The following is a 90,238-nucleotide window of genomic DNA, read 5'->3' as shown; positions in this document are numbered from 1 at the left end:
ACGCACAGACAGCATCAAACAAAAGATAAGTATGCTTCTGACTCTATCAGGAGCAGAGAAAGAAGATCGTGAATGCGCAAAGGCGGTTTCGCAGAATTCTGTACCGCCTCACAATTGCACTTACGTCATCGTTTGAAGGTAATCTCGATGATACTTGATCTCGAAGAAGCGCCGGACACGACTAAGTCAACACATCGAACAGGAAATAGAGCGCCACTCCGGACTCTATTAAACGCGAAGAAAGAAGATTTTGAGTACGCAAAGGCGGCTTCACAGAATTCTGTACCACTTGCGGCTTCGCTTATAGCGTTGCGATGAAAGAGAGCGAGCGAGTCTCGCGAAGCTGCGCGCACCGCCAGTCAGTAAAGTCGAGCATCACGACAATCGGGCTGTGAGGCTTTCGGATTTTCTAACGCGTTATCGGGCCGATCGGAGATACGCATCCGTCAGCGTGAGGCTTCGACGCGCGTCGATCCGATAATCTGCGGTAGCGTGCCTGTGGGAGACGGATCTGCCTTCGCTTCGTCGGACGACAGCGGCGCCTTCGTCATCATATTCGGAAAACGTGAACTCATTTCGCGCAGGAAACCACTCAGCGTATCTACCTTCGCCGCCATCTTGGCGATCTGCTCAAACTCGGCGCTGTTGCTGGATGCCGGCTTGCTCGCGGTATCGAACGCGAGCTTGTCGGCGACGCCGTTCATCAGCGGCGCATATTTCTCGCGGAAACGCGCAAGCCCCAGCGCGTCCTCGGCGAGCGCATAGCCGATCACGGCGCGGATGATATCACTCTTCTCATTCGAGGTGAGCGGCGTGAAATCACGCCAGCGCTCGCCGTAATAAAGCTCGATCTGTTCGGACGCCTCGCGCCAGCGCCGGGACGCCCAGTAGATATCGGATCGCAGACGAATTGCCTCCCGCCCGGTGAGATTGGAGATAATGTCGAGCGCGAGATCGCGGCGACCGATATCGCTCTGCGCACGCGCCTCAAGCAGCAAGCGTTGCTTACGCAATTCGCCGGCGAGGTCAGCGATCCGCGTCGTGCGAAGTGCGGCGATTGCCCGGTCAGGCTTGCGGTTCATCAGATAGACTATCGCCAGCCGCGCGGCGACCTGCGCGCGCGCCGCACCCTCAAGCCTATGATCAATCTGGTATTGCAGGAGTTCGCCCGCCTGATCAAGCAGATCAAAGGCGACCAGCCGATCCGCGAGCCGGCGGATCATTTCGTCGCCGCGGCGGCCAATCGGCGTCAGATCACGATAGTCGTAGAACATCGCCAACGCATCAATCGGTGGAAGGTTGTCGCCTTTCGCGCTGAGGAAGAGCTGGGCGAACAGCGCCGCCGCATCATCTTGAATCTGGCGGGACACCGCGGAGTCGGGCTCCAACCGCGTAGCCGTCCTTGAAACCGCCAACGCCTCCGCATAGCGGCCCGCATCGATATAGAGCGCCATCAGCATTTTCAGCGTCTGCACTTCCAGCCCGTCGCCGCGCCACATCACCGACAGCGTTTCGAGATCGCGCAGCGCATCATCCGGCTTGATCTCTTTGCGCTTCTGTCGCAACGCAATGTCGTGAATCTTCGCTTCAGTCGCTGCTTCGCGGTCCGGCGAGGCCATCACCTCCTCATATTGAGCAAGCGCATCGTGGTCATGCCCGAGTGCTTCCGACAGCCGGCCGCGCATGACCGTAATTCTGGGCCTCAACTCGTCGGGAATGCCGAGAGCGTCGAGATCACTGCTACGCGAAGCGGCGCCGGAAAAATCACCGACCTCAAGCGAAGCTCGCATCGCAGCACTGACGATCACGCGCTGCAAATCGACCGGCAACACCGATATGGCGAACTGAGCGCTTTTGAACTTCTCTCGTGCTTCCGCCCACTTGTGTTGCTGCGCGAGCGCAAGCGCCTTCCAGAGTTGGGAATCGTAATTGGCTCCGATCGCCGGATTGGCGAGATCCCGCATCGCCGACGCCGTATAGTTTGTCAGTGAACTCACAACCGAATGCATGATCAGCAGAACCGGATCTTCCTGTCCAGGATTCAATTCGGACAATGCGAGGTCGAGAACCGCCCTGGCTTCGTGATAGAAGCCGCGCGCCATATAGAAGCGGGCGAGGTCTTTCCGCGCTGCGGCCCGCACATCATCGTCACTCGCGGTTGACGCTGCGTTGACCAGCTCATCGAGCCGTTTAAGGAAATCGGCCTTGCTGTCCTTCCGCCATTGCTCGATATCGAAGATCGGCTGCGCCGCGGTTGCTCCGCGCCCGGGCGTGGCATTGGCCGCCGACAGGGTAAGACCGCCCTGCCTGGTCACCGTGACCTTGTCGGGGCCGACCTCGACGGCGATATCGTCGGACTTCGGCTCGATCACGACGCCATGGATGGTCTCATTCAGCGAGAACTCCACGAATTGCTGGCGACTGATGAAACCGCGTGCCGGTGGCAGCGCGGTCACCACCATCAGAGGACTGCCGGAATCGGGATCGACGATCCGGTGCAGCCTGCCGATGCCCGCGAGCGGCACAGCAACGCTTGCGTGAGCCCGATCGACCACATTCCGCTGGGTAGAGAGCGCACGCGATGGGTGTTGCACGGTATCAGCAAACATCACGATCCAGCTCCGGCCCGCCATAGCGGGCGCTAAGTCCTGCGGGTCTCCGGTCGAGAGGGAAGCCAGTAGCGGACGGGCCAGGCGGATACGAATTGCCTGACCTTTGTCCAAAGGACGACGATCAATGTCAGAGATAAGCGACCCGCCCTCCTTCCGGATCGCACCGATATCGATCGGCTGGTCCGAGTCGAACACCAGCCACACCGTATCGGCCCGCCGAAATAGTGCGGCCGGCGCTGGCGCGCCGAAGCCGAACGTCAGACGAAAACCCTCGGTGCGCCTCTCAGCATCGAGGGTCACGGCATCCTTCGCGCCTTTCTTCATTGATGACGCCGGAACTGTTGCGGCCTCCGGCGCCGCCGCTGCCTTCTCAGCGTTCTGCTTGCCGGAACTATGTTCGGCTTGCTTGTCCTCTGCCGGCTTTGCTTTCGAAACGCTGTCAGGCATTGGCGCGGGGGGCGCTTCGGCGGCAACCGGCTTCTCGATCCGGGGCTGAACAGGGGCCGGAGGTGCAGCGACGGCTGGGGCTACCCCGGTCGTTCTTTCAACCGGCGCGGATTTAACATCAGGCCTTGAAGGCTGGACCGTCAGGCCGGCTTGCTCCGCAGCCTGCGAGGCCGGCGCGGGAATCTCGGCCGCCCTCTCGGCGGCATTGGCCTGCGGCCGGGCTTCGGTTGGCGCGAGCGGCAGTACCGGTTTGCCGGTCTGCTGAAAGCCGATATCGACGATGTAGTTCTTCTCTTCATGAAACGAATGCACATCGACATCGCCGATCAATTTCATCTCGATCCGCGAACCGTCGCCTTCGACCTTCTGCACGATCGAGCCGATATTGGTCGGCGCCACCAGTCTTGCATCCGCCAGATCAAACGTCAGCGCGGGTTTGAACAGCAGCGACAGTTTCTGCTCATTGAGGGCGGAAGATACGCCGGCGCCGTCCGGCAACTCAAAAACATAGCGCACAAAGGTCGGCTGCACCGAAGCGCGCACCCGAACCGGCGACCGCTTCTTCGCCGCTGCGAGGCTGCGCTGTTCGCGCAAAGCGCGTTCGGCGGCACGGGCACGCTCCGCAAGTTCCCGGACCACCTCCCGCGGCAGTCCAGGCGGCGGCCCCTTCCAGCCGTCAGGCATCAAATCGATGAATATGCGCTCGCCGGCCGTCATTGTATTGACAGTGACCTTGCGCGCCAGGGCCAGACGGATGGCCGAACCATCCGGATCACGGCGCGCCGAGCCGACATAGTCCGGCGCCGCGTCCGAGATCCTGTCGACGGGAATATTCACCGGCCGGTTGAATCGGATCACAAGGACGGTGCCAGCCACCGTCACCTCGGAATCGACGTCGTCATCGAGCTTGAGCATGAGGCGCGCAAAACCATTCGCCGCCACAAAGCTCGCCTCTCCCCGGACGCCCTGCGCGCGGCCTGCATCGGGAAACGCCACGGTCAGCAGCAGCACGGCTATTGCGAGCGTCGGAATAAGGCCGCGCCAAAGCCGCCGCGCGCAAGCGCGCGCTTGCGACCAACATCCAGCGGCAGTCGTCCGCGCCATTCCAGACCGTCTCTCGACTCAAAACTCGTTGCCGGGGACTGAAGGCCCGGCTGACCTTGACTTTAGAGTTGTGACATTGAGGACTTGTTAAACAACGATCGTCAGTTGCGAGGATGCAGTGTGGGCTTGCCCTCGATCTTCGGAAGATTGGAGGTCTCGGTCGTGGTGTTGCCGCTCGCACGGCGCGCCAATTCGACCGTCAATCGTTCCGCAGCTTCGGGAGACATCTGACCGAGAATGTCCGACATTTTGCGCGGCGCGATCTTCGAGGCGATCTCGAACAGCACCGGCATTTCCAGCCGGTCGAAAACCTTGGCTGCCTCCTTCGGCTTCATGTTCTCGTACATCGTCACGAGCCCCTTGAAGCGGGCAATCTCGGCCTCGTTCTTCTCTTCGGTTGCGGTCGCGATCCGCGCCTCGATGCCCTTCATCTGCTCGACGCGGCCCTGGATGCGCTCTTCAGCGGCCTTCAGCAGGTTTTCGCGAATGTCAATTTCTCGTGCACGCGCTTCGAGCTCCTGTCGCCGGCTCTGAAGACGCTCGAGAATGGCCCGCTCGGATGGCGATACAGACCGGCCCGGCTCCGGGATAGTGAGCACGCCCTCCTTCGCCTCTCCCGGCTTGTCTGCCGCCCGGCCAGGTTCTTCGTTCTTCGCTTCACCCTTTTCCGCATTATCTTTGCCGGTGCCGTCCTTGTTCTTCGTCCCGACCGATCCGGTGATGTCACCCGCGTCCGGAGTCGCGCCTGGAAAATTCAGGTTTTCCTGCGCCCATGACTGACCGGCCGAAGCCGGCTGGACATCGAAGACATAGCCGCCGTCGATCACAAGCCCCGCAACCTTGAGCACCGCGAGACCGAAGATCGCAACCACTACGACGGGAATGACCCGGATGTCTCTGAAAGCACTCATGCGGCGATGCCGTTCGTCCTTCTGCGTTCGGAAAATGCCCTCGCCGCGGCTGCGACGGAGCGGGCATCACTCGTCACGGCCTCCGGTTCCGGAGCCGTCGCCGGGCGCGCCGCAAGCGCGATCCTGCTCAACCGCCGCATGACGGCGTCGCCCTCCGCCAATTGCTTCGCCAACTGCCGCGATAAATCGGTCGCCAACGCAATCTGGTTGCCGAGATTGTCGTTGACGTCGCGTACAGTGTGCTTGAGCCCGCCGATGGCGCGCTCGGCGATTTCCGTCGCCGTGATCAGTTCACTGATCGTCGCCTTCAGCGACTGTTCATCTGCCCTCCGCCGCTTCAGCCGCTTGTTCAGCAGCATGCAGTAACAGATCGTCAGAACGAGAAGAACCGCGACAAGGCTCTCGATCGCGAGTCCGAAAGAGTGGTTCATTGGGCCTCCATCATCTTGGTCTGCTCGTCCGCTCTCTCGAACATGGCAAAGGTGGTGTTAGGTTTACGCAGATTCCTCGACACGCGAATGGCGACGCGGTCGCCAACCCGTCCCATGCGGCCTTCGGTGAGCGTAACGCTGCCGCACCGAACCGCTACCGACGCATCGGGCCGCATTTCAAGCGCGAGCGTGTCACCAACCTTCAGGGTCATAAGCTGCTTAAGCGGGATTTCGGCCTCGTACAGCACCGCGTCCACGGCAATCTGCGCCTGCGCGATCTCGGTGGCGAGGTGGCTTTCCCAGATCGGATCACGGCCGAACTTTTCACCCATGAACATCTGCAACAGGACGTTGCGGATCGGCTCAATGGTGGCGTAGGGAAGCAGCAGTTCGATGGTGCCGCCGCGATCTTCCATGTCGATCCGCAGCCGGACCAGGATCGCCGCATTGGCCGGACGGGTGATCGCCGCGAACCGCGGATTGGTTTCGAGACGGTCGATCGAAAACGACACCGGCGACAGCGGCCGGAACGCCTGCTCGGCGTCGGCAAGCACGACCTCCACCAGCCGCTTCACCAGATTGGTTTCGATCGTCGTGTAGGGCCGGCCTTCGATACGGAGCGAGGTCTGACCGCGACGGCCACCCAGCAAAACATCGATCATCGAGTAGATCAGGCTGGAGTCCACCATCGCCAATCCGAAATTCTCCCACTCCTCAGCCTTGAACACGCTGAGTACCGCTGGCAGGGGTATCGAATTCAGGTAGTCGCCAAAGCGGACCGAGGTGATGCGGTCAAGCGAGACCTCGACGTTGTCGGAAGTGAAATTGCGCAGGGACGTCGTCATCAGCCGCACCAGGCGGTCGAACACGATCTCCAGCATCGGCAGGCGCTCATACGACACCATCGCCGAGTCGATGATCGCCCGGATGCCCGAATTATCATCGACGTTGATCTCGCCGACGCTGAATCCGAGCAGACTGTCGATTTCCTCCTGCGACAGAACCCGCTCGCCGTTTTTGCCGTTGCCGAAATTGCGACCGCCGTCGTCGACCATGGCGGCCCATTGTTCCGCCATCGCCTCCGTGAGTTCGTTGGCGGCAGCGGACTTCGAAGCCTCGGCCGGATCCTCCGAGTCGAGCGAGGCTTCCCACTGGGCTGCGATTGCATCCTGATCGAGCTGATCGCTTTCGTCCGCCATGATCCCGTTCCGGCGCTAGCGCCCGTTTCCGTAGTTCGCAAAACCTCGCGGCATCCTTCGAACGAGCTCCGAAACAAAGGACACCAGCGCTCTATAAGTCCCTGGAATTCCGCTCTGCGATTTTGAAATCCCTGATACGAATCTGCGGCCCGTGATGAGGAGCTTCATCTCTGCGGTACTCATCACTGGATAACGACTTCCTTGAACAGCACAGCATTGATGTGATCGGGCGAGATCACTTCATTCACCCGTCTGGTCAGTTCTTCCTTCAGGCGGAACAACCCGGCTGAACCGTTGAGATCACTCGGGCGCAATTCGCGCATATAAGTCTGAAACAGATCGGTGACCCGCGGCAACGCCGGCCTGATCTTCTCGGCCTGCGGCTCCTCCTTCACCTCGAGAACGACCTTCACTTTCAGATATTGCACCCGCTCGCCGGGCGCGCCGACCAGATTGACCAGCATATCCGGTATATCGACGAAGGCCGGTGGTTTCGGCGGTGGCGCTTCGGCATGCTGTTCGCCGCCGTGATGGCGGAACAAAAAGAACCAGACGCTGCCGCCAGTGACGAGAATCAATGCGAGGCCGACCACCGCGATAATCAGCTTGAACTTTTTTCTGGTTGGAGGCGTGTCTCCGTCTGCCGCTTTTTCAGTCTGATCATTCTCTGCCATCGTCAGCTCGCCCTTTCATCAGGGTCGGTCCGATGCCACCGAGCAGGCTGGATACGCAGAACAGATGCCGCCGGCGCACACGCGCCCGTTGCCTTGACACTCCTATCCGGACCCGAAGTTCGTTGCTCCCCGCAAAGGCTTGCGAACTACGAATTCGACATTCCACCAGCATCCATTCTGGTGCGTTCTGGTCAGAAGCTCGCTTTCCAGGTTGCGGCGAAAATGCGGAAAACTTCTGAGCTGCCACACTAGGTGCGCAATGGTTAACGGAACCTTTCTTTTAACCATGACTAGGAACATTTTGCCGGGCCGACATGGTCAACAGGACCTTAATTGCCGGGTCTTCCCACTCGCCATTTTTCAATAAATGACTGATAATACGTAGTTTCTTGAGCTGGCACGGCTTTCGCTACCCCTTTCGCCGAACCGGAAGGCTTGGGAGAGCCTCAAGGTTCGATCAATCCGGTGTGACGGCCTGGGAGGGCCTTCTTCACACGGATTCACAAGGGGAGAACCACCGATGGAGAATGCCCTCCTCATCGGACTGTCGCGGCAAATGATGCTCGAACGGCAGATTGATGTCGTTGCCAACAACGTCGCGAACGTCAACACCAACGGTTACAAGGCCGACCGCTCGCTGTTCGAGGAATACCTGATGCCGGGCGCGCACGAAGACAACTTCGTCGGCCGCGACCGCCGCTTAAGCTTCGTTCAGGACCGCGCCACCTTTCACGACTTCGCTGGGGGCCCGACCGAGCAGACCAAGAATCCGCTCGATGTCGCCATCGACGGCGAGGCGTTTCTGGTGGTGCAGACGCCCAACGGCGAACGCTACACCCGCGACGGCGGATTGCAGATCAATGCACAAGGGCAACTGGTCACGGCATCGGGCTATCCGGTGCTCGGCTCCAACGGCCCGATCAGGTTCCAGCAAACCGACCGCGACATCACGATTTCCGCCGACGGCACCGTAACTGTAATCGAGGGCCTCAACAACTCAACGAACTCAATCCGCGGAACGCTGCGGCTGGTCTCCTTTCGGCAGCCTCAAAAGCTGATCAAGGAGGGCTCCAACCTTTATGCCGCTGGCGAAAGCAATTTCGCTCAGCCGGACACGAAGTCGCAAATCCATCAGGGCTTCATTGAGCGCTCCAACGTCAGCGCGGTGACTGAGATGAGTCGCATGGTCCAGGTATCCCGCGCCTACACGCAGATGGCGACACTGTTGCAGCAGCAAAGCGATCTGCAACGAACCGCCATCGAAAAACTGGCCGACGTTCCGGCATAAGGAATTCAGATCATGCGTGCTCTTTATACTGCGGCAACCGGAATGGCGGCTCAGGAACTGAACGTTCAGGTCATCTCCAACAATATCGCGAACCTGCGCACCACCGGTTACAAGAAGCAGCGGGCTGCATTTCAAGACCTGATCTACGACCATGTCCGTCGGGTCGGCGCGCAGGCATCGGCTCAGGGCACCATATTGCCCGTGGGCATCGATCTCGGCGGCGGCGTGAAAACAGTCGGAACACCGAGGCAGATGAGTCAAGGCACGCTGTCGCAGACCGGCAACGATCTCGACATCGCCATTCGCGGTGAAGGCTTCTTCAAGATCCTGATGCCGGACGGCACCTTTCAGTATACCCGCGACGGCACGTTCCAGATGGACAACCAGGGCCGCATCGTCAACGCGCAGGGCAATCCGGTGCAGCCAACGATCACGATCCCGCAAAACTCCGCGGGCATCACCATCAACTCGCAGGGCCAGGTCTCGGTGACGCTGCCGGGGCAGACCACTCCGACCGTGCTCGGCCAGATCGGCCTGACCCGCTTCATCAACAAGGCGGGTTTGCAGCCGGTGGGCGATAACAACTTCAAGGAGACGCCCGCCTCCGGTCCTTTCCAGGACGGCATCGCCAATATCGACGGCTTCGGCGACATGCAGCAATCTAGCCTTGAGCAGGCCAATGTCGAGGTGGTCTCGGAAATCTCCGATCTGATCGCCGCACAACGCGCCTACGAAATGAACGCCAAAGTCGTCAGCGCCGCCGACCAGATGCTGCAATCCGCATCCGCGCTATTCCGCTAGGAGGCGACCATGATTGTCCGCTCCTTCCTCGTCGCTGGCGCGATGCTGGCGGCGTCCATTCCGGCGCTGGCCGGCAACGACGCGACTCCACGCCACGCCGTCCTGGCGAGCACGGCTGCCATTCCGACCCCTGTGCTTCGCGGCCGTGTCGATCTTACGGGCGATGTGGTTCGGATCGGCGACCTCGTCGATAACGCCGGCAAGGCAGCGCAAATCGCAATCTACCGCTCTCCCGATCCCGGCACCACCGGCACGCTGCCGGCTACCCAGGTGCTCGATATTCTCCGTGCGCATCAGGTGATCGGCGTCGACACGCACGGCCTTCGAAACGTCGCGGTGACACGGCTCGCCCGCACCCTGGAGCCGGACGACGTCGAATTGCAGATCGCGGTCGCGCTCGAACACCGCAATGGACTTGGCGACGCCAAGGACCTGCTGCTGACCTTTGATAAAGACCTGACAACGATCCATCTCGATGCCGCGAACAATGGCGCCATCAATCCGGTGGTAACCCGGTTCGACCCGCGCAAGGGCCGCTTCGACGTCACGCTCGAGATCGGCAACGACTCCGGGGCCGCACCGACGCGCCTCCGTTTCACCGGCGTTGCCGTCGAGACTGTCGAAGCCGCGGTGCTGGCTCGCGACGTCGACCGTCACACACTGCTGAAATTTTCCGATGTCGTCATGGAGCGTCGCCCCAAGGCGGAGGTCGGCCGCGACGCCGCAAGCCACGACCACGTCGTCGGGATGCAGACGCGGCGGCAGATGCGCGCCGGTCAGGCGCTGCATGGCGCCGACCTGACCAGGCCGGACCTTGTGCAACGCGACGAGGCGGTGACCCTGATCTACCAGGCTGCGGGAATCTATCTCACCGTGCGCGGCAAGGCGACCGAGGCCGGCACTGAGGGGGATGTCGTCAGTGTTCTCAACCTGCAATCGAAGCGCACCGTATCCGGCGTGGTGGTCGGGCGAGGTCAAGTGTCGGTGTCTCCCGCCGCTCCGGTTGCCCCGCGCAGGCTGGCGAGCGCCGAGCCGGCAGAGGCGACGGCTTCCATCTCCCCCAGGAGCGGCGCGACCGCATCTTCAGAAGCCGAGTAACGTTCATGTTGAAGTCCGCGCCCATTAATCGCATCGTTCTCACCGGCACATTGCTGGCGGCCGCCGCGCTTGCCAGCGGATGCTCGTCCATCAATCGCCTTTCGCAGATCGGCGAGTCACCCAAGCTGACGGCGATAGACAATCCAACGACGCAGCCCGGTTACAAACCCGTGCAGATGCCGATGCCGAAGCCGGAGACGGTGTCCTACAACGCCAACTCGCTGTGGCGGAACGGCTCCCGCGCGTTCTTCAGGGATCAGCGCGCCGCGCGGGTCGGCGACCTCCTGACCGTGATCGTGAACTTCACCGACAAGGCCAACATCGCTAACCAGACCCAGCGCAGCCGCATTAACAAGGAAGATTCCGGCATCACCGATTTCATCGGCAGCAAGACCATCAGCAATCCAGCAACCGCGGTACTACCCGGCCGTATCCTGACCACCGACTCGACCTCGTTGAGCGACGGCAAGGGCTCGGTCCAGCGTCAGGAGAACCTGCAGACCCGCGTCGCCGCGGTCGTCACGCAACTGCTGCCGAACGGCAATCTTGTGGTCGAGGGCAAGCAGGAAATTCGCGTCAACAACGAAATCCGCGAATTGATCGTCGCCGGCATCGTGCGGCCGGAGGATATCCAGAGCGACAACACCATCGATTCAAGCAAGATCGCGCAGGCCCGCATCGCCTACGGCGGTCGCGGCCAGATCAGCGATGTTCAGCAGCCGCGCTACGGTCAACAGGTGATGGACGTACTGCTGCCGTTCTAGTGCGGTGGTTCAAAAGTTCGCTTTCAGTGTCCAGGGAGTCTGCCAGGCGAACTTCTGATCCTGAACCACACGAGAATTATAAAGTTACGAGTGTCCCTTTGATTTCGAAGTTCGCACCAAAGGTTGCTGCAAGGGTATGCGAACTTCGGAATCGGGACACTAGCCTCTCGAAGCTCCCCGCCGGATCGCGAACCCAGGCGCGAGACGGCGACGACCCGGCGATGCCATGCATCGTCCGGGGATGCGGCCTCCGGCGGCTCCCCTGCCGGAGGCCGTATCTATCGCTGCGGAACGTCGATCAGGCATCGTTCGTTCGCTGACGAGCAGCGAAATTTAATGAATCCTGATCTGTGCGCTACGACCTGGATGGTTATATGTCCAAGACATTCCGCAAGCGCCGGAGCGTCCAATGACCATCGCCGTCCGCGTCCTGCTTGTCCTTGCCACTTGCCTGATCGGCTTGTCCAACCCGGCACAGGCGCGTCACCGTCATGTCTACGTGCCCATCCCTTATGCGCCTATCGTGATACCCGCGCCGTCACCTCGCCTCCCGGTCGGTGGGGTCAATCAGCCCGGCGTACCCAACACATCGTGGCCTGGAACCATCGGCACCGGCTCCGTGCCGAGCGGCCTGAATGGCGACAGTCCCACCACGCCTGGATTTCCCGGGAAGGTCGGGCGCGACTAGAAAGAGCAAGGTTCCCCGCCTAGCATACGACCTGCTCTTTGCAAAAATAGGGGTTTGAAGATTCAATCCTCGTGTCACCGCATTGCGTCGCGCATCCGATCTTGGGAATTGGATTCCAGATTCGCCCTACATTGCCGCAAACCGGCGGGCGGACGTCAAAATGATTTTCAGGAGGTTTCTACCGCGACGAAATGCAATGCTTGAACCGACTCCATAGGAGCTGCGGTATTGACGCCAAAACCCGATCCCGATCTTCAGCAACGCGACGCGCTGCTCCAGACCGTGCTTCGCGACTACTTCGCGTCCGACAATGCTGCGATCCTGAACACCATCCGCTCCCAGGCCGAATATGTCGATCTCGTCTCCGGCGCGGTCCTGCTGCGCCAGGGCGAAGCCGGTGACGACGTGTACTTCGTCCTGTCGGGCCGGCTGCACGCATTTTCCGAAACCGAATCCGGCGCGAGAAAGATCCTCGGCGAGATCGGACGCGGCGAAACAATAGGCGAGCTCGCGCTGTTCACCGGCGAGCCGCGCTCGGCAACCATCGTAGCGGTGCGCGATACGCTGCTGGTCAAAGTGACGCGCGCGATGATCGAGCACGCGATCCTGCAACATCCGGAAATCGAAATGTCGATGATGAGGGTCGTGATCCGGCGATTCCGCCAGCGCGAGCGCGAGCGACAAACGCCGCTGGTGCCAGTGAACATCTGCATCCTGCCGGTCACGCCCGGACCCGACGCCGCCGATTTCGCGCGAAGGCTGCGTAACGCGCAAGCCGCCATGGCCGGGCCGGTGACGGTCGTCACCGCCGACGACGTCGTCAAACGCTTCGGTATCGCTCCGGACCACGCGCCTGAACAGCATAACGATGCGCTTGCCGGTTATATCGACGACATCGAGGCTCAGAGCCGCGCAGTGTATCTTGTCGCCGACGGAGACGACACCGCATGGACACGGTTTTGCCTTCGTCATGCCGACGAGGTGCTGCTACTCGCCAACGCCGATCACGACCCCGGTCTCGCGGCCGTCGAGCGGGCATGCCTATCGCCCGCAGCTCCCATCTCGATCGCGCGACAGACGCTGGTCCTGCTGCACAGGACTGATACGAAAATACCCGTCGGAACGACGCATTGGCTGAACGCTCGGCCGAATGCGCGGCACTTTCACATTCGTCCGCAGTTACCCGCCGACATGCATCGCCTCGCCCGTATCGTAGCCGGACGAGGCATCGGATTGGTGCTGTCGGGCGGAGGCGCGCGTGGCTTCGCCCATATCGGCGTCATCAAGGCGCTTGAAGAGGCAGGCATTCCCGTCGACATGCTAGGCGGCAGCTCAATCGGCGCGGTCATGGGAATGGTGCTGGCGCTCGGGCGCAGCGCGGATGAAGTCGCGGCTGCCGTCCGAAAGGCGTTCCTCCAACATCCGAGAGGCAACGTCACCGGCGACTATAACTTTATTCCCCTGGTATCGCTGATCAAGGGCGCGCGCACGCGAAGCGCGATGACGCAGGCCGTGCGCGATGCCACGGGCCGGGACGCCATCGACAGCGAGGATTGCTGGACCACCTTCTTCACCATCGCATCAGACTTTTCGACCGGCAGCGAAGCCGTCCTGCTGCGAGGCGACCTCACCCGTAACGTCGGCGCAAGTTACGCAATTCCCGGCGCGCTGCCGCCGGTCTTCATCGGCAGGCACATGATGTATGACGGCAGCACGTTCAACAATTTCCCTGTCGACGTAATGGCCCGACTCGGCGCCGGCCGCATCATCGGTGTCGATCTCTCGATCGACCGCGAGCAATTGTTCGATATTGACTGCGTGCCGGGAACGCCCACCCTTCTGCGCGACAAACTGAAACCGCGTGCGAAGCGACGTTACCTTCTGCCGAGCGTGCCCGAGACGATGCTGCGATCATCCTTCATCACATCGATCTCCAAACAAAAGGAGATGGGAAAGTTCACCGACCTCTTGTTCCGGCCGCGCACCCCCGAGTGCCGCCTGCTGGACTGGAGCCGCTTCGACGAGATGGTCGCCGCCGGCTACAGCCAGGCGAGGCAAGTGCTGGCCGGTCTGACCGACGAGCAGCGGGAAATGTTTCGATAAATCGTTGCCGGCGCGCCGCCTGCACCGATTATTTTAACGTGCTTTCTCAAGGCGGCCGATACTGTCGTGTCAAAACGCAAGGACAAGCCTTGCTCGAGAGCCTACGCATATACCGCGGCCCCATAGCCGAGACATCGGCGCAGCCGCCCTACTCGTCCCGATAGATCTTTTCCCGCTTCTCGTGGCGCTCCTGGGCTTCAACGGAAAGCGTCGCGATCGGTCGCGCTTCAAGCCGCTTCAGCGAGATCGGCTCGCCCGTTTCCTCGCAATAGCCGTAGGTGTTGTCCTCGATCCGCTGCAAGGCGGCGTCGATCTTGGAGATCAGCTTTCGCTGTCGGTCACGGGCGCGCAACTCGATGGCGCGGTCGGTTTCCGAGGACGCTCGATCCGCGAGGTCGGGAAGGTTGACGTTTTCTTCCTGAAGAGTCTGCAGCGTAACCTTCGATTCGCGGAGGATCTCATCCTTCCATGCCAGCAGCTTGGCGCGGAAATATTCGCGCTGACGCTCGTTCATGAAGGGCTCTTTTTCGGAGGGTCTGTAGTTCTTCAACTTTTCCAAATGCATTCCTGCTCGGTGCAAGGCGCCGGACGGTCCAGCTGCGGCGGAGCTTATATAGCGGCCGTTTGTGACAGACAATATCGTCGCACCAAAACCCATCCTTGAAATTGGGGACTTCCGCGTTTGGCTTGAACATTTTCGCTTCTGATCGAATTAGAAGCGGGCTCTATGATTTTGATTTGATGCGTTTTCTTCATGCGAACCGATAACCGCTTGCTTTGAAAAAGCCATAGCCCGACGGCGGAGGTCCGCGGAGCGTTCGAGACCGTCTTTCGACGGGTTCCATGACGTATCGCCGCCTTCAGACCTGCCCCACCTTGGCAAGTTCCACCTCGACGCGCAGCTCGATCTCAGCCAGGACCGCATCGAGACCGGCATCGCCGGAGGACGATTTCAGCCCGGCAGCGGCAGTGCGCAGCCGGATTACGGTTGACGGGTCGAAGGTGCCGGAAAGCAGCCCGATCTTGAGATCGTCGAGCACGTCCAGCGCGCCCCTGCCCCGCTGCACCGAGCGCCTGCGCCGCTCCGCCGGATCCTCCTCGACGCCCTGCAACGTCAGCAACGCATCGATGGTCGCCGGCGCTTTCGGCGCGGCCGCGGCCTTGCTTTCCGCAGTCGCGGACGGGTCCGGCAAGGAAAAATCGCTTCCACCCGTTCGCCGGGCGGACGGAGCCTGCGTTCCCGGCGCGGTGCCGTTCGTTCCGTAAATTCGCATCGATCGTCTCGTCCGAATATGATGGCAACGAACCACGCCCATTGTCGAGAACCGGAGAACCATCGCCGGCCGAAAGGGCGCGCCGGATAATTCCGGCGGTAGAACCGTGGGCCGTTATGATTAACGAAGCGTAAATGCTCGGCAAATTCTGCCGATGAAGGGCAACTTCGCCGTCCCCCTCGAACGCGCACGCGGCAGCCGATTTCAAGAAAATATCGTATTATCAATATGATACATCGCCAATCGCGATGGCACGCGTCTCGCATGGTTAACGGGCGAATGGGCGGTCATGGGAGTGGCGGCAGCCTACCTCAGGGGAGCAGAGGATGTCTGGCGTTGGTGTCAAGCGCGTCGTCCGGGTCGTCGCCATAGCACTCATGGCGCTGGCGTCACTGGGAACTCCGGCTCATGCCACCTCGAGGATCAAGGACCTCGCGAATATCGAAGGCGTGCGGCAAAACCAGTTGATCGGTTACGGCCTCGTGGTCGGTCTCAACGGCAGCGGCGATACTCTCAACAATATCCCGTTCACCAAGCAGTCGCTGCAGGCGATGCTGGAGCGCATGGGCGTCAACATCCGCGGCGCCACCATCCGAACCGGCAACGTCGCGGCCGTCATGGTGACCGGCAACCTGCCCGCCTTCGCCACCCAGGGCACCCGCATGGACGTCACGGTCTCGGCGATGGGCGACGCCAAAAGCCTGCAAGGCGGCACATTGCTTGTCACGCCGTTGCTTGGCGCCGACGGCAATGTGTATGCGGTGGCGCAGGGCTCGCTTGCGATCGGCGGCTTCGCCGCTGAAGGCGCCGCGGCGAGCGTCACCAAGGGCGTGCCGACCAACGGGCGCATCGCCAACGGCGCCATCGTCGAACGCGAGATCGAATTCGCACTGAACCGGATGCCGAACGTCCGGCTGGCGCTGCGCAACGGCGACTTCACCACCGCCAAACGCATCGCCGCAGCAGTCAACGATTTCCTCGGCACGAAGACTGCCGAGCCGATCGATCCGTCTACAGTGCAACTCTCCATTCCAGGGGAGTACAAGGGCAACGTCGTCGCCCTTCTGACCGAGATCGAACAGTTGCAGGTCGAGCCTGACATCGCGGCCAAGATTGTTATCGACGAACGCTCCGGGGTCATCGTAATGGGACGCGACGTCCGCGTCGCCACCGTCGCGGTCGCGCAAGGCAATCTCACCGTGTCCATTTCCGAAAGTCCACAGGTCAGCCAGCCCAATCCGCTGGCACGCGGGCGGACGGTTGTGACACCGCGCACCGACGTCGGCGTGACCGAGGACGGCAGGAAGCTCGCGCTGGTCAAGAACGGCGTCTCGCTTCAGGAGCTTGTCGACGGACTTAACGGCCTCGGCATCGGGCCACGCGACCTGATCGCCATTCTACAGGCGATCAAGGCGGCCGGCGCGATCGAAGCCGATATCGAGGTGATGTAATGGAAGCTCACGCGATCACTGACCCGATAAACGCCGCCCATCGCAGCGTCCCGCGCGCGAAAACGATGCTGCACGGCCACGTCGATCCGCAACTCGCGCAAGCGCTGGAACACGTTCCATCGCGCTCGGTAGAAAAAGCCAAAGCGACTTCGGAAGATTTCGAGGCGATGTTCCTCAACTCCATGTTTTCGCAAATGACAACCGGCCTGAAGGGCGAAGGTCCGTTCGGCGATACACCAGGCACCGGAGTGTGGCGCTCAATGCTCACAGAGCAGTATTCCAGATCGTTCGCCAAGGCCGGCGGCGTCGGTGTCTCCGACGCGGTGTTCCGCGCCCTGATCATGCAACAGGCGAGCCAGACCCAGTTATCACCGAAGGAGACCGCATGACGCCGCAATCCGCAGACCCGCAGGCGTCCCCTCTCCGCTCCCCCGTATCGACGCCAGCGGACGCACGCAGGCTCGCCGACGACATGCTCGACATCATGAATGCGCTGCTCGCCGTCATCGAGCGCGAAACCGAACTGGTGCGCGCCGGCAAGATTCGCGAAGGCATGGCGCTCGAAAGCCGGAAGACAGAACTGTCGCGCCGCTATGTCGACGCCATCAGGCAATTCAAGACCGGTCAAGCCTACATGACTCAGGCGACGCCGGATCTGCTCACCGCGCTGCAACGGCACCATGATACATTCCGCGCCATGCTCCAGGTGAATCTCACGGTGCTCGCCACCGCGCATGCGGTTTCCGAAGGAATTGTTCGCGGCGTCAGTGCCGAGGCGCAGCGCCGCGCCGCGCCGCAGACCTACACGGCAAGCGGACAGCGCAGCGCACCCTCGCGTCAGCACATGAGTCCCATCGCAGTCAGCCGTTCGCTTTAACCGCGCTTCAGATATCCGGGCGGAAACATTCCAATCGTCGCTGTCGTTGCGATGCTGCGAAGGTGCATGATTTGGATTGGGATGAAAAAGCAGAAGAGTTCTGGGAATCGTTGTCGATATCGACACAGATAAGCATGCCGCACTGAACCGGCTGCAACCATGGTCCGGCAAGGTTAGAACCAATCCAGACAGGCGATATTGCAAGGAAATTACCCATTCGGTAAAGCCAGACCTGGATTGCGTGAGCACCGTGCGATCGAGGGAATAAGGCTCGACCCGTGTCGTTTGATATCCAGGATCTTTTCCGCCGGCACAGCAAGGAGCTGACCCGCTTCCTGCGCCGGCGTGTGCCGTCTGCGGAGGCGGCTGCGGATCTGACCCAGGAAGCATTTCTCGCGCTCTGGTCGGCGCGCTCCCGTACCCCCATCGCCAATGGTCATGCCTATCTGTTTCGCACGGCGACCAACCTGGCGATCAACTACAATCGCCGTCAACGCATCCTGTCTTTTGTCGATGATCCGGAGACGGCGCTTGCGACACTGACGGACGACACGCCATCGGCCGAGCAGGTCGTGTTGTCCCGGCAGGAACTGAAGATCGTTTATGCGACGCTGAACGAATTTCCGCCGGCCCATCGCGCGGTTTTCATTCTGTCACGTATCGACGGCCGGACTTTCGACGAAATCGGCCGGATGCTCGACATCCAGCCCAGGACGGCATTCGGCCATATGGTGCGCATTCTCGCCCGGATGAAATTGCGCCTCGATGAAGCGCGGCGGTAAAGCAGTTCCATGGCGGCATGAAGAGGTTCAGGGGCTGCTGGTTCCATCTGAAGCATTCTCCGATATCACCTCAGAAATCCACCTCTCTCGATTGTCAATGTAATAGGACGAACTCGGCTGTCCGCGCCGTCCGGGAGGTTTGCTTGCATGGAACATGCGGCCGATAGTCAGGTGAGCGACGATCCCGACCACGTCCGGATTGTCGAGGAGGCGGCAGTCTGGTTCGCCACGATGCATGGCGGCAAGGCTTCCGGCAGAAACAAGAACGCATTGAAGGCGTGGCTCGCGGCCGATCCGCGTCACGCTGAAGCCTATGCGGATATAAACAGGCTGTGGATGGGCGCGATCGAGCTTCCTGGCATGAAGGATCGTCACCTCGCCGCGCGGAAAGCGCTGACGCGCCGCAGGCTCGGCAAGGCCGTCATTGCGGGAACCATTGGCCTCGGAGCCTGGCGATATCTGGCGAGCTACCCTTTCGCCGACTACCGGACTGCGACAGGAGAACGTCGCGCCGTGACGCTCGCCGATGGATCGACCATCGATCTCGCGGCCGAAACAAAAATTTCGCTGGCCTTCACGCGCGAGCGGCGAGGCCTCACGCTCCACGAAGGTGAGGCTTTTTTCACGGTCGCGAAAGACGCCGCACGGCCGTTTGTCGTCGAAGCCGGATCGGGGCGCACGACCGCGCTCGGCACGGCGTTTGGCGTTGACTATCGGGATGCCAGCGCGACCGTCACCGTGACGGAAAGCGCCGTCGACGTCACGCTCGGCAGCCAATCCGCCAAGGTCTCCGCCGGCTCGCTGGTTACCTATGACAGCAGGCATATCGGAGCGCCGCGGCAATCGGAAACCGGCACCGAACTTGCGTGGCGGGAGGGTCGGCTGGTCTTCACGCAGGCGCCTCTCGGACAGGCCGTGCAGGCGCTCAACCGCTGGCGCTCCGGGCGCATCATCGTCATGAGCAACGCGCTCGCGCAGCGGCCGATCACACTCATTGTCAACCTCAACCGCACCGAGACGATCGTGGCGCAACTCGCCGAGGCGGTGCCGATCCGGATTGTTGCCGCCACGCCATACCTGACCCTGTTGTTTGAGGCCGGCTGATTTTTTTTGCATCACGCCGCAAAATTCCGGAGCCCCGATTGTCTGACTCTGTAACCGCGCTCCGGCATCTCTGCCGGGGCCTGTGTATGGGGGCTTTAAGGGTATGAGAAGCGGGGCAGAGAAAAGGTTGGTCACGGAAGCGCGGGCTGGCGTCTCAAACAGGTGTGCGGCTTTTCTGCTTCTGTCGACGGCCCTGACGACAGGCATGGTCGGCGTCGCGAACGCCCAGACGCCGGGATCGAGCGGGCGTGGCACGGCCCCGGCGGCGCGTAGTGCAGGTTATAACTTCTCCATTCCTCCCCAGCCGCTCACCGGCGCGATCTCGGCTTTCTCGCGTGTCACCGGCATTGATGTCGTCGGCGACGGCGGCATCGGGCGCGGCGTCGGCTCGCCCGGTGTATCCGGCAATCTCACGCCCCATCAGGCGTTGACCCGCCTTCTGGCGGGAACGGGCCTCAGCTATCGTTTTACCAATGCCTCGACCGTCGCCATCCAGCGGCCGAATGCGGACGGCGGCGCTGGCGCGGTGCCATCAGGCGCGATCGCGCTCGATACGATCGATGTGCAGGGCGCCTCAAATCCCAATGCGCTGATTGGCAATCTTCCGCCGGAATATGCGGGCGGACAGGTCGCTCGCGGCGGACAGCTCGGCTTGCTGGGCAATCGAGACCTGATGAACACGCCATTCAATCAAACGAGCTACACGTCGAAACTGATGCAAAATCAGCAAATAAAATACATCGCCGATGTGCTTCAGAATGATCCCTCGGTTCTCGTTGACACCGGACCGTCGGGCGGTGCGGACAATTTCATCATTCGCGGATTCGATGCCGGAAATGGCGATATGCTGTTCAACGGCATGGCTGGAATTGCGCCGACTTGGTTCAATTCCATGATGTCGGAGTCCATTGAGCGCGTTGAGGTGCTCAAAGGTCCGAGCGCACTCTTAAATGGCGCTGGCGCACTGGGTAGCATCGGCGGAATGATCAATCTCGTCCCGAAGAGGGCCGGGGACGATCCATTGACGCAAGCCACGCTCGACCATGCTTCAAACTCTCAGTTTGGAGGGCACGTAGATATCGGTCGTCGATTTGGCGGCAACAAGGAGTTTGGCGTCCGCTTCAATGGGGTCTATCGTGATGGCGATACACCTATTGATCATCAGTCGCGGGAATCTCGACTGGCAACCTTAGCTCTCGACTATCGGGGAGAGCGTCTCCGCTTGTCCGCGGACCTTGGCTATCAATATCAGAATCTGAAGGGCGTACGCGTTTGGTCCTCTGTTGATCCGGGCGTCGCTGTCCCCCCTCCGCCAAATACCCGCACCAATGCGTCACCGCCATGGGGATATGTTGCCCCGGAAGTATTCTATGGCGTAGCGCGCGGTGAGTTCGATTTGACATCGAACATAACCGCCTTTGCCGCCGTCGGCGGCAATCAAAGGAAACAGCCGAGTTTCTATGTGATCCGATCCATCACGGATTCCGCGGGCACGCTCGGGCCTACCACCGCGTTTGAAGAAGCTGATGCTATGTACACCCTGTCCACGGAGGCCGGCGTACGCGGAAACTTCGAAACAGGACCCATTAAACATCAAGCCACCGTCGCTTACAGCAAAGTTAGCATCGACTGGAGGCGGGTGGACGGAAACAGTGCGCCGGTTCCGACATCTAACATCTACAGTCCAGTATTTGGACCTGGCCCAGCTGGCCCTCGTCCCAATGCAAGCGATGCGAGACCATTACAAGACATTTCACTTTCTGGAATCACCATGGCGGATACGCTCTCCATTTTCGACGACAGAATCCAGGTCACGGGAGGAGTGCGCTTCCAAGAGATCGAGGCCACGCGGTTTAATATTTCAACGGGAGCTGTGAGATCAAATTACGATGAGAAGACCGCCACACCAATGGTCGGCGTCGTCTTAAAACCGTGGTCCAATGTTTCGCTATATGGCAATTACATAGAGGGTCTCCAACAGGGACCGGTTGCTCCGTTGGGCGCCGCGAACGCAGGTGAGATATTCTCGCCCTATGTGGCGAAGCAAACCGAAGTCGGCTTGAAAGTGGATTTCGGTCGTATCACCACGACGTTGTCGACCTATCAGCTCGCGAAACCCGTAGGATATGTCGATCCCACCACTAACCTGTTTGGGGTTTATGGTGACCAGCGTCATCGCGGAATCGAATTGAACGTATTCGGTGAGCTGACAGAGTCGTTGCGGTTGCTTGGAGGGGCAAACTATATCGAGTCAGTGCAATTGAACACCGGCGACAGCGCAACTGCCGGAAAGCGAGGGGTCGGCGTTCCGGAGTACCGCCTCGTCGCCGGAGCAGAGTGGGATACGCCGTTTGTCAGAGGACTGACCTTCACTGGCCGCTTTATATACAACGGCTCTCAGTTTGTGGATCCTGCCAATACTCAGGAAATCTCGGGATGGACGCGGGTCGATTTTGGTGGCCGCTATACGATCGAGGGCTACGGTATGCCTATTGTAATTCGCGCCAACATCCAGAACGTTTTCGATACCAGGGCTTGGATTGGGGGCACGTTCGGTGGCCTAACCCCAAACGACCCTCGCACTTTCAGGCTCTCAACGACTTTCCAGTTTTGACCCGCGGGCACGCGTTGCTGGTGAAAACTCTCCTTGCGCTGGCGTGCAGTCGCTCAAACGACGACTACCGATCCCTGCCTTCCGCACTCCATCCCATTTAATTCAAATGCTTGCGCTCATTGCAGCACCTCATTGAACACGTTTTCTAACGCAGCGTTGAGAGACAGGCGCTAGGCTTGTTTTTAGAAGGGGGTTGGGATTTGACTCGAGGGGAGCCTGGAGGCGACCATGGGTACGGATTTCAGTATCAAACCGGTTGGAGGACCGGTCGCGGCGCCAGTCGTTCAGCCGGCGGGCCCGGCCGCGAACGATGCCGTGGCGACTCAACTTCCGCCGAGCAAAAGCGTCACCGCGACGGACATCAGCACGCGCGTCCGCAACGACCTGCAGACCTCCCGCGATACACTGTCACGCCAGGTGGTCGTCGATCGTGACGCCGCCTCCGTGGTCTACCAGGTCGTCGATAGCCGGACGAGCATCGTCGTGAAGCAGTTCCCCGAAGAGGCGATGCTGCGGCGACGCGCCTATTTCCGCACACTTGATCTCATGAATGCTGAGCGCGGAGCTTCGGCCGCTACCGACCGGCACGCCTAAAGCATGATCCCGAAAAGTGGAAGCCGGTTTTCGGATAAGATCATGCTCAATCAAAATAATGCTCAGTTCTGATGGACGTAAGCCGTCTCAAGGGTGCTTGCACCGGTCGCCGGATCACTCATGACCGTGCTGACCTGCGCGATGCCTGCCTTTGTCAGCACGAACTTTGAATCGCCGATACGAAATGCGTTATTCTTTATCAGGACTTCCTGATACTTGATCGTGTTTCCATACTGGTACTTGGCCTTGGCGCGGAAACCGTTGACGTTCGAGACCGTCACGGAGAACGGCTTCTGGTTGGCGTACTTGCCGCTCCACGTCCCCTCGAAAACATCAGGATCGACGTTAACGTATTTTCCGGTATTCAGACTGACATTCTGACCGACCGTTTTGTAGTTCGATGCCAGGATGTTCAGGACGTCGGCCAATGATCCGGCTCCGTCTGCAACGGCAAGGTCTACGCTCGCCCGGACAAGCCGGCTGCGAGATTGCAGTTGATGTCGATCAGCGCCGTCAGCTTTGCAGGGTCGGGATTGAGCTGCATGTCCACGGTCTGCTTCATCACGAACACGCCGATGTTGGCGATGTTCTGGCGAACTTCCAGCGGCTGCGGGTTGCTCTCGCTGTCCGCCGCGCTCATGAAGATCGACCACAAACGGCGGTTGAACAACAACGCTTTGTGCATGTCGTTGTCCGGCCCTTTCCAGTGCTCCTGGATCTCCCGAAGCTGCCGCGCCGCCTTCAGCAAAGCCTGCGCCTCGATTTCACGCGGAGACGACGAGGTTTGAGCCGTCCGGGCGTAGGCTTGAGCAGCATTCGACATCTAAAACCTCGGGGGAAAAGAAAAGGGCGCGCGGCAACTCGACGTTGCCGAATGTCTATCAGCACCACCTTTAAAATGGGTTACCCGGCGTTTTTAGATACGTCGAAAAAATGGCGAACGAATGCAGGCTTTGCAGTTGTGCCGGCAAGCCTGGTTGCGAGAATTCCTTCGATCTTCAGGTGAGAAGGAGCATTCGCGGCAATGGAAAAGGCAACTTCGAAAGTGGCCTCCGCGAGATCATGCCCGCGATCACGTCATCAGCGTAGCAATTGCAGGACGCTTTGTTGCGACTGGTTGGCCAGCGCCAGTGCGGACACCGCGATCGACTGTCGAGTTGCCAGGGCTTGACTGTTGGCAGCCTCCTCGTTGGTGTCGGCGAGAGTCAGGTTCGACGAGCCCGTCTGCAGCACATTGATCAGGTTCTTTGAGAAATCCTGACGAATTTGCACGATCGACAGGTTGGAGCCGAGCGTCGAAGCCTGCGTGCGCAGAGTGCTCGACGCTGTGTCGAGGCTCGCGAGCACACTATTGGCCGAGCCGTTGTCGAGAAAGTCAACGCCCACCGTCAGGCTCGCCAGTCCAAGACCGACTGCATTCATGTTGGCGCCGGTAATCGTCAGCGTCGACTTTCCACTCTCGTTGAAGATGAGCTTCAGCGTGTCGCCGCTCAGCAGATTGATGCCGTTGAAGGAAGAGTCCGCCGCTGTCGTGTCTATTTGCTGAATAATGTTGTTGTACTGACTGACGAGGCCGGCGCGGGACGCCTGTACCGCCGGATCTTGAACGGGCGCGCCGGCGACGAGACCGTTGAACGCATATCCCGCGCCGGCCGCGGTCCCGCCGATCGCACCGATGGTCTCGGCGGCAGCCTCGTTGGCGGTCGAGATCGTGATGACGCCGGCTGAATTGATCGTGGCCTGGAGATGGTTCGAGGCAAGCTGCGCGTTCAGGTCGTTGAGGGTTCTGACGGTCCCGTTGGTGCCGTCACCGAACGTGATGTTGGTCGCGACGCCGTCGCCGGTCGGTCCGATCGTCAGCGTCTTGCCGTCGAGGCTCCCCACGCCTCCGCCGCGCGCCGTTGTTCCCGCGGTGAGGCCGAGCTTTGCGAGGACGCCGGCCGGCGTTGAATCGGTCAGTACGAGATCATGAACGATGCCGGTGTTGAGCACGATCTGCCCACTGCCGTTGACCGTCGATGCCGTGTCGGCGTTACCGTGCAGCACGTCGATCACCCCGAGCAGCGAGTCCAAGGTCTGGTCGATACCGATCGTGATGTTCCCGGAGGCGTCTGCGGCCACCGCGCCGGAAGCGACAAAGGTTATGGTCTTGCCGTTGACGACAAAGCTTTCGCCGGCCGCCGGGCCGGTCGGTGTCGCGACTGCACCGTCGGTCAGCGCATTGATAAGGGTGGCGCCGGTTGCCGCGGCGTTGGATGTGCCGGTCTTCAGCGCTGTGCCGGGTGTCGCGGCGGCATTCGTGAACGGTGTCGTGCCTCTGAGATCGAGCGCGGTCGCGCCCGTTATGGGAAGACTCTCCACCGACGACTTCTGTGAATAGCCAATCGGGAATTGCAAAACCTGATTGGCGACCGACTTTGCCGTATCCACCAGCTTCTGCAGCGAGGTCAGGCCGGTGTTGGCCGCCTGCAGCACCTGGATGCCGTTGCCGATGCCGTCGAGCAGATTGCTGATATCGTTGGCGCGGTTGTCGAGCGCTGCTGCGGTGAAAAAATTGGTCGGATTGTCGAGGGCGGTGTTGACCTTCTTGCCGGTGGCGAGACGGTGCTGCGTTCTCGCCAGCAAATCAGCGGTGGACTGCAGCGAGAGCAAATTCTGGCGAACGGATGCCGAGAGAACGATGTCGGACATGTCTGGCCTTCCCTAACGTGCGCGGACGCCAGCTCGCCCCGAGAGCCGGTCCCTGATCGGAAAGGTGAACAAGACGTTTTAATTTATGGTTAACCTCCGATTAACCCGCGCGCTCGATCGCGCGGCCCGGCGAGACACGCCAATCCGATATTCGTGGCGATGACGCGCTTTCTGAACCTGAGCGGCGGAATGCAAGGCGGCTCAGGGGTTTGATTCACGATGTTAGCTGCGAAACTCAAAAGCTCGGAGCGGCGCTCGTACAAACGGTTTCCGCTGTTCTTTCAAAGCTTTACGAATAATGACCGATAATCCGGCTCATAAGAACTGGTCAAAAAAAAAACGGCGGGGTTTCCCCCGCCGTTTCCGTCGTCTGAGATGCGCTTGCGATCAGCGGAGCAGTTGCAGCACGCTCTGCTGCGACTGGTTGGCCAGCGCCAGCGCCGATACCGCGATCGACTGGCGGGTGGCCAGCGCCTGGCTGTTCGCCGCTTCCTCGTTGGTGTCGGCCAGCGTCAGGTTCGCCGATCCGGTCTGCAACACGTTGATCAGGTTCTTGGAGAAGTCCTGACGGATCTGCACGATCGACAGGTTGGAACCGAAGGTCGAAGCCTGCGAGCGCAGCGTGCTGGACGCGGTGTTGAGCGAGTCCAGAATCTTGTTGGTCGAAGCATTGTCCAGGAAGTCGGTGCCCTTGACCAGCGACGCCAGGCCGAGGCCGGCCGGATCGAAGGTCACGCCCTGAATGGTCAGCGTCGACTTGCCGGTTTCGTTGAACACCAGCTTCAGCTGGTCACCGTTGAGCAGGTTGATGCCGTTGAAGGAGGCATCCTGCGCGGTGGTGCGGATCTGGTCGACGACCTGATTGTACTGACCGATCAGCGTGGCGCGGGTGTTCTGCGCGTTGGCGTCCTCGACCGGAGCGGAAGCAGTCATCGCGCCGAACGTATTCGGATCGGTGGTCGCATCGCCGCCGAACGCACCGATCGTCGCGGACGCGTAATCGTTGGTCGTGGTGAAGGTGATCGCGCCCGCCGAGTTGATCGAGGCCGTCAGGTTGTTCGCGGCGAGAGCCGTGTTCAATTGGTCGAGCGTATTGATCTGGCCAGCGCCGGTACCGAAGGTGACGCTGGTCGCGGTGCCGTCAGCGGTCGCGCCGATGGTCAGGGTCTTGCCGCTGAGTGCGGTTGTGCCCGGCGTCAGCGCGGTCGTTCCCGCGGTGAGGCCGATCTTGGCAAGGCCGGAACCCGAAATGACGAGATCCTCAGTGGTGCCGGTGCCGAGCGTAATCTGACCACCGGAAACCGACGAGGTGCCGCCGGTAATCGAGTCGATCTTGGCCAGCAAGGTATCCACGTCATCGGTAATGTTGAGCTGATCGCCGGTCGCACCCGACGCAACGAACGAAATCGTCGTGCCGTTGACAACGATCGTGTCCGATATGGTGAAACCGGAGGCCAGGTTGTTCGAACCTGAACCAGGCGTACCGGACAGAAGGGTTGCACCGGTGATGTTCGCAGCACCGTCGGTATCGTCATTCTGCACGACCGAACCCGTCACCGAGTTCGCGGTCGGGGCGCCAGCGGTTCCGAGCAAGTTATCCGCAGTCGCGCCGGTGATGGCGGCTGTGGTCGCCTGCGACTTGGTGGAGTAGCCGGAGGTCGCCTGCAGCGCCTGGTTGGCGATCGACTTCGCTGTATCGACCAGCTTCTGCAGCGAGGTGATGCCGGTGTTGGCGGCCTGCAACACCTGTACGCCGTTGCCGATCGAGTCGAGGAGGTTGTTGATATCGCTGGCGCGGGAGTCGAGGCCGGCAGCGGTGAAGAAGTTCGTTGGATTGTCGAGAGCGGAATTGACCTTCTTGCCGGTGGCAAGGCGGGTCTGGGTCGTCGAGAGCAGCTCAGCGGTCGACTGAAGCGAAAGCAGATTCTGGCGAACCGATGCGGAGAGAACGATATCGGACATTTTTCATACCTTTCTGGTGTGAATACACATACGCCCATACGCCGAAGATCCTCGGCGAGGCGCTACAGTGATGGGAAGACTCTAAGAAAGCATGAAACCGATAGCGGACTCGCGAGTGCCCGGGTACGTCAAATTGTAACGTCGCAACCGTGACTTAGACGAATTTGATGGCAAAGGCCGCAAGGGCCATTTACCGATCGTTAACCACAATGGGAAAGGATCATGGCAAGCTCCTACCGCGATGCTCGCACCGATGCGGCCTTCCACCGCATTTTGGTTAGCCAACGGCAGCGTTGTTGCGTCCGCTTATTTCAATGACAGGAAACCGTCATGGCGCTGAAAGTCGAATTGAAGCCGCATGAACGCATCATCATCGGCGCCTGCGTCGTGACCAACACCGACCAGCGCGCGCGGCTGTTGATCGAAGGGGACAAGATTCCGATCCTTCGCGAGAAGGACATCCTGACGCCGGAAACGGCGGATACGCCCGCCAAGCTGATCTACCTTGCGGTGCAATTGATGTATCTGTCGCCGGAACCGCAGATCAATCACGGCACGTATTTCAGCCTGCTGCGCGACATCATCACCACCATGCCGGGCGCATGGCCGATCATCGAAGGCATCAACAACGACATCCTCAACGGCGACCTCTACAAGGCGCTCAAGGAGGTCAAAAAGCTGATCGCTTACGAGGAGAAGCTGATGGACGGCAGCAAGGTGACAGCCGGGCGCGCCGACGCCAGGAAGAAGCGCTCCGCCTGATCGGGCGGTCAAACACCGGTCATCCTCAGGCTTCGCGCGTGCCGAACGACAGCACCGCCGACACCAGCGCCTCGATGTCGCGCATTCCGGTGCGATGGTTGACGATCGCCGCGCGGATCGCCAGCCTGCCGTCCAGCATGGTCGTGGACGGCGCCGCGAGTCCCGACTCGTGCAGCGATGCGACAATGTTCGCATTGACCCTGTCGGCATCATCGGCCCGATAGCGGAAGCACACGATGTTGAGCTGCACCGGCGCGAGCAGTTCGAGCTTCGGTTCGGCCGCGATCTTCGCTTCCAGGCAACGCGCCAGCGCGCAGGTCCGGTCAATCATGGCGCCGAGCCTCTCGGTGCCATAGGCTTTCAATGTGAACCACGTCTTCAGCGCGCGAAAGCTGCGGGACATATCCAGGCCGTAGTCGCATGGCCACGGCGAGCCCGCCGCAAGCCCGCGCGTCTCCCGGCGCAGATAGGCGACCGGCGCCGCAAACGTGCGGCGGTGCTGCTCGCCGTCGCGGACGAGAAGGAAACCCGCATCGTAGGGCACCTGTCCCCATTTATGGAAATCGAAAGCGATGGAGTCGGCGCTCTCAATTCCCGCGAGACGAGGTGCGATTTCGGACGACAGAACTCCGAGCGCGCCGAATGCGCCATCGATATGCAGCCATAGCTTCTCGTCGCGGCACACGCCATGCAGCGCCGCAAGATCGTCGATCGCTCCGATGTCGACTGTCCCCGCCGACCCGATCACGAGAAATGGTTCAAATCCCGCGGCGCGATCGACCGCGATCTGCGCACGCAGCGCATCGACATCGATGCGATGACGGCGGTCAACCGGAATCCGTCGCAGGGCGTCGGTGCCGAAGCCGGCGAGGTCCATGGCCTGGGCAATGCAGCCGTGCGTCGCAACCGATGTATAGGCGATGAGACCGGCGCCGCGATCCAACAAGCCGCGCTGGCGCACGGACGGGCCGATTCGCGCCGAACGCGCCACCAGAATTCCCATCAGGTTCGCCATCGACGTTCCCGTGACGAAGATGCCGCTCGCGGTATCGGGAAAGCCGAACATCTGCCGCACCCACAAAACGAGCTGGCGCTCGACTTCGATCGGCATCTGATCGCGGCCGGCGACATTGGCGTTCAACCCCGCCGCCAGCATCTCGGCCAGCATCCCGACCGCTGTGCCGCCGCCGTTGACCCATCCCATGAATCCGGGGTGGACATTCCCGGCGGTGTACGGCGCGATGAGTTCGGCAAACTCCTGATAAATGTCGGCGACATCGACGCCCTCGCGCGGCAGGTCTTCGCGAAAACAGGCGCGCGCTTCCGCCGGGATCGGCCGCCACACCGGGCGCGCGCGAATGCCTGCGATATAGTCGAACATGTCATCGAGCATCCCGTGCCCCTCCGCGCGAAGCATGTCCCAGTCGTCCGGATCGAGCGTTTCATCGGGTTGCGACAGGGCGTCGCGCGATGCAGGCTTCATGCCGCCCGCTCCCCACCGCACGTGAGAACAGTGTGCGGCTCCTCGTAGCAACGAGAGGCGAATTCAATCTCAAAGCTGCGCATGAAACGTGCTTCCTTGCCGCGCGCAAAGGGCTTCTGCTCGCCATTTTCCGAATGGGCTGATGGACCTTCGCGCCAGCCCGCTCCCGTTCCAACCAAAAGGCGGGCACGTCCCGGCAGCGCGGGAATTCCCCATGAGTACCGCACCATGACGGGTTTTGGAACGGGTTTTGTCGTTCCCTGGTCTGGGTCCGGGCTATCCCGGCTCCGACGTAGATAATATCGTCAGAGGAATTTCACCAGACTGAGCTGCGAGAGCATAGCCGTGGTTTGATATGAAGCCTGCAGGTCGGTCTGCAACGCCAGCAGCTGGCTTGCGACTTCGTCAGTGGAAACATTCTCCGCCTGGTCGATGATGTTCTGCATCGTCGCTTGCGTCAGTTTCTGCCGCGCGGTCGCATCCTTCATCACGGTCTGCGCGTTGGCGAGATCGACCTGGATATCCCCGATAGTCTGGCTGCCGGGCGCGACCGTCAGATTTTGCGCCACGCGCGAGTTGAGCGCCGAAATTTGATCGGCCGCGTTCGGATCGGTCGGCGATGTCGTCACTGCCGCAAGAACCGCGACGGACTCCATCAGCGAACGGATGGCATCCTCGCTCGCACGCATCCCATATTGCACCGTCACCGAAGAATCGACCCGCACCACCGAGGTCGCGCGCGCTGAGCCCGCGCCATCGTCTCCGGTGTACCACTGGACAGTATCTGCGACCGTGCCGTTCACAGCGGCGGTGGCCGTGGCAAGCGTTGCCGGCGGGGTCAGGTCAACGCGCTGCGGCGGCTGGTCGAAGAAATCACGCGTCGCGCGGACGGCGGAGGCCGCGACCAGCGAGGTATTCGCCAGTTTTCCGATCGAACTCGTCAGTGCGGCGTTGAGGTTGGCGGCGGTAGCAGTTGGCGTCGCGCCAATCGCGAAGCTGCCGGCAGGCGCCGGCACTTCGCTGGACGCGGTCAGTTGTACTGTCTCGCTGGTGCCGTCCGGAAGATCGAAGGTGAAACTCACTGTGTCGCCATCGACCGGGTTGGTAACGCCGAGATCGACTGAGATGACGGGCGGCGCTCCGGTCGGACCTGTAACTGTGGCTCCTAACAATGACGACGACACCGATTGCAGTTTCAGGCCGTAAACGGAAGGTGATGCATCCTCCGCGACCGCCACGGAGGTGACGGTCGGCGAGGAAATGTCGATGCGGCCAAGGCCACCGGCTCCCAGATCCGCCTGCTTGCGCTCGGAGATGACCTGCCTCAACCCGGCCTGCCCTGCCCCGTTGCCGTTCAGGATCAGATCGGACGAAGCCACCGGCTGGGTGTAGATCGTACTGCCGGAAAAGATGTAGCGATCGCCAGCCTGCGTGTTCAGGATGCCGACCATCGACGAAAATTCAGCGACCGCGGTCTGCTGGCCTGCGGTCTGCCCCATGCTGTTCAACGTCTGCGACCCGCTGATCGCGGCATTCTGCAACTGCGTGCCGATGTCGGAGAGCGCCTGCAGCGCGGTATTGGCAACTCCAATGTTGGTGTTGATCTTCATCATGGTGTCGGTATAGGCGGCAATGTTCGACAGTTGCGCGCGCGCCGCGATCGCAAAGCCTTCGTTGGCGCCCATGCCCGAATAGGTTGTCGCGCGCTTGCCGCTCGTGAGCTGGCCCTGCAAATCGGCCATCTGCGCCTTGAGATTGCGGATCGAACCGCCGAGGATGGTGTTGCCGAAACCGATGCCGTTGACTGCCATGAGAACCGCCTTGCGCCGTCGTTACAATTATGCCTGCAACAGCGTCTGCATCATGCTCTGGACCACGGTCATCACATGCGCATTCGCCGCATAGGAATTCTGCAAAGCGATCAGATTGGCCATTTCGGTGTCCATGTTCACGCCCGCCTCGGCGTCGAACTTTTTCTGCAGGGTATTGACGACGATCTCCTGGCCCTGCGCGACCTGCTTCGCGGTCGTCGCCGCACCGCTCTGCAAGCTGACGAACTGCTGCAGGAACGAGGGCAACGTCCCCTGGAACGGCGCTGCCGCCGCGCCAAGGCCGGTGTTCGGAGAGTAGGTGAAGGTCGCCGACGTCAACCGGTCGAAAATGAAGTCGGAGCGCGTGGTGTCGCCGGCGGGCGTGACCGGCGACGTGCTGTAGATCGTGAGCTTCGAGGGATCGGCGAGCAGCGCGGCGTTGACCTGGATGCGTCCCGCCAGCCCTGTGATCTGCGACGCGGAGCCTGTGATCGCGCCGGTATAGAGTGAGGCGCGGTCGGTGAAGAATGGCAGTTGCGGATTCCCTGATGCGAGCGACTGCACCGTCGTCGTGGTCGATGCCGCGGTCACGGTCGATGCACCAGAGCCGTCGTCGACCACCCGCAACTGCGACCCGGAAGCGGAAAACGTCAGATGCGACGTAGCCCCGATCTGCGCATTCAGTTGCGACACGATCGAGGCGAGTCCGCCAGAGAAATCGACGCCGATCACGCTATCGTTCGGATTGGAGGCCGTATTCGGAATCGGTAGCGCCGCCGGATCGTCCACCCGCACCACGGTGACGGTGTGCGAGACGTTACCGGAGTCGGTGTAGGTGACGCTGAACGAGTTGCCCGGCAGCATATTGGACGGATCAAGGTCAAAACCCGACGGCGGACCAGTCACCGGCACGCCGCCCGTGGTGATGTCGGACAACGCGCTGGCGAGCGTCGCCGCCATCTGGTCCACCTGGTTCTGCGCCTGCACCAAAATCTTGTCGCGCAACTGGACATCGGCGGCGATCTGGCCGGAGTTGATGCCTTGCGAAGCGATCATGTCGATCTTGGCGCCATTCGGAAGCTGGCAGATGATGGTGCCGACGCTCGACTTCGCGGGATCGGCGTTCCATTGCGAGTTCGCGGTGAGCGAGGACTGCGCATTGAATGTCAGCGTTGACGCGTACACGCCGCCGACGAGCTGGACGCCGGACGTGGTGAATACCGAGGTTTGATTGGCGCCATCGGTTACCGCACGGATGTCCATCAACCTTGAAAGCTGGTCGATCGCAGCGTCGCGCTGATCCATCAGCGTAGCAGCCGCCGGATCCTGAACACTCACGCTTTGCAGCCTCTGATTGAGCTGCGCGATCTGTTGCATCGCCGCGCTGGCCTGCGAGACCGATACAGACAGATCTTGCTCGGCGTTGGATCGCAGCGTCTGAATGCCGCCGGTGGTCGCATTGAGCTGTTGCGCCAGCGCCTGCGCGGCGTTCAGCACCGACGACTGAGCTGCAGGATTGCCTGAACTCGCCGACAGCGCCTGTAATGCGGAGGTGAACCTGTTGTAGGCGGCCTCAAGCGTTCCGTCGTTGCCCGGGGTGCCATAGACGTTCTGCAACTGGCCGAGCACTGCGGCGATCTGGCTTGCATAAGCGCTGCCGGCGTTTTCCGTACGCAACTGAGATTGGACATAGGCGTCAAGCGTGCGGCTGACGCCTATGATGCGGACGCCGGAACCGGTGCTGCCGGTCACGATCTGATCCTGCACCAGCGTTTGCGCCACGTAGCCCGGCGTGTTCGCGTTGGCGACGTTGCCGGACACGATCGACAGCGCGGCCTGGTTGGCGCGCAAGCCGGACATGGCGATGGAGAGGGCCGAACTCAAACTCATCTCTTTGCCCGCCTCGAAGCCGGATCAAAATCTGAGAGCCATGCTCCTGATTCAATCAGAAGCGGAAGGCTCTAGCGCAGCACGTTCAGAAGATCCTGAACCATACTGTTCGCGGTGGTGATGACTTTCGTATTCGCCGAATAGGCCTGCTGGGTCACGATCAGCTTGGTGAACTCGTCGGCGATATCGGTGTTGGAGCCTTCGAGCGACGAGCCGCTGATGTGCCCTGCCGCGCCCGCAATTGCCGGCCCTGACTCGTCGGTCACCGCATACGCCCCGCCGTCGAGCGCCTTGAGGTAGTTGGTGCCGTTGAAGTGCGACAGTGACACCTGCGCCAGGGACAGGTTCTGCCCGTTCGAGAAGGTGCCGACCACGATGCCGTCATTGTTGATGGCGACCGATTGCAACTGTCCGGCGGCGTAGCCGTTCTGGTTGATCGCGTTGATGGTGGCGTTGCCGCCGCTGCTCGCATACTGGGTCAGACCGCCCGAGCCGATATTCAGCGTGAGGTTGCCGAGCGACTGGGATCCGACACTGACGCTGGGAATGGTGATGGACGACCCGACCGGGCTCGAAAGCTGGCCGTTGACGCCGAAGGTGAAGTTGGTGCCGACATTGATCCACGCCGCCTGCGTGCCGGTGGCGTTCGGATCGGCCTGATAGAACAGGTTCCAGGTATCGGAATGCCCGGCTCCGAGCGAGGCGCTGTCGGTTTTGGCCCAGCGCAGTTGCAGGTTCACCGCCGTTCCGGTCGCATCATAGGCCGTGACCGCGCCGCCGCTGATCGATTGCTGCTGGAAGATTGTCTGGTCGTTGGCGATCACCACCCCGGCGCCGGGCGTGCCGCCACCCCCGCGCGCGATGTTGGTGGTCGCGCCGAAGCCCATCGCCGTCCAGCCGGAAGACGCGCTCGTGACCGAGAGGTCCTGCGCGGTGCCGGTATGCAGGGTGATTGCGCCGGTGCCGGCGTCGATCGTCGGAGCCTGGCCGGTGATCGCGCCGATCTTGCCCAGCAGATCGCCGACGGTGTCGTCGATGCGGACATGGGTCGCGTCCTGCGCGCCCGGCGGCAACGCGGTGCTGGCGTCGGTGAAGGTGATCGTGGTGCCATTCACGGTGATGGTGTCCCCGACCGCGAATCCACCCGGCAACGAGTCGCTCGGCGCCGTGCCCGACAAAAGCGTCGCGCTGGTGATCGCGACCGGAGGGGTCTGCTGGTTGGTCGCCGGCGACCCCATGGTGGTGTTGTCGGTATAGGGCGGCGCCGGCGTGCCGACCACAAGCGGATTGAAATTGGTCGTGAAGTCGGACGGATTCAATCCGCCGGCCGCCGTGATGCTCCCGACGGGCGCGGTCGCGCTCGACAGCGTTCTCGGGACCGCCGGAAGATTGGCGGCGTATTGCACCGTCGTCGTGGCTTGCGCCGGAACGAAGCTGTTCTGGAACTTAAGCACCTGCGGCACATTGCCGAGCGGATTGCCCGTCTTGGGATCGACCGCTACGCCCATCAGATAGTAGCCGGCGCTGTTGACAAGATGGCCGTGAGCGTCGACCTGAAAATCGCCGCGCCGCGTGTAGTACGTCACGCCGGAAAACTGCGGCTGATTGTCGACCCGTCCCGTCGGCGTCTGGACGTTGAAGAAGCCATCGCCGTTTATCGCCATGTAGGTGCCGACCGTCGAGGCCGACACCGTTCCCTGACTGCTGATGGTCGGGGTCGCATAGGCGGTCACGCCGCCGGCAACCTGACGATTGGGGGTGGTCGAATCCGGGATCAGGTCAACGAAGGCGGTGGTGATACCCTTATAGCCCGTGGTCTGGGAGTTTGCGATGTTGCCGGAGATATTCTGAAGTGCGAAGGACTGTGCCTGCAAACCGCCGACCGAAGTATTCAGTGCGTCGAAAATACCCATACGTCTCTCCAACTCGATCCGGGCGGCCCTAAGCGCAAGGTCAACCTCGCCACGATCGGCAAACGGAGTCGCAATCTCCATGCCAACGGAAGAGACAAATTATTTCAGTAGGTTAGCATATGTTCCGGCTTCGGAGCCCAGGGCATTCTTGCCTTGGCCGGCAACTCTTGCCGGGGAAGCGCCTCGCGGTCGCGAGCAATCGAGACCCCTGTTATTTTACGCGAATATTCTACGTCGCCGATGGCGAAGCGGGATGGAAAACGAGCGCCAGCCCGTTCATGCAGTAACGCAGGCCCGTCGGTTTCGGCCCGTCGTCGAAAACATGGCCGAGATGGCCGCCGCAGCGACGGCAATGCACCTCGGTCCTCGCGATGCCAAGCGTTGTGTCGGTCGATTCTCCGACAGCGTTGTCGAGCGGCCTCCAGAAGCTGGGCCAGCCGGTGCCGCTTTCAAATTTCGTCTCCGACGAATAGAGCGGCAGGTCGCAGCCGGCGCAGGCGAATGTACCCTTGCGATGCTCCCTGAGCAGCGGACTGCTGAAGGCCGGTTCGGTGCCATGCTGACGAAGGACGTGATATTGCCAGGGCTTGAGCTGCGCCCGCCATTCGGCATCAGTCTTTTCGATCTCGAACTTTCGCGCGGCCTTCGTCTCGGCTGCCCAGGCGGATTCCCTCCACACCCAGCGAAAGCCGAACAGACCCGCGAGACCGGCGGATGCGAGCAGGATGCGACGATCAATCATGGCTGTCTCCGGTGCCGGCGCGAACCGATTCAACGGCATCTGATATGAGGTGGCCTGAGTAAAATTACACGGACGCGCCCGGAATTTTCTCACGTTCCCGCGAGGTTATTCCGGAAAGCGTTAGCTCCCTCCCCGGGCTTGCGGAACCGGGCTTGCGGAAAGAGATTAAAGCCACCCGCTCATATTTCCCCGGAGTCCTTTGAAGCCGACATGTGAGGAGCCGCAACGCGCGGCGGCCGCGCTTTGGCCTTGCGATTGGCTGCATTGAGCCGCGCTCGTTCGCGATAGCGCGCCAGCACGCCGGCGGCGGCGGAACGCGCTCGCATGGCCGTGCCGATCGCATAGCCCGCCGCGCGTCCGGTCGTTCCGCCCGCCCATACCAGTTCGAACGGCGCGAACAACCGCCAGCGGTCGTCACCTTCCAGCATCCCGCGGGCGATCAGTTGTCCGGCCATCGCCGAGGTATTCAATCCCTGCCGGCCGAAGCCGCTCGCAACCCATAGTCCGGGCTGCAACTGCCCGACCTGCGGCATGCCGTGAACGGTCTCACCGACCGCGCCGCAGAAAACCTCCGCAATCTCGACGGTCTCGAGTTGCGGGAAGGTGGTAAGGATACGCCTGCGGATCGCCCCTCTCTGACGCTCGGGCCGCGCCTCCCAGGTGGTTTCAGGGCTCGCCCACATCAGCCTGTCGCCATCGATGATCCGAAAATGATCGATGCCGTCGGCGTCGATGACAGAGCCCTGAAACCTCACCACCTCTGCAAGTCGTGCCCCCAAAGGCGCGGTGACGGCGGCATAACGCCAGACCGGCACCAGCGTATCGGATAATCGGCGCAACGCTTCGCCGAGATGGACATTGCCCGCAAGCACGACGTGGGAAGCCCGCAGACGCGCCCGCGGCGTCGCAATACGTTTCCGAATTCCGGACGGATCGATGCTGATCACCGGCGTATGTTCGAAGATGCGAGCACCGGCCTTGCGCGCAAGCTCGGCGAGGCCGTGAATATATTTGCGACCGTCGATCTGGAACGCTCGCGGATAATGCACCGCGTGAAAATACCGGTCGGTGCTCAAGGCGTTGCGGACGCGATCGATCTGCCACCCTTCCGCCTCGGTCGCGAAATCCTCGCTGAGCATCTGCAGATGGCTGATGAGCCGCTCACCCGCATCGACATTGGAAACCTCGAGCACGCCTTCGGTGAACCCGAGTCCCGGAATGACATCTTCAGCGGCATGGGCGCGAACGTAATCGGCGCCGGCTCGCGACAGCGACCAGAGTTCATATGCATCATCGAAACCGACACGCGCGATCAGGTCGGAAAGCGGAAGCGCATAGCCGGGCATCGCCGTCCCGAGATGATGGCCCGACGCGCTCCAGCCGACATGACGGCTTTCGAGCACGACGACGTTCGCGCCTGTCCGCGCCGCCTCCAACGCCACGGTGAGGCCGGCCAGCCCGCCGCCGACGACGCAGATTTCAACATCGAGATCGAAAGTCAGTTGCTCGTGTCGCCGCGCCTGCCCCGCGGACTCCGCATTTCCGGGAATATCGGCCGCGTTTATGCTTTCCGAAGTCATCGCATTTCCTACCACTACCCTTATGACCTTGTCCCGTGCGACGTTGCAGACTAGTGGTGCGATATTAGTATTTTACATCCCGTTTCAGCAGACGATTTTGGAAATGCTAGAAGTTGCGTTTTCGGTGGAGTTTCTGGATCTCACATTCGGTTGGTGGACTCGCGCGAATTGCGCACAATCCCCTCCACAAACCGCACGACTGATACCTGTATCCCGCGTTCCGGGTCATACTTAACTCCGAATTGGGTCAGCCTCATGCGCCGCCTTTTGCTGCTTCGACACGCCAAAACCGAACGTCATGCTCCCGGCGGGAGCGACAGGGATCGCCGGCTTACCGCGCGCGGCAAGAACGACGCCACCGAAGTCGGCGCCTGGCTTGTCCGAGAACTATCGCTGCTGCCGGATCTGGTGTTGATCTCGACCGCAGTGCGGGCGCGCGAGACCTGGGACATCATTCGGAAAATGTTTCCAGATGAAATGGCTCAAAGACTTACCGAGCATCTGCCGGAGCTTTACGGCGCCGAGCCGATGCAACTCCTGACAATTATTCATTCCGTTGGCCCCGATCCTGAGCGCCTGATGATCGTCGGGCATAATCCCGGCCTGCACGAACTCGCGCTTCGCCTGATCGGCAGCGGTGACGCAGCCGGGCGCGCGGCGCTGGCCGATAACCTGCCGACGTCAGGTCTTGCGGTGATCGACTTCGCCGTCGATCGCTGGCACAGCATCACGTTCGGTGGCGGACGACTCGCCCGGTATGTCAGCCCGAAGTTGCTGAAGGAATCCTGACAGCCCCGTCGCTGATCCGACGCCGCGCCGCTTTTCATGATATGCTTATATGGTCCGCAGTATTGCAGGCAGTTCTTGAGTCTGACCCTTGAGGAGGACCGGATTCAACGCGGGGACCACGCATGACGAGGGACGCTCGATGTTCAAATCCATTCTCGTGCCGATTGATCTCTCCGACACCGATCTCGCCAAACCCGCGATCGCAACCGCGGTGTCGTTATCGCAAACCTCGAACGGAACCATCAGACTGCTGAACGTCCTGCATATGACGCCCGTGATGCTCGCGGAATACGTGCCTGCCGATTTCGACGTGCAACAGCGTCAATCGTCGGAGGATGCGTTGGCGATCGTCGCTCGCGAAGTGGGGATCGAGCCGTCGCGCATTTCCAGCATGGTGCGGCAGGGCAGCAGCATCTATCACGAGATCCTGGAGGAAGCGCAGGCCATCGAAGCCGACTTGATCGTGATGGCCTCGCATCGTCCGGCAATGAAGACCTACTTTCTTGGCTCCAACGCCGGTCATGTGGTGCGTTATGCCAGGTGCTCGGTGCTGGTGGTGCGCCATTGAGCATCGCGGGCGAGGAAAAGCGACAGTTTACGGCAGCAAATCCTGTGGCAGCGCATCGAAAGTATAGGCGCGCGGCCTGTTACGACGCATGAAACGGCCGATCTGCCAGCCGAAAAATGCCGACAGGCCGACGATGAACAGCGCGCCCGCCCATTCGCCGGTCACTATCGCCCGCGCCAGCAGAGCTGTCATCGCTACAAGAAGCAGCATCAACACGCCCGCGCCTGCAAAGTAAAGCAACGGGTTCAGGCCGCCAACGAGTGTGGCGCGCGCGCCATGCTCTGCGAGCCGCCGGTGCAGTTCGACGATGAAGGTGCGGTAGTCGTTGTCTTGCGCGTCCATCAGCGCCAGAGTCCGCCAGGTGGTGGACATCACGATGATGCGCCCGCCATCCCGATGGCTGATCTCGGTGCGGAATCGACGCGATTGCATCGACATCGGCCGGTAGGACATTCGCACGGCAGCAATGTCGGCATAGCCCCATCTCCCTGTCCGCCGGCTCACGCGCCACGATATCCCGTCATCCTCCAGCGCGAACCGATGAGCCGATCCGATCGCCGAGGCTCTATAAGCGTATTCGACGCCAGACGACGGCGTCTCGGAAGGCGGCGACACCATCGGGTATCCTTCGCACGGTGTGCGTTCTCTTGCTCCAAGCGCGGTTTTTGTCCTATAGCGTTTCCGAGCAAAGTTAGCACCGGTTCGCGCGAGGAAAATCCTCATGGCTGAAGCCGTTTATTTTCCGCGCCATTTGATTGTCGGCGGAGCGATGGTGTCCGGCATACTGCTCGCTCTCGCCGTGCACATGCTGGGCGCACAGATGGGCCTCGATATCGGCGGCCTCTGGCGTTCCGATGCCGGAGAGTTCATGCCGGCGAGCGCGGCGCTCGCATGGTGGCTGGTCGCGACGGCGAGCTTCTCCGGCAGCTACTTTGTCGCGACGCTGATGCACAGCGCAGCGTCCAGCCGCATTCAGCAGCGGCTTCGACAGTTCCTGATCGCAGTTGCCGTCCTGTTTCTGGCGGGCGCGGGACAGGCTGCCTCCGCACCCAGCGCCGCGCCGACCGTCGCAAGCTTCATAACGGGCCTCGCCGTGCTCGGCCTCGGCGCGGCGATGGCTTTCTGCGGCGCTTACTTCACGCTGCGCAAAACCTGACATTCACGCTCAGGGCGCGCGGCCCAAGCTTATCGTGGTGGTATGCCGTCATAATTGTCCCGGGTTGAAAGGATTGGATTGATTCGGATTCGATTCGGACCCGGACGCGTCACGATGCGGCTATGAAGCAAAGCCAGCGATGTTTCACGAATTGTTTCCCTTCGTAATACCGCAGTGTCACACATTCTAATGCATGAAGAGTCTCGTTTCCCTTTAGCGTATCGTCTGCAAGAACATTCGAAATCAGCGATGGAACACGGAGCATCCTACCCCTATATGAACCGCGAGCGCATTACTCCTTGTTGTTGCGGACGTGCGCCCCTGATGATTTTTGTGAAGGTGCCGCGGGGTTGGGCCTGATGGCACCCGCCAAACACACCGTTTTGTCTACCGTTTTGTCTTGCGGGTTTTTCGCGTATGAGATGCCGGACAGCCGCTTGTCTTTCCCTCTCCTCAATCGGCTCGAACCGTATCGTGACCTGGTGTAGCGGTCAGAATTCGGGGTCATTGTCGCGGCGAAGCCGTCGATGGCGTCTTCTGAATTCAAGCCACGCCGGAATAAAATGAGATTACTGGTGTCCCTTGATTTCGACCTTTGCCTTGGGAATCGCCGCAAGGCTTTAAGATCCTTGAAACCGGGCCGCCAGCGGGAGGACGAATGCGTCGGCTGCTGACCGCGCTGCAGCGCGGCTTCAAGGAAAGGATTGGCTGGAAAGGGCTTGGTGTCGTTGCGAGCCTCGTGATCATTGCTTTTGCGATCACGACCCTTATCCACACGCTCCAGGGCGTCGACACAGGTGTCATCCTGATCGCGCTGACGGAGAAGCCGCCCTATCGAATCGCCATGGCCGCGCTTTGCGTGGTCGGCGCGTTCTGCACCCTGACATTCTATGATTTCTTCGCGGTGCGGACGATCGGCAAGGATCATATCCCCTATCGCGTCGCGGCGCTGGCTGCCTTCACGAGCTACACCATCGGGCACAACGTCGGCGCGACGGTCTTTACCGGCGGCGCGATCCGGTTTCGGATCTATTCGGACTATGGACTGAACGCCATCGACGTCGCAAAGATCTGCTTCATCTCCGGACTGACATTCTGGCTCGGCAACCTGTTCGTGCTCGGCATCGGCATGGCCTGGCATCCTTGGGCTGCGAGCGCGATGGACCTGCTGCCTCCATCCGTCAACCGCCTGATCGCATTCGGCTGCCTGGCCGGCATCGCCATCTATCTCGCCTGGATCATCACCGGGCGCAACCGCCGCGAACTCGGGCAAAACGGCTGGAAGGTCGTGCTGCCGTCGGCGCCGCTGACCTTCGTCCAGATCCTGATCGGCGTCGTTGATCTCGGATTCTGCGCCTTGGCGATGTATCTGTTGATGCCAGCGCATCCGGACATCGATTTCGTGTCGGTGGCGGTCGTTTTCATTCTGGCCACCCTGCTCGGCTTCGCCAGTCATGCGCCGGGAAGCCTCGGCGTGTTCGACGCGGCAATGCTGGTGGCGCTGCCGCAATTCGGCAAGGAGCAGTTGCTGGCGACGCTGCTGGTATTCCGGATTCTCTATTTCATGATCCCGTTCGCAATCGCCATCACTATCATGGGCACGCGCGAACTCTGGCTCAATGTGGTACAGCCCTGGCAGCACCGACGCAGGATCAACGGCAACGGTAACGTGAGCGATGGCAACGGCGCTGGCGACGGCCACGGTAACAGCAACGGTGATGGCACGCCGGATGAGGCGGCATCGCCCGAACCACGAGCCGCCAAGTCGCCGGTCGCGCAGGACTGAGCCGCCGGGTTGCGGGATCGAGGCCGCCCGCTGGGACCCGTGTCCTCGTTATGACCTATCACTCGCTCATACAGCTTGTGCGCTATCAACGCGTCAGAACATAAAAATGGAGCTCCGCTTCCGATTCCGTCAGAAGCGGAGAGGCTCAAAGCCGTCAGTCTCCTTTTCGCTCTTATTTCCGCCAAAACCGTCGCGTCAAAAACGTTCATGCTCCGCCCCCTCGCCTCGTCCCTGATCGGGATTATTCTGACATTGCTAAGCAGCCTTGCCGCGCAGCAAACCGCCGCGCAGCCGCTTTCCGCTGGCATCGCCCAGGCCGACCCCGCCGCTCCGATCCAGGAGCAGGCCGCCGGCGGTATGCAGATTTCCTGGGAGGTCCGCAGCCGTTTCCGGCTATTCCGCGAGGAGCGGGATTTCCAGATCCATGTCGCCGCCGAAAGCAACCAGAGTATTCTCGCCGCCGAGCAGGCGCTGGAACTGCAAAGCGATGGTCGCGGCTGGGCCCGCAACGCCGTGAACCGTCTTTGCATCGATCTCGGGGGGCACGTCAGCGAGCCTTGCACACGCGACAAGATCAAGGAAAGCTATCTGACGCCGACGGAGCATCCGGTCACCGTGCGCCTGACCGGTGCGGTGCCGGTCGGCGCCGTCTGTGCGTGGTCGTTCGACGACGGCGACGGCCCCCGCTCCACGACGCAAGACTGCGCCGAGCCGATCGACTTCCGCGCCCGTTACGGCCGCGCCACCAACGCCACCGTCGATGTCGCGAGCGGCGGCGATGCACCGCAGCGCCTGATGACGCAGATCAAGGTGCGCGACATCCTCATCGCCGGCCTCGGCGACTCCATCGCCTCCGGTGAAGGCAATCCGGACCGCACTGTTGCGCTGTCGGACGAAGGCTTTTGCTTCCGCTCCTATCTCGGCGGCGCCGGGCGCGAATTTTACCGGCCGAGTCGCGCCGGCTACAAAGGTGGCCGGGCCTGCGGCACCTCCGGCTCGCTCGATACCTGGCAGCAATACGGCGCGCTGTGGATGAACGCGGCCTGCCATCGCTCGCTCTACAGCTACCAGACCCGCGCTGCGCTCGCGCTCGCGGTGCGGTATCAGCACATCGCCGTGACCTACCTGCCGCTCGCCTGCACCGGCGCCAGCATTCCCGACGGGATGCTGGGTTCGCAGCGCGCGCGCGAATGCCTGACCGCGAAGTCTTCGGCCAAATGTCAGGGCACCGTCAACGGCCAGATCGCCCAACTGCGCGAGGTGCTCGCGGCCGCGAGACACCGCCAGCCCGACCGCAAGCTCGATCTCGTGCTGATGACCATCGGAGCCAATGACATCAATTTCTCCGGCCTGGTATCGGACGTCATCGTGGATGCGGCGACCGAACGCGCGCTGTTCAGGCGCGGCGGCCTGATCGGATCGGTCGACGGTTCGCGATCGAGTCTCGAACGCGACCTGCCGCAATCCTTCGCCCGGCTGCGCACCGCGTTGAGGCCGCTGCTGGACAACGACCTGTCCCGTGTCGTGTTCGTCTCCTATGCCAACCCGGCGCTGGCGAACGGCGGCGCGCCCTGCCACGGCGGCAAGGCTGGATTCGACGTACACCCATCGTTCAATGCCGATCCGGGGCGGCTCGCCACGGTCACAGACTACGTCGAGAGCGAATTCCTGCCGCGGCTGAAGGCTCTCGCATTGTGCCAGTCCGGTGTGATCTGCCGCGATCCCGGCGGCGACCGCATGACCTTCGTCGAGGCGCATCAGGCGGCTTTCGCCGATCACGGGTTTTGCGCGCGCGCGGGCAGCGATCCCGAATTCGACCGCGAATGTTTCTCGGCGAAGGGCGACAGTTTCGTCAGCAGTATCGTGGAGGCGCCGCAGCAGCCTCTCGCCTGCGGCCGTGGGGCGAGCGCGTTCCGCGCCTATCTGCCCCGCGCGCGCTGGATCCGTGACGCCAACGACAGCTACTTCACGGCAATGACCTATCCGCAGGCGCAGTCCTCATCGATGCAGCCGTCCGACATCCATGACGCGACATGGGGGCTGCTCTCCGCGGTGTACGGTGGCGCGATCCATCCGACCGCCGAGGGCCATGCGGCGATGGCGGACGCCGCGATGCCGGCGGTCGCGGCGCAACTGCATCTCAATGCCGCCGACGCCGGCGATGTCACGGGCGAGCCGCTGCCGCCGCTGACCCCGCTTTCGCCCGCGACCGAACCGCCCCCGCCCCCGGCGATCCCGCAGCAATAATCCATTCCTGCTCCTGCGTTGAAATCTAGCCGTCACGAATCATCACTAAATCACTGTCTGGCGCCAGGTCCCCTTTGGGCCAGCCGCTCATAACTGGCCCGGCGTAACCGCAGCGCCGGGCCTTTTATTTGGGGCGAGACTGTGAGGCGATAGGCGACGAACACTCCATCTCCATTTAAGATCTCCAAGACCTCACCACAGACCTGGCAGCGGAATTCGTCGCCATTAATGGGTAACAACACCAGCTCTAGTCGCCGGAAGCCGGCTCCGCATCTGGTGCAAGAGACATCGGTTTGCCTCATGCCACCCCCTCGTTTCATGCTCGTCACATTCGCCGCTCACGTCGGATGATACGCTATAGCCCTCATGAGATGAAGGAAAAGGCATGGCGCGGGGAGACGATGCGTAGTGAACACACCGGCAAATTTCTCTGCAGCAATGGGTACGCGGGTCACCGTACATGCACTTTACGTTGGAGACCGGATCAACACGATGGGATTCGAGGGCGAAGTGCTTTCAACGCTCCCCCTCGCGATCCGAATTGGCGAAGCTCGTGTCGCTGTTTTGTTTCGTTACGGCGTCGCGGTGCTGATCGGCCTTTCACCCGAAGAAGAAGCAAATTTTCTAGACGCGTTAAAGCCCCGGATCGGTGGCGCGCTCGTGCGCCTTGAGGAAGAAGCTGCGATTGTCACGACCGCTAGTGAAACCGAGGATCAGGTTCAGGCGGGAGGTCCGATTCAGTTGCAGGACATGTCGTCCGACAGGCTTCTGGTCGTTGCCGATGTCCTTGCGAAGAGCGTCGTGCTTGCTCATGACGAGCGCGAAGTGGCGAAAGTGTTCGAGATCATTGAGCCATTTGCGAAAGAGTTAGCAGATCGCGGGCGTACTCGGCGTAATCGAAAAGGGATGCTGAGGCTGCTTGGAAACGCCCTGCTGGTACAGCACCGGGTATCGGGCCGCGTTGCGGTAGCGGAAAAGCCAGATGTTTTGTGGGATCGTCCAGATCTGGAGCGTCTCTATGCACGGCTCGAAGACGAATATGAACTTAAAGAGCGCGTCGATGCGCTCAATCGGAAGCTCGCTGTAGTAGCCGAAACAGCCAACACTCTCGCTGATATTATCGATACGCGCCGGTCGCTGCACCTTGAGCTTATTATCGTCGTGTTGATCGCGGTCGAGATTATCGTCACCTTTTATCAAATTTATGCTGGAGGTCATTGATCTGGAGTCGGCCCCGTCTCCGAAGTGAACGAACTGTCACAGAGCGGCGGTAAAAATTTGGGACCTTCCCTTCTTGTGAGTCCCGAGATGAGCCAGGCCATCGAGATTATTCCCGGCGACGGCTGTCAAAAGAACTTGAGTTGTTAGTCAATATGACGTACGTTTAAGGAGAAATAGATGCTTTGCTAGGAATCGCCGCAATGCCGCGCAAACAAGCCAGGATCGAGCGGGACAGGCCAAGCCGGGTCGAGCGTTTAGGTTTCCGTCTCGACGAGGAGACCAAGGATCTGATTGAACGCGCCGCCTATCTGTCGCGGCGGAAGGTCAGCGATTTCTGCGTTACTGCGCTTACGGAGACCGCGCGCCGGACCATCGCCGAGCACGAGACGCTAGAGTTGTCGGATCGGGATCGCGAAACCTTCTTTGAGGCGCTGATTAATCCGCCCGAACCGAGCGAGCGGCTAGCCCGCGCCCTAGCCGCGCACAAGCAGCGCGTGGCTTCGTAGACGTGGCGTCGCCTCGTCCAGATTTGAAGGTCGAGGCGCTGGCGACACATCATGACCGCGACGCGTTCTCGTGCGGCGTCGATAGCCTCGATCGCTATCTGCGCTCCCAAGCTGGGCAGGATGTGCGCCGGAGGATGAACGGCGTCTTCATCCTTGTCGCGGCAGACGCCGTCGAAACGGTCCTTGGCTATTACACGCTTTGCGCCACGTCGCTGCCGCAGGGCGACGTTCCGGCGGCCGCACGCAAGCACGTTCCGCGCTATCCGCTGGTGAGCGCGACACTCATCGGCCGCCTCGCCGTGTCGCGTACTCGGCAAGGCGATGGTCTGGGCTCGTTGCTGCTCGCGGACGCGGTCCAGCGCGCTTACGCCAGCGCCGAGACTGTCGGCTCTTCGATGCTGGTCGTCGACGCGCTGAAAGAGCGCGCTGCTGCATTCTACGAATCCTTCGGCTTCCAGCCGCTACCGGAGTCATTGCGCCTCGTGTTGCCGATGCGCTCAATCGAGGAGCTGCTCGCGCGATGACGAACGGCATCACTACAGCTGCTCAACGAAAGCGTGTCAGGGTGAAGCCGGCTGTAGCGGCCTGACCGTGCCGATGGACAAGCTGGACAACGCCGTGGTCGATCATCTCGAATGGCGCTTGCTCGATCCGCAGCGTCTGATGGTGATGATGGATCAGCGGGTTTTGGTATAAAATCTGATATGAAAAAAAGCCTTCTCCCCTTGTGGGAGAAGGTACGAGCCGGATGCGGGTACCGCGAGATAATCCCTCATCAGCATATCGGGAAACGGACAGGTCATCGGTCAGGCTCGGTGCTGATACTCAGGTGGCGTTTCCGAAGACGATGCCGCCCATCCCCGCCGGGCTCAGTTCACCCCGAGCTTCTTCTGCAGGCTCGACGACGAGGTGGTGTACTGGAACACCAGCCGCTTGTCCGGGTAGACGTAGCGATGCGCCTTCTGCGCCATCAGCGCGCCCTCGTGGAAGCCGGAGAGAATCAGCTTCAGCTTGCCGGGATAGGTGTTGATGTCGCCGATCGCGAAGATGCCGGGGACGTTGGTCTCGAACGACGCGGTCTCCACCGGGATCAGGTTGTTCTCGAGATGCAGACCCCAGTTCGCGACCGGACCGAGCTTCATCGTCAGGCCGAAGAACGGCAGCATGGTATCGCAACTGACTGTCGACATCGTATTGTCGCTGCCCTTTACCTGAGCGCCGGTGAGTTTGCCGTCCGCGCCTTCCAGCGCCGTGACCTGGCCGATCTTCAGATCCATGGTGCCGTCCGCGACCAGCTTGCGCATCTGCTCGACGCTGTGCGGCGCCGCGCGAAACTCGTCGCGCCGATGCAAAAGCGTAATGCGCTTCGCCAGCGGATGCAGATTGAGCGTCCAGTCGAGCGCGGAGTCTCCGCCGCCGACGATCAGAATCTCCTTGTCGCGGAACTGCTCCATCTTGCGCACCGCATAGAACACGGAGGTATTCTCATAAGCCTCGATGCCGGGCACCGGGGGCCGCTTCGGCTGGAACGAACCGCCGCCTGCCGACACCACGACAACCTTGCATTCGAACACTTTGCCGGCGTCGGTGGTGACCCGAAATCCGGGATCGCCGATTTTCTCGATGCTCTCCACCATCTCGTTGAGATGGAACGTGGGGTTGAACGGCTTGATCTGCTCCAGCAGGGCTTCGGTGAGCCCTTGACCGGTCACCAGCGGAATGCCGGGAATGTCGTAGATCGGCTTCTCCGGATAAAGCTCGGCGCACTGCCCGCCGATCTTGTCGAGGATGTCGACAAGATGCACCTTCATGTCGAGCAGCCCCAGTTCGAACACGGCAAACAGTCCGCAGGGGCCCGCACCGATAATCAGCACATCCGTCTTGATCGCTTCGTTCATGTCAGCTTCTTTTTCCGTTGAAACCTCTGCGCCGGCCAGCAATACGACCGCGCCGCTGCGTGAATTGACGCGTTCTCGTCACGCGAACGCGCATCTACCGCGCTTCGCTATAACCAACCGGCCGGATTGAGGAAAGCCATAAACTGCCGCAGCCTGCACCCCACCCCGCCGCGCGGATGTAGCTTCATGGGTCAGTCGGCTATGCGACGCGCTTAAGCCTGCCGCTCCGGCACCGTCACCACGAGACCTTCGAGTTCGTCGCTCACCTTGATCTGGCAGGATAATCGCGAATTCGGCCGCACGTCGTAGCCGAAGTCGAGCATGTCCTCTTCCATCGGCGTCGGCTTGCCGACCTTCTCGGTCCATGCGTCATCAATATAGACGTGACAGGTGGCGCAGGCGCAGGCGCCGCCACATTCAGCCTCAATGCCGGGAACGGCGTTACGGATTGCAGCTTCCATGACGGTCGCGCCGTTCTCGACCTCAACGGTGCGGGTTTCGCCGGAATGGTCGACAAAGTTGATCTTGGTCATAGGTGCCATGCTGCTGAACAGATTATTGATAATGATGAAGTTTGGCTGTCCTATAACGAAACGATCGGGCTAGCGCCAGCGGTCGGCGCAAAAAGGGGCGTTCGTTTTCGGGATTAGCAGGTTCTCAGGAGCCCTGCAGGATCGCACCAATTGCCTGACAAGCCTGACTGACGGCGTCCTTCAGCGCAGCCCCCGGCTCCGTGGGATCGGCGCCATGGCGAAGCGCGGTTTCCAGGTCGGCGGCAGCCGCGGCGACATGAATGGCGCCTATCGCCCGCGCCGAACCCTTCAGCTTGTGCGCCAGGATCGCGGCATTCGGCGGAAGCAGCGCCAGCGCGGCGGCCAACTCGACGGCCTGACCAGCGAACATCGCCAGAACCTCCCGTTCGAGACCGTTATCGCCCAGCATCATGCGGCGGAGATGGTCGAAATCGATCGGCCCATCCTCCGGAACCAATGGCGGCGAAGCCATCCAGTCGACCTGTTCAAGAGAAAGCGGCATTTGCTGCTATCCGGCATCCGCTGCGACGGCGAGATTATTTCCGCAGAATCCGGGGTAGCCAATCACGGAACTGGTTAATGGAACGTTTCGGGTACGAACACGGGTTGGCATCAATTTCGACCCCTGCGACCCCCGACTTTCGAGCAGCTCGAGCGAATGGCGCCGCCAGCCGTTAACGATGATTAAGGATGATTAAGATTGTGTTAATAACGACCGTTTCATTCGAGACGCCAAGCCAATAGGATGTTGGGGGGAAGTGACCGACAACAGGCGATGGCGATTGCCGCGCCTGACCGGCTTGGGGCTTGGGTCGGCGACCGGACTTGCAGCGGCGACGCGACTTGCGGGTTGCGTAACACGAGGGCGTGGACTGAGATGGCGAACAATCCCAAAAAGGTCAAAGATCCGACGGAGGTCGCTCTCTCCGCCATCCAGGAGGCGCTGAGCATCGGCGAGGCATCGGCAGCAGACCTAAGCGAGGCTGCGGCCCGTCACGACATTGCCCCGCCGGTTCCGCCCGCCGGTTATGGCGAGGAGGGGCTCGGCACCCGCGCGGCCCCCGATCGATCGATTCTTGAACCCGCTGAAGGATCGCACTTCACGCGACGCCCTGCCAACGACGACCGTGAAACGATCGGGCAAATCCTTCAGGCGCTCCAAAAAAGCGGTCCTTCCCGCAACATCTATACTCTGGCGACGCTGTTCGCCGGAATCTGGGTTCTGGGCGCCGGCCTTCTGACGGTCAGCTTTCTTCCATCGCTGCAGGCAGCCCTCGGTCAGGGTAGCGGCGGCACACTCGCCCTCGCCGGTCTGATTGCCCTGTTTTTCGCCCCCGTCCTGCTGTTCTACTTCTTAGCCAATATGGCGTGGCGCGGCCAGGAATTGCGCATGATCGCGCAATCGATGGCCCAGGTGGCGATCCGGTTCTCCGAGCCGGAAGGCTTGGCCAGCGATTCGGTGGTGACCGTGGGACAGGCGATCCGGCGCGAAGTCGCCGCGATGGGCGACGGCGTCGAGCGCGCCATCGCCCGCGCCGGCGAACTGGAAGCCCTGGTCGCCAACGAGGTCGCCGCGCTGGAACGCGCATATTCAGATAACGAAGTGCGGATTCGCGCCTTGCTTCAGGATATCGCCCATCAGCGGGACAACCTCGTCGGCCAGGCCGAGCAGGTCCGCAGCGCGATCTCGGGTGTCCAGATCGACCTGCGCCATGACATCGCGCTGATCAGCGATGCCATCGCCTCGCGAGTCGACGAGGTCGCAAAAGGCATCACCGGCGCGCTGGAAGAGCGCGGCGAGCACATCACAACGGCGCTTAGCAATGCCGGAGACAACATGATTTTCGCGCTCGGCGAACGAGGCGGCGACTTGCTCGACCGGCTTGAGGAAGCCAGCGCCGAGACCGCACGCGCCGTTCTCGACGCCAGCGAACGTCTGACCAGCAGCCTTAATTTCAAGACTGGTCACGTCCATGACGAATTCGTCGATCTGGCCGACCGGGTCCATGACATGCTGAACGAACGGATCGACCGGATTACGGGCGATTTCGAGCAGAAATCGGCGTCCATCGTCGAAGGCATTTCGGAACGTACCGAACAGGTCCATGACGCTCTGAAAAACTCCAGCGATTCCCTGCTGGTGGAGCTTGAGCTTCGCGGCGGCGACCTTGCCAACAAGATCGATGACGCCGGCAACCGGCTGGCAAGCCGGATTTTGTCGTGCGGCGACAAGGCGAGCGAAGCACTCGACGTCACGGTCAATACACTGGTGGCCAACGTCGTCACTCAAACCGAAGCCGCGCACGATACGCTCAGCCTGCAGATGAACGCGTTCGATCAACTGGTGAAAGATCAAGGCGCCGAACTCGCAGAGAAATTCGCGCGCGACAGCGGCACGCTCGGCGCCCTGATCACCCGCCACATCTCGGAGTTTGATCGCACGGTGAAGACCTTCGGCGCCGAGATCGTCGATCGCCTTGGCCAGCGCACCGAAGATATCGCACAGAGCATGAAGAACTATGTCGATACCTTCGATACACGATTGACCTCCAACGGAGGGGAGATCCGGGCAGCGCTGGATCAGCATCTGGCGAGATTCGAAACCGCGCTCCAGTCGCGCGTCACCAATCTCGATGCTTCGTTTGAAGCCAAAATCAAATCATTCGACGAATCCGTACACGGCCGCCTGAAAACACTGGAGGAAATCTTCGATACCCGTGCAACATCGGTCACGGAGACGATCGACAGCCGGCTCGGCGCCCTCACCTCGTCGCTCTCCGATGGCGCCGCTCATGCGATCGGCTCGATCGAGAGCCGTCTCAATCACCTCAAATCATCGCTGGCCGAAGGCGCGACGCAGGCCGTCGTGGCACTTGAGGGACGTATCTCGGGAGTGACTGAAGCCATTGACGGCCGCAGCGCTCACCTCGCGGATACGATCACAGCGCGTTTCCAGGAAATCCATCAAGGTCTCGACGAGCGTGTGGGCTTTATCGCGACCGCGATCGACACGCGCGTCGCACAGTTCGAGGACCTGCTCGGATCGCGAATCGAAGCCGTGGCAGGCCGCTTCGAATCGAGCGGGCGCGAGGCCAGCGACACCTTGTTGGCACGTGCTGAAGAGCTGTCGCTCGGTATCAAGTCGCATGTCGAGGACGCGGAACGCTCGCTGACCAACTTGGTCGTTAATACAAGCGAGACCATTCAAACGGGCGCTCGCTCCGCTCAACAGTCCCTGCTTTCGGTGTCAACCGAGGTGGGCGCCCAGCTCCAACTGACATCAACGGAAGTCGAGCGCGCCTTGACCAGCGCCGGAACGGCAGCCGCCAGCTCCATCATCAACAGCGCCCGCGAGGCGCAGACGACCCTGATCAACTCATCCGCAGAGACTGCAAATCAGGCCAAGTCCCTGTCGGCGGACATCGAGCGGACACTGACCACCGCCGGCGCCAACACCGCAGATTCAGTTCTCGCCGGCGCGCGCGCGGCGCAGACCACGCTGGTCGCCGCGTCATCGGATGCCGCAAGTCACGTCAAATCGCTCGCGAGCGAAATTGAGCGCACCCTCACGACCGTCGGATCGGACGTCGAGCGCATGCTGTCGACAGTCGGCACGTCGACCGCGGACACGGTCCTGTCGAGCGCGCGGGAGGCTCAGACCACGCTCGTCAACGCGTCGGCCGAGGCCGCAAGCCAAGTCAAATCGCTCGGAAGCGACATCGAGCGGACACTGACAGCAGTAAGCGCCGATACCGCCGCCGCCATTCTCAACAGCGCACGCGAGGCCCAGAGCGCCCTCACCACCACCTCGGCAGAGGCCGTAGGCCAGGTCAAGTCGCTCGCAAGCGACGTTGAACAAACCTTGACGACGGTGAGCGCCGGCACCGCCGCCGCCATTCTCAACAGCGCCCGCGAAGCCCAGAGCACTCTCACCGCCACGTCGGCCGATACCGCAAGCCAGGTCAAATTGCTCGCAAGCGACATCGAGCGGACATTGACGACAGTGAGCGTCGAGACCGCCGCCGCCATTCTCAACAGCGCACGCGAAGCCCAGAACACTCTCACCGCCACGTCGGCCGATACCGCAAGCCAGGTCAGATCGCTTGCGAGCGACATCGAACAGACGTTGACGACGGTAGGCGCCGACACCGCCGCCGCGCTTCTCGGCAGCGCACGCGAGGCCCAGAATACGCTCACCACCGCTTCAGCCGACTCTGCCAATCAGATCAAAGTGATCTCGTCGGATATCGAACGCACCCTCCACGCAGCCGCGGCAAATACCACCGAAATAATTCAGGCGAGCGCACAAAATGCGCAGACCGCCCTTGTCTCGGCGTCGAACGAAGTCAGCATCAAGGTCAAGTCGGCCTCGACCGACGCCGAACGCTTGATCTTTGCGGCCAGCGGCGGCTTCGGCTCGATGATCACCGGCAAGACGGACGAAATCGTCAACTACGTCCAACAGCAGACCGATCGTCTCTCACAGGCGCTCGACAGTAAACGTGGATCCCTGATCGAAGCTCTCGGAAGCAAAGCCGATCAGCTCAACTCCGATATCGGCCGCGTTACCGGCGAGGCCCTCAAGTCGATTGAGGCCAGAGGCCAGGCGTTCTCGCAATCGATCGCGGCGAACGGCTCCGATGTGGTCCGCACAATCACCAACGCGGGTGAACTGGCGACGGCCGCGATCAGCAAATCATTGAAGGACCTCGAAGAGGCATCCCACTCCGCCATCGATCAGTCCCGGCAAGCATCCATCGCTGCCGTTACGGAGATGCAGGAGACCAGCAAGATACTGCGCACGGATACCGTTGCGCTGTTTGAGCGGCTGCGCGAGGGCAACATTCTCCTTCAGGAGGTTCTCACCGGAGCGCACGAGAATCTCAATTCGCTGGAACGCACGCTCGTTACACGCGTCGCCGACTTCGTATCCACGATGAGAGAGGTTACCTCGCAGAGCGGCCTCGCGACGCAGACCCTTGAGGATCAATTAACGGCGTTCAACTCCAAAACCTCGAAGGCTCTCGATGATCTCGGCGGGCTGTCCGCCGAGTTTGAGACCCATGGAAAAGTTTTGGTCGAAGCTGCAGCGCGAGTTGAACAGAGCAATCGAAGCGCGACCTCGTCCGTCGAGGAGCGCAAGTCGGCGCTGGAATCGCTCGTGACAACAATCGACTTGCGGACGACCGACTTCGACCAGCGACTGACGCGTTTTACGAGCTTACTCGATGAATCGCTCGCCGCCGCCGAGGAGCGCGCTCGCGATATCGCGCGGGTGGTGGCCGAAACCGCCGGCGCGGGATCAACCGCGATCAACCGTCAGTTCGAGGCCGTTCGTGCTGCGGCCGAGGAAGAACGCCGCCTGACGTCAGAGTCGATGAGCGAGATTTGCAAGAAGGCAAGTCAGGAAGCGGAATCCATGCTCAGGCAATCTGCCGACAGGTTCGCCGCACTGGTGCAGAGCATGAAGCAGATGACGGCCGAAATGCATAACGAACTGGAGGCGACGCGCGGTGAGCTTCGTCGCGGCGTGCTCGAGATGCCACAGGAGGCGGCGGAGAGCACCGCTCAGATGCGCAAAGTGATCGTCGATCAGATTGAAGCGCTTGCCGAACTGAACCGGATCGTCGCACGCCATGGCCATGGGCTCGACGTCGTCAACAGCGGGCGATCCAGTTCGCAGCGCGAGGAAGAGACGATGATGGCGGCCGCTGCCGGTCGGAACGCGGCAACGGCACGTCCCCCGGCACGCATGCGTGACAAGGCCAGTGAATCGAACCTGCCGGCGCCCGACCTTGGCATTCAGTCAACTCGCCGCACGGACCAGTTGGCTAAGCCGTCAAGCGCTGACGATGAAGCCGACGGCTGGCTTTCGGATTTGCTGAACCGCGCCGATACCGGAAGCGGCGATATTTCGCGCGGACGGTCAGCGCCGCCGACTGCGGCGGTAAATCCGCTGGATTCACTGTCGCTCGATATCGGTCGCCTGATGGACCGCAAGCTTGTCGGCGAGATGTGGGACCGCTATCAGCGCGGCGAACGCAAGGCCTTCACTAAGCGACTCTACACGCCAGGCGGTCAAAAGGCCTTTGACGAGGTCGCCCGCAAATACCGTACGGACCGCACCTTCAAACAGACGGCGGATCGCTACATTGCCGAATTCGAACGGCTGCTGGACGAAGTGGCGCGCGACGAGCGGGAGCCCTTGGTGATACGCGACCATCTGACATCGGAAACCGGACTGGTCTATACCTTGCTCGCGCATGCGGCGGGACGGCTCGCATAGCGGGCCTCACCAGGTGCGAAACGGAGGCTTGAACCTCCGTTTTAGGTCTTCATACCGATCGAAGGCCCTGATCGCGCCCGGAACATTACGGCTTCTCGACTCGAGGGAGCACCGTCACACCCGGCGCGAAGGTTGCGCTACGCAGCCTGCTCCCTCCGTCCCTTCAGACGGCGAGCCGACGCAAGGAGCCGCGCGGCTTCCGCTACGCCTGACCAGCGCCAGCCCCGGTCGCCTTGCACAACGGGGTTCAGTGTGGGATCGTCGAACCAGCCTCGATCCGCGCAGAGGCTCGACTTGAAGCGGAACGCCAATACGGCGTTCCGGCTCGTGGATTTCCAACCGTAACCGGCTTGCGGTGCATTCGGACCTCCCAATTGGAAATGTTGTCGAACCACGAAACCACGCTTCGGTGCCGCATCGAACGATGGCCGATCGCGGGGAGTTTCACGATCAGCCGCGGCGCCAAGGCAGAAGCGGTCGTAGTCGTCGCCGAAATCAGCCGGGGTGACCACACCGGACGCGGAGAATGCGTTCCATACGCTCGTTACGGGGAAACTCCGGAGGGGGTTCTCGCTGCCATCCTCGATATGCAGAAGCCTCTCGTAGCAGGCCTGAACCGCCAATCCCTCGCATCCGCCATGCCAGCCGGTGCGGCGCGCAACGCATTGGACTGCGCACTTTGCGATCTCGAGGCTAAAGGCAGCGGCCAGCGGATCTGGGAATTACTGGGGCGTTCGGCACCCTCCCCCCGCTCCACCGCCTACACAATTTCGCTCGGTTCGCCGGAGGTCATGGCGGCAGCAACCGCCAAGGCCGCGCATCGGCCCCTCCTCAAGATCAAACTTGGCGGCGACGGCGATCCTCAGCGGATAGCTGCAGTCCGCAAACAAGCTCCGGAATCCGAACTGATCGTCGACGCCAACGAATCATGGACGTCTCATAATCTGGAGCGAAACCTCGCGGCTTGCGAGGCCGCCGGCGTCACGCTCGTTGAGCAACCCCTCCCCGCCGGCAACGACGACGCGCTGGCGCGCATTCGCAGACCCATTGCCGTCTGCGCGGATGAAAGCGCCCATGACCGGACGTCGCTCGACGGCCTTCGTGAACGCTACGACGCCATCAATATCAAGCTCGATAAAACCGGTGGCCTGACCGAAGCGCTGGCCATGGCGGATGCGGCCCGCGCGTTGCGTTTCGAGATCATGATCGGATGCATGGTCGCGACTTCGCTATCGATGGCGCCCGCCATGCTGATCGCCCAGCAAGCCCGTTTCGTCGACCTCGATGGTCCGCTGTTGCTGGCTGACGATCGTGACAATGGTCTTCGCTACGACGGCAGCACGGTCTATCCGCCGAACGCGGCGCTCTGGGGCTGATCGGCTGGGCCTTACGGAATGTTCTCAGGATTGGCGTGCCGGCAGGCTCATGGGCAAGAGCGAATCACCTGCCGTCCAGGACGCAGCGAGTGGGGATTTCCGATTCGGATCGCGTCAATTCAATTGCGATTCAGGCTGAATCGTGGTGAGGGTTACACTAACGCGCAATGATTTACGCGACGAGTTTATCATGGCCGATGACGCTTTTGCCCTGTCGCCGATTTCGGCCTGCGCTACACCACTTAGCGAGGCTGACTTCGACGCCATTCGCGAAGCCTTTATGGAGACTTCGAGAGGCCGGTGGTTTCTTTCCGAGTACACCAAGCGCAACCGTAATGCCGACACGGCGATGGTGCTCAATGCCGTTGCGCGCATCGAGCAAACGATCGAGACTCAACAACAGGCGGCGCCTGCCGACGCGTTGCCCAACGCGCTCGCCGCCATCAGGAGAAGTCTCGTTGAGGCCAGAACGACCGCAACCGCGGCATTCGACAGACAGATCATCAACGATGCTCTCGCCCCGATCCAGAAAGGGGTACGCATCATTCACGAAATCTCCTGGCGTTGGCGTGAGATCGGCGGAGACAGCAGGATCTGCGATATTCTCGATTCGCAAGCCGACGCTATCGAGAAAGCTCATGCACAGCTTGCCGCCAGAGACGACGTGGCGGCGCTCCATTCAGCGTTCGGTCTGATCGAGACCGCGCTCGACGAATTGTGGGACTCTCCGGCCCCGACGAATTCCCCCTCCAAAACCACGTCCCCCGAAACGAGCGATGACGTCGTTTCCCGACCCGAAGAAGCGGCATCTCACGAGCAGGCACGGTCGGAAGCTGCTGTCGTTGAACCAGAAACGGCGTCCGCTCCCGCACGCGGCTTGCCGGTCGATGGCGACGATGAAGCAATGACGACAAACCATAGCGGAAGTGCGCCCGCCGCCGGAATAATGAGTGAACAGGACATAGCGCACGACGACGCCGTGCTCGACATGATCGCGCTCGAAATGGCAGCGCCTGACCTCGCAGAACCCGAGACGAACCATCCTAACATTGACAGGCCGGAAACTACCGAGCCAGGGCAAGCCCCCGAGCCGATCGCCGAAAGTTCTGACGCGCATACTGATCGCGAGCCCGAGTCGACACCCGAGATAGCCGCGACACCTGAGATAGCCTCGTCACCTTCACTCGGCGTCTCGCTGCTGGCGAGTGGAATCGTCCCCCGCATCACCCCGCGCTCTGATCCGATGGCTCCATTCAGACGTATGACTCAAGCGGAAAAGATCGCATTCTTTTCCTGAGCCATCCGCTTCCATCGCGAATTTGCCAAGTTAGACAACGAAACGCGGATCGGCAATCTGGGGACTTGCCGCTCTCATCTCCGCCGCGCGGGCCTCAACGATATTGGCGGCGAAAGCGCGGGCCGACTTCTCCCATGTCCGACTGGCGGCAAACTCGAGGCAGGCCTCGGGCGTGATTTTCAGCGCCGCCAGAGACGCCGATCTTAAATCTTCGTCGAGGACGCCGACAGGAGTATCACCGATGACATCGCGCGGACCGGCCGCAGGGAAGGCCGCGACCGGAACGCCGCTCGCCAGCGCTTCGAGAAGAACGAGGCCGAACGTATCGGTGCGGCTCGGGAACACGAAAACATCAGCGGCGGCATAAATCGCTGCCAGTTGCTCGCCGGTTCGCGCGCCGAGAAAGACCGCGTCCGGGTAGGTCCGCTCGAGTGTTGCGCGAGCCGGTCCATCGCCGACGACAACCTTGGTGCCGGGAAGATCGAGGCCGAGAAAGGCATCGAGATTTTTCTCGACCGCGACGCGTCCGACCGACAGGAAAATCGGGCGCGGCAGGCGGAGATCGCTCTCCCGCGGATGAAATAAGCTGATGTCGACGCCCCGCGTCCACAGCACCACATTGCGGAAACCGCGCTGACGCAACTCCTCCGCAAGCGCCGGGGTTGCTGCCATGACCGCCCTGCTGGCACCATGAAACCAGCGCAGCACGGCCCATATCCAGGCTTCGGGAATCGATGCCCGCGCTGAAATGTAATCCGGGAAACGGGTATGGAAGCTCGTCGTGAATGGCCGTCCGTGCTTGCGACAATAGCGGCGCACAAAAAGACCGATCGGTCCCTCGGTCGCGATGTGAATGCTGTCGGGATTGGCCTCCGTGATCAGAGCGGCGATCCTGGTCGGCTCGGGCAATGCAACGCGAATTCCAGGATAACCCGGCAGCGCAACAGTCCGGAACGACTCGGGGGTCAGAAAGCGGATATCCACGCCAAGCGGCTCGGCCGCGGCAGCGGTCATCGTCAGCGTCCGCACCACGCCGTTGATTTGCGGATGCCAGGCATCGGTGGCGATCAGTATACGCATCTACGCCGCACGCGCGCTTATAGGCACAACGGACGAAGGGCGCAGCGGATCGGCCCATGTGATGATCTCAAATCGACCGTCCTCATGTTCGGCAAGCGCGGTGCAACTCTCAACCCAGTCCCCGCAGTTCATGTAGCGGATGCCATCCTCGTCGCGGATTATGGCGTGGTGGATATGGCCGCAGATCACACCGTCGGCGCCGTGACGACGCGCCTCACCGGCCAGCGTCTGCTCGAACGCGCCAATGTAATTCACTGCATTCTTGACCTTGAATTTCGCCCATTTCGACAGCGACCAGTATGGGAATCCAAACGAGCGCCGGAATGCATTGACAAGGCGATTGATGCGGATAGCGAAATCGTAGGCCTTGTCGCCGAGGTGGGCGAGCCACCGTGCGTTCTGAACCACCAGGTCGAACATATCGCCGTGGATAACGAGATAGCGCCGCCCGTCAGCACCCTGATGGATCGCGTTCTCGACGACCTCGATGCCACCGAAATGAGTCCCGTAATAGGACCGCAGGAATTCATCATGATTGCCCGGCACGTAAATGACTGTCGCGCCCTTGCGCGCCTTGCGCAGTATCTTCTGGACGAAGTCGTTATGGGACTGCGGCCATTGCCAACTCGACTTCAGCGCCCAGCCATCGACGATATCGCCGACCAGATAGATGGTGGCGGCATCGTGATACTTGAAAAAATCCAGAAGCTGACTGACGCGGGAGCCGCTGGCGCCCAGATGAACGTCGGAGATGAATAGAGCCCGGAACCGACGATCCGCTTTGCCTTCATCGATTGAGTCGCTGCTCATGCACGTGCAGGTACCATGCTCTCATGACAAAGCCATGACTGACGCAGTCCGATGGCGACACCGTCACTCGAAATCGAAGCTGTGAAAATGATGAATCGGTCCATGGCCGCGACCGATGTCGAGCCGGTCGGCGGCTGCAATCGCCGCCGTGATGTAAGTTTTTGCTCGGCGCACGGCGGTTTCCAGGTCGTCGCCTTTGGCCAGGCCCGCAACGACGGCTGACGACAACGAACAACCAGTGCCGTGGGTATTTTTGGTAGCGGCACGCGGAGCGGAAAGCATCTGCGCTCCCTGGCGGGTAACGAGATAGTCGATGCTTTCCGGACCATGCATATGCCCGCCTTTGATCAAAACCGCATCACAACCCAAATCGAGCAACCGCTGACCTTGCCGCACGATATCGCTTTCGTTCTCGGCAACGGGTTCGTCGAGCAGCATTGCGGCCTCCGGCAGATTTGGCGTCATCAGTTGCGCCAACGGAACAAGTTTTCTCCGTAATGCCTCGAACGCATCGGACTCCAGCAGAGGGGCTCTCGAGGTCGCGACCATCACCGGATCGAGCACGACATGCGCGGGCTTCCAGCGCGACAGGCCGGCGACGATGGCATCGACGATGGCTGCAGCCGCAACCATGCCGATCTTGACTGCTCCGACGCTTAGGTCTGCGAACACCGCATCGATCTGCGCGGTCACGAAATGCGGTGGAACGTGATGGATTCCAGTGACGCCTTGCGTGTTCTGCGCAGTCAGCGCCGTAATGGCGGAAGCTCCATAGACACCGAGCGCAGCGAATGTCTTGAGGTCGGCCTGGATTCCCGCGCCGCCGCTGGAGTCGGAACCAGCGACGGTCAAGGCAATAGGGACTGTCATCATCTCCTCGTGTAAGGGCGCCAGATCACGCCAGCATAATTATCCGAGCGGTCCGATTCCAACATTCGCATCCCTTCAGAAGGCTGGAAGCAAAAAGGTTTGAGCGATCTCGCATTGATAGAACACGCCGGATGCGCCTGAGAAGGAAACTCGCTTCTGATTCCATTGAGGATCTATGAACCTAATTTGACGCGTTTTCTTGCGCGAGCCGGTGCCCAATTTGCTCGAACACGCTATATATTGGCGCTTCGTTCTGGAGATACGCGATGGTCCCCTTCTTCGTTCAGTTCAAGTGCAAGCTTGGCCAATCCTATGCCGTCGCCAACGCTCTCGCCGAAGCCGAGATTGCCTCCGAAATTTATTCCACCGCCGGCGATTATGACCTGCTGGCAAAATTCTATGTCGATAGCGACACCGATATCGGTCACTTCGTCAACGAAAAGGTACAGGTCATTCCCGGCATTCAGGACACCCACACCATTATTACTTTCAAGGCGTTCGGATCGAAGTAACTGCCCCCGCCGGGAACAAGTTGCAGCAATTCTCGTTGGAACTTGCGTCAACCTGAATCCGCTCGGGAGAAAACCATGAAAGCCATCAGGAGTCCTTTCGCCTTCCTCACCCTCGCCGCCGCTGTCACGTTCGCGGGTCAGGCGTCCGCTGAAAAGCTGACAGCAACGCTGAACGGCGCATCCGAAGTGCCCGCCAACACCAGCAAAGGCAGCGGGACGCTCAACGCCGATTATGATGCCGCGTCCAAAAAGCTGACCTGGAAGCTGACCTATTCGGCCCTGACCGGTCCGGTGACGGCCGCCCATTTCCATGGACCAGCGGACGTCGGCCAGAATGCGGGCATTGCAGTTACGATACACAATGCGGCGTCCAGTCCGTCGGAAGGCAGCGCCACGCTGACCGATGCGCAAGCGGCTGACCTCCTGGCCGGGAAATACTACGTCAACGTCCATACCGCAGCCCATCCCGGCGGCGAAATCCGTGGTCAGGTCACGAAGTAGGCTGCAACGACACAGAGCACTTTCGCTTCTGATTGAATCAGAAGCGAAGCTTTGGATTGTGTTCGACGCGTTTTCTTCACACGAATCGATTCGGAAGCGAGCTCCTTTTTGGAAGTGAAGGCCGTGCTGGACGGGCGGCTGATCGCGCGGCCAAGACACACTCCGATGCGAGGCTGTTTCAAGACGCTCGTCTTCATAAGCGACGCTGAGCATCCCGGATCGCCGTCCAGACCCGTTCGGGAGTCGCCGGCATGTCGATGTGGTCGATCCCGTATTCGCGCCACAAGCCATTGATGATGGCATTGACCACCGCCGGGCAGGAGCCGATAGCGCCTGCTTCCCCCGCTCCCTTGATCCCGAGAGGATTGGTGGCGCAGGGGACGTTGCGGGTCTCGAACGTGATCGAGACCCCGTCGGCCGCACGCGGCAGCGCGTAATCCATCAACGTGCCGGTGACGAGTTGCCCGTCCGTGTCATAGACCGCCTGCTCCATCAGCGCCTGACCGATCCCCTGCATGGTGCCGCCATGGACCTGCCCCGCAAGCAACAGCGGATTCAACGTCACGCCGAAATCGTCGACGACCACATAATTCACCAACTCGATCCTGCCGGTCGCCGGATCGATCTCGACCTCCACGACATGAGTGCCGTTCGGATAGGTGCCGTCGGCGCTGCTGAAGCGATCGGTCGCCGTCAGCTTCGATAGATCGGCGCGCTTCGCAAGGTCGGCGAAGGAAATGGAGCGGTCGGTGCCGGCGATCCGGATCGCACCGTCGCGGATCTCGAGGTCGGCCGTGCTGGTTTCGAGCGCCTCGGACGCGATCTCCCGGAGTTTGGCGCCGAGCTTCCGGGTCGCCCGCTCGACGCTGACGCCGCCGGACGGAATCGAACTCGACCCCCCGGTGCCGAGGCCGGTGGCGACCACATCGGTGTCGCCCTGAATCATGTGAACCTGCTCTGGGGGTATCCCGAACTGATCGGCAATGATCTGCGCATAGGCGGTGGCATGGCCCTGCCCGGTCGATTGCGTGCCGATCAGCACCGTGACGTCGCCGTTGGCGTCAAGCCGCACGTCCGCCCGCTCGCGTCCCATGGTGCCGCAGACCTCGACATAGCTGGCCAAACCGATGCCACGAATAAGGCCCCGCCCTTTTGCGGCCTCGGCCCGCTTTGCGAATTCCTGCCATTTCGCGATCTCGAGCGCGCGTTTCAAGTGGGTCGAGAAATCACCGGAGTCATAGATCTTGCCCGTGGCCGTCCTGTACGGCATCGCTTCCGGTGAAATGAAGTTTTTGCGGCGGATCGCGTCCGGCGTCATGCCGATCTTGCGTGCAGCGGCATCGACCAATCGCTCCACGACATACGCTGCCTCGGGCCTGCCCGCGCCTCGATAGGCATCGACCGGCACGGTGTTGGTGAACACGGCGCGGACACGACAATGAAACGCCTGAATATCATAGAGGCCCGGCAGCATCCCGGCCCCGCTATAGGGAATGTCGGGACCGAAGGTCGAGAGATAAGCACCCATATCCCCCATCAGATCGACGTCCATGCCGAGAAACCTGCCGTCGGGAGCCAGCGCCATGCGCGCGGTGGTGACGTTGTCGCGCCCCTGCGAGTCGCCGACGAAATGATCCGACCTCTCCGCCGCCCATTTGATCGTTCTGTGAAGTTTTTTCGAGGCGACGGCGATCAGCGCATATTCGCGATAAGGAAACAGCTTGGTGCCAAATCCGCCGCCGACGTCGGGACAGATCACGCGCATCTTTTCCAGCGGTATCTTCAGCACGGATTGGCAAAGAATCTCACGCAGGCGATGGCTGCCCTGACTGCCGACCGTCAGCGTCAGATGATCACGCCTCGCGTCGTATTCGCAGACCGCGGCGCGCGTCTCCATATAGTTGGTGACGACGCGCGGATTGACGATCGCAATCTCGGCCACGGCATCCGCCGCGGCGAAAGCGGCATCGGCCGCTCTCTTGTCACCGAGCGAAACGTCGAACAAAACGTTGCCGGGGTAATCGGGCCAGACCTGAGGCGCGCCATCCTTCACGGCGTTGGCGACGCCAACAACCGAGGCGAGCGGCGACCACTCGACCTCGATCGCCTCGAGCGCGTCGCGAGCGTGCTCGACCGTATCGGCAACCACAAAGGCAACGGCGTCTCCGATATGCCGTACCTCGTCCTTCGGCAGGATGGGGTACGGCGGCGCGGTGAAGGACTGGTCAGGCAATTCGAACTGGCAGGGCAAGCCCCCGAGATCGGCGACGTCGGCCGCGGTGAGGATCAGGGCAACTCCCGGCAAGCGACAAGCGCGCGACACATCGATCCCGTACGTCGCATGAGCGTGCGGAGAGCGTAGCATCAGCGCATGCAGCGCATCGGGTGGCGCGTGATCGTCGGTATAGCGCCCCTTGCCGCGAATGAGGGCATCATCTTCCTTGCGCCGAGCGCTTTGGCCTATGCCGAACTTTACGGGAGCCATTTTGACGGGAACCATGGGATCTCCAGCTATCCTCCCATTTTATCATACTGCCGCGGAACAACACTGAGCAATGCTCGGGCAATCCTGGCAATCGGAGACTAGCCCCGCACCAGCGACCTCAGCCAGCGCGCTCCGAAAAGCAGCAAAATCACGCCGGCATAGACGACCGCACCGACGATCACCAACAACCCGAGCGCAGCTTCGTCGCGCATCGTGGTCCAGTGCGTGAACTGACCGGAAGTAAAACGCGCGGTGAACCACAGCGTCGCCCCCAGTATCGCGCCAGCGAGCAGAAGTTTGCCGAGCGAGATCAGCAAAGGGCGATCGATCTCGAGGAGTTTCGCCCGCACCGCGAATCCGAGCACGAGCAGCAGATTGACCCAAGCCCCGGCCGCGGTGGCGAGCGCGAGGCCGACCTGCGCCAGCGAGCCCATCAAGGTTACCTTGAGCGCGAGATTGACCGCAAGTCCGGTCAGCGAGGCTTTGACCGGCGTCGCGGTATTCTTGCGCGCGTAGAACGTGGCGACCGCACTTCTAATCAGGACAAAGGGAATGAGACCAACGGCGTAGGCGGCCAGCGTCGCACCGGCCGCCGCCGCATCCGCCGCGGAAAAAGCGCCGCGCGCGAACATCGCTCGCATGATGACATCCGGCACGGCGAGGAACGCCGCAATGAACGGGATCGAAAACAGCAGCGAGAATTCGAACGCCCGGCGCTGCGACGCTATCGCGCCCGCAAGATCGCCGCCCGTGATCCGCCGCGACATTTCAGGCAGCAGCACGGTGCCGATGGCGATACCGATCACCCCGACCGGCAGTTGATTCAACCGGTCAGCATAATACAGCGCCGACAGGGCTCCAACCGGGAGAAAGCTGGCGATGATGGTATCGGCGAACATCGCCAGTTGCGTTCCCATGGAGCCCACGGTCGCGGGGCCGAGCGCGCGAAAGAAACCGCGCACGTCGGCGTCGAGCGTTGGGCGTGTCAGCCGGGGCATCAGGCCGTGACGCGCGGCGTCGGCCGCCAACAGGAAATATTGCAGGAACCCGGAGAGCAGCACGCCCCAGGCCGCCGCGTGCCCGGCGCTCGGAAAAAAGGCCGCGAGCGCCAACGCCATCATCATCGACAGATTGAGCAGTATCGGAGCCGCCGCCGCGCTGGCGAAGCGGTGCATGACGTTCAGCATCCCGCCATACAGCGTCACCAGCGTGATCAGCAGCAGATAGGGAAAGGTGATCCGGGTCAGCGAAATGGCGAGTTCGCCGCGCACCGGATCATCAGCGAAGCCGGGCGCCAGCAGTGCGATGACCTGCGGCATGAACAGCCACGCGATTGCCAACAGGATCACCTGCGACAGCAACAGCAGGGTGAAGATGCGGTTGGCGAACAATTTCGCGAGAGCCGGGCCACCGCCTGAGACATGCGCGTAAGCGGGCACGAACGCGGCGTTGAAAGCGCCTTCCGCGAAAATCGCCCGAAAGTGATTCGGCAATCGCAGCGCCACGAAGAACGCATCCGCGACCGGCCCCGCACCGAGAATTGCCGCGAGCATGATGTCGCGCGCAAACCCCGTGATCCGCGATAGCAGCGTATAACCGCCGACGGTGAAAATGCGTCCAAGCATCCGGCGTTTCTACAGGATAGCCCTGCCGCGCAAAATGCCGAAATCAGTTCGGAAGCGCGGCGCGCACAGCCTCGATGATCCGATCCTGAGTCGATTCGTCGAGATAAGGATGCATCGGCAGACTGATGACCTCGGTCGACAGTCTTTCGCTGACTGCAAGTCCGCCGGCGGCGACCGGAAAGCTCCGATAGGCGGTCTGTTGATGCAGCGACCTCGGATAATAGATCGCGGTCGGAATGCCCTGCGCCTTCAGCGCCGACGCCAGCGCGTCGCGTCGCCCGTTCGGCACCCGGATCGTGTACTGCGCCCATACCGAGGTGCAATCCGGCGCCACGCGGGGTACGATCGTAACCTGCCCGAGCCCTTCATTGTAGCGCCTGGCGACCGCATCCCGCGCCGAGATTTCATCTGGAAATATCCTGAGCTTTTCGATCAGGACCGCCGCCTGCACGGTATCGATGCGCCCCGTAAGACCCAGGCGCACGTTGTCGTATTTATCGGTCCCCTGACCATGCACGCGCACGCTGCGCAACGTTTCAGCCAACTCAGTATCGTCGGTAAAGATCGCTCCGCCGTCGCCGTAGCAGCCGAGCGGCTTGGCGGGGAAGAAGCTGGTCGCGGTCGCAAGGCCGAACGTGCCCAACCGCCGTCCTTTGTAGCTCGCACCGAATCCTTGCGCGGCGTCGTCCAAAACAAACAGGCCCTCAGACGCAGCAACCGCCGCAATCGCATCGTGATCGGCGGGCTGACCAAACAGATCGACGGGGATGATCGCCCGCGGCCTCAAACCCTGCCTTTTCGCGACGGCGATGCCGTTCTTGAGCGAAGCAATGTCGATAGTGAAAGTCGTCTCATCAACATCGACAAACACGGGCGTCGCGCCCAGCAGCGCCACGACCTCGCCGGTCGCACAGAACGTAAATGTCGGACAGATCACCGCGTCGCCAGGGCCGACTTTTTTCGCCAGCAGCACCATCAACAACGCATCCGTGCCGCTCGCGCAGGCCACCACATGCTTCGCGCCGCTGAAGGCCGCAAGATCGGCTTCCAGACGCGCGACCTCGGGACCGTTGATGAACTGGCAATGCGTCAACACTCGCGCTACCGCGTCGTCGATACGGCTGCCCAGACGGCGGCGCTGTTCGGCGACGTCGATGAATGAAACCGCCCGTGAAGGCATATGGTGCTGCATCCTGCTCTCCGAACGATCAGCTGGCAGCGCGGTGCGCTGTCTGCATCGGCGGAGCGACTGGAGACTGGTCCTGGAGGCACCTGATCGCGATTTCGAGGCTGGCGACGCCTTCGGCGCCGCCCACGGCCGGAGCTTTACCCGAACGAACCGCATTGACAAAAGCGATCAGTTCGGCGCGCAAGGGTTCGTCGTGGCCGACCGGAAGGTGCCGCATGGAGTAGCTGCCGTCCGGTTGGAAACCGAAACATTCCGTGACCTGGCGGGTCAGCAGATCACCCATCACGTATTTGCCGCGCGTTGCGACCGTGACGTTTCGGGCCTTGAACGGCGTCAGCCAGTTCGTATTGATATGCGCGAGCACGCCGGATGCGGTCCGGAACTGAAGCAGTGCGATATCCTCCCGCTCGGCGACCGCGCAGGAAAGTTGAGGCTGAACATCGACGATTTCGGATTCTGTAAACCAGCGGATCAGGTCGATGTCATGAACCGCGAGGTCGATCACAACACCAACGTTCGACATGCGCGGCGGAAACGGCCCGACACGCGTAATCGCGATCGAGAGAATATCCTCGCCCCTGATCGCCTCCTTGATGGCGGCGACCGCCGGATTGAAGCGTTCGACATGACCGACCATCAGAGTCAAACCAGCACGGCGCGCCGCTGCGACGATCTTGTATCCCTCCTCCACTGTCGAGGCGATCGGCTTCTCGACCAGAACATGAACGCCGCGCGCGACACAGGCCAGCGCGAGTTCACAATGAAGATGTGTCGGCGCAGCGATGGTCACCGCGTCGACGCCGGCGTCGAGTAGCTCGTCGAATGTCCCGAAGGTTCGGCATCCGGTCATCTCGGCCGCACGGGCGCGGTGCCCGGGCAGAGGGTCAACGATGCCGACGAGCCTGACGCCCGGAAGACCGGCCAGCACACGACCGTGATTGCTGCCCATGACGCCCGCACCGATCACACCGACGCGCAACAAGCGCTCGGACGCTGCAGTTTTCAATGCAGGCGGCTTCAGTGCGGATGGCTTCAGTGCAGATGGCTTGGAACTCATCAGGTACCCCAAAAAACAACAGCCCAGGCACCCCCGAACCCGACCGCGCGCTCTCCCTAGCACGCCATAACGAAAGAGGCGATTAGAGGAGCAACAATCCCAACACGTTTTGATTCAAAGAATTACAAGACACTTCGGTCGGTGGAACGATGAACGGCGTCCATGGAATAGGGCCTGGATAACTGCATCCCCAGGATAGCCGATTCGGCTTCCTCGCCGTAGCTCAGTTTCTCCGATAATCATCCTCGATCCGGACGATATCGTCGTCGCCAAGATAGCTGCCGGTCTGCACTTCGATCAGTTCCAGCGGAATCTTGCCCGGGTTCTCCAGCCGGTGGACGGCTCCGATCGGAATATAGATCGATTCGTTCTCGTGCACGATCTTGACAAGATCATCGACCGTCACCCTCGCCGTTCCGCGCACCACGATCCAGTGCTCCGAGCGATGATGGTGCTTTTGCAGCGACAGCCGGTCGCCGGCTTTCACGGTGATGCGCTTGACCTGATGCCGCTCGCCCCTGTCTATCGACTGGTAGGCACCCCAGGGCCTGTGGACCCGAAGATGTTCTTCCGTGACCTGCGGCGCGAGGCTCTTCAACTTGGTCACCAGACGTTTCAGCCCGTTGGCGTCTTTCTGACGTGACACCAGCACGGCGTCCTGCGTCGCTACCACGACGAGATCATCGACGCCTTCCAGCGCGACCAGGGCTTTATCGGTCGCGACATTGCAGTTGCGGGAATCCTCGAACACGGCGGCACCCTGCGCCGCATTGCCCTGACCGTCCTTGTCCGACAACTCCCAAACCGCATGCCACGATCCGACGTCCGACCAGCCGCAATCGACCGGCACCACCGCCGCATGAGCGGTCTTTTCCATGACGGCGTAATCGATCGAAATCGCCCGCGCTTTCGCAAAGGCTTCCCGATCGAGCATGATGAAACCCAGATCCCGCCCGGCATGGGACACCGCATCGGTTACCGCGGCAACGCTGTCCGGATCGACGTTGCGGTATTCATCCAGCAGAATCGCCGCGCGGAACATGAAATTGCCGCTGTTCCAGAGATATCCCGCCTCAAGGTAGCAGGCGGCGGTTTGCGGATCCGGCTTTTCGACGAACGTCGTCACCACCCGCACCGCGCCCGCAATCGCCGCGCCGGGGTTGATATAACCGTACTCCGTTGCAGGCCGCTGCGGCCGTACGCCGAAGGTCACGATGCGACCATCGGTAGCGGCCGCCAGTCCCTGGCGGCAGGCGGAGACGAACGCCTCGATGTCGCGGACGACGTGATCTGCGGCGAGCGCGAGCACGACGGCCTCACTGTTGCGCATCTGCGCGAAGGCGGCTCCCGCGGCGATCGCCGGCCCCGAATCGCGGCGGGCCGGCTCCAGCAGAATGTCCGCTTCAAGCCCGATCTCAGCGAGCTGTTCAAGCACCATGAAACGGTAGGCAGCATTGGTGACGACGATCGGCCGTTCGAACAGCAGCGGATCGGAAACTCGTTTCAGCGTATCCTGAAAAGTAGAACGCGGACCGAACAGCGGCAGAAATTGCTTCGGACGTCCCTCCCGCGAGGCCGGCCACAATCGGGTTCCCGCGCCGCCGCACATGATGAGCGGAACGATACGCTCACTCACAGCACCATCTCCGCATACTGATTTGTCCATCCCGATTCCGGCGTTCGCTGATCCTTGCAGCCCATCTTGCGAACCCGAATCAAGGAGACACCGGAAGCCTTACGACGAAGGCCCTCAATCGGATCACGCAAACCCCGACGAACCCGCTAATTGACCCGATGATAACGACAATACCAGGCTGCAAAGCGATGAATACCATCTTCCAGCGAAGTCGAGGGACGGAAACCGACATCACGGATAAGATCATCGATGTCAGCAAATGTTGTCTGTACGTCGCCGGGTTGCATCGGTAACAGTTCCTTTTGCACGGATCGTCCAAACGCCTTCTCCAGAAGGGAGACGACGCTCATCAACTCTGCCGGCTTGTTGTTGCCGATATTATAGATTCGCCATGGAGCCGAACTCGTCCCCGCGTCGGGAGCATCGCCCGACCAGTTCGCATTGGCTCGTGGAGCATGATCAATCAGCCGAACAACGGCTTCCACCACGTCATCGACATAGGTGAAATCCCGCTGCATGTTGCCATGATTGAACAGCTTGATCGGCCGCCCTCCGACGATCGCGTCGGCGAACTTGTAGAGCGCCATGTCGGGCCGGTACCACGGACCATAGACCGTGAAAAAACGCAATCCCGTCGTCGGAACCCGGTAGAGGTGGCTGTAGGCGTGCGCCATCAATTCGTTGGACTTCTTCGTCGCCGCATAGAGGCTGATCGGGTGATCGACATTGTCATGAACGGAGAAGGGAAGCTTTGTATTTGCGCCGTAAACGGACGACGACGAAGCAAACAGCAAGTGAGGACAGCAGGCGTGCCGACATCCTTCAAGAACATTCGCAAAAGCCGTGAGGTTCGAATCGATGTAGGCACCGGGATTTTGCAATGAATAGCGCACGCCCGCCTGCGCTGCGAGATGGAGTACGACCGAAAGACGATGTTCAGCGAACAAGGCGGCCGCCGCCTCGCGATCGGCCAGGTCGGCCTTGACGAAACGGAAATGCGAATCCCTGCGCAGGATCTCGAGCCGGCCATCCTTGAGTGCGGGATCATAATAATCGTTGAGACTGTCAATGCCGACCACCCGACGCCCCTGCTTCAGGAGTCGGTCGGTGAGGTGAAACCCGATGAAGCCCGCCGCGCCGGTAACCAATATCGGATAATCCGACATTTTACTCCTCAGGAACTGCGGGCCGCGGCCCGCGAAGTTAGCGCTGCTGCGTTATGCGTAACATCGCGGGACCACAATACCCCGTGCGCGACTGTTGCCAGAGTCGATCCAAAACCATACCAAGACAAGAAATCGACATTGTCACGAAAAGCCCGATCGCCAACTTAACCTCGGTACAGACAAGCGCAATGCGCCAGTTTCTGCTTTCAACGGCAAAAATACTGATTTCAGCTGCCTTGCTCTACCTTGCGCTGCGCAAGGTCGATATTTCTGAACTCCTGTCGCGCCTTAGTGTCATCAGCGCGGGCTGGATCGCGCTCGCCATTGCCGGAACGCTGTTGCAGGTGCTTGCCAGCGCCCTGCGGTGGCGTGAAATCAGCACCGACTGCGGCGCCAGCCTCTCGGTCGCGCAGGCGGTGCGCTATTGCATGATCGGCTCATTCTTCAACCAGACCCTGCCTTCGTCGATCGGCGGTGACGCCATGCGGCTCTGGCTGGTCGGACGTGGTCCGGCCGGTTGGCGGGCAGCGGCCTATTCGATCTTCGTCGACCGCGCGATTGGCCTGATTGCGCTCGCCCTGCTGATCGCCGCGAGTCTGCCGTGGAGTTTCCGTCTGATCGGCGATCCCCAAGGCCGGCTCGCACTGCTGTTCGTCGATCTGGTTGCGCTCACGGCCGCCGGTGGTTTCCTGCTTCTCGGCAGGCTGCATTGGCGCTGGCTCGGACGTATCCGGGCCGTCCACCACCTTCGCGCCTGCTCGGTCATCACCAACCGCGCCATCTTCAATCGAGAGCGCTGGTGGAAGATCGCGTTTCTGTCGCTGCTTATTCATATCCTCGCCGTGGCGATTGCATGGTGCGTCGTGAAGGCGATCGCCGCGCCAGCCCTTTTCAGCGAGATTTTCCTGCTGGTTCCACCGGTCATGCTGATTACGATGCTGCCGATCTCGATCGCCGGCTGGGGCGTGCGCGAGGCGGCCATGGCCCTGACTTTCGGATATGCCGGACTGGCGACGAGCGAAGGCGTCAATGTCTCCCTGCTATACGGCGCGGTGTTTTTGGTCGTCGGCGTCCTCGGAGGACTCGTCTGGATTTTCAGTTCCGAGAGGGGGCAGCAAAGGTCGGTCTCGATCGAGAGCGCCGAATGACGCAGCGACTCATCGCGGCATATCGGGCGCAAGAGTCGAGGCTTGCGCGGAATGCAAGCCGAACTCCGGCACGGCATCTTTCAGGATCGAGCGGATCGCCGGTTTGTTATCGCTTGCGACGGCTTCCTTCAGCACCGCCACCCACTCCCGGATTGTGTCTATCGGCGGCTCGTTCGGTTTTGCGGCCAAAATCCCCGGCAAGCCGATCTCGATCGTCGGCTCCTCGCTCGCGAACAGGATTTCGTTCATTCTTTCCCCTGGCCGCATTCCGGTAAAAACAATCTCAATGTCGCTGTGAGGCTGCAGGCCGGACAGGCTGATCATGCGTTCGGCAAGATCGACGATCTTCACCGGCTGCCCCATGTTCAGGACATACACCGATACGTCATGTCTTTCCGGCATCGCTGCATGGCTGGCCGCCGTAATGACGAGATCGCAGGCTTCGCGGATCGTCATGAAGTAGCGAACCATATCGGGATGCGTGACCGTCACCGGACCGCCGGCCTCGATCTGCGCCTTGAACTTCGGCACCACCGATCCGTTCGACGCCAGCACGTTGCCGAAACGGACCGAAATCAGCCGCATCGGAACCTTGCCCACCGTACGCACCGCCAGTTCGCGATCCAGCGCCTGACAATACATCTCGGCAAAACGCTTGGTCAGCCCGAGCATCGACACGGGCTCTATCGCCTTGTCGGTGGAGATCATCACCATGGATTCGGCACCCGATGCCAGCGCGGCATCGGCGACGTTGACCGAACCGAAAATGTTGGTCTTGACGCCCTCGCCCCAATCCCGTTCGAGAATGGGAACATGCTTGAGCGCAGCCGCATGAAACACGATGTCGGGCTTGAATTCATTCATCAAGCGCATCAGCCGCTCGCGATCGCGAATGTCAGCAATGCGACCTTCCACGACGGCCCGGCCCGTGGCGGCGAGCTCCTCCACGATAGCGTAGAGCGCCGGTTCGGAATTCTCGACGATCAACAGGCGGCTCGCGCCAAACGTCACAACGCGTTTGCAGATTTCGGATCCGATCGATCCGCCGCCGCCGGTCACGACAATCGACTTGTTCCGGATCAGCCCTTCGAGGCGCTCATAGTCGATGGTGCGGCTGGGGCGAAGCAGAAGATCTTCGACGGCGACCGGCGTCAGGCGTGGAATCTCTCCCCCCTCTCCAAGCGAGGGCAATCGGCTTACCTTGAGACCCAGTTTGCGGCCGCGGGCGAGAACCGTTTCCGGCTGCGCATCGGGCTCGAATGCGGAAGGCGTCATGATAATACGCTTGATCGGCCCCTGCCGTTCTGCAACGTCCGCCAACACCTCGTCGAGATCGTCCACTCCGCCCAGAACCGAAACGCCGCGTATCGTCTGGCCGATATCCGCTGGCGATGGCGACAGCAAGCCTACCGGACGCAATTGCTTGACCGCTCCGCTCTCGACCGAGCGGAAAAGAATTTCGGCATCCGCAGCACGACCGACGACGAGCGCCGGGGCCGCATCGTTGGCCTTTACGTGGACCAGAGTTCGTCTGTAGCGGAAATATCGATAGGTGAAGCGCGCGGCTGCCAGAAGAAATACCTGTAACAGCCAGTAAAGTATGATCGTCTTTTTTCCGAGAAAGAACGCGCCGTAAAACTCCGGCGCGATGGCGACATAGTCGAAGACCAGAATCACAAGCGCCAGAAGCGTGGATGCCTTGACGATATTGAGGGCATCGAGAAGCGAAAAGAATCGCCATTTTGCCGTGGTCAGGTGGAAAACATAAAAGACAACCGCAGAGATGGCCAGAAAGTAAGGCAGCACCTCAATGATCAACGGCAGACGAGCGGCAAAAGCGGGAACCTCAAAACGGAAATAGCAGCTCACAAACAGAGCCGCCACGACCGTCATCAGGTCATGTAGCGCGATCAGAGCGTTTCGGAGCGTAAATTTTCGGCGGAGGCTCATGCGTTGTCACCAGGATACGGAAGCGCGCCGGTCGAACCAAGCTGTTCTCATGCCCGGCCTCCTGCGCGCTTCACCAGCGATGTCGTGCTGAATCCTTCGAGAGTGTCGATCAGCACGACCTCACCGCCTCGTGCAGTAACTAGCTCCTGACCGACGACTTGCTCAAGAGAATAATCACCGCCTTTGACGAGCACATTCGGCTTGATTCGCTCGATCAGATTCATCGGCGTGTCTTCTTCGAAAGTTACGACGAGATCGACAGCCTCGAGCGCGGCCAGAACTTCCGCGCGCGCCCGCTCATTTTGAATCGGGCGGTCCTCGCCCTTCAGCCGTCTCACGGATGCGTCGCTGTTCAATCCCACAATCAGCCGATCGCACGCAGCGCGCGCTCCGGTCAGCACCTTGACGTGACCGGGATGCAAAATATCGAAGCAGCCATTGGTGAAGCCAATCCGCAGACCTTGTTCACGCCACGCCGTCAAGTGTCGGTCGAGGTTCCCTGTCGATTGCGCTATTTTCTCTTCGGCGGCCAGAGAGGCTGGCGGCAGGATATTGCGGCGCAGTTCCGCGAGCGTGACAATCGCTGTCCCGCTCTTGCCAACCGCGACGGCGGCCGCGGCGCTCGCCGTTCGCAGCGCGGTTTCCCAGTCGGCGCCCGCGGCGAGTGAAACCGCGAGCGTGGCGACAACCGTATCGCCGGCGCCCGTCACGTCGCGAACTTTAACGGTGTGCGCGGGAACGTGAATGACGTCACCTTCCCGCGGCACCAGCGTCATGCCGCGCTCGCTTTGCGTGACCAGCAACGCGTCGCTGTCGGCGAGCCGCATCACCTCGCGGGCAGCGGCCGCAATGCTTGGCTGGTCGTCGGCACGGCTGCGGGTCGCATCCGCAAACTCCTTGCGGTTTGGCGTGAGGAGCGTCGCGCCGCAATAGATTCCGAAATTGGCGCTCTTCGGGTCGACAATCACCCGCTTGCCGAGCCGGCGCGCGGCATCGATGACGCTGCGAATCACCTGGACCGTCAAAACTCCCTTGGCATAGTCGGACAACAATACGATGTCGGCACGCGACAACTGCCGCAGGGCGGCATCGATCAAGGCCTGCTCCACCGCGCCCGACGCCGGAGCGGCCATTTCCCAATCGGCGCGCAGCATATGGGTCGAAAAATGCTCCGAAACGAAACGTACCTTGCGCGTCGTCGGCCGTACCGGATCCGAAATCAACAATGGCTCGATCAGGCGTTCCCGCGAAAGCGTGGTCCGCAACCGCTCGCCTGCGTCATCCTCACCTACCAATCCAACGAAGATGCAGCGTGCGCCGAGCGCGGCAATGTTGCGCGCCACATTGCCGGCCCCACCGACGTTGGTTTCGTTGCGCTGGACTGCGATGACCGGAGCAGGAGCCTCCGGCGAGATACGCGAAATTTCGCCGTACACGAACTCGTCGAGCATCAGGTCGCCGATACAGAGCACCGTCTGGCCGGAAAAGGCATCCGACAAGTCGTCAAAATCGATCATCAAATCCTTCACCTGTTTCCGGAGTCTGATCCAATCGCAGGGACCAGACCAAAAGCCCTACTATATGGTTGAGCGTAAATATCGATTCAAAACCGACCTGCTGTTTGACGATCATGCTCCAGGAGATTCCAGCATTCGCATCCCTTTCGACCGGGCTTTTTTTGCAGATGTTCGGAATCAAGGACCACTAGCAAATATTAAGGCTCTTGGTGCAGTTCTGGATTTGACATTCGCGAACCCGCGGCAAAATGGATGGCGAATGTCAAATCTTCTCCGCCAGCGCGTCAGCGAAAGCGATCGTCGCGATCCAGATAGCCTGTGACATAGGCATCGACCGCTTCCTCCAGAAGCGTGAAGCCTCCGTTGTAACCGGCGCCTTGCAAACGCTCGATATCAGCTTGCGTAAAATACTGGTAGGCACCGCGAATCTGTTCAGGCATCTCGACGTATTGGATATTCGGCTTCGCGCCAAGCGATGCGTAGGCCGCCGTCATCAGATCACGAAAACTACGCGCCTTGCCGGTTCCTACATTGAAAAGACCGCTCACGGAAGGCGTGGCGAGCAGCCACATCATCACGCGTACGACGTCGTCGACGTAGATGAAGTCACGGCGCTGGTCGCCGTCGGCGATGCCTTCCCGGTGCGATTTGAACAACTGCACCGGGCGGCCCGCCTTCACATCACCGAAACGGCGCGCCAGCACGCTCATCATGGAACCTTTGTGATATTCATTCGGTCCGAACACGTTGAAGAACTTCAGGCCGGCCCATTGCGGCGGCAAAGCACCACCGTTGGCGGCGCGGGCCACGACGGCCATGTCAAACAGGTGCTTGCTCCAGCCGTAGAGATTCATCGGCCGAAGCGATCGCAGCGCGGCCAACGATTGATCGTCTCGAAAGCCCTGCGCGCCATCGCCGTAGGTTGACGCCGACGAGGCATAGATGAAAGGCGTCACGGTCGACGTGCACCAGTCGAGCAGTCGGAGCGACAGGCGAAAATTGGTTTCGATGACAAGGTCGCCGTCAGTCGCAGTGGTCTCGGAGATCGCACCGAGGTGAACAATAGCGTCCAGACGGCGACCGTCCAGCCAACGCACCAATTCCGCGGGCGGAACGATATCCGCAAGCTGCCGCTTGGCAAGGTTGCGCCATTTGCCGTCATGTCCCAGAGTATCGCAAACCGCCACATCGCCGCGCCCGGCATCGTTCAACGCGGCCACGAGATTCGATCCGATAAAACCGGCGCCCCCGGTCACCAGCAGCATGATGTCCCCGTCATGGATGTGCGATTTCCCAGTGGCCCGGTTCTGACATTTGCACTTCCCGTGTGGCAGGCGTTCTTGCAAATGCTAGAATCAAAGCGCCGCTAGCAACCATAAGGTTTGCCGGTGGAGTTTTGAATGTGACATTCGCCTGCTCGGCGGCAAGGCAGGTGGCAGAATTTTCAATTCAGCCTGCTTTGCCTCACTCGTGGCTGCGAGGCAACGTAGCCGCCATTGCGAAAAGGCGGGCCGCAAAACGTCTGCGAGATAGCTTTACCTCGGCGGGAGGAGCGGATACCGAGAGCGGTTCGATCAAGTTGCGTCCGTCAAGATATGAAAACAGATTCACGACATGAGCCCCAAGTTGCCGTCGACCCGGACGATACGCGGCCCGTTTTGATCGTTCCCTATATGTGGATCGGCGACTTTATGCGCGGCCACACGGTCGTGCGGGTTCTCAAGCAGCGCTGGCCGAACCGACCGGTGGACCTGCTGACAACCACGCTCTGCGCGCCGCTGGTCGATTACATGCCGGGCGTACGCGCCGGCGTGGTCTGGAACCTGCCCCGAAGCCGGCTGGCGCTGGCTCAACAGTGGGGTCTTGCCCGGCAATTGCGCGCGCGAGGGTATGGAACAACCCTCGTCATGCCGCGCACCTGGAAATCGGCGATTGCGCCGGCGCTGGCAGGTATCCCGGAGCGGGTGGGTTTTGTCGGCGAAGCCCGTTTCGGGCTAATCAACCGATGGCGTTGGGGCGAAAGAGCGCTGCCGCGCATGATCGACAGGAAGGCCTCTCTGGCGCTTCCGGCTGGCGCGGCCCGGCCACCCGAATGGCCCGCGCCGCAGCTCCGGGTATCCGGCGACGATGTCGCTTGCTGGCGGCGGGCGCAGGGATTGGGCACAGGACCGGCGGTGGCGCTGGCTCCGGGGGCGGTCGGCCCCAGCAAGCGCTGGACCTATTATGCGGAGGCCGCCCGCAGGCTGGCTGAGCGAGGCATCGATATCTGGGTGATCGGCGGCCCGAATGAAAAAGCGCTGGCAATGGAAATCGCGGCAACCGGGGGCCCCCGGGTTCGGGATCTGACGGGGCACGACCTGCGAAACGGCATTCTGGCGATGGCGGGGGCCACCATTGCGATATCGAACGACTCTGGTCTGATGCATGTTGCGGCTGCGATCGGTACGCCGACGCTGGGAATTTTCGGGCCGACCAGTCCCTATCACTGGGCGCCCCTGAACGGGCTCGCCGCGACGATCCAGACGAAAACGCCCCTTCCCTGCCAACCATGTCATCGTCCGGTCTGCACCAGGAACGACCACCGCTGCATGAGGGATATTCCTGCGGCCGAGGTGCTGGCAATCGCGGAACGGGTGCTTGCGGAGGCTAAGGAGCGGGCCACGCCTTGATGCCACCATGCTTGCGTGGACATGACGCGCTCATTACCACTGATATCCGTCACGGTGATAAAGGTGCGTCTTGAGCCAGAACCCGATCGCGGCCCATTTTCAGCAATCGCTCGCGGCCCTTGAGCGCGCGGTCAGCGACGGGGCGTTGCTCGCGGTTACGAATGATATCGCGCTCGCCGTCATCGCATCCCTCCGTTCCGGGCATAAGGTGCTGCTGATCGGCAATGGCGGAAGCGCCGCCGACGCGCAGCACATCGCCTCCGAAATCGTCGGGCGCTACAGAAAGGAGCGGCCGGGCTACGCCGCCATCGCGCTGACCACCGACACCTCCGCCCTCACTGCCATCTCCAATGACTATGGTTTCGAGCAGATTTTCGCGCGGCAGGTCGAAAGCCTCGGCAGGTCGGGCGACGTGCTGCTGGCGCTGTCGACCTCGGGCCGGTCGCCGAACATCCTCGCTGCGCTCGTAGCCGCGCGTCGGCGCGGTTTGGTCACGGTCGGTTTCACCGGTCTTAAAGGCACAAGCCTGGGGGAGTTTTGCGACCATCTGTTCATTGCACCGAGCGACGACACGCCTGTCATCCAGCAAATCCACATGACGGCGGCTCACGCGATCTGCGATACCGTGGAGCACGCACTGGCGGGCGGAGACGGCGACACGTGAACCGCGCCGATATCGTTCCATCTTCCGGGCCGGCGGCGTTTCTCGATCGCGACGGTGTCATCAATCACGACGACTGCTATATGGGTACTCGCGACCGCATCCGCTGGATGCCGGGCATCGCCCAGGCGATCCGGCGGCTGAACGAGGCCGGCTATTTCGTTTTCATCTTCACCAATCAATCCGGGGTCGCGCGCGGCTTTTTCAGTGAAGACGATGTTCGCGATCTGCACCTGTGGATGCAGTCCCATCTGGCATCGCAAGGCGCGCGGATCGATGACTTCAGATATTGCCCGCACCATCCTGACGGCACCGTCGCCGGATATCTGGAAGATCATCCGTGGCGTAAACCGAAGCCCGGCATGATTCTCGACCTGATGCAGCACTGGCCGGTGCGGCGTCAGGGCAGTTTCGCGATCGGCGACCGCGACAGCGACATCCAGGCCGCGGCCGACGCGGGAATTCCGGGCTTCCTGTTTTCCGGCGGAGACCTCGACGCATTCGTCGCGCGGGTGCTTGCGGAGATCTCCGATGCGATCACACCACCTATCTAAGCAAGCAATCGCTCCGCGGCATCGATCACCTGGCCCGCGGAAGGCGGACCGCTCTTGCCGCCAAGGACCGCCATGCGTCCTGCGCCGACCGGTCCCGTCAGGCCGGGATCGGTACTGACATAGATGCCGACAAGCGGCACCCGATAGGCTGCGGCGAGATGCATCAGCCCGGTGTCCACGCCGATCACCAACGCCGCATTGCCGATCATCTGCGCGGTCAGATCGAGGCTCTGGCGCGGCTGGACACGACTGCCCGCGATGTCTCCTGACAGCCGCTCGGATAACAGACGCTCGGCCTCGGCGCCCCACGGCAGCACGGTCTGCAATCCGTTCGCGTGCAGCCAGCGACCGGTTTCGATCCAGTCCTCCACGCGCCACGTTTTCGACAGCCGGGAGGTGCCGTGAAGCAATACGGCGTAGCGCTGACCATCCGTGCGCGCCGGAGGACTGAGACCGTAATCGACATCCCCCGTTGGTTCGTACCCGAGCGAGAGACCAGTCAGGAGCCGGTTGCGCGTCACGGCATGAAGATCGCGACCGACCGTGTGCCGGACATCGTAGAATCGCGCGGCCAACGGTTCACGAACGCTGCGCGCATCGTAACCGTGGCGCTCGCCGCGCGCGACGCGCGCCATGATCCCCGAGCGGATAAGGCCTTGCGTATCGATCACCTTTTCGAACACCTGCCGGCGCAGTCGCGCTCGGAATTCGCCGATCTCGCGCCACGTGGCGATGGCTCCGAGTTGCGAACGCCAGCGCCGCGTCGCGACAGGAACGACATCAGCGACCGACGGGTGCAGCCGCACCAGCGGCGCGAAAGATTCCTCGACCAGCCACGTCAACCGCAACTGCGGATATGCGCGTGAAGCATCGACGATCGCCGGCATCTGATGCACGACATCGCCAAGCGAGGATGTCTTGATGATGAGAACGTCGGTCATCGGCTGCCGCAGGTGCCAGGGAAGAACCGGTTCCCGTTACAGTTTGGCAACCATAATGTCGAATCCCGAGGTCAGACGGACGAAATCCGGCCGATCACGGTCATGCTATACGGCAATTCCATCCTTTTGTGGGAAACTTCGGGACCGCGGGAACCCGCCGCATAGCTGAGGCGAAAAGGAGCAGATATGACCGTGCTTGTTACCGGCGGCGCCGGCTACATCGGCAGTCATACGGTGCTCGCGCTAGCCGAGGCCGGCGAGAATGTCGCCGTGATCGACAACCTGTCCACCGGATTTTCGTCAGCGCTGCCCGAAGGCGTACCGCTGTTCATCGGGGACGCCGGAGACGAGAATCTCGTCGAGAACGTCATCGCCCAGCACGGCATTGAAAGCATTATTCACTTTGCGGGTTCCGTGGTGGTGCCCGAGTCAATGCGCGATCCGCTCGCCTACTATCGCAACAACACGATGACGACCCGCAACCTGCTGAACGCCGCCGTCAGATGCGGCGTGAACCGCTTCATTTTCTCATCCACCGCCGCGGTTTACGGCAATCCCGACGAAATGCCGGTTCCGGAAGAAGCGCCGACACGACCGCTCTCCCCTTACGGGTCGTCGAAGCTGATGACGGAGATCATGCTGCACGATGTCGCCACCGCACATGGCATGAACTACGTCGTGCTGCGCTATTTTAATGTCGCAGGCGCCGACCCCCAAGCGCGGATCGGGCTGTCCACCGAGGGCGCCACGCATCTTCTGAAGATCGCGGTCGAAGCCGCGACCGGGCAGCGCGCCAAAATCGACGTATTCGGCACCGACTATCCGACGCCGGACGGAAGCTGCATTCGCGATTTCATCCATGTCAGCGATCTGGCGCAGGCCCATCGCGCCGCGCTGACCTACCTGCAAAACGGCGGGCGTTCGACGACGCTGAACTGCGGGTACGGGCGAGGCTATTCGGTCCTGGAAACGATCGAAGCGGTGCGCCAGGCCTGCGGCCGCAACTTCGCGGTCCACTATTCCGACCGCCGCCCGGGCGATATCATGACCATGATCGCCGATACCAGCCGGATTCGCACGGCGCTCGACTGGACGCCGCAATACGACGATCTCGCAACCATCGCCGCGCATGCGCTGGCCTGGGAAGAAAAGCTGGCGCAGCGGCAAGTTTCGGACGCGCGCGCAGTATCAGCCTGATAAACCGGACGAAACCCGGTTTTGGCTTGAAAAAGACCGCTATTGCGGGCATTGAATCGGACGCTTTCGCAACAACACTGGCGCGCGGGCGACCGCCGATTCACGGCGTCAACGGAACGCGATGACCGAGCTTCCCAAGAAAATCACCGACGATCCGTACGGCGCGGCCATTCTCATCCGCCGCCTGATCACGGAACAGGGCATGGCCTATTGGCGGCGCTACCTCGCCGCATTCGCGCTGATGGCCGTCTCCGCGGCGGCGACCGCGGCCTCGGCCTACCTGCTTGGTGAAGTCATCAACCAGGCTTACGTGGACCGCAACGTGAGCGGCATCTTCATGCTGTCCACGGTGGTGCTCATCATCTTCGTGGCCAAGGGTGCGGCGACCTACGGTCATTCCGTGATCCTGTCCCAAATCAGTAACGCAATCCTCGCCAATAATCAGCGCCGCTTGTTCGCCAAGCTCATGAGCGAGAGCATCGGTTATTTCTCGCAGCGACATTCATCGGAGTTTCTTGCGCGGCTCACGGCCGGCGCGACGTCGGTGACACAGGTGCTTAACCTGCTGATCAACGCAGTGGGTCGCGATCTCCTGTCGCTGATCGGGCTCGTCACCGTGATGGTGATGCAGGATCCGTATATGTCGCTGTTCGGGGCGCTGGTGGCGCCGCCCGCGATGATCGTGCTGCGCAAGCTGGTGAAGCGCATCAAGGGACTGGCGCACAGCCAGTTCCATGGCACCGCCGATATCATGGAGACGATGCAAGAATCGCTGCAAGGCATCCGGACCGTCAAGGCGTTCACGCTCGAACAGACCATGCGCGAGCGGATCGACGCCAGCATCACCGCCGTCGAGCAGACCAACAACAAGATGGCGCGCGTTTCGAACCGCGCCAGCCCGCTGATGGAAACGCTCGGCGGTTTCGCCATCGCCGGCGGGCTGATGTATGGCGGCTATCGCGTCGTCGCCATGGGCGCGACGCCGGGCCAGTTCTTTTCCTTCCTCACCGCCTTTCTGCTGGCCTATGAGCCGGCCAAGCGGCTGGCCCGTCTCAACATCGAGCTCAACAGCAGCCTGATCGGCGCGCGCAAGCTGCTTGAGATCGTGGACAGCCCCGCCAGCGAACCAGACGATAGCGACAAGCCGGCGCTGCGACTGACTGACGCCCGCGTCGAACTACGGGACGTCACGTTCGCCTATCGCCCGGACGAGCCCGTGCTCAAGCGCATGAGCTTCATCGCCGAGCCCGGCAGGATGACGGCGCTGGTCGGCCCGTCGGGCGGCGGGAAATCCACCGTGCTGGCGTTGCTGCTGCGGCTGTATGAAGTCACCGGCGGCGACATCCTGATCGACGGGCAGATCATCTTCGGCGTGTCGCGCACCTCGCTGCGCCGGCAGACCGCCTATGTCGGCCAGGACGTCTACCTGTTCCGCGCCACCATCCGCGAGAACATCGCGTTCGGCCGCCCCGGCGCGAACGAGGACGAGATCGTCGCGGCGGCAAAGGCCGCCTGCGCCCACGACTTCATCATGAGCTTTCCGCTCGGCTACGACACGCCGGTGGGCGAACACGGCACCCAGCTTTCCGGCGGGCAGCGCCAGCGCATCGCCGTGGCGCGCGCGCTGATCAAGGACGCTCCGATCATCCTGCTCGACGAGGCCACCGCCGCGCTCGATTCGGAATCCGAAAAGCAGGTGCAGGAAGCGATCGAGCATCTGTGCCGGAATCGCACCACGATCGTGATCGCGCACCGCTTGCACACCATCATGCACGCCGACGCCATTCTCGTGGTCGAGAATGGCGAGGTCGTCGAGCACGGGCGCCACGACGACCTGCTGCGGAGCGGCGGACGCTATGCGTCGTTCTTCCGTTTGCAGCATCGTGAGACAGCGCCGCTGACGCTGGCTCCCTTGAGCGCGTCGGCGTAAGCTGTACCCGCTTGCCGTATGCATCGGGCGATCCCGCCGCATAGTTTGTAAACGAACGCGGAGAGTCGCATGAGCGCATCGCCGTTCGTGATCCCACAGCCGCCCCGACCCGTCATCGCGGTCGCAGACGCTGGCGGATTTTTTCCGGTCCGCCGCATCTGGTGCGTCGGCCGCAACTATCTCGACCATATCCGCGAACTGGGCAACGACGAGCGCGCGCCACCGTTCTTCTTCGCCAAACACGCCGACATGATCGAGGCCGATGGCGCGGTCATTCCCTATCCGCCTCTCACCCGTGATCTGCATCACGAAGTCGAGCTGATCGTCGCGATGAAAAGCGGAGGCTTGCGCATCCCGGCCGACACCGCACTCAACCACGTCTACGGCTATGCGGTCGGCATCGACCTCACGCGGCGCGACCTGCAAAACGCCGCGCGCAAGCAGGAGTTGCCCTGGGAAATCGCAAAATCCTTCGATCACGCAGCGCCCTGCGGCGCGCTGCAACCGGCAGCGAAAATCGGCCATCCATCGAAGGGCCGCATCTGGCTCACGGTCAACGGCAGGGAAGCCCAGTCCGGCGATCTCGCGCAGATGATCTGGAACGTGCCGGAGATCATATCGCGACTCTCGCAACAGGTTGCGCTCGACGCCGGCGACATCATCATGACCGGCACGCCCGCCGGCGTCTCAGCCCTCGTGCCTGGCGACAGGATCGAATGCGGCTGTGACGGCGTCGACACGCTGACGGTGACGATCGGCCGGGCGGCGGTCTGAGCGTGCTCGACGCACCACTCGAAAGATCGGCTATGCCTCGATCAGCTTCAACCACTCGTCCTCGGAGATCACCCTCACGCCGAACTTCTCGGCATCCTTGAGCTTCGAACCGGCTCCGGGACCGGCGACGACAAGATCGGTCTTCTTCGACACCGAGCCCGAGACTCTCGCGCCCATGCGCTCGGCCGATGCCTTTGCCTCGTCACGCGTGAATTTTTCCAGCGAGCCTGTGAACACCACGGTCTTGCCCGCCACGGCCGAGTCGCTGCGGGTCTGCGCGACCGGCAGCACTTCAATCTCTTCAAGCAGATCGTTCAGCGCCTTGACGTTTCGCGGCTCGGCAAAGAACTCGACCACCGCATTGGCGACGATCTCACCAATGCCTCCGATGTTGTTGAGATCAGCATAGGCCTCCGACGCGTTGCCTTCATCCGTCTGCGCCCCGGCGGCTTCCGCCATGGCGCTACGGAAATTCTCGATGCCGCCGTAATGCCGCGCCAGCAGTTTCGCATTGCCCTCGCCGACATGGCGGATGCCGAGCGCGAAGATCAGACGGTTGAGTTCGATCTTGCGGCGCGCGTCGATCGCGGCGAACAAGTTACGCACCGATACATCGCCATAGCCTTCACGATCGCGCAGTTTCTTTGTCGCGCGCGCATCACGCTTCTGCAACGTGAAGATGTCGACCGGATGCATGATGAGGCCGTCATCATAGAATTCCTGAATCTGCTTTTCGCCGAGGCCATCGATGTCGAACGCAAGTCGCGAAACGAAATGCTTGAGCCGCTCCACCGCCTGCGCCGGGCAGATCAGCGTGCCGGTGCAGCGGCGCACCGCCTCGCCTTCCTCGCGCACGGCGTGACTGCCGCAGACCGGGCACTTGTGCGGAAACACGTAGGGCTGTGCGTTCCTCGGCCGCTTCCCAATGATGACGCTCACCACCTGCGGGATCACGTCGCCGGCACGCTGCACCACGACGGTGTCGCCGACGTGGATGTCCTTGCGCGTGATCTCATCCTCATTGTGCAGCGTGGCGTTCTGCACCACCACGCCGCCGACGGTGACGGGCTCCAGCCGCGCCACCGGCGTCATCGCGCCGGTGCGGCCGACCTGGATATCGATGCCCCTGAGGATCGTCATCGCCTGCTCGGCGGCGAACTTGTGCGCGATCGCCCAGCGCGGGCTTCGCGACACGAAGCCGAGGCGTTCCTGCCAGTCGAGCCGATCAACCTTGTAGACCACGCCGTCGATATCATAGCCGAGCGTGGCGCGCTGCTCGCCGATGCGGCGATAGAATTGCAGCACCTGCTCCACGCTGCTGCACAGTTCGATCAGGGGATTGACCATAAAGCCGACATCCCTGAGCCACTTCAGCATGTCGTGTTGGGTCTCGGCGGGCCGATCCGTCATCTCGCCCCAGGCATAGGCGAAGAACTTCAGCGGACGCGAGGCGGTGATCGCTACATCCTTCTGGCGCAGCGAACCCGCCGCCGAATTGCGCGGATTGGCAAACACGGTATCGCCGGCCGCTTCCTGCTTCTTATTCAACGCGAGGAAGTCCTCTTTCAGCATATAGACTTCGCCACGCAGCTCGCAGGCGGCGGGAATGTCGCGCCCCCTCAAGGTATGCGGCACGTCCCTGATGGTGCGGACATTGGCGGTCACGTCCTCGCCGGTGAAGCCGTCGCCGCGCGTCGCCGCGCGCACCAGTTCGCCATGCTCGTAGCGGAGTGACAGCGACAACCCGTCGATCTTCGGCTCGGCGACGATGGCGGGAATGTCATCCGCGCCGAGTTTCAGAAAACGCCGGATGCGTTCGACGAATTCGGCAACCTCAGCGTCGCTGAAGGCGTTGCCGAGCGACAGCATCGGCACCGCATGCTGCACTTTCGCAAAGCCGCGCGCCGGCGCGGCGCCGACGGTCTGCGTGGGCGAGCTTGCGGTGACGAGGTCCGGGAAGCGGGCCTCGATCGCTTCGAGCCGCCGCTGCATCGCGTCGTAGGCTGCGTCGGAGACCGTCGGCGCGTCCTGCTGGTAGTAGCGCTCGTTATGCGCCTCGATCTCGAGCACGAGCCGCTTGTGCTCGACCCTGGCCTGCGACCTGGTGAGAGAATCGACGGGCGGAGGCACTTTGGACTTTGCCGCCACAACGACTTACCCCGCCGCTTTCAACAGCCGGTCCGCGGCGGCGCGGGCCTCCGCGGTGATCTCCGCTCCGGCGAGCATCCGCGCGATCTCCTCGCGGCGGTGATCCTCCGCCAGCGTCGCAACCCGCGTGGCGACGCGCTTGCCGCGATCCAGCGCATCTTTCGAGATGAGCAGATGTTGATCGGCTCGCACCGCGACCTGCGGCGCGTGCGTCACCGCCATCACCTGCACCTTGCAGGCCAGGCGCGACAGCCGCGCGCCGATGGCGTCGGCCACCGCTCCGCCGACTCCGGTGTCGATCTCGTCGAACACCAGCGTCGGCGCAGAGCCTTTATCAGAAAGCACCACCTTCAGCGCCAGCAGGAAGCGCGACAGTTCGCCTCCCGATGCGACCTTCATCAGCGGCCCGGGCCGGGTGCCGGGATTGGTCTGCACCCAGAACTCGACCCGGTCGAAGCCTTGCGGTCCGGGCGTCGAAGCGTCCGACTCAATTTGAGTGGAAAATCTGGCGCGATCGAGCTTCAACGGCGCAAGCTCGACATTGACCGTCTTGTCGAGCTTGTCGGCAGCCTTCTTACGCGCGGCGGAGAGCTTCGCCGCCGCTGCTGCATAACGCTTGTCGGCGTCGGCCGCCTCTTTCTCCAGAACGATCAGTCGATTCGCGCCGGCGTCGATCAGCGTGACCTCCGCGGCGTATTCCTTGGCAAGCGCGGCCAGCCCGTCGACCGGCGTCGCATACTTTCGCGAGGCCGCGCGCAGCGCGAACAGCCGTTCCTCGATACGCTCCAGTTCGGCCGGGTCGAAATCAGCGGCGGCCAGCGCTGCGGAGAGATGCTGGTCGGCCTCCTCCAGCGCGTTGATGGCGGCATCGATCGCCCTGACCGCAGGCTCGACCAGTTGCGGCGAACTCGCGGCACGCCGTTCGAGCCGCCGCACAGCCGCCGACAGCACGCTCACCGGCGAACCATGGCCGCTGACGACGTCCTGCGCCTCACGCAAGTCGGAGGCGATCTTCTCGCCCGCCATCATGGTGGCGCGGCGTTCGGCAAGCGCGGCTTCCTCGCTGTCCTGCGGTGCGAGTTGTGTCAACTCATCGGAGGCATGGCGCAGATACTCGGCCTCTCGCGCGGCGCGCTCCATGCCGGCGCGATGCTCGTCAAGCGCCGCGTAGGCACAGCGGCGAGCTTCCCAGAGCGCTTCCAGCGTGGCGACGTCGGTGTCCAGCCCGGCAAAGGCGTCGAGCAGCCGACGATGGGTCGACGCATCGACCAGCGCCCGCTCGTCGTGCTGGCCATGAATTTCCACCAGCGTCGCGCCGACCGCCCTCAAAGTCTGCACGCTGATCGCCTGATCATTGATGAAAGCTCGGGTGCGACCGTCGGCGAGTTGAACCCGTCGCAAAATCATCTCGCCGGCGCTATCGACGCCGTTGGCGGCAAGGATGGCGCAGGCTGGATGGCTTTTCGGAACATCGAAGGTGGCCGTGACCTGGCCCTGCTCCGCGCCGTGGCGGACCAGCCCGGCGTCGCCGCGACCGCCGAGCGCCAGCGCAAAGGCATCAAGCAGAATGGATTTTCCCGCGCCGGTCTCGCCGGTCAGCACCGCAAGACCGGCGGCGAACTCGATATCGAGCCGCTCGATCAGGACGATGTCGCGGATCGAAAGGCGCGCAAGCATGGGAGGCCGGTTCCTGCCGAAAGTCGTTGAGAGGTGCAGAGAAGCGTCGCATGAAGACTAGCGAAGTTCGGATCACGAAACCAGAGGCGCTGACTTGACCATAGCATCGGCAGCCTGAGCTAAGACCTTTTGATCCCACATTCGCTGAAGCCGCGCGAATACCCATAGCGGGTTCGAGCGAAGCGTGTCCTCGAACCTGCTCTAGCCGAGCCCCACTTTCCTGAACGCCTTGCTGATCCACGAACTCTTATTCTCGCTGGGCTGGCTTCCACCCGAGGTCACGAGATTGTAGGCGTCCTTGTACCAGCGGCTGTCCGGGAAATTGTGGCCGAGTACAGCCGCAGCGGTTTGCGCCTCGGCAACGATTCCGATCGCCATATAGGCCTCGGTCAGCCGCGCCAGCGCCTCCTCGACATGGCGCGTGGTCTGGAAACGCGTCACCACGGTCTTGTAGCGGTTGATAGCGCCCGTATAGTCACGTCGCTCCATATAGTAGCGGCCGATCGCCATTTCCTTGCCGGCGAGCTGATCGCGCGCACCCTGAAGCTTCTTCTTGGCTTCGCCGGCATATTCGGACGTCGGATATTTACGGATCACCTCTTCCAAGGCGTGCATCGCTTTTTCGGTGCGAGCCTGGTCGCGCGAGACATCGGGGATCTGGTCGTAGTTTGAGACCGCGATCAAATATTGCGCATAGGCGGCGTCCGGCGTGCCCGGATGAAGCGTCACGTAGCGCGACGCGGAGCCGATGCAGGTATCGTAATCGCCGGCCTGATAAGATGCATAGGCCGACATCAGCAGCGACTTCCGAGCCCATTCCGAATACGGATGTTCACGGTCGACCTCGTCGAATTTCTTCGTGGCCGCCTTGAGATCGTGCTCCTTGTTCATCAGGAACAAGCCCTCATTGTAGAGCTTATCCGCGGGTTCGTCGCTGAAGGTTTGCTCGTCCTTTGCCGTGAACTTGTCCAGGAGCGGTCCGGTCCCGCAGCCGGCCACGGTGAACGCAGCCAATGCAAGGCAGGCAGCGAGCCTAAGTCTTCCGCCAAGCCGATCAAGAGCGGCGCGATCCATGAACCCGCTCCGTCCGAGCGCCATACGCTTAGCCCACATTGATGAAAATCCGACGTCCGTGATACGGCGATCCAAGCACCAGGCAAACAGGAACGCGCTGTCTTTTACCGCGACCCATTTAGCCGAAAAGAATCCGTCCACCAACGGGTAAGCAGGCAATTCGCCGGGATTAAGGCGGAACCGCCGGGGGTACAATCTCAAGCCGCGGTTACTTTCAACAGGATCAACGCCCGGAGCATTTTGCCGTGAGACCGAGAAGCGCGCAAACCAACAAGGTGCGCATATACGGCAAAATGGATTGAAGCGTGCGACTCCGGGCAGAACTCAGGACACGTTGGGACCATAGGCTGCAACCATGCCGCCCACCATTCCGCCGACCGCTTCGCCGTGAGTGCGCGAACGCGGAGCCGGCTGATCCTCCACCATCCGCCACGCAGTCCGATCGGCCATCAAAGCCGTGAGCACGGCATGGTTGAGCTTGTGCCCGCCGCGCACCGAACGATAGCCGCCGATCAATGGCAACCCCGCGAGCGCCAGATCGCCGATCACATCGAGAACCTTGTGTCGCACACACTCGTCGGCGTAGCGCAGACCGCCGGCATTCAACAGGCGCTCGTCATCGAACACCATGGAGTTTTCAAATGACGCGCCCAGCGCAAAACCCGCGCTCCGAAGTCTTGCGACATCGTTCATGCAACCAAAGGTTCGGGCCCGGCTGATCTCGCGACGAAAGCTTTCGGGATTGAGATCGACGGAATAGTCCTGATGGCCGATCACCGGATTGGCGAAATCGATCTCGACCTCGATGCGAAAACCGCGCTTGTGCGGCCGTAGTTCGCCGAACGCCTCGCCCTTCTTCACCCGGACCGTTTTCAGAATCTGGATGAAGCGGCGCGCTGCGGACTGCTCGACAATGCCAGCCTGATCGATCGCGGCGACGAACGCCGCCGAGCTGCCATCCATAATCGGCACTTCGGGTCCGTCGAGTTCAATGATTGCGTTGTCGACCCCAAGGCCGCGCAATGCAGCAAGAACGTGTTCGGCGGTGGATACAAGTGAGCCTTGCTGGTCACCCAGGACAGTGGCAAGCTCGGTCGATGTGACGGATTTTACCGCGGCTCGCACCCGCCGTTCGGTTCCATCAGAACCGGTCCGGACAAAAATAAAACCCGCATCAATCGAGGCAGGCCCAAGGGTCAAATTGGCCGGTAATCCGGAATGAACGCCGACACCCGTCACGGTGGCGCGCGAACGAAGCGTCGTCTGGCGGTTGAATCTCATAAAGCTCGGCCCAAAGTGACTCATCCCGACGTCGAATTCCCGCCTGCTGGAAGGCTGCGAATCGATTCGTGATCCCCAAAGTCACGTGTAAAATATACCGGCTGCTACAAAGCGCGCCAACACACGCTTCTTTACCAATTGTTACCCCATCTCCGCCGCAATCACGCCGCCCCTTAACCAAAATTGGCCCGCCAAGCGTGATTTTTATCGAAACCAAAAGAAGATAATTTTTTATTAAATTCAGTAGGATGCGTGAAAATATTGATATACGGCATCAGAGAAAAGGGCCCCGGCCTGTAAGGACGGAGCCCCTTCTCCACTTCAAGTTCTGTTACAGGGCTTCAGTTCGCCTGACGGCGAAGAAAAGCGGGGATATCCAGATGGTCATCGCCCTGCGGAGCGGGGGTAACAGGAGCCGGACGGCCATGAGAGTCCAGCCCTTGCGGCGGCGGACGACGCGCATACTCGGATAC

General features: G+C 61.5%; 73 protein-coding genes (1 of these 73 running past the window's edge). 34 read left to right on the top strand and 39 right to left on the bottom strand.

All coding sequences use genetic code 11. From position 1 onward, the window contains the following. Window positions 1–446 precede the first annotated feature (446 nt). The 5 genes from NB311A_RS14385 to fliL all read right to left on the bottom strand — a co-directional run bounded on the left by NB311A_RS14385 (window position 447) and on the right by fliL (window position 7,378). Window positions 447–4,163, bottom strand: a complete 3,717-nt coding sequence (locus NB311A_RS14385; RefSeq protein ID WP_009799343.1) for a hypothetical protein — start codon at window positions 4,161–4,163, stop codon at window positions 447–449. 101 nt (window positions 4,164–4,264) lie between these two features. Further along, window positions 4,265–5,074, bottom strand: a complete 810-nt coding sequence (locus NB311A_RS14380; protein WP_009799342.1) for a MotE family protein — start codon at window positions 5,072–5,074, stop codon at window positions 4,265–4,267. Further along, on the bottom strand, window positions 5,071–5,505 hold the full coding sequence (locus tag NB311A_RS14375) for a DUF6468 domain-containing protein (protein ID WP_009799341.1): 435 nt from the start codon (window positions 5,503–5,505) through the stop codon (window positions 5,071–5,073). Before NB311A_RS14375 ends, NB311A_RS14380 begins: the two co-directional genes overlap by 4 nt. After that, window positions 5,502–6,704 carry a flagellar motor switch protein FliM gene (gene fliM / locus NB311A_RS14370; protein ID WP_009799340.1) on the bottom strand — a complete coding sequence of 401 codons (1,203 nt, stop codon included), beginning with the start codon at window positions 6,702–6,704 and terminating at the stop codon, window positions 5,502–5,504. Before fliM ends, NB311A_RS14375 begins: the two co-directional genes overlap by 4 nt. 182 nt (window positions 6,705–6,886) lie before the next feature. After that, window positions 6,887–7,378, bottom strand: coding sequence for a flagellar basal body-associated protein FliL (fliL, locus tag NB311A_RS14365; protein WP_009799339.1), 492 nt, complete (start codon window positions 7,376–7,378; stop codon window positions 6,887–6,889). Window positions 7,379–7,898: 520 nt separating this feature from the next. Between fliL and flgF the strand changes: the two genes are divergently transcribed. The 6 genes from flgF to NB311A_RS14335 all read left to right on the top strand — a co-directional run bounded on the left by flgF (window position 7,899) and on the right by NB311A_RS14335 (window position 14,120). Continuing rightward, on the top strand, window positions 7,899–8,666 hold the full coding sequence (gene flgF / locus NB311A_RS14360) for a flagellar basal-body rod protein FlgF (protein ID WP_009799338.1): 768 nt from the start codon (window positions 7,899–7,901) through the stop codon (window positions 8,664–8,666). Window positions 8,667–8,678: 12 nt separating this feature from the next. Continuing rightward, the gene (gene flgG / locus NB311A_RS14355) at window positions 8,679–9,467 is read left to right on the top strand and encodes a flagellar basal-body rod protein FlgG (protein WP_009799337.1); all 789 of its coding nucleotides are present in this window, start codon (window positions 8,679–8,681) and stop codon (window positions 9,465–9,467) included. A gap of 9 nt (window positions 9,468–9,476) precedes the next feature. Further along, entirely contained in the window at window positions 9,477–10,565 is a 1,089-nt protein-coding gene (gene flgA, locus NB311A_RS14350) for a flagellar basal body P-ring formation chaperone FlgA (RefSeq protein WP_009799336.1), read from the top strand. 5 nt (window positions 10,566–10,570) lie between these two features. Next, window positions 10,571–11,329, top strand: a complete 759-nt coding sequence (gene flgH / locus NB311A_RS14345; RefSeq protein ID WP_009799335.1) for a flagellar basal body L-ring protein FlgH — start codon at window positions 10,571–10,573, stop codon at window positions 11,327–11,329. Window positions 11,330–11,738: 409 nt separating this feature from the next. Further along, complete coding sequence (locus tag NB311A_RS14340; RefSeq protein WP_009799334.1) at window positions 11,739–12,017, top strand: hypothetical protein; 279 nt, start codon at window positions 11,739–11,741, stop codon at window positions 12,015–12,017. Between the two features lie 228 nt (window positions 12,018–12,245). Continuing rightward, a complete protein-coding gene (locus NB311A_RS14335) occupies window positions 12,246–14,120 on the top strand; it encodes a patatin-like phospholipase family protein (RefSeq protein WP_009799333.1) in 1,875 nt (624 codons plus the stop codon). A 148-nt stretch (window positions 14,121–14,268) separates the two neighbouring features. Here the strand turns inward: NB311A_RS14335 and dksA are convergent, their stop codons facing one another. Both dksA and NB311A_RS14325 read right to left on the bottom strand, forming a co-directional pair. Then, a complete protein-coding gene (dksA, locus tag NB311A_RS14330) occupies window positions 14,269–14,634 on the bottom strand; it encodes an RNA polymerase-binding protein DksA (RefSeq protein ID WP_009799332.1) in 366 nt (121 codons plus the stop codon). Window positions 14,635–14,980: 346 nt separating this feature from the next. After that, a complete protein-coding gene (locus NB311A_RS14325) occupies window positions 14,981–15,394 on the bottom strand; it encodes a flagellar assembly protein FliX (RefSeq protein ID WP_009799331.1) in 414 nt (137 codons plus the stop codon). A 326-nt stretch (window positions 15,395–15,720) separates the two neighbouring features. Between NB311A_RS14325 and NB311A_RS14320 the strand changes: the two genes are divergently transcribed. The 7 genes from NB311A_RS14320 (at window position 15,721) to NB311A_RS14290 (ending at window position 22,816) form a co-directional block, all read left to right on the top strand. Continuing rightward, window positions 15,721–16,845: a flagellar basal body P-ring protein FlgI gene (locus NB311A_RS14320; protein WP_009799330.1), complete on the top strand. Its 1,125-nt coding sequence runs from the start codon at window positions 15,721–15,723 to the stop codon at window positions 16,843–16,845. Next, the gene (flgJ, locus tag NB311A_RS14315; protein WP_009799329.1) at window positions 16,845–17,234 is read left to right on the top strand and encodes a flagellar assembly peptidoglycan hydrolase FlgJ; all 390 of its coding nucleotides are present in this window, start codon (window positions 16,845–16,847) and stop codon (window positions 17,232–17,234) included. Before NB311A_RS14320 ends, flgJ begins: the two co-directional genes overlap by 1 nt. After that, on the top strand, window positions 17,231–17,722 hold the full coding sequence (locus NB311A_RS14310; RefSeq protein ID WP_040675341.1) for a hypothetical protein: 492 nt from the start codon (window positions 17,231–17,233) through the stop codon (window positions 17,720–17,722). Before flgJ ends, NB311A_RS14310 begins: the two co-directional genes overlap by 4 nt. Before the next feature lie 278 nt (window positions 17,723–18,000). After that, complete coding sequence (locus tag NB311A_RS14305; protein WP_009799327.1) at window positions 18,001–18,504, top strand: RNA polymerase sigma factor; 504 nt, start codon at window positions 18,001–18,003, stop codon at window positions 18,502–18,504. A gap of 147 nt (window positions 18,505–18,651) precedes the next feature. Further along, entirely contained in the window at window positions 18,652–19,608 is a 957-nt protein-coding gene (locus tag NB311A_RS14300; protein ID WP_009799326.1) for a FecR family protein, read from the top strand. 205 nt (window positions 19,609–19,813) lie between these two features. Further along, entirely contained in the window at window positions 19,814–22,222 is a 2,409-nt protein-coding gene (locus NB311A_RS14295) for a TonB-dependent receptor (RefSeq protein ID WP_009799325.1), read from the top strand. A gap of 228 nt (window positions 22,223–22,450) precedes the next feature. Beyond that, entirely contained in the window at window positions 22,451–22,816 is a 366-nt protein-coding gene (locus tag NB311A_RS14290; RefSeq protein WP_009799324.1) for a hypothetical protein, read from the top strand. A gap of 62 nt (window positions 22,817–22,878) precedes the next feature. On the opposite strand, the gene NB311A_RS14285 is transcribed toward NB311A_RS14290, so the two are convergent. The 4 genes from NB311A_RS14285 to NB311A_RS14270 all read right to left on the bottom strand — a co-directional run bounded on the left by NB311A_RS14285 (window position 22,879) and on the right by NB311A_RS14270 (window position 27,469). Then, window positions 22,879–23,244, bottom strand: coding sequence for a hypothetical protein (locus NB311A_RS14285; RefSeq protein WP_009799323.1), 366 nt, complete (start codon window positions 23,242–23,244; stop codon window positions 22,879–22,881). 29 nt (window positions 23,245–23,273) lie between these two features. Continuing rightward, window positions 23,274–23,639 (bottom strand): flagellar biosynthesis regulator FlaF, encoded by a 366-nt coding sequence (gene flaF, locus NB311A_RS14280; RefSeq protein ID WP_009799322.1) that lies wholly within the window; start codon window positions 23,637–23,639, stop codon window positions 23,274–23,276. 257 nt (window positions 23,640–23,896) lie between these two features. Then, complete coding sequence (locus NB311A_RS14275) at window positions 23,897–25,507, bottom strand: flagellin (protein WP_009799320.1); 1,611 nt, start codon at window positions 25,505–25,507, stop codon at window positions 23,897–23,899. Between the two features lie 387 nt (window positions 25,508–25,894). Then, complete coding sequence (locus NB311A_RS14270) at window positions 25,895–27,469, bottom strand: flagellin (protein ID WP_009799319.1); 1,575 nt, start codon at window positions 27,467–27,469, stop codon at window positions 25,895–25,897. 330 nt (window positions 27,470–27,799) lie between these two features. Here NB311A_RS14270 and flbT point away from each other — a divergent pair, with 330 nt between their 5' ends. Continuing rightward, window positions 27,800–28,231, top strand: coding sequence for a flagellar biosynthesis repressor FlbT (flbT, locus tag NB311A_RS14265; RefSeq protein ID WP_009799318.1), 432 nt, complete (start codon window positions 27,800–27,802; stop codon window positions 28,229–28,231). A 25-nt stretch (window positions 28,232–28,256) separates the two neighbouring features. Here flbT and NB311A_RS14260 read toward each other — a convergent pair whose 3' ends face one another. The 6 genes from NB311A_RS14260 to NB311A_RS14235 form a co-directional block, all read right to left on the bottom strand. Beyond that, on the bottom strand, window positions 28,257–29,714 hold the full coding sequence (locus tag NB311A_RS14260; protein ID WP_009799317.1) for a pyridoxal-dependent decarboxylase: 1,458 nt from the start codon (window positions 29,712–29,714) through the stop codon (window positions 28,257–28,259). Window positions 29,715–30,019: 305 nt separating this feature from the next. Further along, entirely contained in the window at window positions 30,020–31,525 is a 1,506-nt protein-coding gene (locus tag NB311A_RS14255) for a hypothetical protein (protein WP_009799316.1), read from the bottom strand. Between the two features lie 27 nt (window positions 31,526–31,552). Next, on the bottom strand, window positions 31,553–33,415 hold the full coding sequence (flgK, locus tag NB311A_RS14250) for a flagellar hook-associated protein FlgK (protein ID WP_009799315.1): 1,863 nt from the start codon (window positions 33,413–33,415) through the stop codon (window positions 31,553–31,555). A 71-nt stretch (window positions 33,416–33,486) separates the two neighbouring features. Then, entirely contained in the window at window positions 33,487–35,328 is a 1,842-nt protein-coding gene (locus NB311A_RS14245; RefSeq protein ID WP_040675440.1) for a flagellar hook protein FlgE, read from the bottom strand. Between the two features lie 229 nt (window positions 35,329–35,557). Next, window positions 35,558–36,070: a peptide-methionine (R)-S-oxide reductase MsrB gene (gene msrB / locus NB311A_RS14240; protein WP_040675438.1), complete on the bottom strand. Its 513-nt coding sequence runs from the start codon at window positions 36,068–36,070 to the stop codon at window positions 35,558–35,560. 179 nt (window positions 36,071–36,249) lie between these two features. Then, complete coding sequence (locus NB311A_RS14235; protein ID WP_040675337.1) at window positions 36,250–37,650, bottom strand: FAD-binding oxidoreductase; 1,401 nt, start codon at window positions 37,648–37,650, stop codon at window positions 36,250–36,252. Window positions 37,651–37,905: 255 nt separating this feature from the next. Here NB311A_RS14235 and NB311A_RS14230 point away from each other — a divergent pair, with 255 nt between their 5' ends. Further along, on the top strand, window positions 37,906–38,439 hold the full coding sequence (locus tag NB311A_RS14230) for a histidine phosphatase family protein (RefSeq protein ID WP_009799311.1): 534 nt from the start codon (window positions 37,906–37,908) through the stop codon (window positions 38,437–38,439). A 139-nt stretch (window positions 38,440–38,578) separates the two neighbouring features. Further along, the gene (locus tag NB311A_RS14225; RefSeq protein ID WP_040675334.1) at window positions 38,579–39,007 is read left to right on the top strand and encodes a universal stress protein; all 429 of its coding nucleotides are present in this window, start codon (window positions 38,579–38,581) and stop codon (window positions 39,005–39,007) included. Window positions 39,008–39,034: 27 nt separating this feature from the next. On the opposite strand, the gene NB311A_RS14220 is transcribed toward NB311A_RS14225, so the two are convergent. Next, window positions 39,035–39,625, bottom strand: coding sequence for a hypothetical protein (locus tag NB311A_RS14220; protein ID WP_009799309.1), 591 nt, complete (start codon window positions 39,623–39,625; stop codon window positions 39,035–39,037). A gap of 103 nt (window positions 39,626–39,728) precedes the next feature. On the opposite strand from NB311A_RS14220, the gene NB311A_RS14215 reads away from it, so the two are divergent. The 6 genes from NB311A_RS14215 (at window position 39,729) to NB311A_RS14190 (ending at window position 46,447) form a co-directional block, all read left to right on the top strand. After that, entirely contained in the window at window positions 39,729–40,163 is a 435-nt protein-coding gene (locus NB311A_RS14215; RefSeq protein WP_009799308.1) for a hypothetical protein, read from the top strand. Between the two features lie 658 nt (window positions 40,164–40,821). Next, window positions 40,822–41,949 carry a YbhN family protein gene (locus tag NB311A_RS14210; RefSeq protein WP_009799307.1) on the top strand — a complete coding sequence of 376 codons (1,128 nt, stop codon included), beginning with the start codon at window positions 40,822–40,824 and terminating at the stop codon, window positions 41,947–41,949. A gap of 207 nt (window positions 41,950–42,156) precedes the next feature. Beyond that, the gene (locus tag NB311A_RS14205; protein WP_009799306.1) at window positions 42,157–44,196 is read left to right on the top strand and encodes a hypothetical protein; all 2,040 of its coding nucleotides are present in this window, start codon (window positions 42,157–42,159) and stop codon (window positions 44,194–44,196) included. 438 nt (window positions 44,197–44,634) lie between these two features. Further along, window positions 44,635–45,417, top strand: a complete 783-nt coding sequence (locus tag NB311A_RS14200; protein WP_009799305.1) for an RMD1 family protein — start codon at window positions 44,635–44,637, stop codon at window positions 45,415–45,417. Window positions 45,418–45,617: 200 nt separating this feature from the next. Beyond that, window positions 45,618–45,923 carry a DUF1778 domain-containing protein gene (locus NB311A_RS14195; protein WP_009799304.1) on the top strand — a complete coding sequence of 102 codons (306 nt, stop codon included), beginning with the start codon at window positions 45,618–45,620 and terminating at the stop codon, window positions 45,921–45,923. A 23-nt stretch (window positions 45,924–45,946) separates the two neighbouring features. Further along, window positions 45,947–46,447, top strand: coding sequence for a GNAT family N-acetyltransferase (locus NB311A_RS14190; RefSeq protein WP_009799303.1), 501 nt, complete (start codon window positions 45,947–45,949; stop codon window positions 46,445–46,447). A 345-nt stretch (window positions 46,448–46,792) separates the two neighbouring features. Here NB311A_RS14190 and NB311A_RS14185 read toward each other — a convergent pair whose 3' ends face one another. The 3 genes from NB311A_RS14185 to NB311A_RS14175 all read right to left on the bottom strand — a co-directional run bounded on the left by NB311A_RS14185 (window position 46,793) and on the right by NB311A_RS14175 (window position 48,856). Further along, the gene (locus NB311A_RS14185) at window positions 46,793–47,821 is read right to left on the bottom strand and encodes an NAD(P)/FAD-dependent oxidoreductase (RefSeq protein WP_040675436.1); all 1,029 of its coding nucleotides are present in this window, start codon (window positions 47,819–47,821) and stop codon (window positions 46,793–46,795) included. Between the two features lie 212 nt (window positions 47,822–48,033). Next, entirely contained in the window at window positions 48,034–48,354 is a 321-nt protein-coding gene (locus NB311A_RS14180; protein WP_009799300.1) for a 2Fe-2S iron-sulfur cluster-binding protein, read from the bottom strand. 124 nt (window positions 48,355–48,478) lie between these two features. Continuing rightward, window positions 48,479–48,856, bottom strand: a complete 378-nt coding sequence (locus NB311A_RS14175; protein ID WP_009799299.1) for an Hpt domain-containing protein — start codon at window positions 48,854–48,856, stop codon at window positions 48,479–48,481. A gap of 375 nt (window positions 48,857–49,231) precedes the next feature. On the opposite strand from NB311A_RS14175, the gene NB311A_RS14170 reads away from it, so the two are divergent. From NB311A_RS14170 to NB311A_RS14160, 3 genes are all read left to right on the top strand, one after another. Further along, window positions 49,232–54,640 carry a hypothetical protein gene (locus tag NB311A_RS14170; protein ID WP_009799298.1) on the top strand — a complete coding sequence of 1,803 codons (5,409 nt, stop codon included), beginning with the start codon at window positions 49,232–49,234 and terminating at the stop codon, window positions 54,638–54,640. Between the two features lie 380 nt (window positions 54,641–55,020). Then, a complete protein-coding gene (gene dgcA / locus NB311A_RS14165) occupies window positions 55,021–56,016 on the top strand; it encodes an N-acetyl-D-Glu racemase DgcA (RefSeq protein ID WP_009799297.1) in 996 nt (331 codons plus the stop codon). 190 nt (window positions 56,017–56,206) lie between these two features. After that, on the top strand, window positions 56,207–57,313 hold the full coding sequence (locus NB311A_RS14160; RefSeq protein ID WP_009799296.1) for a hypothetical protein: 1,107 nt from the start codon (window positions 56,207–56,209) through the stop codon (window positions 57,311–57,313). 30 nt (window positions 57,314–57,343) lie between these two features. Here NB311A_RS14160 and NB311A_RS14155 read toward each other — a convergent pair whose 3' ends face one another. The 3 genes from NB311A_RS14155 to thiD all read right to left on the bottom strand — a co-directional run bounded on the left by NB311A_RS14155 (window position 57,344) and on the right by thiD (window position 60,073). Further along, window positions 57,344–58,393, bottom strand: a complete 1,050-nt coding sequence (locus NB311A_RS14155) for a glycosyltransferase family 1 protein (protein ID WP_009799295.1) — start codon at window positions 58,391–58,393, stop codon at window positions 57,344–57,346. After that, window positions 58,394–59,203, bottom strand: a complete 810-nt coding sequence (locus tag NB311A_RS14150; protein ID WP_009799294.1) for a UDP-2,3-diacylglucosamine diphosphatase — start codon at window positions 59,201–59,203, stop codon at window positions 58,394–58,396. A 63-nt stretch (window positions 59,204–59,266) separates the two neighbouring features. Then, window positions 59,267–60,073 (bottom strand): bifunctional hydroxymethylpyrimidine kinase/phosphomethylpyrimidine kinase, encoded by an 807-nt coding sequence (gene thiD / locus NB311A_RS14145; protein ID WP_040675433.1) that lies wholly within the window; start codon window positions 60,071–60,073, stop codon window positions 59,267–59,269. A gap of 266 nt (window positions 60,074–60,339) precedes the next feature. Between thiD and NB311A_RS14140 the strand changes: the two genes are divergently transcribed. Together NB311A_RS14140 and NB311A_RS14135 are read left to right on the top strand one after the other, a co-directional pair. Further along, complete coding sequence (locus tag NB311A_RS14140) at window positions 60,340–60,585, top strand: Lrp/AsnC ligand binding domain-containing protein (RefSeq protein WP_009799292.1); 246 nt, start codon at window positions 60,340–60,342, stop codon at window positions 60,583–60,585. Between the two features lie 75 nt (window positions 60,586–60,660). Then, window positions 60,661–61,086: a CHRD domain-containing protein gene (locus tag NB311A_RS14135; RefSeq protein WP_009799291.1), complete on the top strand. Its 426-nt coding sequence runs from the start codon at window positions 60,661–60,663 to the stop codon at window positions 61,084–61,086. 193 nt (window positions 61,087–61,279) lie between these two features. Here NB311A_RS14135 and NB311A_RS14125 read toward each other — a convergent pair whose 3' ends face one another. The 6 genes from NB311A_RS14125 to NB311A_RS14100 form a co-directional block, all read right to left on the bottom strand. Next, window positions 61,280–63,586 (bottom strand): xanthine dehydrogenase family protein molybdopterin-binding subunit, encoded by a 2,307-nt coding sequence (locus NB311A_RS14125; RefSeq protein ID WP_009799289.1) that lies wholly within the window; start codon window positions 63,584–63,586, stop codon window positions 61,280–61,282. Between the two features lie 83 nt (window positions 63,587–63,669). Further along, on the bottom strand, window positions 63,670–65,196 hold the full coding sequence (gene murJ, locus NB311A_RS14120; RefSeq protein WP_009799288.1) for a murein biosynthesis integral membrane protein MurJ: 1,527 nt from the start codon (window positions 65,194–65,196) through the stop codon (window positions 63,670–63,672). A gap of 43 nt (window positions 65,197–65,239) precedes the next feature. Next, on the bottom strand, window positions 65,240–66,388 hold the full coding sequence (locus tag NB311A_RS14115) for a DegT/DnrJ/EryC1/StrS aminotransferase family protein (protein ID WP_040675324.1): 1,149 nt from the start codon (window positions 66,386–66,388) through the stop codon (window positions 65,240–65,242). Between the two features lie 16 nt (window positions 66,389–66,404). After that, complete coding sequence (locus tag NB311A_RS14110; protein WP_009799286.1) at window positions 66,405–67,442, bottom strand: Gfo/Idh/MocA family protein; 1,038 nt, start codon at window positions 67,440–67,442, stop codon at window positions 66,405–66,407. Window positions 67,443–67,665: 223 nt separating this feature from the next. Then, on the bottom strand, window positions 67,666–69,078 hold the full coding sequence (locus NB311A_RS14105) for a mannose-1-phosphate guanylyltransferase/mannose-6-phosphate isomerase (RefSeq protein ID WP_040675321.1): 1,413 nt from the start codon (window positions 69,076–69,078) through the stop codon (window positions 67,666–67,668). A 146-nt stretch (window positions 69,079–69,224) separates the two neighbouring features. Further along, the gene (locus tag NB311A_RS14100; RefSeq protein ID WP_009799284.1) at window positions 69,225–70,244 is read right to left on the bottom strand and encodes an NAD-dependent epimerase; all 1,020 of its coding nucleotides are present in this window, start codon (window positions 70,242–70,244) and stop codon (window positions 69,225–69,227) included. 188 nt (window positions 70,245–70,432) lie between these two features. Here NB311A_RS14100 and NB311A_RS14095 point away from each other — a divergent pair, with 188 nt between their 5' ends. Continuing rightward, entirely contained in the window at window positions 70,433–71,392 is a 960-nt protein-coding gene (locus NB311A_RS14095; protein ID WP_009799283.1) for a lysylphosphatidylglycerol synthase transmembrane domain-containing protein, read from the top strand. A gap of 9 nt (window positions 71,393–71,401) precedes the next feature. On the opposite strand, the gene NB311A_RS14090 is transcribed toward NB311A_RS14095, so the two are convergent. The 3 genes from NB311A_RS14090 to rfaD form a co-directional block, all read right to left on the bottom strand. Further along, window positions 71,402–73,342: a nucleoside-diphosphate sugar epimerase/dehydratase gene (locus tag NB311A_RS14090; RefSeq protein ID WP_009799282.1), complete on the bottom strand. Its 1,941-nt coding sequence runs from the start codon at window positions 73,340–73,342 to the stop codon at window positions 71,402–71,404. Between the two features lie 47 nt (window positions 73,343–73,389). Further along, the gene (gene rfaE1 / locus NB311A_RS14085) at window positions 73,390–74,859 is read right to left on the bottom strand and encodes a D-glycero-beta-D-manno-heptose-7-phosphate kinase (RefSeq protein ID WP_040675430.1); all 1,470 of its coding nucleotides are present in this window, start codon (window positions 74,857–74,859) and stop codon (window positions 73,390–73,392) included. Window positions 74,860–75,143: 284 nt separating this feature from the next. Beyond that, a complete protein-coding gene (gene rfaD, locus NB311A_RS14080) occupies window positions 75,144–76,124 on the bottom strand; it encodes an ADP-glyceromanno-heptose 6-epimerase (protein ID WP_009799279.1) in 981 nt (326 codons plus the stop codon). A gap of 330 nt (window positions 76,125–76,454) precedes the next feature. Here rfaD and waaF point away from each other — a divergent pair, with 330 nt between their 5' ends. The 3 genes from waaF to NB311A_RS14065 all read left to right on the top strand — a co-directional run bounded on the left by waaF (window position 76,455) and on the right by NB311A_RS14065 (window position 78,743). After that, window positions 76,455–77,528, top strand: a complete 1,074-nt coding sequence (gene waaF / locus NB311A_RS14075; RefSeq protein ID WP_009799278.1) for a lipopolysaccharide heptosyltransferase II — start codon at window positions 76,455–76,457, stop codon at window positions 77,526–77,528. 70 nt (window positions 77,529–77,598) lie between these two features. Continuing rightward, window positions 77,599–78,192: a D-sedoheptulose 7-phosphate isomerase gene (locus NB311A_RS14070; RefSeq protein WP_009799277.1), complete on the top strand. Its 594-nt coding sequence runs from the start codon at window positions 77,599–77,601 to the stop codon at window positions 78,190–78,192. After that, a complete protein-coding gene (locus tag NB311A_RS14065) occupies window positions 78,189–78,743 on the top strand; it encodes an HAD-IIIA family hydrolase (RefSeq protein WP_009799276.1) in 555 nt (184 codons plus the stop codon). Before NB311A_RS14070 ends, NB311A_RS14065 begins: the two co-directional genes overlap by 4 nt. On the opposite strand, the gene waaC is transcribed toward NB311A_RS14065, so the two are convergent. Further along, window positions 78,740–79,684 (bottom strand): lipopolysaccharide heptosyltransferase I, encoded by a 945-nt coding sequence (waaC, locus tag NB311A_RS14060; protein WP_009799275.1) that lies wholly within the window; start codon window positions 79,682–79,684, stop codon window positions 78,740–78,742. The genes NB311A_RS14065 and waaC overlap by 4 nt on opposite strands. A 186-nt stretch (window positions 79,685–79,870) precedes the next feature. On the opposite strand from waaC, the gene galE reads away from it, so the two are divergent. From galE to NB311A_RS14045, 3 genes are all read left to right on the top strand, one after another. Next, a complete protein-coding gene (gene galE / locus NB311A_RS14055) occupies window positions 79,871–80,881 on the top strand; it encodes a UDP-glucose 4-epimerase GalE (RefSeq protein WP_009799274.1) in 1,011 nt (336 codons plus the stop codon). Window positions 80,882–81,002: 121 nt separating this feature from the next. Beyond that, on the top strand, window positions 81,003–82,811 hold the full coding sequence (locus NB311A_RS14050) for an ABC transporter ATP-binding protein (RefSeq protein WP_009799273.1): 1,809 nt from the start codon (window positions 81,003–81,005) through the stop codon (window positions 82,809–82,811). A 69-nt stretch (window positions 82,812–82,880) separates the two neighbouring features. Continuing rightward, window positions 82,881–83,585, top strand: coding sequence for a fumarylacetoacetate hydrolase family protein (locus NB311A_RS14045; RefSeq protein ID WP_009799272.1), 705 nt, complete (start codon window positions 82,881–82,883; stop codon window positions 83,583–83,585). A gap of 30 nt (window positions 83,586–83,615) precedes the next feature. Here the strand turns inward: NB311A_RS14045 and ligA are convergent, their stop codons facing one another. From ligA to ftsZ, 5 genes are all read right to left on the bottom strand, one after another. Then, window positions 83,616–85,733 carry an NAD-dependent DNA ligase LigA gene (ligA, locus tag NB311A_RS14040; RefSeq protein WP_009799271.1) on the bottom strand — a complete coding sequence of 706 codons (2,118 nt, stop codon included), beginning with the start codon at window positions 85,731–85,733 and terminating at the stop codon, window positions 83,616–83,618. 6 nt (window positions 85,734–85,739) lie between these two features. Next, window positions 85,740–87,410: a DNA repair protein RecN gene (gene recN / locus NB311A_RS14035; protein ID WP_009799270.1), complete on the bottom strand. Its 1,671-nt coding sequence runs from the start codon at window positions 87,408–87,410 to the stop codon at window positions 85,740–85,742. 201 nt (window positions 87,411–87,611) lie between these two features. Then, window positions 87,612–88,508 carry an outer membrane protein assembly factor BamD gene (locus NB311A_RS14030; protein ID WP_009799269.1) on the bottom strand — a complete coding sequence of 299 codons (897 nt, stop codon included), beginning with the start codon at window positions 88,506–88,508 and terminating at the stop codon, window positions 87,612–87,614. A gap of 300 nt (window positions 88,509–88,808) precedes the next feature. Further along, window positions 88,809–89,765 (bottom strand): UDP-3-O-acyl-N-acetylglucosamine deacetylase, encoded by a 957-nt coding sequence (gene lpxC / locus NB311A_RS14025; RefSeq protein WP_009799268.1) that lies wholly within the window; start codon window positions 89,763–89,765, stop codon window positions 88,809–88,811. A gap of 341 nt (window positions 89,766–90,106) precedes the next feature. Next, window positions 90,107–90,238, bottom strand: the final stretch of a protein-coding gene (ftsZ, locus tag NB311A_RS14020) for a cell division protein FtsZ (protein ID WP_009799267.1). It continues 1,683 nt past the right edge of the window; the window shows 132 of its 1,815 coding nt (coding positions 1,684–1,815); its start codon lies beyond the right edge, outside the window; its stop codon occupies window positions 90,107–90,109.

Source organism: Nitrobacter sp. Nb-311A (assembly GCF_000152905.1).
Taxonomy (GTDB): Bacteria; Pseudomonadota; Alphaproteobacteria; order Rhizobiales; family Xanthobacteraceae; genus Nitrobacter.
The sequence above is the reverse complement of the archived record's forward strand: the minus strand, read 5'-3'. Positions and strand labels throughout refer to the sequence as shown.

Bases quoted from the DNA above. Each gene is read 5' to 3' on its own strand.
- waaF (WP_009799278.1), top strand. From the start codon at position 76,455: ATGAAAACAGATTCACGACATGAGCCCCAAGTTGCCGTCGACCCGGAC.
- NB311A_RS14135 (WP_009799291.1), top strand. From the start codon at position 60,661: ATGAAAGCCATCAGGAGTCCTTTCGCCTTCCTCACCCTCGCCGCCGCT.
- NB311A_RS14170 (WP_009799298.1), top strand. From the start codon at position 49,232: ATGGCGAACAATCCCAAAAAGGTCAAAGATCCGACGGAGGTCGCTCTC.
- NB311A_RS14155 (WP_009799295.1), bottom strand. From the start codon at position 58,393: ATGCGTATACTGATCGCCACCGATGCCTGGCATCCGCAAATCAACGGC.
- flgA (WP_009799336.1), top strand. From the start codon at position 9,477: ATGATTGTCCGCTCCTTCCTCGTCGCTGGCGCGATGCTGGCGGCGTCC.
- galE (WP_009799274.1), top strand. From the start codon at position 79,871: ATGACCGTGCTTGTTACCGGCGGCGCCGGCTACATCGGCAGTCATACG.
- fliL (WP_009799339.1), bottom strand. From the start codon at position 7,378: ATGGCAGAGAATGATCAGACTGAAAAAGCGGCAGACGGAGACACGCCT.
- NB311A_RS14245 (WP_040675440.1), bottom strand. From the start codon at position 35,328: ATGGGTATTTTCGACGCACTGAATACTTCGGTCGGCGGTTTGCAGGCA.
- NB311A_RS14160 (WP_009799296.1), top strand. From the start codon at position 56,207: ATGGCCGATGACGCTTTTGCCCTGTCGCCGATTTCGGCCTGCGCTACA.
- NB311A_RS14110 (WP_009799286.1), bottom strand. From the start codon at position 67,442: ATGAGTTCCAAGCCATCTGCACTGAAGCCATCCGCACTGAAGCCGCCT.
- msrB (WP_040675438.1), bottom strand. From the start codon at position 36,070: ATGATTGATCGTCGCATCCTGCTCGCATCCGCCGGTCTCGCGGGTCTG.
- NB311A_RS14090 (WP_009799282.1), bottom strand. From the start codon at position 73,342: ATGAGCCTCCGCCGAAAATTTACGCTCCGAAACGCTCTGATCGCGCTA.
- flbT (WP_009799318.1), top strand. From the start codon at position 27,800: ATGGCGCTGAAAGTCGAATTGAAGCCGCATGAACGCATCATCATCGGC.
- flgG (WP_009799337.1), top strand. From the start codon at position 8,679: ATGCGTGCTCTTTATACTGCGGCAACCGGAATGGCGGCTCAGGAACTG.
- NB311A_RS14310 (WP_040675341.1), top strand. From the start codon at position 17,231: ATGACGCCGCAATCCGCAGACCCGCAGGCGTCCCCTCTCCGCTCCCCC.
- NB311A_RS14380 (WP_009799342.1), bottom strand. From the start codon at position 5,074: ATGAGTGCTTTCAGAGACATCCGGGTCATTCCCGTCGTAGTGGTTGCG.
- dgcA (WP_009799297.1), top strand. From the start codon at position 55,021: ATGTTGTCGAACCACGAAACCACGCTTCGGTGCCGCATCGAACGATGG.
- NB311A_RS14225 (WP_040675334.1), top strand. From the start codon at position 38,579: ATGTTCAAATCCATTCTCGTGCCGATTGATCTCTCCGACACCGATCTC.
- NB311A_RS14140 (WP_009799292.1), top strand. From the start codon at position 60,340: ATGGTCCCCTTCTTCGTTCAGTTCAAGTGCAAGCTTGGCCAATCCTAT.
- NB311A_RS14100 (WP_009799284.1), bottom strand. From the start codon at position 70,244: ATGTCGGATTATCCGATATTGGTTACCGGCGCGGCGGGCTTCATCGGG.
- flgJ (WP_009799329.1), top strand. From the start codon at position 16,845: ATGGAAGCTCACGCGATCACTGACCCGATAAACGCCGCCCATCGCAGC.
- NB311A_RS14385 (WP_009799343.1), bottom strand. From the start codon at position 4,163: ATGGCGCGGACGACTGCCGCTGGATGTTGGTCGCAAGCGCGCGCTTGC.
- NB311A_RS14320 (WP_009799330.1), top strand. From the start codon at position 15,721: ATGTCTGGCGTTGGTGTCAAGCGCGTCGTCCGGGTCGTCGCCATAGCA.
- NB311A_RS14210 (WP_009799307.1), top strand. From the start codon at position 40,822: ATGCGTCGGCTGCTGACCGCGCTGCAGCGCGGCTTCAAGGAAAGGATT.
- NB311A_RS14125 (WP_009799289.1), bottom strand. From the start codon at position 63,586: ATGGTTCCCGTCAAAATGGCTCCCGTAAAGTTCGGCATAGGCCAAAGC.
- NB311A_RS14095 (WP_009799283.1), top strand. From the start codon at position 70,433: ATGCGCCAGTTTCTGCTTTCAACGGCAAAAATACTGATTTCAGCTGCC.
- NB311A_RS14325 (WP_009799331.1), bottom strand. From the start codon at position 15,394: ATGCGAATTTACGGAACGAACGGCACCGCGCCGGGAACGCAGGCTCCG.
- NB311A_RS14185 (WP_040675436.1), bottom strand. From the start codon at position 47,821: ATGAACGAAGCGATCAAGACGGATGTGCTGATTATCGGTGCGGGCCCC.
- NB311A_RS14230 (WP_009799311.1), top strand. From the start codon at position 37,906: ATGCGCCGCCTTTTGCTGCTTCGACACGCCAAAACCGAACGTCATGCT.
- NB311A_RS14180 (WP_009799300.1), bottom strand. From the start codon at position 48,354: ATGACCAAGATCAACTTTGTCGACCATTCCGGCGAAACCCGCACCGTT.
- NB311A_RS14235 (WP_040675337.1), bottom strand. From the start codon at position 37,650: ATGACTTCGGAAAGCATAAACGCGGCCGATATTCCCGGAAATGCGGAG.
- NB311A_RS14205 (WP_009799306.1), top strand. From the start codon at position 42,157: ATGCTCCGCCCCCTCGCCTCGTCCCTGATCGGGATTATTCTGACATTG.
- NB311A_RS14295 (WP_009799325.1), top strand. From the start codon at position 19,814: ATGGTCGGCGTCGCGAACGCCCAGACGCCGGGATCGAGCGGGCGTGGC.
- NB311A_RS14340 (WP_009799334.1), top strand. From the start codon at position 11,739: ATGACCATCGCCGTCCGCGTCCTGCTTGTCCTTGCCACTTGCCTGATC.
- flgK (WP_009799315.1), bottom strand. From the start codon at position 33,415: ATGAGTTTGAGTTCGGCCCTCTCCATCGCCATGTCCGGCTTGCGCGCC.
- NB311A_RS14215 (WP_009799308.1), top strand. From the start codon at position 39,729: ATGGCTGAAGCCGTTTATTTTCCGCGCCATTTGATTGTCGGCGGAGCG.
- NB311A_RS14275 (WP_009799320.1), bottom strand. From the start codon at position 25,507: ATGTCCGACATCGTTCTCTCGGCATCCGTTCGCCAGAATTTGCTCTCG.
- NB311A_RS14175 (WP_009799299.1), bottom strand. From the start codon at position 48,856: ATGCCGCTTTCTCTTGAACAGGTCGACTGGATGGCTTCGCCGCCATTG.
- lpxC (WP_009799268.1), bottom strand. From the start codon at position 89,765: ATGAGATTCAACCGCCAGACGACGCTTCGTTCGCGCGCCACCGTGACG.
- NB311A_RS14050 (WP_009799273.1), top strand. From the start codon at position 81,003: ATGACCGAGCTTCCCAAGAAAATCACCGACGATCCGTACGGCGCGGCC.
- NB311A_RS14290 (WP_009799324.1), top strand. From the start codon at position 22,451: ATGGGTACGGATTTCAGTATCAAACCGGTTGGAGGACCGGTCGCGGCG.
- NB311A_RS14150 (WP_009799294.1), bottom strand. From the start codon at position 59,203: ATGAGCAGCGACTCAATCGATGAAGGCAAAGCGGATCGTCGGTTCCGG.
- NB311A_RS14200 (WP_009799305.1), top strand. From the start codon at position 44,635: ATGGGTACGCGGGTCACCGTACATGCACTTTACGTTGGAGACCGGATC.
- fliM (WP_009799340.1), bottom strand. From the start codon at position 6,704: ATGGCGGACGAAAGCGATCAGCTCGATCAGGATGCAATCGCAGCCCAG.
- recN (WP_009799270.1), bottom strand. From the start codon at position 87,410: ATGCTTGCGCGCCTTTCGATCCGCGACATCGTCCTGATCGAGCGGCTC.
- NB311A_RS14255 (WP_009799316.1), bottom strand. From the start codon at position 31,525: ATGGCAGTCAACGGCATCGGTTTCGGCAACACCATCCTCGGCGGTTCG.
- NB311A_RS14115 (WP_040675324.1), bottom strand. From the start codon at position 66,388: ATGCAGCACCATATGCCTTCACGGGCGGTTTCATTCATCGACGTCGCC.
- dksA (WP_009799332.1), bottom strand. From the start codon at position 14,634: ATGAACGAGCGTCAGCGCGAATATTTCCGCGCCAAGCTGCTGGCATGG.
- flgF (WP_009799338.1), top strand. From the start codon at position 7,899: ATGGAGAATGCCCTCCTCATCGGACTGTCGCGGCAAATGATGCTCGAA.
- NB311A_RS14195 (WP_009799304.1), top strand. From the start codon at position 45,618: ATGCCGCGCAAACAAGCCAGGATCGAGCGGGACAGGCCAAGCCGGGTC.
- NB311A_RS14045 (WP_009799272.1), top strand. From the start codon at position 82,881: ATGAGCGCATCGCCGTTCGTGATCCCACAGCCGCCCCGACCCGTCATC.
- NB311A_RS14220 (WP_009799309.1), bottom strand. From the start codon at position 39,625: ATGGTGTCGCCGCCTTCCGAGACGCCGTCGTCTGGCGTCGAATACGCT.
- NB311A_RS14270 (WP_009799319.1), bottom strand. From the start codon at position 27,469: ATGTCCGATATCGTTCTCTCCGCATCGGTTCGCCAGAATCTGCTTTCG.
- NB311A_RS14030 (WP_009799269.1), bottom strand. From the start codon at position 88,508: ATGGCGCTCGGACGGAGCGGGTTCATGGATCGCGCCGCTCTTGATCGG.
- NB311A_RS14300 (WP_009799326.1), top strand. From the start codon at position 18,652: ATGGAACATGCGGCCGATAGTCAGGTGAGCGACGATCCCGACCACGTC.
- murJ (WP_009799288.1), bottom strand. From the start codon at position 65,196: ATGCTTGGACGCATTTTCACCGTCGGCGGTTATACGCTGCTATCGCGG.
- NB311A_RS14375 (WP_009799341.1), bottom strand. From the start codon at position 5,505: ATGAACCACTCTTTCGGACTCGCGATCGAGAGCCTTGTCGCGGTTCTT.
- thiD (WP_040675433.1), bottom strand. From the start codon at position 60,073: ATGACAGTCCCTATTGCCTTGACCGTCGCTGGTTCCGACTCCAGCGGC.
- flgH (WP_009799335.1), top strand. From the start codon at position 10,571: ATGTTGAAGTCCGCGCCCATTAATCGCATCGTTCTCACCGGCACATTG.
- rfaD (WP_009799279.1), bottom strand. From the start codon at position 76,124: ATGCTGCTGGTGACCGGGGGCGCCGGTTTTATCGGATCGAATCTCGTG.
- NB311A_RS14260 (WP_009799317.1), bottom strand. From the start codon at position 29,714: ATGAAGCCTGCATCGCGCGACGCCCTGTCGCAACCCGATGAAACGCTC.
- flaF (WP_009799322.1), bottom strand. From the start codon at position 23,639: ATGTCGAATGCTGCTCAAGCCTACGCCCGGACGGCTCAAACCTCGTCG.
- rfaE1 (WP_040675430.1), bottom strand. From the start codon at position 74,859: ATGATCGATTTTGACGACTTGTCGGATGCCTTTTCCGGCCAGACGGTG.
- waaC (WP_009799275.1), bottom strand. From the start codon at position 79,684: ATGACCGACGTTCTCATCATCAAGACATCCTCGCTTGGCGATGTCGTG.